Genomic DNA, 114,275 nt, shown 5'->3' with positions numbered 1-114,275 from the left:
TTCATCAACCTTAGTAAGAGAAATTGCGTCTTTAAATGGGGATTTTGGCCAATTTGTTAATCCTTCTGTTGAGCAGGTCTTACGCGAACACTATAAAATTAAACAGAACTGAAGTTTAGCCATCATTGAGATGAGGTTGGTAGGAGTCAATAAATGTCGTTAATTATTACAGATGAATGCATTAACTGTGATGTGTGCGAGCCAGAGTGTCCTAATGAAGCGATTTCTCAAGGTGAAGAAATATATGTAATTGAGCCATCAAAGTGTACTGAATGTGTGGGCCACTTTGATGAACCACAATGTCAACAAGTATGTCCTGTTGACTGTATTCCGTTAGATGTTAATCGTCCTGAGACAGAAGAGCAGCTAATGGAAAAGTACTTGGTATTAACGGGTCAGCTATAGCGCTGTAACATGCACTAAAGTAAGCAGCCTAACTCAAGAAAAGCCATACATGTTTATACTTGTATGGCTTTTTGTTTTCTACTGAAACGCTTAAATGATTGCGCTAGCTGAAGTAGTCTTTTATTTCTTGATTGCTCGGTAAGACTTGGTCGTCATTTACGAGAATAATAAGAGAATTGATCTTAGCCACTTTGGAGGCCTGAGGGTGAGTGACTACCATATTATTATCTGCAACGTAGCCAAGCGCCGTGCCAATGTCTTTTTGGATCAAAGTTGTCACTATCTCGGCCCACGTTTTGCCTTCGATATTCACATCCAATCGAATGGTGTGATCTCCTTGATAACGAAATAAGTCTTCTAACACTTGTTCTGTACCTGGTGCACTCAAAGACCGAACGAGCATTTCTGGATAGGCTCTAATAGGACGTATTACTGCGTTCGCTCTTGCATTGCGAAAACGTTCGCGGTTGTTGTCTTCGACGGCCTCTGCAAGCACAAAGGCACTCGTGTTGAGTTCTTTAAGGCGATGTAGAATGTCGAACACTTTACTGTCACTGCTGCTTTCCTGACTATCAGGGCTTAATACAATAATGTATTTTGCTCTTTGAGCTCCAGCAGACTCTAGCATCCCTTCAGTCGTGGCATCCCCTGTGTGGTGTACAACGCCGTGTGATCGCAAAGACATTGGCAGACCATCAGGAAAATGTGGAGTTAAGATTTGTATTGGTGTGTGTTGCAGCTCAGGAGAGTCGCAGATTTGACCAACTAAACGTTCTAAATAGCGTTCAGTATAATGCTTTGGTGTATTGATAATTAATAAATGATCTTGCATTTCATCCCACTCCATTCGGCCTTTAATTCGCATTTCTTTTTTCTGTAGACGTAATTCGATATAGTCACTGGCTATTTGCGCTAATAACGCAATACCAATGCCGTAGATGAGAATAATGGTGGCAGCTTGTCCCCAAAATGTGGCTGCTGAGATGTCTCCATAGCCTGTTGTGCTTGCTGAGGTCATAGAAAGCCAAAAGGCTTGCCACCAATCCATTTCTTCAAACAGCACCATAGCCAGACTGTGAATCAGTATGATGCTTGCTAATAAAGCCAGTCGATACTTTAAATCCTGCACAGCATGTAGATAAACACTGTGTTTAAAATCTTGACGACGCTTCTTATTGTTTTTTCTAAGTAATCCGATAAGAGACATTACGCCACTCTCCTTTTAAGCACTTTCATCTGGCATAGCATAACCAAGCTGCCTCCAGGATTCATAAACCATCACGGCAACGGTATTGGATAAATTCAAGCTGCGGCTACCAGACTGCATTGGTAACCTTAAGCGCTGTTCTGTTGGTAACGCATTAATAAAGTTTGTTGGTAACCCTCTAGTTTCTGGGCCGAATACAAGAACGTCATTTGACTGGAAGCTGGCCTCTGAATGAGGGCGACTCCCTTTGGTCGTTATTGCATAAATCGTGCCAAACGATTGGCTATCTAAGAAAGCCTGCCAGTCTTTGTGACGCCTTACTCTGGCGACTTCGTGATAATCCAATCCAGCACGACGTACTTTTTTGTCGTCTAATTCGAACCCTAGAGGTTCTATTAAATGTAATTGAAAGCCTGTATTAGCGCATAAACGAATGACGTTGCCTGTATTAGGTGGAATTTCAGGTTCGAATAGAACAATGTGCAGCATACTTTTTCTTCTTAATTGGACAATAGGATAGACGGATGATACCAGATAAGAACTTTTTTCTAACTTATTGTAAAAAAAATTAAAAAACTATTGACCCTCAAACAGATTGCTATACAATGCACCGCACTTGCCCAGATAGCTCAGTCGGTAGAGCAGAGGATTGAAAATCCTCGTGTCGGCGGTTCGATTCCGTCTCTGGGCACCATGATTAAAAAGGCCAACTTTTAAAGTTGGCCTTTTTCTGTTTAAGCTTCTGCAAATAGAGCAATTTGAAGAAGTGTAACCCTACAGGATTGATTCTGTAGGGTTTTTTTATGTCTGGCGTTTGGGCGTCGACGGGGCGCGTTGTATTTAAGCCCCAAGAAGTATTAATGGAATTGAAAGTGCATCGTTACCTGTAGATCCTAACAGGTAAATAATAGAGCATAACAAGGCTACTGTAATGACATACCAGACTGCCGACACAGTTTGCCCGTATCGATCCAAAGGAAGCAGTTGACTGCGATGGCGGTCTTGCCATTCAAAAAGGATTTCAAACATACCTATGAATAAAATAAATCCCAATAGAGCAAAGCCAAAATAACTACTGGCAGCAATACCTAATAAAGCACCACAGACGCATATGATGAGTCCAAACACTGAATTTATTGAAAAAGCCACACTTTTTAAAATGTGCCCACCATCTAGTGGTAAAACAGGTAATAGATTGAATAGGTTGAGCAAAGCGTTAAATGTGGCGATGCCTGCAAAAAACTCAATATCGGTTACCCAATAAATAAATAAACTGACGATGGATAACATCAACCCAAAGAAGGGCCCCATTATGGCGATGACGACATCTTGCCAGCGAGTATTAATCTTACTCTCTGAAAGAGCTAAGCCACCAATAAATGGAATTAAATAGATGCCTTTTGTTTTCATACCAAAATATTTCATGGCGCGAATGTGGCCATATTCATGAAAAACAAGACAGAGGATAAGCGCAATGGCGAACTCTAAAGAAAATAGCCAAGAATAAGCGGCGAGAGAACCTGCGGCAAACAGTGCTTTGATGGCCTTGGCGCTTTTTAGCATTTTAAGTGCAAAGGAGCCAATGCCAATGACGCTGATTTTTTTCTTTTCAATAGGGCGGTTAACAACCTCTTGTTTCTCAATGTCCGTGGGGGTTATTTCTCCTTGAGAAACGGGTGTATTGTTAACAGCGAATGCATAGCTTAATAAAAAAGGCTGCCATGAAAGATTAATGTCTAATTGACATTCTAGATCTCCTTGATTTGATTGGAGTGTAAATACGTGCTTTTTGATCGGGTTTCTGCCCGCACTGGCATTGAATTGTGAAACCAATTGGTTATCCCAATACAAAGCTTGCCAACCTGACATGGAGGCTTCTAAACGAAGCTCTTTGCCGAGACATTCTATTCTTAATAACTGCAAAATAACCTCATGTTTAACATTTAATAAGTAGTAATAACGTCTAAACACAGAGAGTGGCTAGGCCGTTTACTTTACTTTACTTTTTCTTGAATGGATTTTTAGGGATACTCAAGAACACATTTTAAGACAGTTGCTTATATTACTCTTGTGATTTCACAAGTGAACTGTTCATCGAGTTATTAGCCGCTTTAATTTATCTCAAAACAGACTCTTTATATGTATAAACTTTTATTTCCTATACTTTTCACTACCGTCCTTTACTTTATATTAGGGGTGATTAGCCATAAGATTGCTATTCCTCCTGGTTTTTCTACCGTTATATGGCCTGCTTCAGGCCTCGCTCTGGGGGCTGTACTAGGATGGTCATGGAGAGCTCTGCCTGGCGTATTGATTGGTAATATGCTGGTAAATGTATATATCAATTATCTGGATCAGAGCGAAATTTTCTTCCCTTTACTGATTTTGATTGGTCTTGGCGCTGTTATCCAAGCTGGAATCGGTTATTTCCTTATTATGGTATTTTTAGGTACGCCATTTGATTTTTATAAACCCAGAACCGTCTTGCTCTTTATATTTCTCGGAAGTGTGGTCAGCACATCGATTTCTGCCACTATTGGTTGTGTGAGTTTATTATATTACGGTGCTATTGGCATTGATGACTTTTTGTATAATTGGTTGAACTGGTGGATAGGCGATTCTATTGGTGTGATTGTCGTAACTCCTTGGTTATTAACTGCTTTTCCTGCTCTTACAAAGAGCACATTCCCGAAATTAAAACAGTTTGTTGCTACGTTGACGTTTATTACGTTGGTGACGGCTGGAATATCGAGGATAGCGTTTAGTTTCGATCATGCAAAACAAAAAAGTGAATTCGATAAAAATGCGGAAATACTGGCAGCGTCATTACAATCAAGGTTAGAGAACTCTGTGAATTCTCTATATGGATTAGCCGATTTTATACAAGGCGTTGATAGTGTGACGGTGGAGAGCTTTCGTAAATACACTCGAGGAGTGATGGAGCGTGATCCTGCTATTCTTGGTTTATCATGGACTAAACACGTGGCTGGGGAGGATATTGAGGCTTGGGAGTCATTCTTACAAGAAACATATGATTCGTCTGATGTTTTTATATACGAAAAGAATGAAGCGTCTGACGTTGTCCCTATAAAAAATAGACCGCAGCATTTGGTTGTGAGTTTTATTGAGCCATTTGAGTTGAACCAAAAAGCCTTGGGTTATGATGTGTATTCGCAGCCGACCAATAAATATGCATTGGATATGGCTTTTGAAACAGGAAAAGTCAGTCCTACTCTACCTATTCAATTGGATAAAAAAGAGGGGCAAACGGAAAATATTGGAGAATTGATTTTTTTACCCGTATTCACCGCCCCTGATGATATGACTACGGACATGACAAAATTTGAGCACTTAGAAGGGTACGCCACTGCAGTCGTTTCCATTACTGAATTGTCTCATGTTTTAGACGGTGCTGCTCAAGAGCTGCCTCACACTGCATTGTATTTATTGCATCATGATGAGTCTCAAGAGTTTCCTCATGTTTTAGCAAAACTAGACTCTAGAGACACTCCAATGGAACAGGTGTTTCCGAAGTTACATACTAATGATTTCCCTATGATATCTCGTCATTCAGTATCAATTGGCCAATCTTCTTGGGAATTGGTGCAAATTAGTTATGAGTACAATATATATTATCCATGGAGCACTCACTTTGTACTTGCAGTTGGCTTTTTGCTAACAGGATTGTTTGGTTGGTTTTTGATTTTAACTGCCAGTAAAACCGCTCAGATAGAGCAAGAAGTAGTTAATAGAACAAGGGATTTATCACTATTGAATGCGTCCCTTATTGAGTCAGAGAGTGTAAAAAGCAGAGCAACATTGGATGCTGAGTCTGCGAATAGAGCGAAAAGTGAATTCTTAGCGAACATGAGCCATGAGATTAGAACGCCATTAAATGGGGTAATCGGGTCTTTGTCTTTATTGGATCAAGATAGTTTGCAGCCAGATCAAAAGAAAATAGTACAGTTGTCTGCGAGTAGTGCGGAGTCTTTATTAGATATTATCAATGACATTCTTGACTTATCGAAAATCGAAGTAGGTGATATGGAGTTGGATAATAATGAGTTTGATTTGATTGAGCTGGTTGAAAATGTGGGTCAAACCTTAGCCGTGAAAGCGCATGAGAAAAACATCGAATTACATTGTCCTTTTACGGTTCCTAAACGAACCAAAGTGATTGGTGACCGCGTCAGGGTTCGTCAAGTGCTAATGAACCTAATTGGTAACGCGATTAAATTTACTCAATATGGAAGTGTGAGTGTTTCGGTCAATACAAAAAGTGTATCGGATGAATATTTACAGATAGATCTATCTATTGAAGACACGGGTGTTGGTATCTCCTATGAGCAACAGAAAAAGCTATTTTCTCGCTTCAAGCAAGCTGATAGCTCCACCACGCGTAAATTTGGTGGGACAGGTTTAGGGCTTGCGATTAGTAAAGAGTTGATTGATATTATGGGCGGCAGTATTGGCATGACCAGTGAAGTGGGTTATGGGTCGAAATTTTGGGTGTCGTTAAAGTTAAAAGAGAATATCGTACATCAAGCTGATCAAGTAGTGACACCCGAAGTGGATTTTTCTAAGGTCTTACTGATTACAGAAAACAGCAAGCTCAGTCAGTATTTATCTGAGCTGTTAGAGCTGTGGAATGTAGAATATTTGATTTTTGATAGTTTCGCGACCGCCGTAGAAAGTTATCAAGACAAAATTATGCCATTTCAATTGGTTTTGGAAGACCAAGATGTGATTGCTCAGACGAACCTGAAAATGCAAGAAGTTTGGTTTTTTGTGTGTAAAAAACAAAATGTAAAACGCGTATTATTAAAGAATGCGTTATCTACTTATCATAATGACAAAATCGACTACGCACGATATTTGGATTGTTTGACTAAACCCGTTAGAAAATCAGAATTGTTGCATTCTTTAATGGACTCTTCAAAACTGAACGAAGAGCTTGCATCGTCTGTAGAGGAGCCTCAATTGGATATGTTCGATTATAAAGTCTTGTTGGTTGAGGACAATATTACGAATCAAATTGTAGGTCGTGGCTTATTAGAAATGCGGGGGCTACAAGTAACCATTGCAAATAATGGGGAAGAAGCGGTAAAAGAAGTACAAGGTTTTCATTTTGATCTAATCTTTATGGATTGCCAGATGCCTATTATGGATGGTTATGAAGCGACGAAACGTATTCGAAAATTAACTCATAAGCTTTCTGAAACGTCCCCTAATGTGCCTATTATTGCGTTAAGCGCCAACGCAATGAAAGGAGAAGATAAGGTTTGTATTGCTGCTGGTATGAACGATTTTATGTCGAAACCTATAGATCAAGCTGTTTTGGTTGAAAAAATATGGTATTGGTTAAATAATGGAGAACCAACACAGACAAACACTCAGGATGCGACCATGCAACAAGATGAAAGCTTAGTCTTTGATAAGGAAAATTTTTTTAGTCGAATGGGTAACAACACACAATTAATTTCTATTGTATCTAGAGAGTTTGTAAAAGAAGCCTCATTGCAATTAGAAGAGTTAAAAGCCATTGCTGATGCAGGTGATCGAATGGAGCTATCAAGACAAGCCCATAAGTTAAAAGGCTCATCTGCGGAAGTAGCAGGTGAAAGAATGCGGCTTGCTTCTTTTGAGTTAGAAAAAGCCGCTAAGTTAGATGCAAATGAAGTCTCTCAAGATGAATTATTGGAAATGGTGGTGCGAATAGACAAAGAACTTAGTGTGTTAAAAGTTGAACTGCAAGTCCTAGTGTAATTTGTTACATTGCGGTTATTCTGATTTTTCCGTGTAACAATTTAAACCTATTGAAGATAGGGCTATTTTAAGAATAGGCAGTTTTACATGTGCCTCAATAAAGGCATTCATTTTTTGCTGGCTTCAAATTCATGAACGCAAGGCATTGACTGCCATTCAACTATTTATAGTTATATTTTATATGGTTACCATGCTTGATTAGTTTCTTTTATTTCGATGGTCACTTCTTTAGGTAATTTGTTTAATATTGAAAAATGTTGTTTGGGAAAAGCGTTCTGAGCATTTAGAATGCGTACCGAAAATCAGATGCTCATTAAAGGCTGATTTGATTTTGATAGTGCAAGAAGTTAGTTGTTAGGCACAACAGAACTAATAGATGGATTACGCTACTGTATGAACCGAATATCATTTTTTGGGTGATAGGGTTTATTTAATCCAATACTTAGTTGCCCAATTAAACTCAAAGCGCTGTCTGAAAAAGGCATATTTATGCCTCTACTCAACAACACGTATGAGAAGGTTATGTTAGATGTGAATGTCATTGGTCATCGAGGTGCTGCATTATTAGCGCCAGAGAATACGCTAGCAGCCATAAGAGCTGCGGCGTCTACTGGTGTGAAGTGGGTCGAAATTGATGTGTATTTGATAGCTGATGGCAGTTTGATCATATTTCATGATAATGAATTGGATCGTTGTACAAATGGTACTGGTTTTACGGCGCAAGCAACCCTACCTTATATTCAAAGCTTGGATGCTGGTAATTCATTCGATGATGCTTTTAAAGGTGAGCCTGTTCCAACATTAGTTGATGCTTTGTTGTGTATTCAAGATCTGGGCCTTGGTTTGAACTTGGAAATTAAGTTTGATGAAGGCGATGTTAGTAAGATTGTTCCAGGTGTGTTATCTGCCTTGGAAACACATTGGAAAGACAATGAAAAATTGCTAATTTCGAGCTTTAATAAAGACGTGTTAAAAGTGTGTTACGAGTTAAACTCTGAACGACATTTTGCCCAACTATATGATGACATTCCTGATAACTGGCAATCAGAGCTGGAGCAAATTCAAGCTTACAGTCTTCATTGTCATTTTGAAAAGCTGGCAAGAGAAAAAGCCATCGCAGTCAAAGAAGCAGGTTACAAATTGTTATGTTATACCGCTAATGAACCCGCACAAGTCGAACAGCACTGGGAATGGGGAATGGATGCAATTATTACTGATGACCCTACTGTGTTTCTCTCTCAGAAAAGGGGTTTTGGTTAAGGCATAAAAGAGTTGAACTTCGTTGAAATGGTTACTGTATTGTTCATAGAATGAGCCAATGACTATTGGCTCATTTCTGTTAGATCTGCTTTTTTTGATTAACGTCCCTCGGAAGGGTCGTTATGAATGGGCAATTAGAACCCTTTGAAGAACTATCAAATTGTGAGCTTTACCAGCTTCTTAGACTGCGTTGTAATGTTTTTGTCCTAGAGCAGGAGTGTGCATATGGTGAACTTGATAATTGAGACATACACCCTGGCTGCTAGTTGAACCGGGGCAACGGGGGCAGACTTAGGTCATGATTTGATCGATTGTGCAGTAAAGCATATTTCTAACATGTGATCAGATCATGACATCAAAATCGGGGCGCCATTGCGATTGCAATCCTATTATGAAACACACGGTTTTATCTCCATATCTGAACCTTATATGGAAAATGGTACTGCCCATATCCATATGACTCATGCTCAAACACATTGATTATTCTTTATTGCTACTAATCCTATCTCTTATTTTGAATGTATGGTTTTCATTGTCCTGATTTGATTTCAATGCCTCGACAATGTAATCAATAAAAACCCTCGATGTTTTTGGTAGGTATTTCGAAGGGGGAAACTGCATTGTGATGATGCCGCTATAGCTTGCTTTAATTTCCCATGTTGGTAGCACCTGTATGACCGAACCAACAGCAAGATCATTTACTAACGTGAAATCAGGCAGTAATCCAATACCAAGATGCTGTTTGATACCATTTAAGCGCATTGCAGAATGATTGACCACATAACGCCCTTCTACTACGACTGTAACCTCCTCATCCTCTTTAACAAATTTCCAATGATTATCTTGTGGCTGTTCGCCAAGATATAAACAACTGTGCTTTCTTAAATCGTTCGGGTGTTGAGGGACGCCGTGTTGTTCTAAATATACGTGACTGGCGCATAGTACCAATTTTACTTCACCAACTTTTTTCGATACCAAGCTAGGAGTAGGGTTGTCCGTTAATCGAAAAGCGATGTCTACCTCATCCTGAATGGGGTCAATAAAACGATCGGTTACTTTTACGGACAGTTGAATGTCCGGGTACTGTTTTAGAAAAGGATAAAGTAACGGTTCTAATATTTGCTTTCCATAGGCTTTTGGAGTCGAGATGGTGAGTTTCCCAACCGCTAAGGTACGTGATGAATTTGACGCGTTGATGGCATTGTCTGCGGCGATAAGCATGGTTTGGGCGTTGTGGTAAATATCATGACCAGAATCGGTAGTTACTAACTGTCTGGTGCTGCGTTCAAACAGTTTTGTCGACAGTAATGCTTCTAATCGAGAGATTTTTTTACTGACGGCAGAAGGGGTTAGCCCCAGTTTTTTTGCGGCTAATGTAAAGTTTCCTTGCTCTACAACCGTGACAAAAACCGCAAGGTCGGGCATTAATGCAATGATTTTATTTGTGTTCATAGAGAATAACTTATGTTCCTGAGTGCCATCTTATCGTGAATATTGTCTTCTAATAACATTAGTAACACTGATTGACCGTATAAGTCACTGATTACTAATAGGAGACGTGGATGAATATAAGCATAATAGAGCGACAAGCGTTTATGGATCGGTTACCCATTGCAGAATGCTTATTGGTTGCCGTCGCTATTTTTTGGGGGACGAGTTACGGCCTTACAAAAGAAACCCTTTTATACATTTCGGTATTAGGGTTTATTGGCATTCGCTTTTCATTGACGTTCTTTTTGTTGATCCCTTTTTTTGTTGCAGATTATCGAAAAGGCAATGCCAAAGATTGGAAGCTTGCGGTACCGACAGGCTTCATTCTTCTTGGTATTTTTATTGCTGAAACCTTTGGTGTGGCGTTCACCAGTGCGTCTAATGCGGCGTTTCTTATTAGCTTATGTGTTGTGATAACGCCCTTTATAGAGTGGTTGGTGTATCGTCATTTGATGAATAGAGCGCTGTTTATTTTCGCTACTATGAGTGTGGTTGGGGTATTTATGTTAACGCTTAACCCGTCATTGGATATCCATTTGAATCAAGGAGATGGCTATATTTTGATAGCGGCTTTTTTACGTGCATGTATGGTAGTAGTGACAAAAAAACGCTTGAAAACAAGAGCCTAACAGCAATATCCATGACGATGGTTCAATCGGGTATTGTAGGTATAGGGGCGTTTTTCTTGTTGTTTTTAAGTGACGGTAGCCCATTCCCTTCGTTGCTGGATAGCAGTGTGTTTTGGTGGACAACTCTGTACCTTGTTGTGTGTTGTACTGTCTTTGCTTTTTTTGCGCAAAACTATGCGTTAAAACGCACTTCAGCAACAAAAGTATCGTTATTAATGGGATCTGAACCTGCCTTTGGTGCTTTGTTTGCGGTTCTATGGTTAGGCGAAGTATTGACGGTGTTGCAATATGCTGGAGGTGCTTTGATATTAATCGCAACGATTAAGGTCGCGATTAATAAACACGCTGGGTAGTGTGATTGACTAAACAATCAGATCCACGTGTTGCATACTATCAACCGAGCCATCAGATTTAATGTATAACCCCGTTTCTTGGATGATACCAGTGCGTTCTCCATCGGGGTTAAATAAGCTGAACTGTGTATCTTGTGACGATAATAAAAAGGCTTCTATACCTGCTTCTTCCAATGAAATAAGGGTTTCATTACCTGCTTCGTCTCTTTGAGTGAGTACCAGTTGATCAAAAATGGTGTCTAAGCTATCAATGATGCCATCTTGATTGTCGTCATGTTGCGCTAAGTCGGTGAAGCCACTGCCTGACTCTGGACCAAACAACTCGCCTCCATCATCAATACTGCCGTTGCCATTTTTATCAATGGCCAAAAACGCTGAGTCGCCTATTGCGTAGCTAACTTCGTCCATTTCACCGTCGTTATTGATATCAAACTGCATTTTGTTGTTACTCAGTTGTGCCATGTTGCCATTTAAATTGATGGTGAGAGGATCAACTTGTCGACCACTAATAATAACTTCACCGTAAAACGATTCTTCACGGCTACGTGACATATCTAAGGAGAAGTTAATATTAAATTGACGCCCATCTTGTAGAACCATGCTTCCACTTGCTTGAAAGCTGGTGTGTTCCATTTCTTTCAATTCGTGATAGCTTTGTTGGACTTGCTCTAATAGTCGGCCATTACTATCAAAACGTTCGACGGCTTGTTGTGTGTCATCAGCAGACTCATCTTGCTCGGTGTTTGTATGTTTATAAAGTGTAAAACTGATACCAAACATCTTTTCAATCAAAGACTTAGTTTTCATGATGCGAGGGTCTTGAGTCATTTCCTCACCAAGTTCTTGTGTAGCAGAAAAGCCTAGCGGTTGAGGGGCTCTCTCTTGCGATTGTATGCTGCTACTGCTTTCAGTCAGTTGAGTAAAGACCTGCTGAGCAGAGAAACTGAGTGCTGCACGTTGGTTGTCGTTTTGCTGTGTTTGAGTTTCATCGGTCTCAGCTTCTGGTCGCCAAATGGTTCTTTGAGAGATGAGCTCCGATTTTTGATAAGCACGTTGAGATGCCATCTTTAAGCTTATATCCATTACCTTGTCTCCTTATTACCAACCTATAAGTACGCCCTAATGATGGATAGTAAACGTACTTCCCCATATGAGTTATCGAATAAATAAGGATTTTGTTTAAGCATATAAAAGTATAAAAAATAACCTGTTTATACTTTTATATGTGACATTCTGAAAGTGAATAGGGTGCATTGACTGTACTTAATGCTTAAAACGACGAGTTAGGTTGTGACAGAAAAGCCAATTCAGTTTCGGTAGATGTTCTTCCTAGCACACTGTTTCGGTGAGGATAACGGCCAAATTGCTGGATAATGTTCCTGTGTTGATGCTCAAAGTCGATATTGGATTGAATGCCATTCTCAGTAAACAGAGTCACAGCCACATCGTGAATTAATAAAGATTCACTGTGCATAAACGGCATGTATAAAAAGTTCCTTTCAATTGGGTTTAACTCAGTATGAGCACCTAAAGAAATGGCCTCTTGGGCCAGAATCAGTGCAAGTGCATCAGAAGCAAAAGCGCGTGGTGTGTCTCTAAAAATATTACGAGAAAATTGATCGAGTATGAGGATTTCCGCCAGTCTGCCTTTTGCCGATTGACGCCAACTGAATAGCTCACATTGATTCGCAGATTGATGTACTTTAAGGAATCTGGTTTTAATTACTCGGTCTAATTCAACGTCTTTCACCCACCATTGAGTCGGTTTCAGTTCGTCAAACCAAAAAGATAAAATCGTATCAGGGGTCATCATTATTGTCCTAGTAAAGATGGCTTGTGCTAAAAAGTGGTTAAGTCAGCATACTGTGTTTAATTCTAGAACAAACATTTTATTTTGGAACAATAGTTCTTAAGATTGAATGCTTTTAAGTAAACTAAAGACGATGCCCAGTCCTTGAGTAAGCTTCTCTGTACTCAGCCCCGCATAACCGAGTCGCACATAACGGTTTTCATTCTTCGCTGGATCTAAATGGAAGTTGTGCTCAGCGGCGATATAGACATCATTTTCTAGACAGGCTTTTTCAAGTTCAAGGGCATGACTTTTGATATCGAGCCACAAGGACATGCCACCAGCGGGAAGGTGGTAATTTAGTGAGACACCTTGAGCCTGGTATTCTTCTAACGTATGAATCAGATGATCTCTACGTTGATGATAAAGTTTTGTCATCCTCCGTAAATGGCGTTCAAAGCCCCCGTCTTGCATCCAACGACCAATCGCATCTTGCATTAATACGTTAGGTTTATGATTCATTACGCTACGATAACGCATGATGGCGGGAGAGAGTGCTTTGTCTACAGCGATAAAACCAATGCGTCCACCGGGAAACATGATTTTGGAAAACGTAGATAAGTAAATGACCAACCCAAGCGGATCGTCGGCGGCTAATGGTGTGAGTGGCTGGCTATCGTAGTGAAACTCATGATCGTAATCGTCTTCAAGAATGGCGACATTGTGTTGTGCGGCCAAACGATAAACGGCCATCCTTTCATGAATCGGTAAAGTTATGGTGGTTGGGTACTGATGCAATGGGGTTAAGTAGAGAAGCTTAATGTCTCCCGTGGAAAATAGGCTTTCAAGATGTTCAATATCAATGCCATTAGCGTGTTGTTTGATGGGAACAAGGCTTGCTCCAGTTGCATTAAAAGCGTTCCATGCAGGCTGATACCCTAATGTTTCAACCGCTACTTTCTCTCCTTCTTGTAATAGCAATCGAGCGATTAAGTACAAGGCTTCTTGAGAGCCATTGACCGCGATGATGTCTTTATTAGTAATGGAGCGAACTCGCCGTAAATAGAGTTTGATTTGATGTAAAAAATTTTCATTACCCGCGTTATTACCATAATTTAAATCGTCTAAATTTGGTCGACTAAGACTGTCATTCATATAGGATTTGAAGTCTTTAAAAGGAAATAAAGACACGTCTGGAGAACCACCTGCGAAATTATATTGGTATTTATGGGCTGGCTTGTTGAGGCGATTTTCTGATAAGTCTTCAGCCAAATGCCATTGAAAGGGTGAGGGTTGTTCTATTCTGTTTGTATTAGGCAGTGAGCTGGATTCAATCGGTAAAGAGGTAGCCACGTGATAACCTTTTCTTTCTATCGATTCCACCCAGCCCTGCGCGATAAGCTCCTGATAGGCCGCCATAACAGTATGGCGGTTGGTCTTTAACTGAGTTGCTAGCTTTCTTGCAGAAGGTAGTGGCTCATTCGCGGTTAATTGCCCTGTTTGTATGGCATGACGTAGGGCATACGCGATGCGTAAAAATACCGGTTTGAGTTGTTCGTCCAATATAAGAGTGAGCTCTTTCATGTATTTTCTTAGTGTTGGTATAGATTAAAAATTAAAACTGGTCATTTAATTTATACCAGATTCATTGAGAATGCTCACATTGAAATCCTAAAAACGATGTGAGATGAATAACAATGACGTCTATAAACCTTGCTAACTTACCCGAATTTCTTCCTCAGCCTGTCATATTACAAAGTGAAAAAGTGACGTTAAGACCGTTATCAGTAGATGATGTGGAAGGCTTTTTCCAAGCGGGTCATGATCCTCAATTGTGGCAATGGGTTGTACCCAATCAATGCGAATCACTGGCAACAGCACAGAAGTGGATTGAAACTTCGTTAGAGGCGTTGCAAAACGGTGAGCAAGTGCCTTTTGTGATTGTTGATCGTGCTTCTAAGCGCATTGTGGGATCAACCCGTTATTGCACCATTGAACTGGCTGATCGAGGCATAGAGATAGGATTTACCTTCATTTCACCCGAATTTCAAAGAAGTTACATCAACACGCACGCCAAATTTTTGTTGCTGCAACATGCTTTTGAAGCGTTGGGAGCTATCCGTGTTCAGTTGAAAACTCATGAAAACAACCTTCAATCCAGAAAAGCCATTGCACGTATTGGTGGTGTGTTTGAAGGCATAGTACGTCATCAAAGAATTCAGTCTAATGGTTTAATTAGGAACACCGCGCTTTTCAGTATTACCAATGAAGAATGGCCTCAGGTAAAAATCAATTTGTCACAATCCCTATAAAACGCACTGTAAAGTACTCACAGTAGGAGACATTATGTATATTCCAACGAAGCTGGTGGTGTCTGACATCCATGAAATTCATCGTTTTATCGATCATCATGGTTTTGGTCTTATTGTTGGTAATGGTTCTGATAATGATGACACAGGCGCAAAGGACAATGTAGGGAACACATTGGGTAATCATAAGAAAAAGGGTATAGAGGGAACGCATTTATCGTTTATTTTGAATAAAGAAGAAGGGGAGTACGGAACGCTATATTGCCATTTTGCTCGCATTAACCCCCATTGGGCGTCTTTAGCTGGAGAAGAAGTCTTAGTTGTGTTCCATGGCCCACACGCGTACATATCGCCCACTTGGTATGCTAGTGAACCCAATGTACCAACGTGGAACTACACGGCCGTGCACGTGTATGGTGAACTCACCGTGTTAAGTGATGAGAAAACGCTTGAGGTAATGGAAAAGACAGTGAAAAAGTACGAGCCTCAGTTATGGGACAACCAAAGTGTGATGCCAACCGCCTATCGAGAAAAGCTACAAAAGGCCGTGGTTGCGTGCAAAATCACACTTACCCGAGTAGAAGCACAGTACAAGCTAGGTCAGCAAAGAAAGGAAGAAGACCAACAAGGTGTTGCCGAAGGGTTAAGTCAATGTGAAGACCTTGATTCCATCGGCTTGCTGAACTTTATGCAACAAACACGCATTGGAATGGGCAAAGCTTAAAATAAAAAAAGCTCGCTCTTAAAAAGATTAAGAATCGAGCTTTTCTGTTTCGTTTCTATTACTTAACAATAGCATCAATATCAGAGGCGGAGTGGCGTTCTGCTAGGTGATCTCCTTCTCCCCATACACGATTCACAACGATACCGCGCTGTACTGCAGGGCGTTCTTGGATCTGTTTCGCCCAACGTTGTAGATTGGTATAACTGTCTACTTGTAGAAACTCTGCGGCGTTGTATAGCTTGCCTAATACTAGGCTGCCGTACCAAGGCCAAATCGCGATGTCAGCAATGGAATAGTCATCTCCTGCCATAAAAGTATGATTCGCTAGATGGTTATCTAATACATCCAGTTGACGTTTGGCTTCCATCGTGAAACGGTCAATTGGGTATTCCATTTTGACTGGTGCGTAAGCATAGAAATGCCCAAAACCACCACCTAAATACGGTGCAGAACCCATTTGCCAAAACAACCAAGAACGGCATTCTGTTTTGCCTAAATGGTCTTTAGGAATTAAAGCATCAAATTTTTCAGCCAAATACTGTAAGATTGCACCCGATTCAAACACACGTGTTGCTGGTGTGGTTGAGTAATCCATCAATGCTGGGATTTTGGAATTTGGGTTAGCGTCAACAAAACCAGAAGAAAACTGATCACCTTCGTTTATTTTAACTAGAAAAGCATCGTATTCGGCACCGGAGATTCCCAAGGCTAATAATTCTTCCAACATAATGGAAATTTTTTGTCCATTCGGTGTCGCTAATGAATACAGTTGCAAAGGGTGTTTGCCAATTGGCAACTCTTTTTCGTGAGTTGACCCTGCAATAGGGCGGTTGATGCTTGCCCATTCTCCACCATTTTTCGCATCCCAATGCCATACTTTTGGTGGCTCGTAATTCGTATCAGTACTCATAGTATCTCCTAGTATTTGAATAAATGAGAATAGGTAGCTCAGTAATTGAACCTTCATTAGTCTCATATCTGTAGGCATTTTGTAGCAAAAAAAAAGCATCATAGGTATTATTCGCACCGAAAAATCATCATGTTCCCTATTTGCTTCACAATCCCACCTATTTACTAAAGACGATATCAATGACTAATCAAGATAAAGCAATATCAAATCAATTACTTAAATCTGCTCAGATTCACATGCCGATGGGTGTAGCCGATAGCTATCGCTATTGGGGTGAAGGCAAGACGGTCTTTGTGAAAAGCACTCAGGGTGGCACCATCATGGATTGCGATGGCCAAGAGTTTGTTGATTTTCGTTTAGCGTATGGCCCGATTATTTTAGGGTATCGTGATGGTCGCGTAGACAGTGAAGTTATTAAGACGATTACGGAATGTGGCACTATTTCAGGCTTTTCGACGAAGCTAGATTCCGACGTTGTTTCTTTGATGAAAGACCTTTGTCCGCAAATTGAAAAAGTCCGTTTTGCAAACTCTGGGACTGAAGCGGTATTAGGCGCAGTACGTACGGCGAGAGGGTACACAAATCGTAATAAAATCGTTGTGGTAGAAGGAGGCTTTCATGGTTTATACGATGAAATGATGTGGAAGTCGGATGTGGATAACTGGGATAATAATACACAAGATGCACCTGATATTGCAGCGTTTGGTATTGGTATTCCTGAAAGCAGCCGTGAGCATTTAGAAACGGTGCCATTAAATGATTTTTCTGCGCTTAAAGACGTATTTGATCGAGTGGGTGATGACATTGCTGCGATTGTCATTGAGCCTATTATGGGGAACTGCGGCAGTATTGCGGCGACGCAAGAATACATAGAGGCACTGCGAGACATCTGTAATCAAAACCAAACTTTGTTAATCATGGACGAAGTGAAAACCGGTTTTCGAGTCGCTAAAGGTGGCGTACAAGAGCTGTACGGTGTATACGCAGATTTGACTACGTTCGCTAAAGCTATGGGTAATGGTTATCCCGTTGCTGCGTTTGGTGGGAAAAAAGCCGTTATGGATAAAATTCATTTTGGTAAAGATGGGGTTACCCATGGAGGCACTTATACCGCAAATATGATTGCTTTAAGTGCCGCCAAAGCAACCTTGACTCTATTGAGAGACACAGACGCATTATTCACTGTGCATACGGTAGGCAAGGCCATTCAACAGCGTTTAAGTAAGGTATTTAATCACTTTAGTATCGAACATAAATTTGCAGGTCCCGACTCCATGTTTGGCATTCATTTTGGTTCCCTTGCGCCACAAAATTACCGCGATTGGAAACAAACGGACTCCGATCTTTATGCCGAGTTTGCGTTTAACTTAATTAAAAAAGGCATCATGCTAGAGCCTGACTCCCGTGAGCCTTGGTTTATCTGTGAGGCGCATAAGACCGTGGATTTGGATTGGTTGGAAGCAACGGCGATGTCAGCAATGCAAGACACCTTAGAGCAAATTCCTAATACGGCGGCTTAATTAAAAAGGTAGGTTTTGCAGATAAGCCCAATAGAACAGAATGTTATTGGGCTGGATGTCGGGTTACGTAGTACGAAATTTAGTGATACCTCACAACATCATGCTTGTTAAAACGACGGCAATGACGCTGTCAGTGAAGGTTGTGAGCTGAGTAACACTTGAGATTGTCATGCTTTCATTCTGAACAGCCTGTTATCAAAAATTTGATGTGCTCTGATTTTTTTCAAAGTTTGCCGTAAACCACTTGTATCAAAGTGTGTCTTCTTTGCCGTTTTAGATGTCTTGTGCTGTTACGTTACGTTACGTTACCCCCCTTCCTTGACTGCTTCTAAGCGAGTATATTTGTTATCATCGTTATTAATGATATAACTAATATGTGAAGTGGTTGGCTGTTTTCACGTAAGAATTTTTTAAATTCAGGCATTTTCTGGGCGCCTCACTTGAAATTTTTGGATGACAATATGAAATTTACAATTTTTCGGTCTGTCTCAATTAACGCTCGGTTAATTGGATTATTGACTTGTGTGTTTTTAAGTCTGTTACTTATTTTATTTCTAGCGTTGAAATCAAATAAGGAAGGCATGCAGCAAGAGCGTTTTTTAAAAACGAAAAATGTGGTCGAAGTGGCCCATGGTGTTATTCAGCATTTCTATGAATTAGCTGAATCTGGTGAAATGACAACCGAAGCAGCGCAAGCATTAGCGAAAAGTACACTGCATGACATGCGTTACAGTGAAGTAGAGTATTTCTTCGTACAAAATTATGACGCTTCTATTGTTATGCACCCGATTGTACCGTCCTTAATTGGTAAGGACTTAACAAATACGACGGATGCAAATGGCAACAAGATTTTTTTTGAAATTACTCAAATAGTAAAAAACCATGGAGAAGGTTTTAATGAATATGTGTGGCCTAAGCCAGGCACTGAAGACCCTGTTCCTAAGATTTCGTATGTAAAAGGATTTGAAAATTGGGAGTGGATTGTTGGCTCTGGAGTGTATTTGGATGATTTAGACGCACAATTCTTTGAGGCTGCGAAATTTTTTGTCAGTGTGTGCATTGCCTTATTAGTTAGTGTTATCGTTCTTTCCTACTTCATTTTGAAGTCCATTGTTGTGCCATTAACTCAAATTGAAAATACGCTGAAAGGGATTGCTGATGGGGAAGGAGATCTGTCCATTAAGTTATCTGAAGAAGGTAATGATCAGATTGCATCGATTGCCAGTGCTTATAATCGCTTTACTCAACGAATATCTGCAACGCTTCTACATGCCAAAACTTTATTTGTTGAGGTGGATAAAAAAAGTGCGGATCTACGTGAGAGTGCCGAAATCTCCATGGGGGTTGTGGAAGAAAGAGCGCAAGTATTCCGTGACATTAGTAATATGGTTGAGCAAATTAAAGACATAGAGTCGGATGTAACCTCTCATTCTACAGCATCTTTGTCCCTTGCTAATGACGCGAAGCAAAAAGCACAAACCAGTCAGGCATCAATAGAGAGAACACTTAAATCAACACAACAACTTTCTGATGAGCTAGAAGTGAGTGTGAAGTCCGTAGTGCAATTGGAAAGCGAGTCGCAAAACATTGGAGCCGTATTAGATGTGATCAGTGGTATTGCGGAACAAACGAATTTGCTTGCGTTAAACGCTGCAATTGAAGCCGCTAGAGCAGGCGAACATGGACGTGGTTTTGCGGTTGTTGCTGATGAAGTTCGAGGGCTTGCAAGCCGAACTCAATCATCAACCGAAGAAATTCAAGCGATGATCAATGAACTGCAAAAAGGGGCCAGTGAAGCTGAGGCTCGTATTACTGCGGGACATGAGAAATTTAAATCAGCATCCGATGAAATTTCTTCTACAGCAGAGGCTCTGTATGACATTATTACCTCGGTAAAGGAGATCTCGACAGCAGGAGAGTTGATTTCCAGTTCGGTCGCCTCACAAAATAATTCGGTTGAGCAACTGGATAAAATGAATGAAAGAGTTGCTTCGTTGTCTCAAGCGGCAGCGGCGCAAACTCAATCTAATGTACATCATTGTGCTGATTTAGTGGACCTTGCGGATAAGGCAAAAGAAGTGATTTCTACTTTTAAACTGCAGAATAGCTAAAATAACCGTAAGCGAAAAGTGATAAGTTGCGATTGTCGCCGATCACTTTTTTACGTTGGAATGTTTGTTCGTTGTTGATGAGGTTAGCGGTTAGTTGGTGTCATTTTCACTGGGTATGACTCCAAAATACAAAAATAAAGAGAATGGTAGATATTTTATCTCCTTGTTTGTTTATGTCGCGGAGTGTAGTTAAGAGGGAGCTAATGCATGCACTATTGTAGTGATCGTAACAAAGGTAAAAACTCTCTAAAGTGATACTTTTTTGATATTTGTACTTACCTTTTATTGCATTTTCGTCAAGTAATAAAAAACGAGAAGTAATAAATGAGGCCTCAAAGAACAGTATGGGGTGTTAAAAAGCACAAAAGATATAGGGGGAATAAAGTGTATCGCATACAGACTTGGGATTGTCTGTATGCAATACCGTATAGAGACGTTAATCGTGTGTAAACTGATTGGTAAATACGCTGATGGTGTCTACTACTTGCTGGGCTTCGGTTTGTATTTCAATAATCACTTCACCTGCTTCATGGGAGAGTCTTAACCCTTCTTCGGCCTGACTTTGGCCTCCATTGACTAAAGCAACCGCTTGTTCTGCCAGTATTTGATTTTTCTCTACAACGCCTACAATTTCTTCCGTAGCGGCGCTGGTTCTAGACGCCAAATGCCTTACTTCATCCGCAACAACTGCAAAGCCGCGGCCTTGTTCACCAGCCCTTGCCGCCTCGATAGCTGCATTCAGCGCTAACAAGTTGGTTTGATCTGCTATGCCTCGAATACTTTGTATGATGGTACCCACTAGCTGAGATTGTTTATCCAATTCTGCGATGCCATTGGCTGCTTGCGACATTTGTTTGGATAACTGCCCCATAACATCAACAGTGCTTTGTACAACTTGTTGGCCTTTTTTCGCGCTTTCATCTGTTTTCTGAGAGATTTCAAAGGCCACTTTTGCGGTTCCCGCAACAGCGAGCTCTCGTTCTACTTGCTCAGTAATGAGCGTCGCAAATTTAATAACCTTATACAATCTTCCATTTATATCGGTGATCGGGTTGTAAGACGCTTCTAACCAAACAACATTGCCTCGACTGTCTATTCGTTTAAAGCGATCGGCGACAAAATCTCCGTGGTTAAGCTTTTTCCAAAAATCAATATAGCCTTGGGATTGGTGTTCTTCTGCAGCGCAAAACAGCTTGTGGTGTTTGCCCTTTATTTGGGAAAGTTCATAGCCCATACTTTTCAAGAAAATGTCGTTTGCCGTCAAGACATTACCATCTAGATCAAATTCGATGACGGCCGTTGAACGTTGTAGCGCAGCGATGGTGTTTTCATGCTCTCTAGATGTTGTAATGGTGCGAGTTAAGTCGTTCGCATGAATGGTCATGTGGTCAACTTGGTCTTGAGCGTTTTTAATTGCTTGAACCGTGACTCGAAGCCATGCCACTTCACCATTTCCACGGTTAATTTGCAATGCGCCTTCCCAATGTTTAGAACGTAGAATCGCATCAGACATGTTTTTATACTGTTCGGTATTGCGTGCGTGTGCAGGAGCAAGATCGAGTAGTTTTTTGCCTTTTAGCTCATCCGTGGAGTAGTGCATCTCTGTTTCGAATTTTGCATTAACGCTTTCTATTGTGCCTGTGTTGTCTAGAATAATAGTGAGAAGTTGTGTTTCAATGCTGTCCTTAACTTGTTTTGTAATTAGAAGTTCGTCTTTTAATGATTGTATTTCTGCTAGAAGACGTTTGTTAAACATCTCATTTTCTCCCTGAATGTGGTCTGTATGACTAAATTGATGTATTTTGAGAATAGAGGGGTAGTTTATACGCAATAAAAACTAATACTATTTTATTGTCATGACAGTGTAGAGTAATTGACAAAAAAAAGTCCAATAGTATCTATGGCTATAACGATTATTTATAGCGATTATCCGAACAGTTCAGAAAAGTGATACTCATTCAGGCATTATTCGCTCGCATTGAGCAGACAGAATACTCAAAGTTATTGATCCATACGGTGTTGTAATTCAATATACAGAGCTTCCCAAGTACTGGCTGTGGCTCGAACTCGATTGTCTTTCCCTAAGCATGCCATTTCACTTAATGCGGTGCTATTGCTCGTCGAGGGGTCACTTTCTACATAGATATTTTGAATAGAATCATCGGGGTGTTTGAAAGACCAGTAATTCAGTGTCGAGGCGTACCGTGGGTTTCTGGGAGACGTAAACCATCCCCAATGTTTTTGGTCGATTTGCTTTGCAACCACGGATGAATCCGGTAAATGCTCTATACGAATGGCGATGGTTCTATAAACTAAATGGCTTTTCAGCGCGTTCCAAGGATGGAATGCTTACTCATCTGGACTGGCTTTAGCAAAGGCGTCCAACGATAAGCAGTGTTGCTCAATGCGTACCAGTGTTGGGTAGGGCGTTAAGTCAAAAGAGAAGCGGCGAGCATTAAAAAGTTGCGGCACCAAACACACATCTGCCAAGGTCGGCGAATCACCACAGCAAAATGTTGTTGAGGAGTGTGATAGTTTATTTTCCAATGTGTCAAATCCAAGTGTTAGCCAATGAAAATACCAACTCATTTTTTCGACATCTGAATGGGCGAATTTGCCTGTTAGATGCTTCAGCACCCTTAGATTATTTAGCGGGTGAATATCGCAAGCGATGTCTAATGCAATGGCTCGACAATGCGCACGCTCTAACGCTGTTGCGGGTAACAAAGGGACATTAGGGAACGTTTCATCTAAGTATTCCATAATGGCTAAAGATTGAGTTAAGGCCTGATGACCTTCAGTCTCTAGTGATGGTACCAACCCAGAAGCGTTTACGGTTTTATACATGGCATCATTCTGTTCATTATCTAATAAAGAAATGGGTACAGATTGATAGTCGAGGCCTTTTAAGTTGAGCGCAATTCTGACGCGATAAGCGGCGGTTGAACGACTGTAATCGTAAAGCTTCATAGGTGGTGCCTCTTGTTATTAGGGTGTCATTGTTTTTTTGAATAAGGCACGACAGTTTGTTCGATTTTGCCAAAAATTGAAGCGCCATTGGTATCAAACATTTCAATCGCTACTTTATCGCCATAGGTCATAAAAGGAGTAACCGCTTTACCGCCTTCAATGATTTCTAACATGCGTTTTTCCGCTAGACAGCAAGAGCCTTTACTGCGATCCACATTGGATACTGTACCGGACCCCACAATGGTGCCTGCTGATACATGACGACTTCTGGCAACGTGTTCTAACAGCTGATAAAAATCGAATGTCATATCAACACCCGCGTCAGGGGAACCGAACTTTTCATTATTTAAATGGACATGCAATGGAAGATGAACCTTACCTGCTTGCCAATTGTCGGTTAACTCATCTGGCGTGATCGCAACAGGAGAGAAGGCCGATGCGGGTTTTGATTGGAAAAAACCGAAGCCTTTGGCAAGCTCTGCTGGAATAAGATTTCTGAGCGATACGTCGTTCACTAACATCATTAACTTAATGTGTGAGGATGCCTCTGCTGCGGTGGTTCCCATCGGCATGTCACCGGTAATGGCAGCGATTTCTGCTTCGAAATCACAACCCCAGCTCGGGTCAGCCAGTTCAATATCATCTTTGGGACCAACAAAACCATCGGACATGCCTTGATACATTAATGGATCTGTCCAAAATGTTTCAGGCATGGTTGCATTACGTGCCTTGCGTACAAGTTCCACGTGATTAACATACGCGCTGCCATCGACCCACTGATAGGCTCTTGGCAATGGTGACGCACAGTCTGTGGGGGTAAATGTAAAAGTGTTGTCTAAGGTTTTATTGTTTAAAGACGCGTATCTCTTTTCCAGTAAAGGTGCAATCGTGTCCCAATCATCTAAGGCGCTTTGTAACGTTGGCGCAATGTCTGTGGCGTCAACGGCCATGCTTAGATCGCGTGATACTAAGATAAGTTTTCCGTCACGTCCGTGTTTTAGTGATGCAAGTTTCATTATATCTTCTCCAATTCATTAAGCTTTAGAAGGGGTTTTCCAAGAGTAGACATATTCTTGGTTTTCGACTGATTGCGCCGTGTCTGTCATGGTAAGAGGTTGACGAGTGTCTATCATAACGGCCACTTCATCGGTCTCTTTCAGCGCATGTTTTTTGCCTGCCTGTACGGCTTTTGGGTGAGGGCCGTGGGGAAAGCCACAAGGGTGCAGCGTCATCATGCCTTCTTCAATGTTATCTCGGCTAAAGAAATTACCTTTGTGATAGAAAAGCACTTCATCGTAATCGTCATTGTTATGATAAAATGGCACTTTTAGAGCACCGGGATCAGATTCAATAGGACGTGGAACAAAGGTACAGATAACGAAATCTTTGGCGACAAAGGTAGTATGTGCAGACGGTGCCAAATGATAGCGATGGCTCATGAGTGGCCTAATGTCTCGCCAATTTAAGCGAAAGACCGTAAGGTCACCTTTCCAGCCGATCGCATCTAAAGGGTTAAAAGGGTAAGTGACTTTATTGAGTTCATTGTGCCTTTTTATGTGCACTTTCCATCCAGTGGTGCTACTACGTTGAGCATCAAATGCCTCGTCTAACGTAGGGTAATCTAAAACACCGGGATCAAAGATGGCATGATCGCCGACCATACCTCTTTCCGCACTCATATAAGAGCTGTTTGTTGCTTCAATCATTAGCATAACAATAGGAGCGCTTGGCTCTATTCGCCAACTTGTCGACCTTGGCAATACCAGATAATCGCCTTCACTAAAGGTGAGATGGCCATAATCACAAAACAATGATCCAGCGCCTTGATGGATAAAGAGGCAATCATCACCATCTGCGTTGCGTACAAGATGAGTCATATTTGTTGCTGTTTTCCAAATACGCACTCGAACATTGGCATTTTTCAGTAAACAAGGTGCCTGTAATGGGCAACTTTCATCGGCATCGACTAAGTTGGTGTCAAAAGCATGAGGTCTTAAATTCCCCTCCCATTCACTCCACCCAGTGGGAGCGTGAGCGTGATACATGTGGGTTGCAGGCCCAAAGAAGCCCTCTTTACCGATTTCTCTTTCGTAGCTACCATTGGGTAAATCGCAATGTGCTTGTTTAGAGAACTTCCCTTCTTTTAAGGGGAAAGAAAACCACTTTTTCATGCTCATTTCCTTTCTAAATGATGTCGTGACAAATTTAAGTGTGTTCGATAATTCAAACATTGTTTCATTTGAAACAATGTTGTATGTAGTTATAGTGGTTTTTATCGATTATATCAAGGGTTTTCTTGTCTGTTTTTATTGTGCATTATGTTTCATATGAAATTATTTGTCATGATTCAATCCGTAGCTGGTTGCTTTTCTTCGTAAGGTAGATCTTAGGGTGAAAAGAAAAAGTGAGAGATTCTTTTTTTATTAAATGCCTATTCAAAACCTAAACATAAATGAGAAACTGGTGATGACTGGGCGTCGAGTTCAATGATTAATAAAGTGATGACTTATGGAAAATTTTTTATTGGAAGAGTTCCTTCCATACAAATTGGTAAGAACCGCAGAGCACATAGCCGATAGCTTTGCAGGGCTTTATCAGAGTGAATTTGGTATTAGCCGACCTGAATGGCAAATAATTGCCAATCTCGGTGTCAGAAAAAATGTGATTGCACGTGAACTGTCTGAATTGATTCGTTTAGACAAAGTGAAAATATCCCGCACTTTAACGGTACTGGAAGAGAAAAACCTTATTATCAAATCTCCTGTTGAAGGAGACTTGAGGGCCACTCAGTTGTCTCTTTCTGAGGAAGGCATTGCGTTGTACGAACGCTTGGTGCCAAAAGCAATGGAGTGGGAAAATCATATATTGGATGGTCTTACTGGCACTCAATATCGTGATCTTTGCCGAATACTAGACACCTTATATGAACGAACATCGAATAAAGCCAAAGTGAAATAATCTGTTTACACTGATAAAATTAAAACAGTCATGCGGTATTACATTTGACTATGGCCCATTCTTTTATCGTGTCTGGACCAGAATTAAAGGGAACGGTTGCGCTAGAGTGCGAATACGAAGACATTGAAAACCCATCTGTGACGTCGGGTTGTTCCGACTTAACTTATCGCTTGTACATTATTCATAGAGACTTTTGCATGAAGTTATGAGTGACGATAATACGAGGAAAAAATAGGCAAAACAGTGCAGTAGTCGTGCAAAGGTCTCTCATAATCAACAATAAGGAATCCATTATGCAACATCCTGCACTCAAGGTGAACGTGTCTCGTGGCAGTGTTATTGAAAGTGAACATCAGATTAAAGCCGTCATTGTTTCAAGTGATGGGCAACTCATTGAATCCTGGGGGAATGTGGACAGTTTGGTGTACCCAAGAAGTGCGATTAAAGCGATGCAGGCTTTAGCGTTTATTGAAATGGGAGGGGCGGAAAAATTTGGTTTTAGCGCAGAAGAGATTGCGATTTGTTGTGCTTCTCATAATGGCGAAATTGAGCACGTAAAAACCGTTCAAAGCATGTTAAATAAATTGGCGTTATCGACAACGGATTTTGAGTGTGGAGGGCATTGGCCAATGCGTGAACAAACCAGCTACGATTTGGCTGAACTGGGCGAGAAACCAACGTCGTTACATAATAACTGCTCAGGCAAACACGCAGGTATGTTAGGGCTGGCGAAAATGCTGGATGTATCTCCCCAAGGCTATATTGGGGTAGATCATGCGGTTCAAAAATGCATCGCTTCGACGATGGAAGAAATGTGTGAATACGATTATGGCTCTGCGCCATGGTCTCCTGATGGCTGCTCGGCGCCAACATGGGCCATACCGTTAACCAACCTAGCATTAGCGTTTGCGAAGTTTGCTGACCCATCTGGTTTGTCTCCTGCACGTGAAAAAGCCTGCCATTCTTTATACGATTCTGTTGTTTCTCACCCTTTTATGGTGGCAGGAACTGAGCGCTATTGTACGGATATGATGCGAATTCTTGGCAAAAAAGTGTTTTTAAAGTTAGGTGCTGAAGGTGTCTACATTGCATCGATTCCAGAGTTAAAGTTGGGGATCGCTTTGAAATGTGAAGACGGCGCCATACGTGCCGCGGAATCGGTTATGACGGCGCTTTTAGATCATGTAGGTATTACTCAAGGTATTCCGAGTGAACATCTTGCGCCTTTCCGATCAGTCACATTAAAGAATTGGAATGGTCTTATTTCAGGTGAGATTAGCTGTTGTATTTAAAGAAAAATTGACATCAAAATGATGAAAGAAAGTATAGAAAATTAATTAACGAGTCGTTTTTAATCAAGTGGGTAGGAACTGCACATGAACATTGTCATCTTAACGTTTCAAGGCTTTAACGAGTTGGATTCTTTTATTACGTTGGGCATTCTTAATAGAGCAAAAGGACCGGATTGGAAAATCAGTATTTGTTGTCCTGAAGAGAGTGTCACTTCGATGAATGGTGTGACGGTGCAAGCGCAAGCCTTACTTGAAGAAACGGCTAAAGCGGATGTGGTGATTGTTGGTAGTGGTAGGCAAACGCGCAGCGTGGTAAAAAATGTGGGTATCATGAGTCGTCTCACCTTAGATCCTTCACATCAATTGATTGCAGCGCAATGTTCAGGCGCTTTGATTTTATCACAAGCTGGCATATTACAGGATCTTCCAGCCTGTACTGATTTAACGACGAAACCGTGGATGCAGGAAGCGGGTGTAGAGGTATTGAATCAAGCCTTTTTTGCCAGTGGCAACATTGCCACAGCAGGAGGGTGTTTGTCTTCGTCTTATTTGGCGGCTTGGGTCTTGGCTCGGACAGAAGGTATAGAGGCGGCGAAAGAGGCCATTCACTATGTCGCACCAGTGGGTGAAAAAGAACACTACGTTGCCAGTATGTTAGGCAATATTACTGAGTATTTGCCGCGTTCGTAAAGGAGGATTATGTATCTCGATCACATTAATATTAGCGCACCAACAGACATTATTGATCAGGAAAAAGCGTTTTTAATAGACATCTTTGATTTGATAGATGGCGAAAAAAGCAGCACGGCTCAAGCGGGTTATTGGTTGTATCATGGGGATCGGGCTTTGGTTCACCTGACTTTTAGTGATCGACATGCTCCGCTTGAAAAACCGCGATATTTGGACCATGTTGCTTTTCGTCTAACGAATTTTGATGGCTTTATTCAGAAGCTTGTGGATCGACACCTTGAGCACACTGTGTACTTAACACCTGAAACGGGCGAAAGGCAGATATTCTTTCATACGCCTTCAGGTATTCGGCTAGAAGCTAATTTTGCTCAAAAATAATGCAGCGAATAAAGGGGGTCTTAATCTAGGGAAGCACCTTGTATGCAATCGATTAAGAACCCAATTCTGTACCGATTATTACTTAAGCTTTAGGCGTTTGACACTGTAGTGATCGGCATGGCGGTGCTGAGCTCTTTCATGCGTAATCCAATGTTGCCTAGAATCAGTAGACAAGCCCCAATAATTTGAAATGAAGATAGGCTGACATCTAAAAACACCCAGTTAATACCAGCGGCAAAAACAGGGAAAGACAACTCGACTAAAGTCGCGGTTTGAGCTCGGACACGACTTAATCCCTGATAATAGAACCACATTCCAATAAGTCCGCTTAATAACGCCATGGCGATTATAAGCCCAAAATCGACGGCGGTTATGGATTTTAGCGTCGGTGTCATAAAGAGTGCCGTGGGTAATAAAACCATTAATCCAGATAAAAACCGACCGGATAAAATGGCATTTTCAGGCACACCTTTGTAAGATAGGTATTTGCCGCACACTGTCGCCGCACCCCAAGCAAAGACAGCAATTAATGTATAACCATAGCCTTTCATTATGGCGCCTTGATCGCTTGAATAGTGCCACTGAGCGTCGTTCAGTTTTGCCAAATCTGGCCACATCATCACAAAACTGCCCACTAAAATGATGACCGCCCACTGCATAAAGTGACTCTCAATACGCTCTTTTAAGAATGCGTACGCCAAAATAATGGCGACCAGAGGTTGCAACTTTTGTAACAAAATGACGACCGTTGGATTGAGATAACTAAATGCTTCTGTAAACGCTAACGTGCCGACAGCCGACCCCATTCCTCCAATAAAAAACAGACAAGCCAACGACCGCTTAGGCATTTTTCTATAAATGTCACGATAGCGCCAGAGCAAAGGGCTGACACACACAACTAAGGTGAAGTGTTCAATAAGAACAATGTGTACTGCGGAATAACCGGCGCCTAACAATGGGTAACGAATGAGTGTATCCAATGCCCATGTAAAGCAAGCGATCATAATGAAAAGTGTTCCTGCCATCTTGAATGTCTCCTATTCAGTAAGATGTACAGGGGTGATGAGGAATATACCAAGTGTTATACACCAACAAGTATGCACCAAAAAGCACACACAAGAATGTAAATACACAATGGGCAAGTTTACCGTACTTGGGTCAAGAGTGAAAACAACAGGTGTTCATACAAAATACTGAGTAAAGTAGACCATTCATTATGCTACTTGGTCGATCTTCTATCATCCGGACTGTAACCGTCGGCTCTGGAGTCACACCAGATCTGCTGACCTCCCACTCGTGTTATAAACACAAAAGTGGAAGCGCTCGCGGGCTGTTTTTGGTTTGTATGATACAAAACCAAAATCACCGCCGGTGGGGAATTTCGCCCCGCCCCGAAGTTCGATTAATGTAAATGTTTAAAACTAAGCCGCTACTGTAATAGCCAAGAGGGCGTTAGGCAACTGCTGCTGCAAAAAATAAATATCAATGCCAAGAAACTTGGCAACTAAACGGACAGTAATAAAGGTGAGTCTCTCGTATGACCAAAAACTATTCATTTAGTGAAAGAGTGAAACCGGCATTGGTAAAAAGCGTCATGTCTGTTTTAGGACTGAAAGCGATGTCTTCTCCTATGTTCACTGGTTAAAAAACACGCATTGAAATACCATGTGTTCCGAGCTACGCAGTAATAGACATCATGGTTTCAATCGAAACCGAGTGACTGTTGATTAAACTCATTAGGTGGATAAAGGACGTTTTGTCCGCCATGTATTCATTGGACGCGTGGGCTGTGGCTTCTGTTTCCCAGTAATCATCGGGTCTCACTCACGGCACCTTCCCAAGTGAACAAACGGTCTTCTTCTTTAATCGGCAAGTCGTTGATACAAGCAAAGCGTTGACGCATTAAACCAAGTTCATCAAACTCCCAGTGTTATTTTGTCAGAACAGAGTCTTGAGCCACTGAAAAAGAGCAATAAAAGACATACGAAAGCATAAAATGGTAAAACGAAAAAGACCAGCACATCGCTGGTCTTTTTAATGGCATTATCGATTTAAGTTAGGTTATTCCCAAGAACGCAATAACTCTTTATACGCAACGGTTACACCTTGAGGTTTCTCATTGGCAAGTTTCGCTTTTGGTGAACCCGGCTGAGCCAACCAATACGCCTCATCACGTGGTTCATTTAACTTAGGGCCACATAATGGCTGAACGTTGGCTCTTTCAAGACGTTGCATTACTTTGTCTTGCGCGGCGGCTAACCCATTAAGCGCTTCTTGTGGTGTGGCTTCACCACTGGCTGCTTGAGAAATATACTGCCACCAAAGTTGAGCTAACTTAGGATAATCCGGAACGTTGATCCCTGTAGGAGACCACTCTTTACGCGCTGGCCCTTTATAAAACTCAACCAATCCGCCCAACTTAGGTGCCGCTGCTTGCATCTCTGGTGAGTTAATATCCGATTCACGAATAGGCGTTAAACCCACTAAGGTTTTTTGCAGAGAAACGGTTTTGGATGTGGTGAACTGAGCGTATAACCACGCCGCTAAACGACGATCATCTGGTGTGGAATTCATAAAGGTCCAAGCCCCCACGTCTTGATAGCCTTTTTTCATACCTTCTTCCCAATATGGCCCAACTGGAGAAGGTGCCATACGCCATTTTGGTGTGCCGTCTTCATTTACGACGGGCAAACCTTGCTTTGTCATATCTGCTGTAAACGCGGTATACCAGAAAATTTGTTGGGCAATGCTACCTTGAGCAGGCACTGGCCCTGATTCAGAAAAGGTCATGCCTTGGGCTTCTGGTGGCGCGTATTTGCTCAACCAGTTCACGTATTTAGTGGTTGCATAAACAGCTGCTGGACCATTGGTTGCACCACCACGAGAGACACTGGAACCGACAGGAGAACAGGCATCTTTAATACGAATGCCCCATTCGTCTACTGGAAGGCCGTTTGGTAAACCTTTATCACCTGCGCCAGCCATAGAGAACCAGGCATCGGTAAAGCGCCATCCAAGAGAAGGATCTTTTTTACCGTAATCCATGTGTCCATAGACAGGTTCGCCATCAATGGTTTTTACTTTATCTGTAAAGAATTCAGCAATGTCTTCATAGGCGGACCAGTTAACAGGTACGCCTAGATCATACCCGTAAATGGATTTGAACTTGGCTTTTAAGTCGTCACGAGCAAACCAATCTGCACGGAACCAATATAGGTTGGCAAACTGCTGAGTCGGCAATTGATAAAGTTTACCGTCTGGGCCAGTGGTGAAATCCAAACCGATAAAGTCAGCAAGATCCAGTGTCGGTAATGTGTAGTCTTCTCCATCACCTTGCATCATGTCTGATACTGGAACCACTTTACCGTATCTGAAATGCGTACCGATCAAATCAGAGTCATTAACGTAAGCGTCATAAATATTACGGCCTGATTGCATTTGAGTTTGCAGCTTCTCAACCACATCCCCTTCTTGAATCAAGTCATGGTTTACTTTAATACCTGTGATTTCTTCAAACGCTTTCGCCAATGTTTGTGATTCGTATTGGTGTGTTGTTAGCGTTTCTGATGCGACGTTAATTTCCATTCCTCGAAATTTCTTCGCTGCTTCAGTAAACCACTGCATTTCAGTCATTTGCTGTTCTTTTGTTAGCGTTGAAACAGAAAATTCTCCAGTTACCCATTTTTCTGCTGCATCTGAATAGGCGTCTGCCCATAAACTAGCAGAATGCAACATGACTGCGAAAGGTAGGGCGGCGAGTGCAATTTTTTTCTTATTGTAGTGCATGTTTTACCTCAACAAAGTTTGGTTTTTATGATGGCATCCGTGCCAGTTGGTTCCTGTTTTTACGTTTCTAGTAACGATTTCTAATTAGCCCCAGCGCATCAGGATAATCATCCAGACAACACAAAGGACAGTAGCCACGGCAATATAAACATCCGTTAGTGCAACGAATGCCAAGTGGATAAAGGCACTGCTAAGCAAACCAATAAAGAGACGGTCGCCACGAGTGGTTGCAATAGGGATAAACCCTCGTCGCTCAATAGAAGGTGAGACAATTTGCCAAGTCGTCATACCGATTAAGATCACAGCGATGCCAATAAAAAACAGCGCAGTTGGTAATGTCCAAGACATCCAAGACATAAGAGCTCTCCTTATACACGGCCAAGGGCAAACCCTTTAGCGACATGGTTACGAACAAAGTAAATAACGAGCATCCCCGGTATAATGGTGAGCACACCCGCTGCGGCTAGCAGCCCCCAATCCATCCCAGAGGCCGAGACAGTTCGAGTCATGATGGCGGCAATGGGTTTGGCTTCTACAGATGTCAACGTACGGGCTAAGAGCAACTCAACCCAAGAAAACATAAAGCAGAAGAAGGCGGTTACACCGATACCAGAGCGAATTAATGGAATGAAGATGCGTACAAAGAATCGTGGGAAGGTATAGCCATCAATGTACGCCGTCTCATCGATTTCTCGTGGCACACCGCTCATAAAGCCTTCTAAAATCCACACGGCGAGCGGCACGTTAAATAGGCAGTGTGCTAAGGCTACGGCAATGTGGGTATCGAATAACCCAACAGATGAATACAGTTGGAAGAAGGGTAATAAAAACACAGCTGGTGGCGCCATACGGTTTGATAACAGCCAGAAAAACATGTGTTTATCGCCAATAAATCGATAACGACTGAATGCATAAGCGGCTGGCAAGGCAACGATTAAACTAATCACCATATTCATCGATACGTAAAAAATTGAATTGACGTATCCCATGTACCAAGTCGGGTCACCAAAAATTTTGGCGTAGTTTTCCAGAGTGAAATCGGCAGGGAAAAAAGACAATCCACTGAGAATTTCCGTATTGGTCTTGAATGACATGTTTACGAGCCAATAAATGGGCAGTAAGAGTAAAACCACATACACGACTAACCCTATTCGGCTGCGTAAGTTAGCGTTACGCGCTCTTTTTTCTGCATGGCTGAAGACGGGGGATTGGGTTGGTGATCCCGCGTATTTTTGAGTGCTTTTTGTCGTTGATGTCGACGTATTGGACGCGCTGACATTCGGGGACTGTGAGGTTGAATATTGCGTCATGGTCGTGCCTCTACTTATCTTTCTGCATGTTCATGATGGTGGTATAGAACACCCAGCACACCAACAAGATGATGAGGAAATACACCAGCGAGAATGCCGCTGCTGGGCCAAGGTCAAATTGACCGATTGCTTGCTGCACTAAGGATTGGCTTAAGAAGGTTGTTGAGCTACCGGGTCCACCGCCAGTAAGTACAAACGGCTCTGTGTAAATCATAAAAGAGTCCATAAATCGCAATAGCACCCCAATGATGAGTACATTGGTTAATTTAGGCAGCTGGATGTAGCGGAAGACCGCCCATCGAGACGCTTGGTCAATGCGGGCTGCTTGGTAATAGACTTCAGGGATGGCTCGTAATCCGGAGTAACATAAGAGCGCGACCAGCGGAGTCCAATGCCACACATCCATTAATACCACGGTGAACCATGCATCGGTGGAGTTGGAGGCGTAGTTATAATCGATGCCAATCTCTGCCATAAAGGCGCCTAAGAGACCAATGTCTGCTCGACCAAATATTTGCCAAATGGTGCCGACCACATTCCAAGGTATTAACAAAGGAATAGCAACGAGTATTAAGGCTAAAGACGCGCCTCGACCTTTGGTTGGCATCATTAATGCGACGCCTATGCCTAATGGCACTTCAATGGCTAAGATAGTGAAAGAGTATATAAACTGGCGTAATAGCGCTTCGTGCAAACGGCTATCAAGCATGACTTGTTTGAACCACTCTGTACCCACAAAATAGCGCGTGCTTGGGTCAAAAATATCCTGTACTGAATAGTTAACAACCGTCATTAAAGGAATAATGGCTGAGAACGCTACGATAAGAAAAACGGGTAGAACAAGGAACCAAGCCTTGTTATTTTCGACTTTAGTTTGCATTGGTAGCCTCCTGATCGCTTAGATCGAGTGACGTGTCATTTTCGTCAGAAGGGAGAGACGTAATCTCGCCTACATCCACTAAATAGTCATCGACGTACACCTTGGTCCATTGTTCAGGGAAGCTGACATAGACTTGCCCAGAAGGAATGTTTTGATCCTCACTTAAACGGGCTTTCATCATTTGGCCATTAAACAAGAAAGACAAAATTTTGTAAGTGCCCAGGTCTTCCACATAATCGACGTCCACTTGATAAGCGTCGTCGTTTTTACCATCCCAGACGTGGACGAATTCTGGTCGAATGCCGATGGTGACTTTCGTTGCTCCCATCGCTTGCAAACGACTGAGCATGGCCTCGCTGGTAGTGATGGTGTGTCCATCAAAAGTGATTTTATCGGTTACGTCGGCGTCAAAAAAATTCATGCCAGGGCTACCAATGAAATACCCAACAAAGGTGTGAGCTGGGTTTTCAAAGAGCTCCCTAGGGGTGCCAAATTGTACAATTTGGCCGTTGTACATGACGGCAATCTTGTCAGCAAAGGTAGATGCTTCGAGTTGGTCATGAGTAACGTAAACCATGGTGATATTGAATTGTTCATGAATTTGCTTGAGTTTACGACGCAGTTTCCATTTTAATTGAGGATCAATAACTGTCAGTGGTTCGTCGAATAAAATGGCGGACACATCGTCACGGACAAGTCCACGTCCCATAGATACCTTTTGTTTCTGATCCGCAGACAAACCTTTTGCTTTGCGCTTAAGTTGATCGGAAAGTTCTAATATCTCCGCTACTTCGTACACTTTGGATTTTACTTTGTGTTCAGGGACGCCAATATTGCGTAGTGGAAAGGCTAAATTGTTGTACACCGTCATAGTGTCGTACACCACAGGGAATTGGAAAACTTGTGCAATGTTACGTTCTTCAGGCTTTAATTCGTTTACACGTTTACCATCAAATAATACTTCGCCATCTGATGGCTCTAGCAGGCCAGAGATGATGTTTAATAATGTTGATTTTCCGCAACCCGACGGGCCTAGCAATGCAAAGGCGCCGCCTTGTTCCCATACATGAGACATCTGTCGGATGGCGTAGTCCTCTGGTCTGGTTGGGTGCTCAACATAGCTATGGGCGAGTGCGTTTAAGGTGATTTCAGCCACAATTATTGTCCTCCCATTCTTGCTGGGGAATGGACCATCTGACCTTGCTTGTCAAAAGTGTAGAGTTTGTGGGTAGGGAAATACACTGTGATGTTTTGATCCACTTGATATTCATGCACACCGGATAAATGCAGGACTAAATCAAAGTGAGGGTTGTGAACATGCAAAAAGGTTTCGGAGCCGCTGATTTCGGCCAAATCCACTCGCACAGGTAGCTCAAGGTCATCATCGGAGTGGGGCACTAATCCAATGTGGGATGCACGCACACCAAATTGGTAATCACCTGCGGGCAGAGAACGTAAATCATTATTGAGCTGAAAGTGAACGGTGTCATCGAACGTAACTTCATCGTCACTGACATGGCCTGACACTAAATTGATTGGTGGTTCAGAAAACATCTCAGCCGTAATGATGTCTTTAGGCTGATGATATACCTCTGCCGTTGGCCCCATTTGCAGTAAACGACCTTCGTGTAACACCGCTGTGTTACCACCAAGGGCCAGGGCTTCATTAGGTTCGGTCGTCGCGTATACAGCGATGCAATTGCGCGCTTTGAAGAGGGCTCGCAATTCTTGTCGTAGTTCTTCTCGTAATTTGTAGTCGAGGTTAACAAGAGGCTCATCAAACAAAATGATTTGAGAATCTTTTACGAGCGCGCGAGCCATGGCGGTACGTTGCTGTTGTCCACCAGAAAGTTGTAGAGGCAATCGATCTAAAAAAGAGTCAATGCGAAGCATTTCAGCGGTTTCGCGTACCCGACGGTCTATTTCTGTTTCACTCATCTTGGCTAAACGCAATGGTGACGCGATGTTTTCGTAAACGGTGAGGTTTGGGTAGTTTATGAATTGTTGATACACCATGGAGATGTTGCGTTCTCGAACAGGGGTACCAGTGACATCCACCCCATTCATGATGATTTTTCCTTTTGATGGTCTGTCCAAGCCAGCCATTAATCTCATCAGAGTGGTCTTGCCGGATAAAGTACGCCCTAGTAAAACGTTGAAAGAGCCAGGTTCGAGGCTTAGATTCACGTCCTCGATCCAAGTTTCACCATCAACAATACGCGACACATTTTGCAGCGTTAAAGACATGGTATTTACCTTTTTGTTGTTATTATTTTCGAGTATTTATTAGCGTTTTATGTTGAGTTAAAACGTGTGAACAAATACAAGGTTATTTCCTAGTAGGCTACAAGTTCTGTGCCAAAAAAATATAATAAAAAAATTAGACTTTTATCTTTTTGATAAAAAAGAGTTTTATTTCGTTTTCTTTGATGTTTTCAGAAAGTTTTAGGTTTTTTTAGGGCTGTTCACGAGTGTTCAAAGTGTTTACAGTAGAACGATTAGGATGAACACTTTTAAGGCTGTTTGGGCACTGTTTTGTATTTTTACCTGTCTTACGTAATGCGTTTTATAGATGTATAACATACCGCTTAGCGATGTTGGATTTGGCAATGGGAAATAAAGAGAAAAGCAATAAAAATCAAAACCTTGGTACATCAAAGTCGCAAGAATCTAATGCTAAAAATGGTCGGTCCAAAGATCATAAAGAGCTGATCCAGGCGTCTTGGTATCGCTGTGAACAATTTGGTTTGGATCACAGTAGCCCGCCTGATTTTTCGACGCTCCCAAAAGGTATTTTGAATGATTTAGTGGATCAACATCGTAGTTTATTAGATACCACTGAGAATGAAGTTCTGCCTTATTATGAGAATATTTTAAGCAATTCCTCTTGCATGATTGTGCTCGCGGATCGGCAAGGCCATGTATTAAATACATGGGGTCAACCGCGTTTTGGACGTGCTTCAGCGCATGGTTTGATAAGAGGCAATCAATGGACGGAAATGGGGGTTGGAACAAATGCTATTGGTACCGCATTAACAACAGGAGAAGCCATTCAAGTTGGGCGCGATGAGCACTTTTTACGAGCCAATCGGTTTATGGTTGGTTCTGCATCGCCAATTTATAATACTAAAAACGATTTAGTTGGTGTATTGGATATTTCTTCGGATGCGTATTTGCCTCAGGATCATACCTTTGGAATGGTTAAGCTAATGTCTTTAAGTGTTGAGAATCGTTTGATTTTTTCGGCTTTTCAACAGGACCACTTTATTCTGAGTTTTAATACAAATGTGGTGAGCTTAGACAGCCATTGGTCTGGTATTTTGGTGTTGGATGAAAACGGGATTATTGTCTCTGCTAATCGACGAGCGGAAGTGGTTTTAGCGCGTGATTTAGCCTTGTTAAACATCAATCAAATTTTTGATTGTGAAATGCGAGATATTAAGCATCACCCATTTAATTTGCCTATGAAACTATTGGTAATGAGGCGCTATCAATTTTACGTAAAAGTGATTCCTCCAACGCAACATATTATGCGTGTTCCAGACTTTCGTAAAAGTGTCGATTATATTGCTCCGTTACACTTACATTCAATGAGCAAAAAGAATGATGAGTTGGTTGAACATAAAAAAACCACTCAGTCTGAGAGCGCCAATCAGACAGCGAAAAAAATGATACCAGATAATGTGATTGCGCTGGATGAATTGCAGCATGGAGACGAACGTGTTGAGCGTTTGGTCAAACAAGCCCATAAAATTATGGAAAAAGACATTCCAATCTTAATTTATGGTGAAACGGGAGCCGGTAAAGAAATTTTCGTAAGGAGTTTGCACTACCATAGCTCTCGTGCTGCTGAGATGCTGGTAGCGGTTAATTGTGCTGCGATTCCTTCAGAACTGGTTGAGTCAGAACTGTTTGGCTATGAAAAAGGGGCGTTTACTGGAGCCCAAACAAAAGGCTCTATTGGTCTGATTCGGAGAGCGCACCGAGGGACTTTATTTCTCGATGAAATAGGTGAAATGCCAATGCCGGTGCAATCTCGGTTGCTGCGTGTGTTGCAGGAACGGGTAGTAACGCCTTTAGGGTCAACAGAGGTGTATCCTGTTGATGTTAAGTTGATTTCTGCAACGAATAGAGTGCTAAAAAAGGAAGTGACGGAAGGGCGCTTTAGACAAGATCTGTATTATCGTATTGCAGGTTTGAACATTGCTTTGCCATCTTTGAGAGAACGAAAAGACAAAGCGAAATTGATTCAGTATTTACATAACCGTTTGCGTAAAGAAGAGGCTGGTCCTGAACTCTCGCAAGAGATGCTAAATTTATTAGTAAGGCACCCATGGCCGGGGAACATGCGTCAATTGGCTCATGTATTAAAAGTGGGTTTGGCCATGGCAGATGAAGCCGTATTAGAAGATTGGCACTTACCCGATGACTTTTTTGATGAGTTGGATGGTTATGCAGAATCGGATGACATTCAAATGAGTCACAGAGAAGAGCCATTGGAGCGGTTAATTCCACGTCTATTAAGTGAACATAAAGGAAATATTTCACAAACGGCAAAAGTTGCAGGAGTAAGTCGCAATACTGTTTATAAATACGCTAGTATGAGTGCAGATAAATAGAATTTATTGCGTTTTAATATTGTGAACAATAGGATCAGATTATGAGCTATAAATATTTATTAAGTATCATGTTTGCTGTTTTACTTTCTGCGTGCGGCAGCCATGCTGTAAATGATAGACATTCATTACATGATGAACCGCCTTTGAAACAAGGTTATATTAGTTTGCCTGTTTTTGAAGCGTGGTATGAAGACGATGTTGTTTTTTATGTGACAACGGATGTATCTAATCGAAAAATGGCGAGAGACATGAAGGCAAATTACGCCCCTCGTCTAAGAGACGCCATTCCAAAATACCCAAAACCACCTGGCGTTAAAACAGCATTAGAGCGAGTCTATGGGGTTGCAAATGGGCCTCAGCAAAGAAAGATTTTTCCTTCTGTACCTTGGCCGATAGGCCCAGAAAGCCGAGACAAGCAGTACTCACCACTTTGGTTGATGTATAACGTGGTATGGGTTGATCCAAGTAAGGCTTATATTTTGAAATCGGAAGGCGCTATTTTTGATGCTGAAGAGAAGGGATTAGTCACCATAGAGCGCACCAATATTGTGGTTAATTGTCCTGTGGTTTATCCGTCAGCATAGAGGCTCTTGTTTTGTGCTAGACGTTACTGCTCTATGATAAAAAAGCCCCCATTCATTGAATAGCTCAACTATTGTGGGGCGGTTCATAGTGGCGGTTCTTAAATGAAGGAAATAAACATGGTGTTGAAATCTGAGGTAGAGAATCCGCTTATTGAGCCAATCCCTTTTCATGTTGAGCGTTTAAAAACGTCTTTTTCTGAAGGTACAACACGAGATATTCACTGGAGGATAAGTCAGTTAGTTCAACTCAAAAAAATGTTGCAAGAGAAAGAGTCAAAGTTTCTTGAGGCCCTATCATTGGATTTACATAAAGGTGAGCAAGAAGCATGGGTTGCCGAAATTGGTTTTGTGATTAGCGATATTAATCATACAGTAAAACACCTAGTTAAATGGTGTCGGCCACGTTATGTTACAACGCCTCTTTTTGCTCAACCTGGAAAAAGTTATAGCCTGCCGGAACCTTTAGGCACAGTAATGATTATTGGTGCTTGGAATTATCCTTTTCAGTTAGTGTTAGCACCATTGGTCGCAGCCATAGCCGCTGGTAATTGTGTCGTGATAAAACCATCAGAGGTGGCAGAGCACAGTGCAAGACTGTTAGCCGAACTGATTCCCTTATATTTGGATACCGATTGTTACCATGTTGTGTTGGGTGCTGTTGAGGAAACACAGGTATTACTGCAACAAAATGTCGACCATATTTTTTATACAGGTGGTGAAGCGGTTGCGAAGATAATATTGAAAGCGGCAGCCGATTATTTGATCCCTGTTACTTTGGAGTTAGGGGGAAAAAGTCCATGTATTGTGGACACAGATACCAATTTAGACGTGACATCATCCAGAATTGTATGGAGTAAATGGATGAACGCAGGGCAAACGTGTGTGGCTCCTGACTATCTTCTTGTGGAAGAACGTTTTGTTGGATCGTTAATTGAGACACTTATAGCAAAAATTGAACGCTTCTATGGTGCTAATCCAATGGAGAGTCAAGACTATGGACGTATCATTAATCTTAGGCACTTTGATCGATTGGCTCGATATCTAGAGGGACAAAATGTGGTGTATGGAGGCCATGTTAATAGGGAGAAAAAGTATTTATCACCTACAATCATATTGGCACCAGACGATCAGTCATTAGTGATGCAAGAAGAGGTTTTTGGGCCAATACTGGTTGTCTTGCCAATCAAAAATAAGGTTGATGCAATTAGAGTAATTAACAGCAAGCCAAAGCCTTTAGCGCTGTATCTCTATACGAATGATAAATCCTTTGAACAGCATGTATTGCAACGTACCAGTTCAGGAAATGTGGGAGTAAACGATGGCATGATGTTTATGGCGAACGCGAACCTTCCTTTTGGCGGTGTAGGGGAAAGTGGCATGGGCAGTTATCATGGGAAAACAGGTTTTGATACGTTCAGCCATTTGAAAACGGTTATGAAGCGCAGCTTTCTGCTTGATGTTGCATTACGTTACCCTCCCTTTAATCGCTTTAAACTGAATGTGCTTAAAAAACTGTTGTAATGCTTATACAGAAAACTAAGTAAATTCAAAGCAAGCGATTAACAATAAGTATTGGATAGTAGAATGCCGACAGAATTTACCCATTCGTTAATGGGGTGCATTGAATGAAGCAGTCTTTGATTCATGTGGCCATTGTGGTTGATGACTACGATGATGCATTGGCATTTTATCTCGATAAATTGAAATTTGAGCTGATAGAAGATACCTACCAACCGGAGCAAGATAAGCGGTGGGTGGTCATTGCTCCTCCAGGGTCGCAAGGCATGACGTTATTGCTTGCAAAAGCGTCCAAACCAGAGCAACAGAATTTCATTGGTAATCAGGCTGGCGGTCGGGTGTTCTTGTTTTTAAGTACGGACGATTTTTGGCGAGACTATAAGAGAATGATGGCAGAAGGCATTACTTTTGTAAGAGGACCACAAGAGCAGGATTATGGAACCGTGGCAGTTTTTGAAGACTTATATGGCAACTTATGGGACTTATTGGAATTGAATCCCGATCACCCTATGGCAAATCGAAGAATGTAGCTATTGATTCAAGAGTAACGAATCTTTAAGAGATGTTATCAACGACAGTATTCATTTGAAAGAACTACGCATTCCCTCTAGAGAGTGGGCACAAATGGTGATCTAAGATGTATTTATTCGCTTTGCTACAAAGGAATGCGTGCTGCTTGTAGAGTACTTTTTTGCATTTGAGTCAACAGTGTTTATAACATGAAAATATTCTTTCAGGTGCTTGGATTGTCACGCTTTACGGCTGTTCAGTAACGCCTACAACCTCAATGGTACCTAGCCCTGCTACAAAAAAGCGAAGTTGCTTTTGAGTACGAAGGCAGTGTGGAATTGCCTGTTCATTTTGTCAGCCAGTTTGTCAAAGTGGAAGATACAGCACGATTAAATGAATCACTTGGTGAGCCTAGCAAAGGCAAGTTATATCAAGGGCAGACGTGCCAGAGTAAAAAGGTACTCAAGTAGTGCTTCATCGAGCGTGGAACGGCACAAACTCTTATAGCAAAATGGGCGAGTGGTGGGTGTTTGATCAACCAACAGGGAAGGTCGCTTACTATCGAAGATTATGAAATATGTTGCCAATGGTCGTCATTGGATAAACTAGTCAGCTGTACCTTGGAAGAAAAAACAACGGTTATCGTGGTGAATGCTCAAAGTGCCATGTGTTCAGAATACCTTACGTATTCAACTCCTAAAACTCAACAAATGCATATCAGTGAGTCCTCTGCTTCTTTAAGAAAATGCTACGTATTAGATGATGAGTTCAGTTGGAAATAATACGATAACGTTATCTATTGTCTTGTACTATTTAGACATATTACGGTGTAAAAAAAGAGCCTAGCTGAAATGCTCCCACGGTCTGAGATTCTGGATACACACTTGCTTTCCTATTTAGTACTTTACGAAAGCAGTCTTTTTCATTATCTGAAATAATGGCGTAATGTCGTTATTGTCAAGTTCGTGAACATGAGTAAGAGACCTTTTCTCTGCTGCTCTGTAATTGAGTAAATCTTGATAGTCAAACCCGTTAAACTCTGCTAATTTGAGGTGAAAAAAATACGTGTCTAACTTCTAATAGTGGATCACTAAACAAAAATTCCGTAGAACTCTTTTCTGTTAGTAACTAAGGAAAGGAGTCATTTATATTTAGTGAGCTTTGAATGGATTAATCCCTTGCCGTTTGTCTCATCTGCTCGATTCTAAACATATTGGCTTGGAAATGTGATTCTTTTATAATAGAAGAGGGTTTGTGGTTTAATTAGCCAGAAAGACTGTGTCCATAATTTTTAATATCCGCCCCTGATGATTTAGGAGCAATATATAAATGTAGGTATATATTCAGGCATTTCAAGAGCATAGAAAATCTGGTAAACACTGAAAAGCTTTGTTGTGTGTAAGAAACGTTCAGATGAATTCTGATTTTAACGATACGGAGCTTTTGACAACTCTTACAAGAAATGACTTTTGCTCTGAAAATGCTGAAGACTACCTTTGTTAAATTGAGACGTCGTAGTGCCTGTAATAGGCCATACTGATCGTGTTTATGCTTTTGAAAGTGTCGTTAATGCAATTGCAATGGTGATGTTTATTGCTACGGGCTGCACAGTGTTTGCTAGTCTCTAAGCTGACCATTATGTAAAGCAATCCTCAGTAATGAGAGGGAGGTTTGTAAATTCGAATATTGTTTGTATTCCTGACAATGATGCAGGTCAGACAATTAATAAGGGACTAAATGAGGCAATAAAAGCCATCGAAAGTATTAGTTCTCCATGTACGATTAAAGTGCTACGTTTCTTTAAAGACCTTGTTTATCAAGGTTGTTCTGATGTGTGGGATTACTTTAATCATTATTCGTTAAATGCAGTGTCAAAACTGTTCACAAAATAAAATAGTAACAAGGAAATGAGGAAATCTACTAATGAAACTATCTAATATTTTTGCGAAAACAATACTTATTGCTGGTATCGCTGCTTCACTTGTTGGTTGCTCTGCAATCAATACTTCCTTAAATAAGCAAGACCTTACTGTTGATAGCCGCCTTAGTCAGTCTATTGTGCTTGAGCCTCTAGCACCGTCTAAAAGAGTTGTTTATGCACGTATTCGTGATGTGTCTGGAAACAATATGCGGGTGGAAATGCAAAAGATTGTTAATCAGCAACTTCAAAGCGAAGGATTCATAGTTACAAATGACCCTGAGACGGCAAATTTGATGCTTAATGCCACAATCATTTCAGCAGGGAAAACAACCGCTGATGAGGCGAACTCTTTGCTTTCGTCTGGCTATAAAGGAGGCTTCGAAGGTGCAGCAGTCGGTGCGGGTATTACTTCAGCCACTGGCGGATCTGGTTCTGATGCAGCTAAAGCGGGTCTTCTGCTCGCAGCAGCAGGCTTCCTTGCCGATAGTTTGATTGAAGATACTTACTACACATTCGTAATGGACGTTGAAATGCGTGAGCGTGCATTGTCTGGAGACACAGTGAGTAATAGTACGCGTAATGTGAATGTCGGTGGCGGTGCTTACGGCAATAATGCCAACGTGTCGATTAATAATAGTTCTGTAGTTCGTGGTGATGGCTACAACTGGATTATTTACAAAACACGTATCGTAACAACGGCAAATAAAATAAACTTAGACATTCAAGAGGCGTTGCCAGCTGTGCAGCAGCGTACAGCACTGTCAGTCTCTGAGTTGATGTTGTAATTTTTTGATTGAGCATGCTAATAAAGCGCCTCTCTTTTGTGAGGCGCTTTATTAGTTACTTGCTGCTAAACGTTAGCCTGTGCGCTAGAAGTAGCGTAAAACTGAAAAGAATGAAATACCCGATCAGTATGTCTCAATTATTTCCTTCGTTTTGTGAAATTTGGTACTCCAAATAGAGTCCACAACTCCATGGTATACACCCCAAAATAAAAATCACACCTCCACCGAGGGATGAATGGTTTTCGGTGTTTGTGATGATTCTAGACTAAGTAAAATACTCAAAGTAAGGAGTCTCTAGTACAGAGCATCCTATACATTTTGTTTATTTATTGTTGATGTATGTGGTTTCGATTGAGTAGAAAATCTCTATAGGCTTTGCCACTGCGTTTTATGGTTCTCTTTTGAGTTTGGTAGTCAATATACACCAAACCAAAGCGCTTGCTGTAACCCTCCGCCCATTCAAAGTTATCCATGAGACTCCATGCAAAGTAGCCTCTGATGTCTACGCCTGCATCGATAGCATTGTTAACGGCATTAATATGGTCATGTAAATAGCGTATTCGTTGTTCGTCATCCACGACCCCATTTATCAAAGTATCCGCACAAGCAACCCCATTTTCAGTGATGTAAAGGGGTGGAAGATCATATTGCTTATTAAGATTAACTAACAGTTCTTCAAAGGCGTGTGGTGCTATCTCCCAACCAATGTCGGTATATTCAACCTCTTGGGTGTTTTTTACATTGCTAAACAGATTGCTTGTGTGAAACTTGTTATGGTTGCAGGTGTAATAGTTGAGACCGAGAAAGTCGATCGGTTGTGAAATGATTTCCATATCACCTTCAAGAATCATGGCTGGCACATACTCTGGTGCAACAGTGTTGAGAATTTGTGGGTATTGACCTTTCATAAGAGGTTCAATAAAAAATTGATTATCGAGTGTCTCTCTCATTAATTCAGCGAAAAGGTCTTCCGCTTTTGCGCTGGCAGCGTAGGATTTATTCATATTTAATACAATGCCGATCTGTGCGTTAGGCACATTTTGGCGAAGTATTGGTAATGCTAACCCATGAGCCAATAATATGTGATGAGCCGCTTGCCGGCCGTATTTGGGCTCAGTTAATCCTGGGGCATGAATGCCCAATTCGTATCCTAGAATCGCTGCGCAAAAAGGTTCATTAAAGGTTGCCCATGAATCAACATATTCGGCTAATTCTGTGGTGATTAAGTGGGTGTAATCGCGGAACTTGTAACTGGTTTCTCTATTTAACCAGCCGCCTTTATCTTCTAAGTGTTGAGGTAAATCCCAGTGGTAGAGAGTAACAAAGGTTTTTATATTTGCGTTTCTTAAGGCCGTAAGGATTTGTTCATAAAAGCGTACTCCTAATGGATTAAGAGTGCCATCTTGTTGAATTACCCGTGGCCATGAAATAGACAAGCGATAAGCATCCACGCCAAGGGATTGAATGAGTTGAATGTCTTCTTGCCAGAGGTTGTAATGGTCACATGCTATGCTGCCGTCATCGTTGTTTTTGACCTTGTTTGGTTGCTGACAAAAACGATCCCAAATGGATTCCAGTCGACCGTCGATGTTATTTGCGCCCTCAATCTGGAAGGCTGCGGTGGCAACACCATAGATGAAAGAGGGTGTGAGCATGTGTGAATCTTGAGGTAATTTAATGGACACAACTGAATCCTTTAAGATAGAAAATGAAGTTGCTACCTAGAGTAGAAGAGGTTGTAAAAAAGAGTCAATACAGGGAATTATTAAGTAGGGCAATTAAGAGAATTAAGTGAATTTTAAGTATTTATTTGAGTGAATCTCATTGGAATTAACCATTTTCCCGATGAAGTATAGCGATTGAAGCGTTCTAAGAGTTCGTTAGGGAGGGTGTTTTTTTCAACGGTTTTGAACCCGTTAGCACCATAAAAGGCTTCGAGATGAGAAAAGGCAAAACAGTAGGTTGGCTTACTAGTAAGGGCGGACTGAGTTCTTTTGAGTAGTAGGCTTCCTAAACCCAGATTCCGATAAGATGGCTCTGTGACCATGGCGGTAAGCAGTTGGTAACCCGTAAATTGCTTAAGACGATATACCGATACAATCTGAGTGCTTTTTAGTAGCCAAATCGGATCGGCCTTGTTGGGTTTACCTGCTGGGTAATGGGCTTGGTAAAACTTTTTAGTCAGAGGGTAGAGCAATCGAGAAGATTGCTCTACCCTATAGCTCGATGGCTCTATTCCGTTGACTCGGTTTGTCATATCAAAGACTATGCACCAATAATACTTTCGGCTTCCAGAAGAACGTCTTCAATAGAAACAAAACTGTGTCGCTTAGTAATCAGTGTTTTACCTAAGGCAATGGCATTGGCTTCGGCAACGGCTCTTGCATTGGTTTCTTCAATGCTTTCTAAATCACTCACATGGGCTAAACCTATGGTACGTCGAATGAGCTCACAACCGGCATAACCGATGGAGTCTAAAAAGACAGAGCGTAAATAGCGGGCTTGATAAGTGGCGTTTTGCAGTGCCAAATCTTGAGTATGCTTGTCCATAAGCTCGGTGAGTTCTTTTGCAAACACACTCCAAGTGTCTCTAATGATGTCTTTTAATGTATGCAGGTGACGCTCTTTTTGCTTGCCGTCCCATTTAGCCGCACTGCCACAGTAATTGAGAAGGTAATTCCCAATAGGTGAACCGACATCAAACCCCATTGGGCCATAAAATCCAAACTCGGCATCGATGACTTTCATTGTTTTATGGTCCACAAATAAGCTGCCGCTATGGATGTCTCCGTGTAATAGCGCTTGGGCGTTGTTTAAAAATTTGGCTTTAAGTTCGGCAACTTCCGCTAACAGTTTATCGTTGGTTCGTAGCTCAAGAGACAGTGTTTCTGATGTCGGGAAAATGTTATTGCGCTCATTTTCACGATAGGGATCGGTGAAAAAAAGGTCTTCAGTAATTTTGCACAGATCCGGATTGATAAAGCGGGATACTTGCGCTTTTTTCTCTTCCGCAGAAAGATAAAAGTCACTTGTATAAAATAAGGTGTGAGCCAAATGTTTACCGAGTTGTTTTCCGACGTGGGGGAAGTTCTTCCCTGAGACCAATTCACTGCGCATGATCTCAAATGCTTTGAGATCTTCCATCACAATGGTGGCAAGTGTCGCATCATAGTGGAGGACGTTGACAGTGTGTTCTTCGCTTATTTTGTAGTGTTCCAATAAGACTTCGGCTTCAATGCGAGCTCTATCCAGAGTAAGAGGCCAGCTTTCTCCGACACAACGGGCATAAGGAAGCGCTTGTTTTACAATTAAACTGTTCTCATTGGCGTCGCTCACACGAAAGACCAAATTAAGATTGCCATCGCCCATTTCTACGCAGGTGAGGTCTTTGCTTTTTTTAAAGTAACCCAGTTTTTGTACGTATTTAATTACGTCTTTTTCGGAAAACGTTTTATAAGCTGTCATAAGGCCTCTATTTGGTTGTAATGGGTCGGTAGGACTAGCATAATTTCGTATATTGTAACCTTATTTGGAATTTTTCTGCATGAACGATTTACATGCCCTTAGTGTTTGTCTCAAGAACAATGACTTATCCATATTAGATCAAACGCAATTGCCGAATAAACAAGAATGGCTTGTCTGTGATTCCATTGACTCTATGGTATTGATGATACAAAAATTACAAATACGAGGCGCACCCGCCATTGGCATCGCCGCGTGTTTATTATTGGCTACTAGAGCAGAAAAAGGCGTTACTAGAGAGAGATTTATAGCAGAAGCAAGCCTATTGAGAGCGGCTCGCCCAACCGCCGTTAACCTAATGAATAACATTGATAGCCTTTTAGAGGCATCAGAGAAAGAGTATCCCGTATCGGTTGTCAAAGAAGCGGAGCGTTTGTTTTTCGAAGACATTGAGTTATGTGATAAATTGGCTGAGTTAGGTAACAGTTTGATACAGCCGCACAATAAAGTATTAACCCATTGTAATACGGGCGGTTTGGCAACGGTCGGCGTTGGGACTGCCATAGGGGCGATTCGTAAAGCACATGAATCTGGTAAACAAATACAAGTTTGGGTCGACGAAACTCGACCACTGTTGCAAGGCGGTCGATTAACCGCATGGGAAATGGGAGAACTGGGCGTTCCCTATCAGCTTATTTGTGATTCTATGGCGGGTATGCTGATGGCAAGAGGTGAGGTGGATTGCGTTTTTGTCGGTGCGGATCGAATTGCTGCGAATGGTGATTTTGCAAATAAAATTGGGACTTACAGTTTAGCGGTATTGACCCATTACCATAAAGTGCCCTTTTATGTGGTTGCGCCGAGCACGACGGTCGATCTAACCTGTAAGAGCGGTGCTGACATTCCCATTGAAGAGCGTGATTCGTTTGAAGTGAAAGGTGTTAAAGGTGGATTTGGAGCGTGCGTTTGGGCGCCAGAAGATGCTTTCGTCTATAACCCTGCGTTTGATGTGACACCTGCGAATTTAGTCACTGCATGGGTGTTGGATACTGGCATTTACAGCCCTGAAGACATTCAGATAGGAAAATTATTAGGTTAACGCTTTAATTGATCTGTTTGTGCACAAAGAGATCAATTAGGCGATGTATTTTACAGTTTTGCTTACCGTTTAATTGAGTGAGTTAGTCTAGTAGCGGAAACTGTTCTGCTATTGGGTTGCCTGTGAAGTGTGCAACCCAACCTTCTTGATTGTTGAATAAACGAATAGCCGTAAACTCTGGTTGAGAACCCATATCAAACCAATGGGTTGTGTTTGCAGGAACACGGATTAAGTCTTCTTTCTCACACAATACCTGATAGACATGTTCATCAATATGCAGACAAAAAAGCCCTTTTCCATTCACAAAAAAACGTACTTCGTCTTCCGAGTGGGTGTGCTCGCTTAAGAACTTTTCTCTAAAGGCAGCTTTTTCTGGGTGGGTTGGGTGCATACTGACCACATCGACGGTTTGATAACCTTCACTTTTAATTAAAGTTTGAATGTCATCGGAATAGGCTTCTAAAATTTGCTCATTGGTTGTGTTTGAATCAATCGGAAAGCTGGCATTCCAACGAGCAAAGCGAATGTCCACCTCAGAAAGTGTGGCAATGATTTCTTCTGAATTCTTGGTGTTCAATATACAGTGTTCGGGTTTGTCTTGATGGTATTTGGTTAACTGACTCATGGTATGCGTCCTTTATAGTAGTGTTCATGAATTACTGACAAATCGAATATATTATGGCGAATTGAGGATGATGTTCTTAAATGAATCCGTGTGTGGATGTTGGCTTACATCTTGATTTTCTCTAATCAATTGGTAGGTTTGCATTCCCGCGTCTGAGGCGGCATCCAATTCAGCGACAACATCCGACAGAAAGAGAACTTCCGAAGGCGAATAAGGTAATTCTGTAATAATGGCTTGATAAGATTCACGGTTTTGCTTTAAGCCTACCTTAGTGTCGAAATAGCCAGTAAATAACGGTGTCATATCACCAAAATCAGAATAGCCAAAAATGAGCTTTTGCGCTGCAACAGAGCCAGAGCTATAAACGTAAAGTTCGAACTTTTCTTGATGCCATTGTGTCAGTTGCGCAAACGCATCTTGATAAACATGGCCAGTAAACGCATTCGTTTCATAACCGCGTTTCCATATCATTCCTTGTAGTGCTTTTAAGGAGGTGATCTTTTGATCTGTATCTATCCAATGTTCAAGTGTACGAATAACGGTTTCAAGTGTTGCATTACTTTGGCCTAGTAGATGTTTTATCGCAGTAATCTGTTCTGCAACGGGTTCGTCTTGGTGGTGCTCTTGAATAAAGCTCGCCATGTGTTTGCGTGCAAAGGGAAAAAGCACGTCGTGAACAAAGCTGATTTTGCTGGTGGTGCCTTCTATGTCGGTTAAAATGGCTTTGATCATGAGAGGTTTCCTTGTTTTAGAGTATCGCAGAGCAAAGGCAGCAGTTGAATGCGTTTTAGTTCGCATTCGATTAAAAACTCCCACCCTTCTAAGTGACGTTTTGCTTCTTCTATTGAATTGCCCCACGCATACATACCATGACCTCTGACTAAAAAGGCATAAGGTAGAGGGTTATCCGGCCAGAGAGTACGAACTTCTTCTGCTAAAAGATGCATATCTTGGCTGTTGTTTACGATCGGAAGTCGGACTGTCTCTTCGTGGGATAGATTACCAGAGATGGCTTTCTGCATTTCGTAACCTTGAAAGTAATAATAAGGGGCATCTATCAATCGGCTGAACACCGTTGTTTGTACTGAGTGAGTATGAAACACCGCTTGTGCTTTGTCATCAATATCGTAAATCTGAGTATGCAAGAGCGTCTCAGCGGAAGGTTTGCCTGTGCAGGCAAGATTACGACCATTCCATGAAATAGTTAGAAGATCTTCAGGTTGTAAGCTACCTTTGTGTTTTCCTGATGCTGTGACCAAGCAAGACTTTTTGCCAAGGCGTGCTGAAAAATTTCCACCTGTTGCTGGAACCCAGTGTCTTTCACTGATCCATTTTCCTGCGGCAATGATGTCTTGAGACAATTGAAATGTTGTTTTATTCGACTTTATGGTCATTAAGGATGTACCTAAAATAAATTTGTGAACATATTATCATTGGATGAAAATGCTCGCAGTGATAATTATTGAATAATATAAGCGAGGATAGAGGGGATTTGGTAGGATGGATTATTCATTTCCAATAGGTGAACGAAACGTCGTGTTTATATTCAAACATTCGATAAATGTATTTTGTGTTACATTGATGTGCCTATTGAGTGGGCTTTCTAGTGCGGATATTGGTGTAATTCCAAAAGAAAAGGAAACGTTTGATTCGTATATTTCACGCGTGCAGCTTTTTTTGGAAAGCAATAAACGAATTATCAATGGGGATAACAAGCAAGCAGAAATAGCGGCCGTTATGCCTTATGAATATCTTCCTTCAAACAACTGCAAAGGTCGCTCTGTTGGTTTGTTACTTTCTCATGGCTTATCTGACTCTCCTTATGGTCTGCGCGCATTGTCTCGAGAATTAAGTCAGGCGTGTGTGCATGTACGGGTTGTTTTATTACCCGGACATGGCAGCGCAGCAGAAGATTTGATTGAGGTCCGACGTCAAGACTGGCAACAAACTTTCAATAGAAGTGCCATGGCTCTTAAAAACGATGTTGAGTTTCTGTATGTAGGAGGTTTTTCAACGGGCGGTGCACTGGCATTGCAATTTACCCAAGAGCATTCGACTGTGGTTGAAGGTGTAGTGCTTTTTTCTCCGTTACTCAAAATCAATAGCTCTATTGATTGGCTCTCGCCTATTTTAGAGCCTGTCGTCACTTGGTTAGATCACGAAGAAAGCGACGACTATGCGAAGTATGGCTCTATTCCCGTGTCTGCCATAACTCAAGCCTATAAAACAGCCAAAGAAATACGCCGCAGCCTAGTCGAAAAGCCTCTTACCAATGTTCCCGTGTTTATTGCCTTAGCTGAAGAAGATGCAACTGTTGATAGTTCAGTAACACGGAATGTGTTTGACCAGTTCCTGACGCATCCGAGAGGACAAATGGTAATGTATTCCAGTCAGTCTGAAGATCGTTATGAGGGCCGCATGCGTGTAATAAATGCTTATTTACCAGAACAACGTATCACAGGGTTGTCGCATACTTCTATCCATGGTAGTCCAAACGATGCTCATTATGGTAAGAAAGGGGATTATCGCATTTGTGATTTTATTTCTGATGAGCACGATTTTACCCGTTGTAAGACAGAAAATTCTATTTGGTTTGGTGAAAAGGGAGAGCGCTTGAGTTCTAAAAGCTCCTACGGCGCTCGAATTACATGGAATCCGTATTTTGATGAATTGATAAAAGACGTTGTACAATTTATACAGCCTAATTCTTAATTGTTGTCTCTTTTACAGACAGCAAAGCATAGCAGGAGCGCAGTTATGCGAGATTTATTGTTATTACTGAGTGACAGTCAGTTTCATTCAGGTGAGGAGTTGGGGCAAAAGCTGGGAGTAACTCGAGCGGCCATTTGGAAGAAATTGAAAAAATTAGAAGCAATCGGCGTTGCTATTCATTCCGTGAAAGGTAAGGGGTATCGACTGCCGACAGAGCTAGAATTATTAAGTTCGGAAAAAATTGCTCGAAGCCTTGCAATTGAAACCGATCAAGTGAAGGTCTGTTTCGAGGTTGATTCAACTAATTCAGAGCTTAAAAGACGCATAGAGCAAGGTTGTACACTGCCATTGATTGTTACCGCTGAAAAGCAAACGGATGGCAAAGGTCGTAGAGGCCGTCAATGGGAAGGTGGTGTTGCGCAAAATATTATGTTGTCGTTTGGTTGGCGGTTTGAGTCAGGCACTGGTGCGATAGAAGGATTAAGTCTTGCAGTAGGTGTCGCTGTCATGCGGGTGTTAAAGCGATTAGGTGTGCAAGATATTGGATTAAAATGGCCAAATGATGTTCATATTAATGGTCAAAAAATTTGTGGTATTCTTTTAGAAATGATTGCAAGCAGTGATGTCTGTCAGGTGATTATCGGCATCGGTCTGAATATTAAGATGGTGCCTCAAGATATGAAAGAGGTTACCCAGCCATGGACAGATCTTCATGCCTTACTTGACGCAACACCCAGCAGGAATGAAGTAGTCACCTTATTAAGTCAAGAGCTGACTAAGGTTTGTCAGATGTTCGACCAAGGCTTAGGGATGGCAAGTTTGCTTGATGAATGGGTAAAATACGATATTTTAATCGGTTCTGAAGTCATGATTCAAACAGGAAATAGGCAAGAGTTCGGTATGGTTAAGGGAATAAGCGAAACGGGTGCACTGATTTTTGATGATGGAAAAACTACTCGTCACTTATATGGAGGTGAAGTGAGTGTCCGTAAGCAAGAGCACTAACAGCAAACCCTATATTCTTGTAGTAGATGCGGGTAACACTTCGATAAAATGGTCTGTGTTCTTAGGTGACGATATTGTTTGGCGTGGACGAGATAAAGATATTGATACTCAGTGTTTCGATATTAAGTCTGTATACTTTGCAAGTGTAAGAGGGCGTGAAGCGAACCAGATTTTACTAGACAGCATACAAGACCGTTATAAAAAGGCTGTCTGTACCCTATTAGATGTTAGGTCTCATGCCTGTAATGTTATAAATGCTTACGATGAACCTTATCGTTTAGGAATAGACAGGTGGTTGGGGGTTTTGTATGCGTATCATCGGTATCAATCCAATGTTGTTATCATTGATGCTGGAACAGCCGTTAAAATTGATGTGATAGATAAAAATGGCAAGCACTTGGGTGGCTACATAGCCCCTGGTGGCCGTCTGATGGAGCAGGCTTTAACCTCTAATACTGGAAGGATTAGGTTTTCAGAAGACGATATGGAAGATATTGATGGACTGCCCAAAAATACAGGGCAAGCAGTAAGGCTAGGGTGTCGAGAAATGATGTTTGGTTTTGTTGAGAGAGTTTTGCGTGATTACCCTAACTCGGTGTTCTTATTTACAGGGGGGGATGGTGAGTATTTGATGAAGCAATTAGATGTAGATGGTTTTTTTGACCCAGATATTGTGTTGAAAGGAGCGAAACTTCTTGGTGATGAACGAGTGATAATGTAATGAAGTGGATTTTTTTATTGTTTTTGTTGGGCAATGTTGGTTTTTTTGCCTGGCATGAATTAGAACGGGCTAATATAAAGGTGGTTGAGAAAAATGTGTATGCGCCCCCAGTAAGTCAAAAAATTCTCACATTAGAGGAAGCTCCAGAAGAAGGGGTTGTTGATGAGGCAGTGAAGCAAAATGTTCCAGTCAGAAATGACTTAGAGGCACAATTGAAAGCCATTATTGATAATGCAGCGGTGAATAATGAATCAACTACGTTATATTGCCCATTTGTTGAAACGGAAAAAACACAGGACAGGGCTCAGTTATTGCAAAAAATGCAGGAGTCTGGTTGGCGTTATCGTGAAGAAACATTTAAACGAGATACAATGAAATATTGGTTATATATTGCTGCTCCTGCTTCTCGTGCTCAAGCTGCAGCGATTATGAATGAGCTGAAGCAAAAAAATATCGACAGTTTTCGAATTACTCGAGGAGAAATGAAAAATCGAATTTCTTTAGGGCTTTATTCCATTCAAAAAACAGCTAAAGAAGAAGAGTTACGAATAGAATCTTTGGTGAATTACCCGGTAGATATCTTTGAGCACACGAGAGCGGTAACTATCTTCAAAATTCAATTTGTTGATAAAATAACCAATGTTCAGTTGGATGAACTGGTGAATTGGGCAAAAACCACCAAGATGATGATAAATGTAGAAAAAAAACTATGTTAGCTATTGCATTTGGATTCTCTATTCATATAATTGCTCACACCTTTTGGGGTGCTGCATTTTAGTGTAGTAGTGGAGGGGTTCCCGAGTGGCCAAAGGGAGCAGACTGTAAATCTGCCACGAAAGTTTCGGTGGTTCGAATCCACCTCCCTCCACCAATTAATGCGGGTATGGTATAGTGGCTATTACCTCAGCCTTCCAAGCTGAAGAGGCGGGTTCGATTCCCGCTACCCGCTCCAATTGCTCATGTAGCTCAGTTGGTAGAGCACACCCTTGGTAAGGGTGAGGTCGGCAGTTCAAGTCTGCTCATGAGCTCCATGCTCTTCTCCTCATAAGCGCATCAAGAAATGTTGTCTTTTCTGGGTGGTTAAGCTTGATTATTGAAAAGTAAGCGAGTATTATCCTTCGCCCATACGAATGTAGGCCAGTAGTTCAGCTGGTAGAGCGTCGGTCTCCAAAACCGAATGTCGGGGGTTCGAATCCCTCCTGGCCTGCCAGTTTCGTACCTATTTTATAGCTAGGAAAACCTTAAGTATGAGTTCAAATGCTGAAGCTCCAGAATCTCGTGGAGATGTATTTAAGTGGTCTTTAGTGCTGCTTTTAGTGATAGTGGGTGTTGTTGGTAATAACTACTTTTCTGCAGAATCCTTGCTTTATCGATTGATTGCTATATTGGCGTTAGCGGGTGTAGCTGGTTTTGTTGCGCTAAATACCGTTAAAGGGAAAACGTTTTCAGTTCTGGTTCGAGAAGCTAAAACTGAAATTAGACGTGTTGTTTGGCCGACGCGCCAAGAAACAATTCAAACTACTTTGATTGTTTTGGCGGTTGTTATTTTTATGTCTCTTGTATTGTGGGGTATCGATTCCTTTTTGGGGTGGGTTGTCTCTACAGTAATTGGTTAGGAGTTGCTCGTGGCAAAGCGTTGGTATGTTGTACATGCTTACTCAGGTTATGAAAAGCATGTGATGCGCTCTTTAACTGAGCGCATCGAAATCATGGGTATGCAAGAGTATTTTGGTGATATCTTAGTTCCAACCGAAGAAGTGGTTGAGATGCGAGATGGCAAAAAGCGCAAGAGTGAGCGTAAGTTCTATCCTGGTTATGTTTTAGTCCAAATGGATATGAATGATGATTCTTGGCATATGGTTAAAGGTACCGGTCGTGTTTTAGGTTTTATCGGCGGTACGGCAGATAGGCCTTCCCCAATTACAGAGAGAGAAGCTGACGCTATTCTGCAAAGAGTAAGTGATCGAGTAGATAATCCTCGTCCGAAGACGTTATTTGAAGTTGGAGAAGTTGTTCGTGTTAATGAAGGGCCTTTTGCAGACTTTAATGGTGTGGTTGAAGAGGTGGATTACGATAAAAGTCGAATCAAGGTTGCGGTGCTTATTTTTGGGCGCTCTACACCAGTTGATTTGGAATTTAGTCAGGTTGAGAAGGCCTGATTTTATTAACGGGTAGCCGTAAGGCGTAGACCCAATTGGAGTTAGAAAATGGCTAAGAAAGTCCAAGCTTATATTAAGCTACAGGTTAAAGCGGGTCAGGCGAATCCAAGTCCACCAGTTGGTCCAGCATTGGGGCAGCATGGTGTTAACATCATGGAGTTTTGTAAGGCGTTCAACGCAAAAACTCAAAATGTTGAAGCGGGTCTTCCTACACCTGTTATTATTACAGTTTATAGTGATCGTAGTTTTACGTTTGAAACTAAGTCTACTCCTGCCGCCGTGTTGCTTAAAAAGGCTGCCGGTTTGAAGAGTGGTTCTCCTCGTCCAAACACTCAAAAAGTTGGTACGGTTACTCGTGCTCAGCTTGAAGAAATCGCTACTGCCAAAGCCGCTGACTTAACGGCTGCTGATATGGATGCTGCTGTACGTACCATCGCTGGTAGCGCACGAGCAATGGGTCTTGATGTTGAGGGTGTGAACTAATGGCTAAGTTAACTAAACGTGCTCGTTTGATCGCTGAGAAAGTAGAGTCAACTAAACAGTATTCGATGGAAGAGGCGGTTGCTCTTTTATCTGAACTTTCTACTGTTAAGTTCAAAGAATCAATTGATGTATCAGTAAACTTGGGTGTTGATCCACGTAAATCTGATCAAGTTGTTCGTGGTTCTACGGTATTGCCACATGGTACTGGTAAAGATGTTCGTGTTGCTGTATTTGCGCAAGGTGCAAATGCTGAAGCGGCAACGGCCGCTGGTGCTGATGTTGTAGGTTTTGATGATTTGGCTGCTCAAGTTAAAGCCGGTAATCTGGATTTTGATGTGGTAATCGCATCTCCTGATGCTATGCGAATTGTTGGTCAGTTGGGTCAAATTTTAGGCCCTCGTGGTCTTATGCCTAACCCTAAAGTTGGTACTGTAACTCCTGATGTTGCTACAGCAGTTAAAAATGCTAAAGCAGGTCAGGCGCGCTACCGTACTGACAAAAATGGTATTATTCATGCTGGAGTTGGCTCTATCGATTTCGCTGCAGCTTCTGTTAAGGGTAATGTTGAAGCGTTGTTGGCTGACTTGCGTCGCGCTAAACCTGCTTCAGCGAAAGGCGTTTACATGAAAAAAGTAACCTTGTCTTCAACAATGGGGCCAGGTATACAAATTGATTTAGGTTCTTTGGAATTCTAAATCAAACTTTGGGGTCTGATTTGCGTTTGAAAAAATGCAATTCAGGTCGTCAAAGACCGTAGGAACCTTTGGGTTTAATAAAACATTTTTCAATGTTTATCCTGCGCAGATGGTGTGGCCCGATTCAGATTAACTGGATCCAACTCACCAGTGAGTTCTTCGAAATTTTTTCGGAGGGTTGGTAACTAGGGGAGCAATCCCTATTAATCCAGGAGAAAACCAGTGGCATTAGGTCTAGAAGACAAAAAAGCCATTGTCGCCGAAGTTAGCGAAGCTGCTAAAGTTGCGTTATCTGCTGTTGTTGCTGATTCTCGCGGTGTTACCGTGGGAAGCATGACGGCTCTACGTAAAGAAGCACGCGAAGCTGGTGTATATGTACGTGTAGTACGTAATACACTGGCTCGCCGCGCGGTTGACGGTACTGACTTCGAATGCTTAAAAGACAGCTTTGTTGGTCCTACTCTTATTGCTTTTTCAAATGAACACCCAGGTGCGGCTGCTCGTTTGTTAAAGAAGTTTGCCAAAGACAATGAGATGTTCGAAGTTAAAGCATTAGCCTTCAACGGTGAGTTGATGGCTGCTGGCGACATTGATCGTTTGGCTACTCTGCCTACGTACGACGAAGCTATTTCGCGCTTGATGAGTGTTATTCAAGGCGCAACTAGTAAGTTTGTTCGTACTCTTGCAGCAGTTCGCGATCTAAAAGAGCAAGAAGCAGCGTAATTATAAAACGTTTCTATCTTGAATTTATTTGTTACATTGCCTGAAGGCAATATTGTTAAAATGCTAGGAATCTGAGTCATGGCTCTAACTAAAGAAGATATCATCAATGCAGTAGCAGAAATGTCTGTGATGGATGTTGTTGAATTAATTTCAGCAATGGAAGAAAAATTTGGCGTATCTGCGGCTGCTGCTACAGTAGCTGGTCCTGCTGAAGCGGGCGCTGCTGTTGAGGAACAAACTGAATTTGACGTTGTTCTTACTGCTGCTGGTGACAAGAAAGTAAATGCAATTAAAGCTGTTCGTGCTGCTACAGGCCTAGGTCTGAAAGAAGCTAAAGGCTTGGTTGATGGCGCTCCAAGTGTTGTTAAAGAAGGCGTTTCTAAAGAAGATGCTGAAGCACTTAAAGCTGCTCTTGAAGAAGCTGGTGCATCTGTCGAAATCAAGTAATGATGCTTGTATTTCCAGATTTCGACCAATAGTCGAAATGGCTGGTGACATATTTGTCACCGGCCTTTTTGGGTTTCTACTGCTCAAATAAATTTACAGAAGAATTTTTAAGTGGGAGATTATGCTCCCATATTTGGTAAGGCCTGATTTGGGCCTTTTGCGTCAATGTGCACAAGCTGGGGAATGCTGATGGCTTACTCATATACTGAGAGAAAACGTATCCGTAAGGATTTCGGTAAACTGCCGCCCGTTTTGGATGTGCCATACTTGCTGGCAATTCAGCTTGAATCCTACCGTAATTTTCTGCAAGAAGGTAAAGATCTTGCGGAGCGAGAGGAATTAGGTCTGCATGGGGCCTTTAAATCTGTCTTCCCAATGGTTAGCTTTTCTGGCAATGCGGCTCTTGAATATGTCGATTATCGTTTAGGCAAACCAGTATTTGATGTTAAAGAGTGTCAGTTGCGTGGTGTAACCTACGCGGCACCTTTACGAGTCCGTGTTCGATTAATTATCTATGATAAAGAATCGTCCAATAAGGCAATCAAAGACATTCGCGAGCAAGAAGTCTATATGGGTGAAATACCACTCATGACAGAAAATGGTACCTTTGTAATTAATGGCACAGAGCGTGTAATTGTTTCTCAACTACATCGTTCGCCAGGCGTGTTCTTCGACCACGATCGTGGTAAGACACACTCATCTGGTAAATTGCTACATTCTGCTCGTGTTATTCCTTATCGTGGTTCTTGGTTGGATTTTGAGTTTGATCCAAAAGATTGTGTTTTTGTTCGTATTGACCGTCGTCGTAAGTTGCCTGTGACTATACTGCTGCGCGCTTTAGGGTTTAGTTCTGAACAAATTTTAGGGCACTTCTTTGAAACAACTTCTTTTTATATAAGTCGTGATGGCTTTGAAATGGAGTTGATTGCAAACCGCTTACGTGGTGAAACAGCTTTGTTTAACATTGCTGATGCGAACGGTGAATTAATTGTTGAAGAAGGTCGTCGTATTACAGCTAAGCATATCCGTTTAATGGAAAAAACGGGCTTAGAGCGTTTATCTGTACCTTTGGAATATATGCTTGGTAAAGTGTCTGCGAAGAATTTGGTTCACCCTTCTACAGGTGAATTGATTGCTGAAGCAAATACCGAGTTGTCGGTTGAGTTGTTGGAAGTTTTGGTCTCTGCTGGTATTACAGAAATTGAAACATTGTTCACAAATGATTTGGATAATGGTCCATTTATTTCTGATACATTGAGAATCGATCCAACAAATAACCAACTAGAGGCACTTGTTGAAATTTATCGCATGATGCGTCCTGGCGAACCACCAACTAAGGAATCTGCTGAAAGCTTGTTCCAAGGTTTGTTCTTTACTGAAGATCGTTATGATTTATCTGGCGTAGGCCGTATGAAGTTCAACCGCCGTTTGGGGCGTGATGAAGATGCGGGTCTAGGTATTCTAGATAATGATGATATCGTAGCTGTTCTTAAAACATTGCTTGATATTCGTAATGGTAATGGCATGGTCGATGATATCGATCACTTGGGTAACCGTCGCGTACGCTCTGTCGGCGAGATGGCGGAAAACCAATTCCGTGTTGGTTTGGTTCGTGTTGAAAGGGCTGTTAAAGAGCGCCTTTCAATGGCAGAAGCTGATGGTTTAATGCCTCAAGATCTGTTGAATGCGAAGCCTGTTGCTGCTGCAATTAAAGAATTTTTTGGTTCTAGCCAATTGTCTCAGTTTATGGATCAAAACAATCCGTTATCTGAAATCACTCATAAACGTCGTGTTTCTGCATTAGGACCTGGCGGTTTGACTCGTGAGCGAGCTGGCTTTGAGGTTCGAGATGTGCACGCAACGCATTATGGTCGTGTATGCCCAATTGAAACTCCTGAAGGACCAAACATCGGTTTGATTAACTCTTTGTCGACATATGCTCGTACAAACAGTTACGGTTTCTTAGAAACGCCTTACCGTAAAATCGTTGATGGCAAGATGACAGACGAAACTGTGTATGTCTCTGCTATTGATGAAGCTAAATATGTTATTGCCCAAGCGTCTGCATCGGTAGATGGTGAAGGGCGTTTGGTTGATGAATTGGTTCAGGTGCGTCACATGCACGAAACCACTTTGTTAGCGAAAGAGAAAGTAAATCTGATGGATGTATCTCCTCGTCAGGTTGTATCTGTAGCTGCTTCTTTAATCCCTTTCCTTGAGCATGATGATGCAAACAGGGCCTTAATGGGATCAAACATGCAACGTCAGGCCGTTCCAACGTTGAAGGCAGATAAGCCTGTAGTTGGTACTGGGATGGAAAGGAATGTAGCAAAAGATTCTGGTGTTTGTATTGTTGCCCGTCGTGGTGGTGTGATTGAGTCTGTTGATGCAAGCCGAATCGTTGTGCGTGTAAATGCGGAAGAAACAATCGCTGGTGAGGCGGGTGTGGATATCTACAACCTTACAAAATACGTCCGATCGAATCAAAATACTTGCATTAACCAACGTACGTTGGTTATGAAAGGTGAGTCTGTTGCTTCTGGCGACATCATGGCAGATGGTCCATCTGTAGATATGGGTGAATTGGCCTTAGGTCAAAACATGCGTATTGCTTTCATGCCTTGGAACGGATTTAACTTTGAAGACTCGATACTTGTTTCTGAGCGCGTAGTTGAAGAAGATCGTTTTACGTCTATTCATATTCAAGAGCTTACTTGTGTTGCTCGTGACACTAAGCTTGGGCCTGAAGAGATTACGGCTGATATTCCAAATGTGGGTGAAGGTGCGTTATCTAAACTTGATCAGTCAGGTATTGTTTATATTGGTGCCGAGGTTGAGCCGGGTGACATCTTAGTTGGTAAAGTAACACCTAAAGGTGAAACTCAGTTAACGCCAGAAGAGAAGCTTTTACGAGCTATCTTTGGCGAAAAAGCGTCTGACGTTAAAGATACTTCTCAGCGTGTTAAAACGGGTACTCGCGGCACAGTTATCGATGTGCAAGTGTTTACGCGTGATGGAATTGAAAAAGACGAGCGTGCAAAATCTATTGAAAAATCTCAATTGGATCAAGTGCGTAAAGATTTAAATGAAGAGTTCCGTATTGTTGAGCAAGCTACATTTGAACGTCTTGCGGAAGCGCTTGTTGGTCAGTTGGCTGACGGTGGTCCAGGATTGGCAAAAAATGCAATCATCGATCATGATTATTTAGATTCTTTGGATCATGCTGATTGGTTTAAGATTCGCGTAGAAAATGAAAGTGCAAGCGAGCAGTTAGAAAAGGCTCAAGCTGCATTGGTTGAGCGTCGTAAAGATCTGGATGCTAAATTTGAAGATAAGAAGCGCAAGCTTCAATCTGGAGACGACTTGGCTCCAGGTGTTCTGAAAATTGTTAAAGTATACGTTGCTATTAAACGTCGTATTCAGCCTGGTGATAAAATGGCTGGTCGTCATGGTAACAAGGGTGTTATTTCAAAAATCATGCCTGTTGAAGATATGCCATACGATGAAAACGGCGATCCAGTAGATATTGTGTTGAATCCATTAGGTGTGCCATCGCGAATGAACGTTGGTCAGGTATTGGAAACTCACTTAGGCGCTGCTTCTAAAGGGTTAGGTCGTAAGATTAATGAAATGCTTGCGGTAGAGCGCGAAAAAGCTGAGAAAATCGCTGAAATTCGTTCTTTCCTTGATGAAGTCTACAATGGGCATGAAGGAAGTGTACCACGTTGTGCTCGTTCCGAAGATTTAGATAGTTTCTCTGATGAAGAGATCTTGGATCTCGCAGCGAACTTGAAAGGCGGCGTTCCGATGGCTTCTGGTGCATTTGATGGTGCCAAAGAGATCGAAATAAAACGCATGCTGCGCTTAGCTGGGATCAATGAAAGTGGTCAGATTACATTGTTTAATGGTCGTACAGGTGAAGCCTTCCAGCGCCCTGTGACTGTTGGCTATATGTATATCTTGAAACTTAACCACTTGGTTGATGATAAAATGCACGCTCGTTCTACTGGTTCTTACAGTCTTGTTACGCAGCAGCCATTAGGCGGTAAAGCTCAATTTGGTGGTCAGCGTTTCGGAGAGATGGAGGTCTGGGCTTTAGAAGCTTATGGTGCTGCATATACTCTTCAAGAAATGCTAACAGTTAAGTCTGATGACGTTAATGGTCGTACGAAGATGTATAAAAACATCGTAGACGGTGATCATAGAATGGAGCCAGGCATGCCAGAATCCTTTAATGTATTAGTTAAGGAAATTCGTTCTTTGGGTATCGACATCGAACTCGAAAACGAATAAGAGCAATCACATTTGACCTGCTGGGGAAGTGATCCTTCTCCAGCATTACGACGGGGCGAATATCAATGAAAGACTTATTAGGTCTTCTAAAGTCACAGGGACACTCGGACGAGTTTGAAGCGATTCGTATCGGTTTGGCGTCTCCAGACATGATACGTTCATGGTCTTTTGGTGAAGTTAAAAAACCAGAAACCATTAACTATCGTACTTTCAAACCAGAGCGTGATGGTTTGTTCTGTGCAAAAATCTTTGGTCCTATTAAGGATTATGAGTGCTTGTGCGGTAAATATAAGCGCTTGAAACACCGTGGTGTGATTTGTGAAAAGTGTGGTGTAGAGGTAGCTCTGTCTAAAGTGCGTCGTGAGCGTATGGGGCATATCGAGCTTGCTTCACCAGTAGCTCACATTTGGTTTTTGAAATCGTTACCATCTCGTATAGGTCTTATCTTGGATATGACTTTACGTGATATTGAGCGTGTTTTGTATTTTGAATCTTTTATAGTCATTGATCCTGGTATGACAACGCTTGATAAAGGGCAGTTGTTAAATGATGAGCAGTATTTCGATGCGTTAGAAGAATTCGGAGATGAATTTGATGCTCGTATGGGTGCTGAAGCAATTCAGATGCTATTACGAGACCTTGATATGGGTGAAGAAATCACGCAAATGCGTGAAGAGCTGAGTGCAACGAACTCAGAAACCCGTATGAAGAAACTGTCTAAACGTCTTAAGCTAATTGAGGCGTTTAATGCTTCTGGAAACAATCCTGAGTGGATGGTTTTGGAAGTATTGCCAGTATTGCCGCCAGATCTTCGCCCATTGGTTCCTTTAGAGGGTGGTCGATTTGCAACATCTGATTTGAACGATCTTTATCGTCGAGTTATTAACCGTAATAACCGTTTGAAACGCTTGCTTGAGCTTTCTGCGCCAGACATTATCGTACGTAATGAAAAACGTATGTTGCAAGAGTCTGTTGATGCATTGCTTGATAATGGACGACGTGGTCGTGCGATTACGGGTTCTAATAAACGCCCTTTGAAATCTCTAGCAGATATGATCAAAGGTAAGCAGGGTCGTTTCCGTCAAAACTTGTTGGGTAAGCGTGTAGATTATTCTGGTCGTTCTGTAATTACAGTAGGCCCTTCTCTACGTTTGCATCAATGTGGTTTGCCGAAAAAAATGGCACTGGAATTATTTAAACCATTTATTTTCTCTAAATTAGAGCTTCGTGGAATGGCTACCACCATTAAAGCCGCGAAGAAAATGGTTGAGCGTGAAACCCCTGAAGTTTGGGATATCCTAGATGAAGTGATTCGTGAGCACCCGGTTATGTTAAACCGAGCGCCAACACTTCACCGTTTGGGTATTCAAGCATTTGAGCCAATGTTGATTGAAGGTAAAGCGATTCAATTACATCCGTTGGTTTGTGCTGCATACAATGCCGATTTCGATGGGGACCAAATGGCTGTCCACGTACCGCTAACAATTGAAGCTCAATTGGAAGCGCGTGCGTTAATGATGTCAACAAATAACATTCTTTCTCCAGCTAATGGTGAGCCAATTATCGTTCCTTCTCAGGATGTTGTATTGGGTCTTTACTATTTGACACGTGAGCGTATTAATGCGCGTGGTGAAGGTATGATGTTCTCTGATATTAAAGAGGTTCATCGTGCTTATGGTGCTGGGCAGGTTGAGTTGCATGCAACTTGTAAAGTGCGTATTAGTCAAGTTGATACAACATTAGAAGGCGAGAAAGTGCCTTCAACATTTGTGGTGGATACGACTGTTGGGCGTGCTTTGTTATTTGATATTGTTCCAGAGGGCCTCCCTTTCTCTGTTGTTAACCAGACAATGAAGAAAAAGGCAATTTCAAATTTAATTAACGAATGTTACCGAAAGGTAGGTTTGAAAGAGTCTTGTGTATTTGCTGACCAATTAATGTATACAGGTTTTCAGTATGCAACTGAATCGGGCTCATCTGTTGGTGTTGATGATTTCGTTATACCTCCAGAAAAAGCTGGCATCATCGATCAGGCTGAATCTGAAGTTAAAGAAATTGAGTACCAATATGCCGATGGTTTGGTAACTCAAGGTGAGAAATACAATAAAGTAATCGACTTATGGTCTCGTACCAATGAGAAAGTTACTGAAGCCATGATGAAAAACTTGGCAAAAGAGACTGTGGTTAATAAAGCGGGCGAAACGGTTGAGCAGCAATCATTTAACTCTGTTTATATGATGGCTGACTCGGGTGCTCGTGGTAGTGTTGCGCAGATGCGTCAATTAGGCGGTATGCGTGGTTTGATGGCGAAACCGGATGGTTCCATCATTGAAACGCCTATTACGGCCAATTTCCGTGAAGGTCTGTCTGTATTGCAGTACTTTACATCTACCCATGGTGCACGTAAAGGTTTGGCTGATACGGCATTGAAAACGGCTAACTCTGGTTACTTGACCCGCCGTTTGGTTGATGTTGCTCAGGATCTTGTTGTTACTCAAGTTGATTGTGGTTCTCAGAACGGTCTAACTGTAAGTGCAATGATTGAAGGTGGAGACGTTGTTGTTCCTCTGGGTCAACGTGTTCTAGGTCGTACTACCTCTTTAGATGTTCTTGATTCTAAAGGTAATCTTGTATTGCCAGCTGGTACCCTAATTGATGAGCATAATGTTCGTACAATTGAAGCGGCTGGTGTCGATGAGATGTTAGTTCGCTCCGTTATCACTTGTGATACTAAGCATGGTGTTTGTGCTAAGTGTTACGGTCGTGATTTGGCTCGTGGGCATTTGGTTAATATCGGTGAAGCAATTGGTGTTGTCGCTGCTCAGTCTATCGGTGAGCCAGGCACACAGTTGACAATGCGTACCTTCCACATTGGTGGTGCGGCGTCTCGAGCTTCTGCGGTTGATAGTGTTCAGGTTAAAAACGGCGGTACAGTACGTTTCCATAAGATGAAGATAATTCCTCGTGGAGAGGGCCATTTGGTTGTTGCTTCTCGTTCTTCTGAATTGGCTATCGCTGATGATGCTGGTCGTGAGAAAGAGCGCTACAAGTTGCCTTATGGTGCTGTATTGACGGTAAAAGAAGGTGAAGAGGTTGTTGCAGGGCAAGTGATTGCAAACTGGGACCCTCATACGCATCCTATTGTATCAGAAATGGAAGGTCGTCTAGAGTTTAGCGGAATGCAAGAGGGTGTAACAATCCGTCGTCAATCCGATGAGATGACAGGCTTAACAACAATAGAAGTATTGGAGTTGAGAGAGCGTCCGGCCGCAGGTAAAGATTTGCGTCCAATGATTGCTGTTGTTGATACCGAGGGGAATCCTGTTCTGATTCCTGGGACTGAGTCTCCGGTGCAATACATGCTTCCTGAAAAGGCGCTTTTAAGTCTTGATCATGGTGCAGCAATTAAGTCTGGTGAGGTACTTGCGCGTATCCCACAAGAGTCGATTGGTAACAAAGATATTACTGGTGGTTTACCGCGTGTAGCGGATTTGTTTGAAGCCCGACGCCCTAAAGATCCTGCTATCATGGCGGAAGCATCTGGTGTAGTTAGTTTTGGTAAAGAGACGAAAGGTAAGATTCGATTAATTATCATTCCTCAGGATGGTTCTGATCCAATCGAAACGTTGATTCCAAAATGGCGTCAAATTAATATATTTGATGGTGAGGAAGTTTCACGTGGTGAGATCATTGCTGATGGTCCTTTAAATCCGCACGATATTCTTCGCCTTCAAGGTGTTGAGGCGCTATCAGATTATATCGCTCTTGAAATTCAAGAAGTATATCGCTTGCAAGGTGTGGTAATTAACGATAAGCATATTGAAGTTATCGTTAACCAAATGCTGCGTAAAGTTGATATTGTTGAGTCAGGCGATACCGCTCTTATTCAGGGTGATCAAGTGGAATTAACTCATGTGCTTGATGCAAATGAGTTGGCTGAAACTGAGTCGAAATTCCCTGCAAAATACGAGCGTGTTTTACTTGGCATTACAAAAGCCTCTCTGGCAACTGAGTCATTTATCTCTGCCGCTTCTTTCCAAGAGACAACTCGAGTCTTAACAGAAGGTGCTGTAACTGGCAAGAAAGATTACTTAAGAGGCTTGAAAGAAAACGTTGTTGTAGGTCGACTTATTCCTGCTGGGACAGGTTTGGCGTACCATAGCGAACGCAAGCGTAAGAAAGAGCTTGCGGCTGCAGCGAAAGAAGGCAGTGCTTCAGTTAGTGCTTCAGATGTTGAAGAAGCGTTGAGTGCGGCATTAAAAGACTAGTTTTTCGCTGTTAATTGTCATAGGAGGTGATTTTTTGGTCTCCCCCTATTGACTGTTTTATAGGCGCAAATTAAACTTGCGCCTCCTTAATATTGGCGATTTCCGCCAAGTGTATTGGATTCAGTGGAGCTTGTTCAATGGCAACCATTAACCAGTTGGTTCGTAAGCCACGTAAACGTAAAGTGGCAAAGAGTGACGTACCGGCGTTGCAAGCTTGTCCGCAACGCCGCGGTGTCTGCACACGCGTATATACTACTACACCTAAAAAGCCTAACTCGGCTTTACGTAAAGTATGTCGTGTTCGTTTGACTAACGGCTTTGAAGTAACTTCATACATCGGTGGTGAAGGTCACAACCTACAGGAACACAGCGTAGTGCTGATTCGTGGCGGTCGTGTAAAAGATTTACCGGGTGTTCGTTATCACACAGTTCGTGGTAGCTTAGATACTTCAGGCGTACAAAATCGTAAGCAAGGTCGTTCTAAATACGGTACTAAACGTCCTAAGAAATAGGCATTTTTTGCTGACTTAGAAGATTGTTTAGACAAATTAATTTGAGTAAGGCCAAGCAAGATTGTCTTGTCTTGGGCTAACCTGAAGAAGGATATAGATATGCCAAGAAGACGCGTCGTCGCGAAGCGTGAAATACTTCCAGATCCTAAGCACGGAAGTCAAATTCTCGCTAAGTTCATTAACCATGTAATGGTTAGCGGCAAAAAATCAGTAGCTGAGACTATCGTTTATACTGCGTTAGAAAAAGTTTCTGAGCGTACTAAAACAGAAGAGCCTATGGCTATTTTTGAAAAAGCTTTAGAGGCCATTCAGCCGATGGTTGAGGTTAAATCTCGCCGTGTTGGTGGTGCGACGTACCAGGTTCCTGTTGAAGTGCGTCCAGCACGTCGTTCAGCCCTTGCTATGCGCTGGTTAGTTGATGCATCACGTAAACGTGGTGAAAAATCAATGGCTTTACGCTTGGCTGGCGAGATTGTAGATGCTGCTGAAAATAAAGGCTCTGCGGTTAAGAAGCGTGAAGACGTTCATCGCATGGCTGAAGCAAACAAAGCATTCTCACACTACCGTTTCTAAGAGATCGGAGAGTATATCGTGGCGCGTAAAACACCTATCAATCTATATCGTAATATTGGTATATGTGCGCACGTGGATGCTGGCAAGACGACTACTACTGAACGTGTTTTGTTTTATACAGGTCTATCTCATAAAATTGGTGAAGTGCACGATGGTGCTGCAACAATGGATTGGATGGAGCAAGAGCAAGAGCGCGGTATTACCATAACTTCGGCGGCAACAACATGCTTCTGGAGTGGTATGAGTAAGCAGTTTGAGCAACATCGTATTAATATTATTGATACTCCTGGGCATGTAGATTTCACCATTGAGGTTGAGCGCTCTTTGCGGGTGTTAGATGGTGCGGTTGTTGTTCTGTGCGGTTCTTCGGGGGTTCAGCCACAAACTGAAACTGTTTGGCGTCAAGCTAATAAGTATGAAGTTCCGCGCATGGTTTTTGTGAATAAAATGGATAGGGCTGGTGCTGATTTTTTTATGGTGGTTGATCAGCTAAAAAGTCGCTTGGGTGCTAATCCTGTTCCTATTCATGTCAATATCGGCTCTGAGGAAGGTTTTCAGGGTGTTGTTGATTTGGTTTTAATGAAAGCGGTTAGATGGAATGAAGAAGATCAAGGCATGACCTTTGTCTATGATGATATTCCAGAAGGCTTGCTTGATGATGCAAATGAATGGCGCGAAAAGATGGTCGAAGCAGCGGCTGAGGCCAACGATGAATTGATGGATAAGTATCTTGAAGAAGGTGAGTTATCTGTTGAGGATATCAAGGTAGGGCTTCGTGCCCGAACACTATCCAATGAAATTGTTTTGGTTTCTTGTGGTTCGGCCTTTAAGAATAAAGGTGTCCAAGCTGTCTTGGATGCGATTGTAGAATATATGCCATCACCATTGGAAGTGAAGGCTATCGATGGTTTGCTAGAGGATGGAGAGACGCCGGTTCACCGTGAAGCGGATGATGAGGCTCCTTTTTCTGCTTTGGCATTTAAGATTGCGACTGATCCATTTGTTGGAACCTTAACGTTTGTTCGTGTTTATTCAGGTGTGTTGTCATCTGGTGATGCTGTTTATAACTCTACTAAATCTAAGCGAGAGCGCATTGGCCGTATGGTTCAAATGCACGCGAATGATCGTGAAGAGATAAAAGAGCTGCGTGCAGGCGACATTGCTGCGGCAATAGGTATGAAAGATGTGACTACCGGAGATACTTTGTGTCATCCGGCGCATGTTGTGGTTTTGGAGCGTATGGAGTTTCCTGAGCCAGTCATCTCTGTTGCTGTTGAGCCGAGATCTCAGGCAGATCATGATAAGATGGCTGTTGCTCTAGGTAAGCTAGCGCAAGAGGATCCTTCTTTTCGTGTGGAAACGCATGTTGAAACAGGGCAAACCATTATATCTGGAATGGGTGAATTACACTTAGATATTCTTGTTGATCGAATGAAGCGTGAATTTAAAGTTGAGGCTAATGTTGGTAATCCTCAAGTGTCCTATCGCGAAAAAATTCGAAAAGAAGTTGAGATAAATCATAAGTTTGTTCGCCAGTCCGGTGGTAAAGGTCAATACGGTCACGTTATGATGAAACTGATTCCAACTGATGGTGAGGGATTGGAGTTCGTTAACGAGATTGTTGGAGGTGCTATTCCTAAGGAATACATCCCCGCAGTACAAAGAGGCATTGAAGAGCAAATGAAGAATGGTGTTATTGGAGGTTTTCCCTTGTTGGGGCTGAAGGTGGTGCTGTTTGATGGTTCATTCCATGATGTTGACTCTAATGAGATGGCCTTTAAAATTGCAGCCTCTCAAGGCTTGAAGAAAGGAGCGGTTGATGCCGATGCCTGTCTTTTAGAGCCAGTTATGAAAGTAGAGGTTGTTACTCCTGAGGAATACATGGGGGACGTGATGGGAGACTTGAATCGTCGTCGTGGTATTGTTCAGGGAATGGAAGATTCCCCATCAGGGAAAATAATCCGAGCTGAAGTGCCTCTAGGCGAAATGTTCGGCTATGCAACTGATGTGCGTAGCTTGTCGCAAGGGCGAGCGAGTTATGCAATGGAATTTGAAAAATACGCTGAAGCACCGGCTAGTGTGGCAGATGCGATTATCAAATATGAATATTAATCATCATACTTACTAATTCATTAAGGTGTATGTATCATGGCAAAGGCTAAATTCGAACGTAATAAACCACACGTAAACGTTGGTACTATCGGTCACGTTGACCACGGTAAAACTACTCTAACTGCTGCTCTTACTCGCGTATGTGCGGAAGTATTTGGTGGTGAAGCTGTAGCATTTGATGGTATCGATAACGCTCCAGAAGAGCGTGAGCGTGGTATCACTATCTCTACTTCCCACGTAGAGTATGATTCTACAGACCGTCACTATGCGCACGTAGATTGCCCAGGGCACGCTGATTATGTTAAAAACATGATTACTGGTGCTGCTCAAATGGACGGAGCTATTCTTGTATGTGGTGCGACTGATGGCCCTATGCCACAAACTCGTGAACACATCCTTCTTTCTCGTCAGGTTGGTGTTCCATATATCGTAGTTTTCTTGAATAAAGCTGATTTGTTGGCTGAAGACTGTGGTGGTGCGGATTCTGAAGAGTATGCAGAAATGATCGAGCTTGTTGAAATGGAGCTTCGTGATCTTCTTTCTGAGTATGACTTCCCAGGTGATGATACTCCAATCATTCCAGGTTCTGCTTTGATGGCGTTGAATGGTGAAGATGATAACGGTATGGGTACTACTGCTGTTAAGACTCTTGTTGAGACTTTGGATTCTTATATTCCTGAGCCTGAGCGTGCAATCGATGGTGCATTCATTATGCCTATCGAGGATGTATTCTCTATCCAGGGACGTGGTACGGTTGTAACTGGCCGTGTTGAGCGCGGTATTGTTAAGGTTGGTGAAGAGGTTGAAATTGTTGGTATCGTTGATACTATCAAAACAACGTGTACTGGTGTTGAGATGTTCCGTAAGCTTCTAGATGAAGGTCGTGCTGGCGAGAACTGTGGTGTGCTTTTGCGTGGTACTAAGCGTGATGACGTTCAGCGTGGTCAAGTATTGGCTAAGCCTGGTTCTATTACTCCGCACACTACGTTTGAAGCTGAAGTTTATGTATTGGGTAAAGATGAGGGTGGTCGTCATACGCCATTCTTTAAGGGCTACCGTCCACAGTTCTACTTCCGTACAACTGATGTAACTGGTGCTTGTTCATTGCCTGAAGGTGTAGAGATGGTTATGCCTGGTGATAATATTCAGATGACAGTTGAGCTTATTCACCCAATCGCTATGGATGATGGTCTTCGTTTTGCGATCCGTGAAGGTGGTCGTACTGTTGGTGCTGGTGTTGTAGCTAAAGTAATTAAATAATAAGTTCTATATTTATTGTTGAATTGCCTCAGAAAGGCCGCTTGAATACCAAGCGGCCTTTTTCGTTATTGTAAAATGTACTAGTTTCTAATTGGTCACTTGACAACCAGTTTGTGGCTAGCTATTATTCGCCGTCCTTAAAAAAGGACGGTGTCTTAGTTAAATCATGACTAAGTCATCAAAACATTGTATTTGGAGTTGGAAATGCAAAGCCAAAAAATTCGTATTCGTCTGAAAGCATTTGATCACCGTCTGATTGATGCTTCGACACAAGAAATTGTGGACACAGCGAAGCGTACTGGTGCGCAAGTACGTGGTCCTATTCCACTTCCTACTCGTAAAGAGCGTTATACAGTACTGGTTTCTCCGCACGTGAACAAAGATGCACGTGATCAATATGAAATCCGTACACATAAACGTGTTCTAGACATTGTTGAGCCCACTGAAAAAACAGTTGATGCTTTAATGAAGCTAGATCTTGCGGCAGGTGTGGAAGTTCAAATTTCTTTAGGTTAATTCCTAAAGTTTGGGGTGCGAGAACCGGCTGGGTATCAGTCGGCTTATGCACAATAGTGGAATGATCTGGAATGATCAGCCGTAGCGGGTGATAGCCCCTTACACAACTGGCAAATGAGGTAGAAAATGGCTATTCAATTAGTCGGACGTAAAGCCGGAATGACAAGAGTCTTCACAGAAGATGGTCAGTCCGTGCCAGTAACCGTCATCGAGGTAGAACCGAACCGTGTTACTCAAGTGAAAACTACGGAAGCGGATGGCTATCAAGCTGTTCAAGTGACTGTTGGTTCTCGCCGTGCGAGTCGCGTTAACAAAGCAGCAGCAGGTCATTTTGCTAAAGCGAATGTTGAAGCAGGACGTGGTTTGTGGGAGTTCCGCCTGGCAGGTGATGAAAAAGAAATTAGCGTTGGTGATGAGCTAACTGTAGCTGATTTCGAAGCTGTAGCCATGGTTGATGTAACTGGTCAATCTAAAGGTAAAGGCTTTCAAGGTGCCATTAAGCGTCATAACTTTTCAATGCAAGATGCGACGCATGGTAACTCATTGTCTCACCGTGCTCCTGGTTCTATTGGCCAATGTCAAACACCTGGTCGTGTTTGGAAAGGCAAAAAGATGGCGGGTCACATGGGCGCTGCACAAGTAACTACACAATCACTAGAAGTTGTACGTATCGATTCAGAGCGTAACATCATTTTAGTTAAAGGTGCAGTTCCTGGCGCTATTGATGGTGATGTCATTCTTCAAACAGCAGTTAAATCTCGCTAAGAGAGGGGTAGACAATGAACTTGAATCTTACTGGGTCTGAAGGAACTGTTGATGTTTCTGAAAGTACCTTTGCTCGTGAGTATAATGAAGCGTTAGTTCATCAGGTAGTTACATCTTATCTAGCTGGTGCGCGTCAAGGTACTCGTGCACAAAAAACTCGCTCTGAAGTGGCAGGTGGCGGACGCAAACCTTGGAAACAAAAAGGTTCTGGTCGTGCTCGTGCTGGTACTATTCGTAGTCCAATCTGGCGTTCAGGTGGCGTAACATTTGCCGCTAAACCGCAAGATCACTCACATAAAGTGAACAAGAAGATGTATCGTGCAGCAATGCGCACCATCTGGTCTGAACTTGTCCGTCAAGACCGTCTTGTTGTAGTAGAAGAGTTGTCTTTGGAAGCTCCAAAAACAAAACTGTTTAAAGCAAAAATGGCAGAATTGAATATTGAGAATGCATTAGTTATCACACAAGAATTTGTTGATAATGTTTTCTTAGCAGCTCGCAATATTCCTAACGTAGATGTACGCGATGCGGCGTCTATTGACCCTGTTAGTTTGATTGCTTACGACAAAGTGTTGGTGACAGTTGGTGCTCTTAAGCAAATTGAGGAGTCACTAGCATGATCGGCGAACGCATTTATAAAGTTTTGTTGGGTCCGCATATTTCTGAAAAAGCGACTATTGTTGCTGAAGGAAATGGTCAATACGTTTTTCGTGTTGTAGGTGATGCGACAAAACCTGAAATTAAACAGGCAATCGAAGCTCTATTTGAAGTTAAAGTTGAGAATGTACGTACCTTAAATCAAAAAGGTAAAACTAAGCGTACAGCTCGTGGCCTAGGTAAACGTAATGACGTGAAAAAAGCGTATGTTCGTTTGGCTGATGGTCAAGAAATTGATTTCTTAGGCGCTGAATAAGGGGAGATAGGTCAATGGCTGTTGTAAAATGTAAGCCAACGTCTGCAGGCCGTCGTCACGTTGTTAAAGTTGTAAACGATGAGTTGCATAAAGGCGCGCCTTACGCACCTCTTCTTGATAAGAAGAGTAAGTCTGGTGGTCGTAATAACAACGGACGCATCACTACGCGTCACGTAGGTGGTGGTCATAAGCAGCATTACCGTATGGTGGATTTTCGTCGTAATAAAGATGGAATTCAAGCGGTGGTTGAGCGTTTGGAGTATGATCCAAACCGTTCTGCAAATATTGCATTAGTTTTATATGCTGACGGTGAACGTCGCTACATCATTGCTTCTAAAGGTATGGTAGCGGGTACGGTCATTTTTAATGGTGCAGATTCACCTATTAAGCCAGGTAATAGTTTGCCTTTGCAAAACATTCCTGTAGGTAGTCTTGTACACTGTGTCGAGTTGAAGCCTGGTAAAGGTGCGCAAATTGCGCGTTCTGCTGGTGCATCTGCTCAGCTTGTTGCTCGTGAAGGTCGTTATGTAACACTTCGCCTACGTTCTGGCGAAATGCGTAAAGTATTGACTGAGTGTCGTGCTACTTTGGGTGAAGTATCTAATTCTGAGCATAGTTTACGTGTGCTTGGTAAAGCGGGTGCTAATCGCTGGCGTGGTATCCGTCCTACTGTTCGTGGTGCGGCAATGAACCCGGTTGATCACCCGCACGGTGGTGGTGAAGGTCGTAGTAAAGGCGGTCGTCATCCAGTTACGCCTTGGGGTGTGCCTACTAAAGGGTACAAAACACGCAGTAATAAGCGTACTGACAAACTTATTGTACGTCGTCGTACTAAGTAATAAGAGGAAACGACTGTGCCACGTTCACTAAAAAAAGGTCCTTTCATCGACCTTCATTTGTTGAAAAAGGTAGAGGCTGCGGTAGAGAAAAACGATCGTCGTCCAATTAAGACTTGGTCGCGCCGTTCTACTGTCTTCCCTGAATTTGTAGGGTTGACTATTGCGGTCCATAATGGTCGCCAGCATGTCCCAGTTATTGTAACTGAAGATATGGTCGGTCATAAATTGGGTGAGTTCGCTCCAACCCGCACGTATCGCGGTCATGCTGCGGATAAGAAAGCCAAACGGTAACTAGGGGTATTATTATGAGTGAAGTAAGTGCTTCATTAAAAGGTGCTCGCCTCTCTGCACAGAAAGCCCGTTTGGTTGCTGATCAAATACGTGGTAAGTCTGTGAGCGAAGCACTGAACATCTTGGCGTTCAGTCCTAAAAAAGCGGCAGCTATTGTCAAAAAAGTACTAGAGTCTGCTGTTGCTAATGCTGAGCATAACGATGGTGCTGATATAGATGACTTGCGTGTTTCTACGATCTTCGTTGATGAGGCTATGACTCTGAAGCGTATTAAGCCACGTGCGAAAGGACGTGCAGATCGTGTATTCAAGCGCGGTTGCCATATTACAGTCAAAGTCGCTGACTAATTAGGAGAAACCCAATGGGTCAGAAGGTTCATCCAACTGGAATACGCTTAGGAATAGTTAAAGATCATACTTCTACTTGGTATGCTAATAATCAAAACTACTCCAAGCTGCTATTAAATGATCTTCAAGTTCGTAAGTTCTTGGAGAAAAAATTAGTGCAGGCTTCTGTTTCTCGTATCGAGATTCAACGTCCTGCTCAAACTGCTCGAATTACTATTCACACTGCCCGTCCAGGGATTGTGATTGGTAAGAAAGGCGAAGATGTTGAGAAGTTGCGTAATGCTATTTCTACTATGATGGGCGTGCCTGTTCATATCAACATCGAAGAAATTCGTAAGCCTGAACTGGATGCTAAATTGGTTGCGCAAAACATTGCGGGTCAATTGGAGCGTCGTGTAATGTTCCGTCGTGCTATGAAACGTGCTGTTCAAAATGCAATGCGTGGTGGTGCGAAAGGCATTAAGGTTCAGGTTAGTGGCCGTTTAGGCGGAGCTGAAATCGCCCGTGCTGAATGGTACCGCGAAGGCCGTGTGCCGCTACACACTCTGCGTGCTGACATTGACTACGCTACTTATGAGGCAAACACTACTTACGGTATTATTGGCGTAAAAACGTGGATCTTCAAAGGCGAAATCTTGGGCGGTATTGAACAAGTGCGTGCTAATAAAGGCGCACAAAAGAAGAAGTCTAAGTAGGGGGTGAGTCATGTTACAACCGAAACGTACTAAGTTCCGTAAGATGATGAAGGGTCGCAACCGTGGCCTTGCTATTCGCGGCTCTCAAGTTAGCTTTGGTGAATACGGATTGAAATCGACTCAACGTGGTCGTATTACTGCTCGTCAAATTGAGGCGGCGCGTCGTGCAATGACTCGTCACATTAAGCGTGGTGGTAAAATCTGGATTCGTGTATTCCCTGATAAGCCGATTACCCAAAAACCTCTTGAGGTTCGTCAGGGTAAAGGTAAGGGTAACGTAGAATATTGGGTTGCACAAATTCAACCCGGTAAGATGCTTTATGAAGTTGAGGGTGTTTCTGAGCAATTAGCGCGCGAAGCTTTCGCGTTGGCAGCTGCTAAGCTTCCTCTGTCCACAACTTTCGTAACGCGCACGGTGATGTAGATGAAAGCAAAAGAACTACAAACAAAGACTGTGACTGAGTTACAGCAAACTTTGATTGAATTGCTTAAAGAGCAGTTCACTCTGCGTATGCAGAAGGCAACTGGCCAGCTAACGCAAACTCATTTGCTTCCTCAAGTTCGCCGCAATATCGCGCGTGTTAAAACCGTGCTAAATGATAAGGCAGGTAACTAAGATGGCAAGTGCAGAAACTAAAGCTCGTATTGCTACTGGTAAAGTAGTAAGCGACAAGATGGATAAAACCATTACAGTACTAGTTGAGCATACTGAAAAACATGCCCTTTATGGTAAGTTTATCCGTCGTTCGACTAAATTACACGCTCACGATGAAAACAACGAATGCCTAATCGGCGACACAGTAAAGGTTGTGGAAACGCGCCCTTATTCTAAGTCTAAGACTTGGAAGCTAGTGCAAGTTGTTGACAAGGCAGCAGCTGTTTAAGCTGCTCCTTCGTGAGACTTGTTATCTAATTTGATTGGAGAGCAGTTATGATTCAAACAGAATCGATGCTTGATATTGCAGATAACAGCGGTGCAAAGCGTGTTCAGTGTATAAAAGTACTGGGTGGCTCACATCGTCGTTACGCTGGTATCGGTGACATTATTAAAGTCACAGTGAAAGAAGCGATTCCTCGTGGTCGTGTTAAGAAAGGGCAGGTTCTAAACGCTGTTGTTGTTAGAACTAAAAAAGGTGTTCGTCGTCCAGATGGCTCCGTGATCCGTTTTGATGTAAATTCTGCGGTTCTACTAAATGCGTCTGGTCAACCAATTGGTACTCGTATCTTTGGCCCAGTTACCCGTGAGTTGCGTTCTGAGCAATTCATGAAAATTATTTCTCTTGCACCTGAAGTGTTGTAAGAGGGAGGGGCTAAATATGCGTAAAATCAAAAGTAATGACGAAGTTGTTGTAATTGCTGGTAAAGATAAAGGCAAGCGCGGCAAAGTTGTTAAGGTTGTTGACGATAACCGTGTTCTTGTTTCTGGCATCAATATGATGAAGAAGCACGAGAAGCCAAACCCTATGAAGGGTACGACTGGCGGAATCGTTGAGAAAGAAGCACCTATCCAGGTTTCAAATGTAGCTATATTTAATGCAGCTACAGGAAAAGCGGATCGCGTCGGCTTTAAAGTGACTGAAGATGGTACTAAGGTACGTATCTTTAAATCAAACAGTGAAGCGATCGACGCCTAAGAGCGAGAATTATAGCCATGGCGAGACTTAAGCAAGTTTATAAAGATCAAGTAGTAGCAAATCTGTCTGAGCAGTTTGGCTACAAAAATGTAATGGAAGTGCCGAAAATCACTAAAATTACATTGAATATGGGTGTAGGTGAGGCAATCGCTGACAAGAAACTTCTTGAAAATGCGGTGAATGATTTACAAGCTCTAAGCGGCCAAAAAGTTGTCGTTACAAAAGCTCGTAAATCAGTTGCGGGCTTTAAAATCCGTGATGGTTACCCTATCGGCTGCAAGGTTACTCTACGTGGTGAGCGTATGTGGGATTTCTTCGACCGTTTGGTTGATGTTGCAATTCCACGTATTCGAGACTTCCGTGGTTTAAACCCTAAGTCATTTGATGGACGCGGTAACTACAGTATGGGTGTTAAAGAGCAGATCATCTTCCCTGAAATCGATTACGATAAGGTAGATCGTGTACGTGGTATGGATATTACCATTACAACTACTGCTCGTACCGACGAAGAAGGTCGTGCTTTGCTAGCCGCCTTTAGTTTCCCTTTCAAGAAATAAGAGGTAAGAATCATGGCTAAAATATCAATGATTCAACGCGAAGCAAAACGCACAAAATTAGTAGAAAAGTATGCTGAAAAGCGTGCTGCACTAAAAGCAATTATTAGCGATGTGAATGCATCTGATGATGAAAAGTGGGAAGCAACGCTTAAATTGCAAGCTCTTCCGCGTGATTCATCTTCTTCTCGCCAGCGTAACCGTTGTCAAATAACGGGCCGTCCACATGGTGTTTATCGCAAATTTGGTTTGTCAAGAATCAAATTGCGTGAAGCAGCTATGCGCGGTGATGTACCAGGCTTGAAGAAAGCTAGTTGGTAAGCAAGTAGATCACGGTCATATTACATTGCAGTGAAGAGATGTTCAGTTTTCCTGGACATTTCGTTCGCTGTTCTGTACTATGCGCGAGCTCTATTTGCTGCACAATGGTTTTTAATTAGGAGCTCTTAAATGAGTATGCAAGATACACTTGCGGATATGTTTACACGTATTCGTAATGCACAGATGGCTTCGAAAACATCTGTTAGCATGCCTTCATCAAAAATGAAGGTGTCGGTTGCTTCTGTTCTACGTGAAGAAGGTTATGTGACTGATTTTTCTGTAACAGAAGAAGTTAAGCCGACTCTTACTATCGATCTTAAATATTTCGAAGGTAAGCCAGTTATCGAAGTGATTAAACGCGCTTCTCGTCCAAGTTTGCGTCAATACAAAACTGCCACAACTCTTCCAAAGGTTGAGGCTGGTTTAGGTGTTGCTATCATCTCTACCTCAAAAGGTGTGATGACAGACCGTGCAGCTCGCGCTGCAGGTATTGGTGGCGAAGTAATCTGCACTGTTTTCTAGGAGTTAGTATGTCTCGTGTTGCTAAAAGTCCCGTGACGCTTCCTGCTGGTGTAGATGTAACCCTAAATGGTCAACACTTAGTCGTTAAAGGCGGCAAAGGTTCATTAGAGTTAAATGCCCACCAGAATGTTGAAGTTGCTCAGCAAGATAATGTTCTTACATTTGTTCCTCGTGATGGAGCTAAGCAAAGCCGAGCTTTAGCTGGTACTATGCGTTCATTAGTGAACAATATGGTTATCGGTGTAAGTCAGGGTTTTGAAAAAAGACTGTTGTTGCAAGGTGTTGGTTATCGTGCGGCGGTTAAGGGTAATGTATTAAATCTTAGCTTAGGTTTTTCTCATCCTGTTGAATATGAATTGCCTGCCGGTGTTACTGCTGAATGTGCTTCTCAAACAGAAGTCGTTCTTCGTGGTATTGACAAACAAGTGATTGGTCAAGCTGCTGCTGAAGTTCGTGGTTTTCGCCCTCCCGAGCCTTATAAAGGCAAAGGTGTTCGCTATTCTGACGAAGTTGTTCGTCGCAAAGAAGCTAAGAAAAAGTAGGTAAGTATTCATGAACACTAAAAAACAGTCTCGAATTCGTCGCGCACGTCGCGCACGTTTACATATTCGTGAGTTGGGTGCGCATCGTCTTACTGTACATCGCACACCACGTCACATGTATGCACAAGTTATTTCCCCATGCGGAAGTAAAGTGCTAGCAAGCGCCTCTACTTTGGATGGCGATCTTCGTTCAGATGCAACGGGTAATAAAACAGCTGCTGTAAAAGTAGGTGCTTTAATCGCTACTCGCGCTAAAGAAGCAGGTATCACAACGGTCGCTTTTGACCGTTCTGGTTTTAAATACCACGGCCGTGTTCAAGCATTAGCTGACGCTGCTCGTGAAGCCGGTCTAGAGTTCTAAGGGGTAGCAAATGGCAGTTAATGAACAACAAACTAGCGACCTCCAAGAGAAGCTAGTTCAAGTCAACCGTGTGGCGAAAGTTGTTAAGGGTGGTCGTATCTTCTCTTTCACAGCTTTGACAGTGGTTGGTGATGGTAATGGTAAAGTTGGTTTTGGTCGTGGTAAAGCACGTGAAGTTCCACAGGCTATTCAAAAAGCTATGGAACAAGCGCGTCGCAATATGATCACTGTTCAGCTTAATGGCGATACTCTTCAATACCCAGTAAAAGCTGCTCATGGTGCATCTAAAGTTTATATGCAACCAGCTTCACAGGGTACGGGTATTATTGCAGGTGGTGCAATGCGTGCGGTTCTTGAAATTGCAGGTATTCACAATGTTTTGGCTAAGTGTTACGGCTCTACAAACCCAGTTAATGTTGTTCGCGCAACCATTAAGGGTTTGCAAGATATGCAAGCTCCTGAGCAAATTGCAGCTAAACGCGGTAAGTCAGTCGATCAAATTTTGGGGTAATGTGTTATGGCAAATGCAACCATCACAGTTGAATTAACCCGCAGTCCGATTGGTCGTCTTCCTAAGCACCGTGCGACTGTTCAGGGTTTAGGTTTACGTAAAGTCGGCCAGCGCCGTGAATTAGAAGATACGCCTTCTGTTCGTGGAATGGTTAATAAAGTGTATTACATGGTTAAAGTGGTAGGGGAATAAAATGTTCTTAAATACTATTAAACCTGCCGAAGGTAGCAAACCTACAGCTAAGCGTCGTGGCCGTGGTATTGGTAGCGGATTAGGTAAAACAGGCGGGCGTGGCCATAAAGGCCTCAAGTCTCGTTCAGGTAGTTCTGTTCGCCCTGGTTTTGAAGGTGGTCAAATGCCTTTACAAAAACGTTTACCTAAGTTCGGTTTCACTTCGCGTCAGGCAAAATATGTTGCTGAAGTTCGTTTAGGCGAACTGGCGTCTGTAAATGCTGAAGTTATTGATTTAGCTGCTTTGATAAGTGCGGACATCTTTGGTCATCAAATTAAAACTGCGCGTGTAATCTTGTCTGGTACTATTGACAAGGCGGTTACTGTTCGTGGTCTTAAAGTGACTAAAGGCGCTCGCGCTGCAATCGAAGCTGCTGGCGGAAAAGTCGAGGAATAAATGGCAAAGCGTGGCTCACTACCTGCAAATGCACAAAAGGGATTAGGGGAACTTTGGTCTCGTATTCGTTTTGTGTTTTTAGCAATTATTGTATATAGAATAGGTGCACACATCCCGGTGCCAGGTATTAATCCTGACCGTTTGTCTGCTCTGTTTGATCAAAATGAAGGCACAATCCTGAGTCTGTTCAATGTTTTCTCAGGTGGGGCTCTGGAGCGCATGAGTATTTTTGCGCTAGGTATACTCCCTTATATTTCTGCCTCTATTATTATGCAGTTGTTAACGGTAGTTAGTCCGCAGCTAGAACAACTCAAGAAGGAAGGTGAGGCTGGGCGACGTAAAATCACTCAGTATACTCGTTATGGTACAGTTCTTCTTGCGTTAGTTCAGTCTGCTAGTATGGCGGTTGGTCTGGCTAGTCAAGGGATCTCATTTAGTAGTGGCCTAGAGTTTTATGCAGTTGCTGTAATTACTCTTGTATCTGGTACTGTTTTCTTGATGTGGTTAGGCGAGCAGGTAACTGAGAAAGGTATTGGCAATGGTATCTCTATACTGATTTTTGCTGGTATCGTTGCAGGTTTACCTTCTGCGCTAGGCAGATCTTTTGAGTCGGCTCGTCAAGGCGATATTAATATTCTTGCCTTATTGTTGATTGGTATTATGGCTATAGCAACTGTGGCGTTTGTTGTCTTTATTGAAAGAGGACAGCGTCGTATAACAGTCAACTATGCTAAGCGCCAGCAAGGTAAGAAAGTATTTGCTGCACAAAAGAGTCATCTACCGCTTAAAGTGAATATGGCTGGTGTTATACCTCCAATTTTTGCTTCAAGTATTTTGCTGTTCCCAGCTTCTATTGGTCAATGGTTTGGTCAAGGTGAAGGGATGGAATGGTTGCAAGATGTCTCTTTAGCTCTTGCTCCTGGGCAACCACTGTATGTGTTGTTATTTTCGATAGCAATTGTCTTCTTTTGCTTCTTTTATACAGCGCTGGTGTTTAACCCCAAAGATGTAGCAGATAATTTAAAAAAATCCGGTGCTTTTTTACCGGGGATTCGCCCAGGCGATCATACTGCTCGATATATTGATGGTGTAATGACTCGATTGACATTGTTTGGTGCTCTATATATCACCTTAGTGTCTTTGATGCCTCAATTCTTTGTAGTGGCATGGAACGTACCCTTCTACTTCGGTGGAACCTCTATGTTAATCGTGGTTGTAGTGGTAATGGATTTCATGACGCAAGTGCAAAGTCACTTGATGAGTCATCAATACGAATCATTAATGAAGAAATCTAATCTGACTGGTTATGGTCCAAATGGCCTTATGCGTTAAGCATAGGTTGGAGTTGAACATGAAAGTACGTGCATCTGTTAAAAAAATCTGTCGTAACTGTAAAATCGTTCGTCGTAACGGTTCAGTTCGAGTGATTTGTTCAGAACCAAGACACAAACAGCGTCAAGGTTAAAACAAATTAACTCATTGATAAGCAGGGCGGTTGATTTGTCGATTGAAAAACGGCATAATCGCCGCCCTAATGAAAGCAAAGTGGTGATTTTTATCACCCTAACAACGGAGTAAAGTGAATGGCCCGTATAGCCGGTGTCAATATTCCTGACAATAAACATGCGGTCATTTCTCTGACTTACATCTTCGGAATCGGTCGCACCCGTTCACACGCAATTTGTGCAGCGACAGGAGTTCAGGAGACAGCAAAAATTGGTTCATTGAGCGATGACGTTCTTGACCAATTGCGCGGAGAAGTTGGTAAGTACACAGTTGAAGGTGATCTTCGACGTGAACTAAGCATGTCTATCAAACGTCTGATGGATATGGGTTGTCATCGCGGTATTCGTCACCGTCGCAGCCTACCTGTTCGTGGTCAGCGTACCAAAACGAACGCTCGTACACGTAAAGGCCCTCGTAAGCCTATTCGTAAGTAATATAAACGCGTTTCGCTCTAGCTACTAAGTTTGCTAGAGCTGAGCATTTAATATAGGAAAAGTGCAATATGGCTAAGCCAGCTACGCGCAATACCAAGAAAAAAGTCAAAAAGACAGTTGTTGATGGTGTTGCACATGTACACGCATCTTTTAACAACACTATTGTGACTATCACCGATCGCCAAGGCAACGCTTTGTCTTGGGCTACTGCCGGTGGTTCTGGTTTTCGCGGATCTCGTAAAAGTACGCCTTTCGCAGCTCAAGTTGCTGCTGAACGTGCCGGTGCTGTTGCTCAAGAATTCGGTTTAAAAAACGTAGACGTTATGATCAAAGGCCCTGGCCCTGGTCGTGAGTCCGCAGTACGTGCATTGAATGCATTAGGCTTGCGTATCAATAACATTACAGATGTGACGCCAATACCACATAATGGTTGCCGTCCACCTAAGAAACGTCGCGTTTAATTGAGGAGACAGATACATGGCTCGTTATATAGGTCCAACTTGTAAGTTGTCTCGTCGTGAAGGTACGGACTTGCAATTAAAGAGCGGCTCACGTGCTCTAGAATCAAAATGTAAATTAGAAGCAGCTCCTGGTGTACACGGCGCACGCCGCGGTCGCTTGTCTGATTATGGTTTACAGTTACGTGAAAAACAAAAGGTTCGTCGTACTTACGGCATCCTTGAGAAACAGTTCCGTAATTATTATAAAAGTGCTGCTCGCTTGAAAGGTGCTACAGGTGAAAACTTGTTACAACTTCTTGAGTCTCGCTTAGACAATGTTGTTTACCGTGCTGGTTTTGGTTCTACACGTGCCGAAGCTCGTCAATTAGTAGGACACAAGGGTGTTCTAGTTAATGGTGCAACAGTAAATATCGCGTCTTTCCAAGTTAAAGTTGGTGACGTTGTATCTATTCGTGAAAAAGCTAAGAAGCAGCTTCGTGTACAGAATGCACTTGAGCTAGCTAAGAATCGTACTTCTGCTCATTGGATTGAAACTGATTCTACTAAACTAGAAGCAGTTTACAAGTCAATTCCAGAGCGTGGCGATTTGTCAGCTGAAATTAATGAAAACCTGATCGTTGAGCTTTACTCTAAGTAAGGTTGATCTTTTAGGAGAAGAAATAGGTGGATCTATGCAGCGTTCAGTGAGCGAATTGTTAACCCCACGCAACATTGAAGTTCAAGAATTGGGCATAACGCGCGCCAAAGTTACTCTGCAGCCACTAGAACGTGGTTTTGGGCATACTTTAGGCAACGCTCTACGTCGTATTCTGTTGTCTTCAATGCCTGGTTGTGCAATTGTTGAAGTTGAAATCGACGGTGTATTGCATGAATACAGCGCAATTGAAGGGGTAAAAGAAGATGTTATTGAAGTTCTTCTTAACCTGAAAGGAGTTGCGATCGCTCTACACGGGCAAGATGAAGCAACTCTTACTTTATGTAAAAAAGGTCCTAGTGTTGTTACTGCTGGTGATATCCAGTTAGTAGCTGATGCTGAGATTGCTAACCCTGACCATATCATTGCGCATTTAGATGAGTCTGCTGAATTAAATATGCAGATCAGAGTTGCTCGTGGTCGAGGTTATGAGCCTGCTGATGCTCGTATTGCAAGTGATGATGAGACTCGTCCTATTGGTCGCTTGCAGCTGGATGCTTCATTCAGCCCTGTACGTAGAGTTGCTTACAGTGTCGAAAATGCTCGTGTAGAGCAGCGTACTGATTTAGATAAACTTGTCTTAGACATCGAATCTAATGGTACTATTGATCCTGAAGAAGCAATTCGTCGTGCAGCTACTATTTTACAACAACAAATTGCAGTGTTTGTCGCTCTTGAGAGTGAAAGTGAGCCTGCTGTTGTAGAAGAAGAGGATGAAATCGATCCAATTTTGCTACGCCCGGTTGATGATCTTGAATTAACCGTTCGAAGTGCTAACTGTTTAAAAGCAGAGAACATTTATTACATCGGTGATTTAATACAACGTACTGAAGTTGAGCTTCTTAAGACGCCTAACTTAGGTAAAAAATCGTTGACTGAGATCAAAGATGTTTTAGCACAGCGTGGTTTGTCTTTGGGGATGCGTTTGGAAAACTGGCCTCCAGCTAGTTTAAAAGACGATAGCAAGGTACTAGCTCGCTAGGTCATTGTTCCCTGACCACCGTAGTTTGGTAAGGAATTTATAATGCGTCATCGTAAGAGTGGACGTCACTTAAACCGTACTAGCTCGCACCGTAAAGCGATGTTCAAAAATATGGCTGCTTCTTTATTCGAGCACGAAGTTATTAAAACTACGTTACCGAAAGCCAAAGAACTTCGTCGCGTTGCTGAGCCATTGATTACACTGGCTAAAAATGATTCCGTAGCGAATCGCCGTTTAGCTTTTGCTCGTACTCGTAGCAAAGATGCTGTTGGTAAGTTATTCTCTGAACTTGGTCCTCGTTACCAAGCTCGTCCAGGTGGTTATATTCGCATTCTTAAATGCGGATTCCGTTCTGGTGATAATGCACCAATGGCTTACGTTGAATTGGTCGATCGACCAGTTACTGACGTTGAAGATACTGCTGAATAAGCTAAATCTTCCATAAAAAAACCAGACATAAAGTCTGGTTTTTTTATGTTTTCGATTTGAGCGATCTATTATTTTTTGATAGCGCCTTAGCCTATAATAAACCAAGGCACTGTAATAACGATTTTTGGGAGCTATTTCTCTAGTAGCAGTTTTAAGAATGTCGCTGTATGGGATTCTGTCACATTAGATATTTCTTCAGGCGTTCCTTCCGCTAAGATATAACCACCACCATTGCCGCCTTCAGGTCCTAAATCAATAATCCAATCCGCTGTTTTAATAACGTCTAAATTATGTTCGATCACAACGACAGTGTTTCCATGATCTCGCAATCTGTGAAGAACTTTTAACAATTGTTCGATATCAGCAAAGTGCAAGCCTGTGGTTGGCTCATCTAATATGTATAAAGTTTGTCCTGTGTCTCTTTTAGACAGTTCTTTTGATAGTTTAACCCGTTGAGCTTCACCACCAGATAGAGTTGTCGCGGATTGCCCTAAACGTATGTATCCAAGTCCGACATCTATTAATGTTTGGAGTTTTCTAGCAATAGAAGGTACAGGATCGAAGAACCCTCTTGCATCTTCAATCGTCATTTCTAAGCAATCATGAATGTTTTTACCTTTATACTGAATTTCTAATGTTTCTCTGTTATAGCGTTTTCCTTTGCAAACATCACATGGAACATAAACATCTGGTAAAAAATGCATTTCAACTTTTATGACGCCATCGCCTTGGCAGGCTTCACAGCGTCCACCTTTTACATTAAAGCTAAAGCGACCTGGCTTATAGCCTCTAGAGCGCGCTTCCTGGGTTGCTGAAAACAACTCTCTCATTGGTGTAAATATGCCGGTATAAGTTGCTGGGTTTGAGCGTGGGGTTCTGCCTATAGGACTTTGATCAATGTCGACACATTTGTCGAAATGTTCAAAACCTTCAATGTGATCGAATGGAGATGCTTTTAATGTGGTTGCACCATTTAGCGTTGTCGCAGCTAAAGGGTAGAGAGTACTATTAATTAGGGTTGATTTACCGGAGCCAGAAACACCAGTCACGCAAGTCATAACGCCAACAGGAATATGTAAATCAACGTTGTTAAGATTATTACCCCGAGCCCCAAATAATGATAGATGGAGTCCATCTTTTGCTTTAATTCTTTGATTCGGGACGCTTATCTTTCGTGTGCCATTGAGAAACTGACCTGTAATTGAATTTGGGTTATTCATTACGTCTTCAGGTGTTCCGTGAGCAATAACCTGACCACCGTGAATGCCTGCTCCAGGACCAATATCGACAACAAAGTCTGCAACTCTTATGGCGTCTTCATCGTGTTCGACAACTATGACAGTATTACCGAGATCCCTTAATCGAGTTAATGTGGCAATTAAGCGTTCATTATCTCGTTGATGCAACCCAATGGAGGGTTCATCCAATATGTACATGACACCTACAAGGCCTGCGCCAATCTGGCTTGCAAGCCGGATACGCTGAGCTTCTCCTCCAGATAAAGAATCTGCTTTTCGGTCAAGCGTTAAATACTCTAATCCGACATTAGCAAGGAAAGTTAAGCGATCTCGTATCTCCTTCAAAATTTTTGACGCAATTTCACCCTTCGAGCCCGGTAGTGTAAGACTATCAAAATAACTTAAGCAATCTGCAATAGGTTTGGAGGTGATGTCTGGAATGGTTAATTCTTCTATAAATACGTTTCGTGCCGCTTTATTTAATCGAGCTCCATGGCATTCGGGACACGCTTGAACGCTGATATATTGCGACAAATCATCGCGAACTGAGTCTGACTCTGTTTCGTGGTAACGACGTTGTAAGTTTGGAATAACACCTTCAAATGCATGTGAACGAGTCATTTTATCTCCACGTTCATTGATATACACGAAAGAAATTTTATCTTTACCTGAACCATTTAAAATGTGTTTCTTGTGTTTTTCAGGAATGTCTTTAAATGGCAATTCGATATCAAACTCATAATGTTCCGCAAGAGCCTGTAGCTGTTGAAAATAGAAGATGCTACGTCTTCCCCAGCCTCGAATAGCGCCTTCAGCAAGCGTTAGACTATCATCTACAACAATAAGACTTGAATCAAAAAGTTGGTGTGTTCCTAGACCATCACAGGTAGGACAGGCTCCGTTTGGATTATTAAAAGAAAAGAGCCTTGGTTCAAGTTCGGTAATACTGTAACCACAGACAGGGCAGGCGAATTTGCTTGAAAAAATATGAATTTCTTTTGGTGAATCCATATTAATCACTTTTGCGATGCCATCGGACAGTGTCAGGCAAGTCTCAAACGACTCGGCAAGGCGCAGTTGTAAATCTTTTCTTACTTTGAAGCGATCTATTACGACTTCAATGGTATGCTTCTTGTTTTTTTCTAAGGTCGGAGCATCATCTAAATCAACAACTAAGCCGTCAATGCGTGCACGAATAAAGCCTTTTGATAATAAATCACTAATAGTATGTAAGTGTTCGCCTTTACGGTCTTTGACTACTGGGGCTAAGAGCATTAGCTTTGTATCTACGGGTAACGAAAGGACTTTATCCACCATTTGTGAAATGGTTTGTGCTTCTAAAGGCTCTCCATGGTCAGGGCATCTTGGCTGTCCTGCTCTGGCAAACAATAATCGTAGATAATCGTATATTTCAGTAATTGTTCCAACGGTAGATCGTGGATTATGAGATGTGGACTTTTGCTCTATTGATATGGCGGGTGACAGGCCTTCAATATGGTCAATATCTGGTTTTTCCATCATTGATAAAAATTGGCGTGCATACGTTGAGAGTGATTCAACATAGCGCCTTTGCCCTTCAGCATAAAGCGTATCAAATGCTAAAGACGATTTCCCTGAGCCAGAAAGACCCGTTATGACAATGAGTTTGTCCCTTGGAATATCTAGGTCAATATTTTTGAGGTTATGGGTACGCGCCCCTCGAATGGTGATATTATCCATTTGTCTCCGACCCTGTAATAAAACATAAAAATCATTATACGTATTTGTTAAAATAACTGTCTATTTTTACAGTAGTTATGATAGAGCTTCAACGCTATTTTTTGTAAAATATGAATTTATCAACATTTCTTTTTTAATTTTACGCGGTACCAACTTTATTATGGATGCATTCGAGCGTCGTTCAGTGATTGCTCTGGCAACGGTGTATTTATTCCGTATGCTGGGTCTCTTTCTTATCATACCGATCATTAGTATTTCTGCAGTGGATCTGAATGGGGCGAATACGGCTTTAATTGGTACAGCAATTGGCATTTATGGCTTAACTCAAGCGTTATTACAAATTCCAATGGGAATGTTGTCAGATAATGTCGGCCGTAAGAAAATTATTATAATCGGCCTTATTTTGTTCGCACTTGGTAGTATTTTATGCGCAAACGCAAATGACATTATTAGTTTAATTGTCGGTCGTGCAGTTCAAGGCTCGGGAGCGATCGCTAGTACATTGATGGCTCTTCTTAGTGATGTGACTCGCGAACAAAATAGAACCAAAGCGATGGCAACAGTGGGTATCAGTATTGGAGTATCCTTTATGCTATCTCTTGTTTTAGGTCCATGGTTGTATTCATTAATTGGTTTATCAGGTTTGTTCTACTTGTCTTTTATCTCGTCCTTGCTCGGCATACTTTTAATTATTTGGATGATTCCAAACATAACGCAACATACGTTCAGAAGAGATACGACGCCCAGTTTATCGGCATTAGGAAGGGTTTTGAAAAATACTCAACTAGGCTCTATGAATGTCAGCGTGTTCTTATTGCATGCAAGTCTAACTGCGTTATTTATTTGTATTCCCAGTTTCTTAATTATTCAGTTTGACTTCCCTTTATTAAATCATAGTTGGCTTTACTTATTAGTCATGGGATTGGCGTTTATTGGTATGATACCATTAGTCATTATTGCGGAAGCGAAAGGGAAAATGAAACAGGTCATGACAGCTGTTATGTTTCTGCTGTCTATTTCCATTATGTTAATGGCATTTATACCAAGTATGGTCTTGTTTGGTGTGTTGCTGTGGGTTTATTTTGTGGCTTTTAATACATTAGAAGCGACCTTACCATCGGTTGTTAGTAAACTGTCTCCCGTGGGCTATCGTGGAACAGCCATGGGGGTATTTTCGACTCATCAATTCTTAGGTGCTTTTATTGGTGGTGTTGGCGGTGGATGGTTGTTGCAAAGCACGTCTGTAGAAACGTTGTTTATTACGGTAGGAGCGGCCTTATTTATTTGGTCTTTGTTATTGTTGAACCAGCCTGCACCCCCAACGCTAACCAGTTTGGCGTTTAGTCTAGACAGCTATAATAATGAAGACATCAAAGAGTTATCGTTACAATTAATAAACATCCAAGGAGTGGAAGAAATGCAATTATTTGCAGATGAAAAAACAGCGTATTTAAAAATTAATAAACAACAATTAGACAGAGATGATTTGCTGCGTGTTGTACCGCAGATAACTCTTTAAAGAACATGAATAGAAGAATTGGAGAAGGTCATGGCACGTGGAATAAATAAAGTTATCCTAATCGGTAACGCAGGTAATGATGCAGAAGTTCGCTTTATGCCTAACGGTGGCGCTGTTGCAAATGTTAGCCTAGCAACATCTGAAAGCTGGAGAGACAAGCAAACAGGTCAGATGCAAGAGCGTACAGAATGGCATCGAGTGTCTTTTATGGATCGTGGTAATTATCGTTTGGGTCAAATCGCAGGCGATTTTATTAAAAAAGGCGCGAAGGTTTATGTTGAAGGCTCCCTGCGTACTCGTGAGTGGGAAAAAGACGGTGTGAAGCGTTACACGACGGAAATCATTGCCAGCGAATTGCAATTGCTTGATGGGCGCAACGATCAAAGTGGTGGTCAAGGCGGTTATGATAATAACCAGGGTGGTTATCAGCAACGCCCAGCAGCCCAGCCTCAAGGTGGCTATGGTAATCAGCAGCCAAATCAAGGCTATGGTCAACCCGCATCTGGCGGTTATGGTCAAGCGCCACAACAGGCGGCATCACAACCTCAAACAGCGCCTGCTCAACCGCAATCTTTTGGTAGTTGGGGTGATGCGCCTCAACAAGCAGCACCACAACGTGCACCGACTCCTGCGCCTCAACCTGCAGCAGCACCAAAGCCTCAAGCGGCGCCTCAACCAGCGCCAAACTTTGATGATTTTGATGACGATATTCCTTTCTAATTTATATGTAATTAAAAAGTCGTAATGTGATGTTTTGGAAAAAACCCTGCTGTCGCAGGGTTTTTTATAAGAAAGGCTCAAGAGATAATTTTTGGGAAATGTATCTCAATTCTATTTAAGTTATTTTTATGGTTATATGATGTAACTACTCGGATAGACTTTGTTTATAGTATGGAAGGTGTGAAATATATTAAAATGTTCTTAGAGCGCCCCACTTCGTTTTAATATGTTGAACCGTTAGATGTGCTCTCAATCGAATACTTCCACTTTACAAATAATATAGATTATAAAGCGGAAGAGGCCTTTATGTATTTTTCAAATGTTCTATTTGTTTATCCACATCGGATAAGTGCCCTGTTTTTAACCAAATACGTGCACCTTGGTCTCCTGCTACACCCTCAATCCTTGATTTAATCGGTAGGCGTAACCAGCTGTGTTTGATTAGTCGGTCATTTTGTTCTTGCAGGGATCCCTCTATTATTAAAAGTTCTGCTCCTTGAGGAGTGTCTAGTTTAATCGATGCGTTTGATTCTAGCTCCAGTATACTGACTTCTTCGATGTGATCTTTATACAAAGGTGTAATAGATACGCCTAGTTGAGACCTTAACTTAACAGACCCCATTTTAAGAGTTTGCAAACGAATGTGGGTTCGATCTTCTGGTTGGAATTGCCAAAGTTTGACAAGCATAATACACCCGTCTTGAGAACTGGGCGTATGACTTGATTCTGGAGGGTTTCGGATATAAGAGCCAGTTGGAAAATCCCCGTGTTCATCTTGAAATACGCCATCTAGTACCAAAAACTCTTCCCCTCCAGTATGTACGTGAGAGGAAAATGCGCTTCCGGGTGCATAACGGACAATTGTGGTTGCCCGTGCTACTTCACTGCCCACTCGATCAAGAGGGCGGCGTTCTACTCCTTTCATGGGGGATGCAAGCCATTCTAGGGACTCGCTATGAACGACGACTCTTTTGCTAAAGTCCGCGGCGATTTTCATATCTGACTCCTACTCTGTAGTAATTTTCTCGTTGAAATGAGTATAAAAAATTATTGTTTGACACTTGGACGTTCTGCAACCAGAGTTAACCAACGGTGAACGTGAGTTAATTCAGCAGGAATTTCTATTTGTGCAAAACCTGCAAAACCAATGCCTGCATACAGTGTAATGTCTGCAATGGTAAACGTTTCGCCTGCAAGGAAGGTGCTGCTTGAGAGTACGGTATTAAAATAAGCTAATCCATTTAATGACTTCTCTTTCTGCTTTTGGCCCCATTCGTTGTTTTGGTATGTTTCTAATGCTGGACCTAGGCCGTCCGTAGCATGATGAAAGTAAGCGGCAACACAATCAAGTACCATTGATTCAGCACGTTTTTGTTGCATGTTAATGATGGCTCTTTCTTTTGCTGTTTCTCCTGTTAGCGATGGGCCTGAAAAATGCTGATCTATGTATTCTGTGATAGCCGTACATTCAGAAATAAAAGTTCCATCTTCCAGTTCTAAAACAGGCACACTGGCGGCTGGGTTTTTAGCTAGAAAGGCGTCCGTGCGGTGCTCCCCATTCATTAGATCTACAGGAATAAATGTAACGTGGGACGTCGCATTTTTCTCTGCTAAAGCAATGCGAACGCGTAAAGGGTTAGGGAAGTTTGCTACGTCATAAATTTTCATAAGTCATAACTCCAGTAATACAATCTATCGATAGATAGTTTAAATAAAAAATACACACCTCTTTTCTATTGTATCCAATAAGAAAAGAGGTTCATGAAGCAACAGATAGGCAGTTTTCAGAATCGTAACAATTAAAGTGCCTACCTAGTGGTAGATGATTACTCTAAAGTTCTATTTCTTTCTTGTCAATGTCTATCTACTGATTGATAATTCCATAAGTTTAAATTTGAGTAATGAAATATGACTAAAAAAGCAGCGCTTCTTCTAGCGGCGGAAAGTAAGGTGCGTGAAGGTGGTTACAGTAATTTTAGTTTTCGAGAGCTTGCTAAAGAAGTTGGGATAAAGAGCGCAAGTGTGCATTATCATTTTCCAACAAAAGCAGATTTAGGGGCTGAATTAGCTCGTCAATATGCGGATGGTTTCTTAGCTGCGTTGGGTAATTCTATTGATATCAAGGCTTCAGGTAAGAATCCTATTGATGTGTATGTGGGGCTTTTTCAGCAAGCATTGATTAACGATCAGCAAATGTGTCTTTGTGGTTTGCTTGGGGCTGAAAGCGACAGTTTACCCGAATCGGTTCGAGTGGAAACAAAGCGTTTTTTCGAACGCAATTTAGAGTGGCTTAATGATGCTTATTTATCCTTAGGTTATTCAGAAAAAAATGCTTATTACAGTTCGATAAAAACAATTTCTCTTTTAGAAGGCTCTATGATGGTTAGTAAAGCGATACAAAATAATGATATTTTTCTTGAGATGATTCATGCTGTAGATACGTAAAGACAGTCTAAATGAGGGGGTTGAGTTGGAATGTTGTGCATCATAAGTGGCTATTATCTTATAATAGGTAGTTTTAGGTTAGAGTAAGGTGTGTGGGGTTATAGTGGAAGATGACGATGATTTCTCTTTGTTTTCACAAGAAGTGGAGGGCATTAAACGGTTAAAAAGCTCAGCCATCTATCTTGGAAAAAGGGGGGCGAAGGTGGATTACTCAGTAAGGCAAGAAGCCGCGACTTTGGTTCCTGAAAAAGATCTAAATCACTTATCGGCAGACTATGTTGAACGCGTTGCTGCGTTAGATATTTTACAGTACAAAAAAGACGGTGTTCAGGACGGTGTATTTAAACGCTTACGTCAAGGAAAGTATGGCATTGAATCTCGTTTGGATTTGCATCGTCGGACGGTTGAGCAGGCTCGTCAGCAGGTCTATCAATTTGTTCAAGATTGTATGAAAAACGATATTCGAGTTGCTATTATCGTTCATGGTCGGGGAGATCGAACCCCCGACAGTGAAGCGACATTAAAAAGTTATTTAAATAAATGGCTTCGAGACCTAGATGATGTAATGGCGTTTCACAGTGCGCAAAAATACCATGGAGGAGGAGGCGCTGTTTACGTTTTGTTTAAGAAAAGTGAAAGAGCAAGACAAGAGAATTGGGAAAAACATCAAAAGCGCTAAATAATAATTCAATTAGACGTTGTTTTACTGTCATAGTAGGGCATTGGTCGTGTAGTAAAACGGCGTCATTTGCTATAATTTGCCAACTTTGTCTCCTACATAGAGGCATATCATTATTGTCTAAAAGTAGAGTCTGGTCATATCAGTCTAAATCATATTTATAGAGGTAGAGAATGACAAATAATACCGAGCATCATTCGGCATTTTCTTTTGTGCGCAGTGAATTTATCGATGCGCTGAATGTTGAAGTTTTTGAGTATGAACACAGCGTCACTGGTGCTAAGCATATTCATATTGCATCAGAAAATGATGAAAATGTATTTCTAGTGGGATTGAAGACGGTTCCAACGGACTCTTGTGGTGTCGCTCATATTTTAGAGCATACGGTATTATGTGGATCGGAACGTTTTCCTGTCCGTGACCCATTTTTTATGATGATTCGACGTTCTTTGAATACCTTTATGAATGCGTTTACCTCTTCGGATTGGACGGCTTATCCGTTTGCGAGTAAAAACAAAAAAGATTTTCGTAATTTATTGGATGTGTATTTAGATGCGGTATTCTTTTCTCGTCTAGATCCTCTGGATTTTTCACAAGAAGGTCATCGCTTAGAGTTTGCTGAACCAACAAATTCAGAGTCGGACTTGACGTTCAAAGGCGTTGTGTTCAATGAAATGAAAGGGGCGATGAGTTCCACGACATCTGTTTTGTGGCAGACCATCACCAAATACTTATGCCCGAATAATACGTATCATTTTAATTCTGGTGGTGAACCGACAGATATTCCTGATTTATCGTACGATGATTTAATCGCGTTTTATCGTACTCATTATCACCCATCAAATGCCGTCTTTATGACATTTGGTGATTTACCTGCGCTTGAGCTTCAAACTGAGTTCGAAGAGAAAGTTCTGAGTCGATTCGAACGCCTAGATAAAAAAATTGTTGTACCTAATGCAAAACGATACTTCTCTCCTGTACGTGTAGAAGAAGCGTATGCGGCTGAAGACGATAAAGAAGATGCGTGTCACGTCGTGGTTGCTTGGTTGCTTGGTGAAAGTACGGATCTTTCACAACAATTTGAAGCTGAGTTGCTTTCTAATGTGCTGTTAGACAATAGCGCTTCCCCGTTACGTAGAGCATTAGAAAGTTCAAAACTGGGTAAGGCACCTTCTCCAATGTGCGGATTAGAAGACAGCAATAAAGAAATGAGCTTTATGTGTGGTCTTGAGGGAGTTGCTCGTACGGATGCGGAAAAAGTAGAATCATTGATTATCGAAACCTTGAATCAAGTGGTTGAAGATGGGGTTCCCCAAGAGATGGTTGAGGCCATGCTGCACCAATTGGAATTGAGCCAGCGTGAAATCGGTGGCGACAGTTATCCATTTGGTTTGCAATTGATTTTAGGAGGCTTATCTACAGCAATGCATTCTGGAGATGTTATTGCTCAACTAAATCTAGATCCTGTTATTGCAGATCTACGAGAACGAATTCAATCACCAACATACATTGCGGATTTGATCCAAAACCTCATATTAAGTAATGCCCACCGAGTAACGGTTACTCTACGTCCTGATTCAGAGTTAGAAAGTCGTCGTGATCAGGCCGAAAAAGACCGTTTAGCGCAAATTAAAGCCGGTTTATCCGCTGTAGATGCTCAAGAAATTATAGAGAGAAGTGAGGCGTTAAAAGAGCGTCAATCTCAAGTAGATGACATGAGTGTTTTACCTAAAGTTGGATTAGAGGATGTCCCTGCGAAGCTGCCGAGCTACGCAAGCGAACAATTAGAACAAGCTCTGCCAGTGACGTTTTATCCACAAGGCACGAATGGTTTGGTATACCAGCAATTAGTAATCGATTTACCTGAATTAGATGAAGAAGAGACGGCGTATCTACCGTTATTCTCTTATGTATTAACAGAGCTAGGAGCTGGTGAATTTGATTATTTAGCGATGCAAGAGCGTCAAGCTCAAGTGTGTGGTGGAATTGGAGCATCAACTTCGTTAAGAACAACATTGGAGGATCGCCAACAATTAGGTGCCTATTTTGTTGTGTCCTCGAAGGCGTTAGTTTCTCACTTTTCCAAAATGAGTGAGCTGATGTATGACAGTGTGTGCTCTCCTAGGTTTGATGAACTGGATCGCGTAAAAGAGCTGGTGGCTCAACGCCGTGCCCGCCGTGAGCAATCGATTACTGGTCAAGGCCATATTTTAGCCATGACTGTGGCTTCTAGTGGGATCTGTGGTTTAGCGAGTCAGCAGGAAGCATGGGGAGGCATGTCTGGTATTCAGTCATTGAAAACATTAGATGACACATTGAAAACGGATCAAGCAGCACTTGCAAACCTGATGGCGGTTTTCTCACGTATACATGGTAAATTGCTTACTTCTAGTAAACAGTTGCTAGTGGTAGGTGAGGAGCAACAGCAAAAAGATCTATTAGAACAGGTAGATAAAGTCTGGTCCCGTTTGGATAAGGGGAAAGCAGCAAATGCGTTTGCACTGCAAGTAAAAGAAGAGACAGTGAAGAAGGCATGGCTAACTTCTACCCAAGTCAACTTTTGTGCAAAATCGTTTAGAACTGTGATGGGTGTGCATCCTGATGTTGCTCCGCTGACTGTTTTAGGTGGCTTCTTACGTAATGGCTATTTACATCGTGCCATTCGCGAGCAAGGGGGGGCATACGGTGGAGGGGCTACTTTTGACTCAAATATTGGCGCGTTCCGCTTCTATTCATACCGAGACCCACGATTAGCGGAAACATTGGCAGATTTTGATGCGTCATTAGAATGGTTAGAGACAACAGAGCATACTGAAGAGGCATTAGAAGAAGCTGTGTTAGGTGTAATTGGCTCAATGGATAAACCTGGCTCTCCTGCTGGGGAAGCTCAAGGGGATTTCTTTGTACAACTGCATGGTCGTACGAAAGAGCATAGAGAAAGGTTTAGGGCACAGATCTTATCTGTCTCTATTGAGCAGTTACAAAATGTCGCGAAGCGCTATCTAACACAAGGAAACGAAAGCGTTGCTGTAATTAGCTCTTTAAACCAAAAAGACACTTTGGTTTCTTTAGGTTTTGATACAACAACATTATAAAAATAAGACTAAAGGCCATTATCGTTATAATGGCTTTTAACAAAACGCAATGGATAATTGAATGGATCAGTTTCATGATATTCGCCCCTATAACGATGACGAAGTTGTAGGGGTATTAGAGAATTTAATCAATACCCCCGATTTTATTAGTACAATTATTGGTTTTCGGTTTCCTTCATGTCCTGCATTTTTACAGACACCATTATCATGGGTTGTTAAATGGGTGCTAAGACGTCAGGTTGCAAATATTAATGGTGTGGATGACCTACAAATACGCACTGCCAGTTACATGGCTCGTATGATTAAAACAACGACGACAAATGTTGAATATAGAGGGGTTGAAAAGTTAAGAAAAGGCACGGGTTATCTTTTCATTTCAAATCATCGCGACATCGCAATGGACCCAGCTTTTGTAAATTATGGCTTGTTTATGGCAGGAATAGACACAGTACGTGTTGCTATTGGGGACAACCTCTTGCGCCGTCCTTTCGTTTCGGACTTAATGAGGTTAAACAAAAGTTTTATTGTTAAGCGTTCTGTAGCGGGTGTTCGTGAAATGATGCTGGCTTTTGGTCAATTGTCTGATTATATCAATCACTCTATTACTCAAGAAAACTGTAATATTTGGATTGCTCAAAAAGAGGGTCGAGCGAAAGATGGGCTGGATAAAACAGATCCAGCGATTATCAAAATGTTTTACATGAGCAAAAAGAAAAAAAGCTCTTTTCCTGATGCCATGAAAGAGTTGAACATTGTCCCTGTTTCTATTTCTTATGAATATGACCCTTGTGCGTTAGATAAAGCGGCTGAATTGGTTGAAAAATCAACAACAGGAGAATATGAAAAAGCGGAATTTGAAGACATTGATAGTATTAAAAATGGCATAGTTGGTCAGAAAGGAAACGTTGTTGTGACGTTTGGTGATGTACTGACGGACGGTTATGATACTCCTGATGAATTGGTTGCAGAAATTGATAGGCAAATTATTGAAAATTATGCAATTCATTCAACAAATAAAGCAGCAGCGGCTTTGCTAGATTCTCAAAATCCTACAGACCCAGATTTTTCTGAGTATATGAAAAGTTGCCCAGAAAGTTTGCGTAAAACAGTATTAACTATGTATGCAAACCCTTTAATACAACAACTAAAGCAAAATACAATTAAAGAATAGATCTAAAAGGAGAGGTTTAATGAATGGGCTTCGGTCTTTAAGAGGAGTGATAGGCTCTATTTTATTTGGCATTTGCTATGTGGTGCTTACGATTCTATCTGGTGTGGTATCACCACCCATTGCTTTGTTATTTAAGCCGAAAAACCGACAGCTTGTCTTGAATGTGCATAACTTTATCTTGTTGGCCTTATTTAAGCTTTTTTGCGGTGTTACGATTCGCGTTCAAGGCCGTGAGAATTTAACCAAGGGTAAACCTGTTATTCTGGTAGCTAATCATCAATGTGAGTGGGAAACTTATTTTTTACAAGTATTGGTGACACCGTTATCAACGGTATTAAAAAAAGAGCTATTGTCTGTGCCCTTTTTTGGATGGGGGCTGCGTATGGTTCAGCCAATTGCCATCGATAGAAGTCAAAAAAGTAACGCATTAAAGCAAATACTCAAGCAAGGCAAGGAAAGAATTGAAGATGGCCGTTCAGTGTTGATTTTTCCTGAAGGAACTCGGGTTAAGGTTGGTGAAGAGAAAGCGTTTAATAAGGGAGCGGCTATGCTCGCAACGTCTTCGAATACATCTATTCAGCCTATTGTCCATAATGCTGGATATCTTTGGACGAGTAAATCGTGGAGAAAATACTCTGGAGTGATAGATGTTGTTATCGGCCCTGAAATTTCGCCTGAAGGTAAGAAGACAGGTCAGTTGCATGATGAAATGCAAGCGTGGATGAGAGCGGAGATGGCAAAGTTACCAAAAAGTAGGTAGGTCTCTACTTTATTTCATTTACTGTAAAATAAAGAAATAAAAAACCCAACATTAAGTTGGGTTTTTTATTGCGGATAGAAAAGCTTTTAGTCTTGGTATTTCTTGAATACTAAGCTGGCATTTGTGCCACCAAAGCCAAAGCTATTTGACATAATGTGGGTTAACTCAGCATTGTCTTTACGAGTTGTTACCACTGGGATATCACCAGCTGCTGGGTCAAGCTCGTCAACGTTTGCTGACGCTGTAATGAAATTATTTTCCATCATTAATAAACAATAAATTGCTTCATGTACGCCTGCAGCACCTAAAGAATGCCCAGATAATGATTTCGTAGAACTGATTAATGGAATGTCTGCTCCGAACGTCTCATTAACGGCTTGTAATTCTTTCATATCACCTGCTGGGGTACTTGTTCCATGAGTGTTGATATAGTCAACTTTGCCATCAATAGTGCTCATAGCCATTTGCATGCAGCGTACTGCGCCTTCACCAGATGGGGCTACCATGTCATAACCATCAGATGTTGCACCATAACCTACAAGTTCAGCATAGATTTTTGCTCCACGTGCTTTTGCGTGTTCCAGCTCTTCAACAACCAACATGCCGCCACCGCCAGCGATAACAAAACCATCACGGTTTGCGTCATAAGCGCGAGATGCCTTTTCTGGTGTGTCATTGTATTTAGATGAAAGTGCGCCCATCGCATCAAACATACAGGTTTGAGTCCAGCTTTCTTCTTCACCGCCACCTGCAAATACAATGTCTTGTTTGCCCAGTTGAATAAGTTCCATTGCATTACCAATACAATGAGCACTGGTTGAGCAGGCTGAAGTAATTGAGTAGTTAACGCCTTTAATTTTAAACGGAGTAGCTAGGCAGGCAGAAACGGTACTTCCCATTGTTTGAGTTACACGGTATGGGCCAACACGTTTAACGCCTTTCGCACGTAATGTATCAGCAGAATCTACTAAGTTTTGTGCGGATGCACCACCGGAACCTGCAATTAAGCCTGTTTTGATGTTAGAGACTTGGTCTTCAGTAAGACCAGAGTCCAGAATAGCTTGTTGCATAGAGACGTATGCGTAAGTCGCAGCAGGTCCCATGAAACGGCGTGTTTTACGGTCAATTAGATTATCTGAATCTAAATCAACACGACCACAAACGTGGCTGCGAAAGCCCATTTCTTTATAGTCTTCGGCAAATCGAATACCAGATTTGCCTTCCAATAATGAGTTAAGAACGCTGTTCTTGTCATTGCCAAGACAGCTTACGATACCAAGACCAGTTACAACTACGCGACGCATAGAAAGTGCCTCTCTATTCTTTATCTTTTTTAGAAGTTTTCAGTGGAGGTAAATAAACCAACACGTAAGTCTGTTGCGGTATAAATGACTCGACCGTCAACAGCAACCGTTCCATCAGCAATACCCATAACGAGCCTGCGTTCAATTACTCGTTTTAACTGAATGTTAAAAGTAACTTTTTTTGCAGTTGGAAGAATTTGACCTGTAAATCTAACCTCGCCGCAGCCTAGTGCACGACCTCTGCCTTTATTACCTTTCCAGCCAAGGAAAAATCCAACAAGCTGCCACATTGCATCTAAGCCTAAGCAGCCTGGCATGACTGGATCACTTGGGAAATGACAGTCGAAGAACCAAAGATCTGGGGAGATATCAAGCTCAGCATGGATCTCTCCTTTTCCGTGTTCACCGCCTTCAGCAGTAATGTTAGTAATACGATCCATCATCAACATGTTACCGACAGGTAATCTTGCGTTACCGTCGCCAAACATTTCTCCGTAACCGCATTTTAATAATTCGTCTTTTTCAAACGATGAAGGTGTAGTCATTGTAATCCTATTCCCCTTAGCTATATGGTGTGACTTTAACGTACACCGCTATGGTCCAATTTGCGTTTTTAAAATTTGCCAAATTATATCGGTTCAAGCTGGTAATATGAACGTTTGTATGGAAAAAAACCAACTTAGCATATAAAAAGCCATAAAAACACTTAACAAGCTCGACTCTTGGGTGTTTTACAAATGTTTTTTTATACAACTTGATTGCTTGATATTAAATTTGATTATAATTCGATGGTGTGCTTTACCAACAAATTACAGTGAAAGTGTTTCTCGTCGCTCTCACCGTAATTGAGGCTATTTTTATTGCTAAGACTTCCTTTTGACTGATGCTTTAGCAAGTTCAATTAAGGCTGTTTTGTAAGTGCTTTCAGGTAAATGGGCAATTGCATTACACGCAAGAGTGGCTTGCTCTTCGGCTTTCTTTTGAGTGTATTCTATAGCGCCAGATTCAGAAACGTCTTTTATAATTTGTTCCATATGTTCTAATCCACCATTAATAATGGCTTCTTTAACACGGTGCTTGGCCGCATCTGAGCCGTACTTCATAACATGGATCAACGGAAGTGTTGGTTTGCCTTCGGCTAGGTCATCGCCAACACTCTTGCCCATTTCTTCCGCTGTACTTGTGTAATCCATGACATCGTCGATGAGTTGGAAAGCCGTTCCGACATGCATGCCATATTTTGCCATTGCACTACTGTCTTGTTCGGAGGCCTGAGCTATAACAGCACCACATAAAGCGGCGCCTTCAAACAGCTTTGCTGTTTTGTATTGGATTACTTTTAGATAGCTTTCTTCCGTTGTGTTAGGGTCGCCACAGTTTATTAACTGTTGAACTTCACCTTCAGAAATAATATTGGTGGTTTCAGACAGTATTTGCATACAGCGCATACTGCCGACTTCGACCATGATTTGGAACGCGCGAGAATATAGAAAATCACCAACAAGGACGCTAGGAGCATTGCCCCATTCTTCATTGGCTGTTTTTTTTCCACGTCGCATATCCGACTCATCCACAACATCATCATGTAGAAGTGTTGCTGTGTGGATAAATTCGATAATTGTTGCCAACCGAATCATATTGTTATTATTAGTGTTTTTTTCTGGCTCTTTGTAGCCGCACGCCCTTGCGGACAGTAAGACCATTAGTGGTCTTAAGCGTTTGCCACCATTACTAATAATGTAATAGCCAATTTGCTCAATAAGAGGAATGTCGCTTTTTAATTGCGATAAGATGTGTGTATTGACGTTGGCAAATTCATTAGCAACAACATCATGGATTGGGTTGGATTGCATGCAGTTTCCGAAAATTAGTAGTCTTAGGCTGACCCATAAGTTGACTCATGCTAGGTAAGTGAGGGCTTTTGGTCAACCCATAGATGAAAATTCCCACATCATTAGGCTTTTTGCTTGTTAAATACGCTTCATTATCGTACAATTCTGCGTCCGATTTATCCACATTTTGCTCCCTATCATATGGTAATCTAATATTCGTTCTGATGAATTCCATCGAACTTGTATTGGGCCACTACCACTAGAAGTAGGTCAAATTATTCCAGTAGCCGGATAAATCTTATTGGAGAGAAAAACATGTTTGCAGTTATTAAAACTGGTGGTAAGCAATACCGCGTTAAAGAAGGCCAAGTCCTTAAAATTGAAAAATTGGATGTTGAAGCAGGTAATTCTGTTGATTTCAATGACGTATTGCTAGTAAGCAATGGCGATGATGTTAAAATCGGTGCGCCTGTTGTTGATGGTGCATTAGTAACTGCTGAAGTTGTTGCTCATGGCCGTGGCGATAAAGTTAAGATTATTAAGTTCCGTCGTCGTAAGCATTCTATGACGCGTATGGGTCATCGTCAGTGGTTCACAGAAGTTAAAATTACTGCTATCAAATAAGCGTAATTGATTCAATATTAAGGGGTGTAAATTATGGCTCATAAGAAAGCCGGTGGTAGTACTCGTAACGGTCGCGATTCCGAGTCGAAACGATTAGGTGTTAAGCGCTTTGGTGGTCAAGTTGTTATTCCTGGTAACATTTTGGTTCGTCAACGTGGTACGCAATTCCACCCAGGTGAAGGTGTTCGTTGTGGGAAAGACCACACATTGTTCGCTGTAGCTGAAGGTCAGGTTAAGTTTGAAGTTAAAGGTAGATTGAAGCGTCGTACAGTTTCTGTAGTTGCTGCTTAAGTTTCTTTGAACTCGGAAAAGAGCTCCGCAGCAGCGGGGCTTTTTTTTTGGAAAAAAATTATATACTAGTTAACACTAGTGATTTGTTATACATCTATTGTTATACACCTAAGAGGTGACACTGTGAAATTCGTTGATGAAGCCAGTATCTATGTTCGAGCAGGCAAAGGCGGTAATGGCTGTTTAAGTTTTTGGCGCGAAAAATTTGTTGCAAAAGGCGGCCCTGATGGTGGTGATGGCGGAGATGGCGGTAGCGTTATTTTAGAAGCCGATGCCGCATTGAATACGCTGATTGACTATCGTTATACGCGAAGTTACCAAGCTGAATCTGGTGAAGGCGGTAAGGGTCGTGATATGACTGGGCCAAAAGGGGGAGATTTAATTTTAACTGTCCCTGTAGGTACAACCGTTATTGACGAAGATACAGGGGAGACCTTAGGTGATCTGACTCGTGATGGAGAGCGCTTGAAAGTTGCTCAGGGTGGCAATAAAGGGCTAGGTAATACTCGTTTTAAATCGAGTACCAACCGAGCGCCTCGACAAACAACGAAAGGCACGGAAGGGGAAGAGCGTTCTTTAAAACTTGAGCTTAAATTGTTGGCGGATGTTGGTTTGTTGGGTTTGCCTAATGCGGGTAAGTCTACTTTTATTCGTTCTGTTTCTTCGGCCAAACCAAAAGTGGCAGATTACCCTTTTACTACCTTGGTGCCTAATTTGGGTGTGGTAAAAGTTAAGAAGCATCAGAGCTTTGTGATTGCTGATATTCCAGGGATTATTGAAGGCGCTGCAGATGGTGCTGGCCTGGGAATTCGCTTTTTGAAGCATTTAGTTCGTAACCGGGTGTTGTTGCATTTAGTTGATTTGGCTCCTTGGGATGATATTACGCCTGCAGAAGCCGCTGTTATTGCTGTTAATGAGTTGCATCAATTTAGCCCTACTTTGGGGGGGCGAGAGCGTTGGTTGGTTTTGAATAAGATCGACATGGTGCCAGAAGATGAGTTGGAAGAACGTTGTCAGTCTGTTATTGATGCGCTGGGTTGGGAAGGCCCAACATATAGAGTGTCTGCTATTTCTGGAGAAGGAACGCAAGTTCTTTGTTTGGATTTGATGACAGCGCTTGATGAAAGACGCTTGTTATTGAAAGATGATGCTGAGGCTCGAGAGGCTGAAGAAGAGATGCGTCAGAAAATTGACGAAGAAGGTCGAGAGCGTATTCAACTATATCGTGCAAATAAAAGGGCGGAAGCTCAAGGCGATATGGATGATGACGATTTTGATGATGATGACTACGACGTGGAAGTTGAATACGTTAAATAGTGTTCTTGTTCTGCGTAATTAAGTGGGGAAGCCAATACCATGGATATCCGAAATAAAATAGCGCAAGCTCAGAGAATTGTTGTGAAGATAGGGAGTGCTTTACTGACAAATGATGGACAGGGCCTGGATATAGAAAATATTGGAAAGTGGGTTGAGCAAATTGCTCACCTGCGTGAATCGGGTAAGGAAGTGGTGTTGGTTTCCTCTGGCTCTATCGCTGCAGGGATGACTCGGTTGGGTTTTACTACTCGCCCTAAGCAAGTGAATGAATTGCAAGCTGCGGCGGCGCTAGGGCAAATGAAGTTGGTGGGTTTGTATGAATCTCACTTTGTAAGGCATGGCTTGCACACGGCTCAAATTTTGTTAACACATGATGATCTTTCTAATCGTCGTCGTTATCTCAATGCTCGATCAGCCTTAAGAACTTTATTGTCTTTTGGCGTTGTTCCGATTGTTAATGAAAATGACACCGTTGTAACGGATGAAATTCGTTTCGGTGATAACGATACGCTTGGCGCGTTAGTGGCGAATTTAGTGGAAGCGGATGTGCTTATTATTTTGACAGACCAGCTGGGCTTGTTTGATAAAAACCCTAGAGATCATGAAGATGCCGAATTGATTTCTCATGCGTTTGCTTCCGATGAGCGTTTAGAGAGCATGGCTAGCGGTGGTGCGGGTACTTTAGGTAGTGGTGGCATGCTGACAAAGGTGCGTGCTGCTCATTTAGCTGCTCGGTCAGGTGCGGATACCTTGATAGCTTCAGGAAGAGAAGAAGACGTTATTTCTCGAGTCGTATCTGGGGAGATAATTGGGACGTGGCTGCAACCGGAGTATGGGCGAATGGCTGCTCGCAAGCAGTGGTTGGCTGGGCATTTGAAGAGTCGAGGGGATTTGGTCTTAGATGCGGGTGCAGTTAAGGCATTGCGCTCTGGAGGAAAAAGTCTTTTGCCTGTTGGGGTGAAAGATGCTGAAGGTAGTTTTTCTCGAGGTGATATGGTTCGTTGCGTCGATGAATCTGGCGTTCTTATTGCTCGAGGTCTTATTAATTATGGTGTCGCAGAGACGTTAAAGTTGCTAGGCCGCCCTTCTGTGGAGATTGGTTCCATTTTAGGTTATGAAGGTGAGTCCGAATTAATTCATTGTGATGATTTGGTGGTTGTGTAGTCAAGTAGCATTAAAGGGGTTGTGATGGCTAAGCCTTGTCGACATGGTGTGTCTCGTATATTGTCTGCAGTTAAATACTCTTGCCAAGGGGGGTGCTCAGTAGAAGAACGAGGTGGCGTTTAGGTAGGAAGTGGTTCTTTTTATTGTTGCTGTTCCTTTGGCTCTATGGTTGGGTGAGTCTAGAGTTGAGCAGGTATTGATGATTTTTTCTGTTGCATTGGCTGTGATTGTTGAAGTGTTCAGCTCAAGCGTTGAGGCGGTTGTGGATCGCATTAGTAATGAGCATCATGAATTGTCCGGTAGGGCTAAAGATTTGGACTCTGTGTCAGTGATGTTGTCTTTGTTGTTGGCGACGTTTGTTTGGGGAATGTTGCTTTTCTGATGTGCTGGCGAAATGTAAGCTATAAAAAAACCGGCATAGGCCGGTTTTTTTACGGTCAAATTAAGCGATGGCTTTGATTTGAGCGTTTAAACGGCTCTTATGGCGAGCTGTTTTATTTTTGTGATAAAGACCTTTAGTGGCCGCTTTATCCAATTGAGAGGTTGCTACAACATAAGCTGCTTGAGCTTCTTCTTTGTTGCCTGCTTTGATAGCTGCATCTACTTTTTTCAAGTAAGTGCGCACCATTGAGCGTAGGCCACCATTGTGAGCGCGACGTTTGATCGCCTGGCGCGCACGTTTTTTTGAACCGGCGGAATTTGCCACGGTTGGCTCCTTAAATTCGAAAATGAAACGATACAACAATGCGTTGTTTCGTGAAATGAATGTCAAGTGTAACTTGAAAATCTCGCGGCAAATTTTACCAGCTTTTGATCACACCACAACCCCAAACTGTAAATTATTCGATCAATATTACCTCTTTTTTCTTATTCTCTTACGATAATGGGTGTTATTCTTGCGGTTTTTCCGTAAAGGGTAGATTTTTTAATGCGACGAGAACCAAAATCAATTAAAAACGCATCATCTGCTTTGCTACGATCTGGCGTGATTGTTTCTATCTGTACGTTTTTGTCACGTATTTTAGGCTTGGTGAGAGACGCGTCTTTGGCGTTTGTTTTAGGGGCCAGTGGAAGTGCCGATGCCTTTTATGTGGCGTTTAAAATCCCTAATTTTTTTCGCAGATTATTTGCTGAAGGTGCCTTTTCTCAGGCGTTTGTTCCCGTATTGAGTAATTATAAGGTAAACCGAGAATACGAAGAAGTTAGAGCGCTTGTCGCTGCTGTGACTGGGTCGTTAGGGTTAATTCTGCTGTTAATGACAGTGCTTTTTATGTTGGGTGCGCCTTGGATTATTCAGGTTTTTGCCCCTGGTTTTTCTGATAATGCGGCTCAAATGGAATTGGGTGCAGAGTTGCTGGCGATAACGTTTCCTTATTTAATGTTTATTTCTTTAACTGCTTTGGCGGGAGGAATATTGAACAGCTATGGTGAATACGCAGTTCCTGCAATAACCCCAATATTTCTGAATTTGTCGCTGATTATTGCAACGCTTTTTTTTGCTATAGAGGCACATGATAAGGAAGAGGTTGTTGCGTGGGGCGTCTTTGCTGCTGGTATCATTCAGCTATTGTTTCAGATGCCCTTTCTAGCAAAGCTTAAATTGTTGCCAATGCCTACGGTGAACTTTTTCCATCCAGGTGTTAAGAAAATTTTGACATTAATGCTGCCTGCATTATTTGGTGTTTCTGTCAGCCAAATTAATTTATTACTGGATACGGTTTTAGCGTCATTTTTGAAAACAGGGAGCATTACATGGTTGTATTTGTCTGATCGTTTATATGAGTTACCTCTTGGTGTTTTTGCAATAGCAATTAGTACTGTTATATTGCCATCTTTATCTCGTAGCTTTTCGAGTGGGGAGGCGGGTAAATTTGTAAAAACGTTAGATTGGGGGGTAAGAATTATATTTTTTATTGCTTTACCGTCTTCAATAGCCTTGTTCTTTCTTGCTGAACCTTTGATCGCGACAATATTTTATCGTGGTGAACTTACTGAAAATGATGTTTTTATGGCTGCTCAAAGTTTGCAGGCTTATTCGTTGGGCTTGTTGTTTATGATGTTAATAAAGGTGTTTGCCCCTGGTTATTATGCTCGGCAAGATACTAAAACCCCCGTTCGTATTGGAATCATTGCCATGGTTGCTAATATGATTTTGAATGTGTTGCTTGTTGGGTCAATGGGTCATGTGGGGTTGGCATTGGCAACGTCCGTTTCATCTGCATTGAATGCCTTCTTGCTTTGGCGCGGTTTGCATCTTCAGGGGCATCACAAATTCTCAATAGAATGGCGGAAAATGCTCAGAGTGACCTGTTCAGGTTTATTCGTCCTTATTGCTTGTCTAGTCTGGCTTAACCAACAAGGTATTGCATGGACTTTGTTGTCTGACATTGAGCGAATCATGTATTTGTTTATTGTGGTTGTAGGTGGTGTAGCGGCTTACATAATCGGTGCAGGGCTTTTAGGTTTTCGCTTGAAAATGTTGAGAGTCTAATGTTCGAGCCTACCGCGGAAAGTAGAACTGCTATATAATCCCAATATTTTTCGGTAGAAAATAACTTTGCTTTACATGAGGCTCTATGGAGTTAATTAGAGGTATTCATAATATACGTTTGCACCATCAAAAGTGTGTGCTCACAATTGGTAATTTTGACGGAGTTCATATTGGTCATCAAGCCATATTGTCTCGTGTTAGATTCTTGGCATGTCATTACAATGTGCCATCTTGCATTATGATTTTTGAACCTCAACCCAGAGAGTTTTTTTCTAAAGGAAAAGCGCCAGCTCGAATTTCACGATTGAGAGATAAAGTGAGGCTCTTAGAGGGGCAGGGTATTGATTATGTCTTAGTCATGCCATTCAATAAAAGATTACAGCAACTGAATGCAAATGATTTTTGCCGTTCGATATTAACGGGGGGGTTGCAAGTCCGCCATTTAGTAGTTGGAGATGATTTTCGTTTTGGTTGTGATCGTCAGGGTGATTTTCAGTATTTACATCAGTTTGGTGCCGAAAGTGACTTTGTTGTGGAAAATACAATTTCGGTTGTGACGAAGAGCCAAGAGCGTGTAAGCAGTTCATTAATTCGAGCCTTACTTGCTGACGGTAAAGTGTCTCAGGCGGCACAGGCTTTAGGGCACGCTGTTGAATTGTCTGGCCGCGTTGTTTACGGTAAGCAATTAGGCAGAACGATCGGCTTTCCTACTGCTAACGTGTATTTGAAAATGGCCAAACCGGCCTTGACGGGTGTGTATGCCGTTGTGCTCACACATAAGGGTATTGATTATCCTTCTATAGCAAACGTAGGGACTCGACCTACAGTAGACGGCATATCAACCAAACTGGAAGTGAACATATTTGATTTTGATGGTGATTTGTACGGCGAGTATGTCAATGTACGCTTCTGCCAATTTATACGAGAAGAACGAAAAATGTCTGGCTTGGAAGAGTTAGAGGCACAAATTCAATTAGATAAAGAAAAAGCGCAACGCTATTTTATTAATTAGTGAACGATGATCTTTGAGGATAAATCGAAAAACCATGAGTGATTATAAAGCAACACTGAATTTGCCAGAAACAAGTTTCCCTATGAGAGGGGATTTGGCAAAACGTGAGCCTGTTATGCTAAAGCGTTGGCAGGAACTAGATCTATATAATAAAGTTCGTGAAGTGACTAAAGGTAGAAAGCCTTTTATTCTTCATGATGGTCCTCCATATGCAAATGGTAATATTCATATTGGACACGCAGTAAATAAAATCCTCAAAGATATTATTGTTAAATCAAAAACAGTAAGTGGTTTTGATGCGCCTTATGTTCCTGGCTGGGATTGTCATGGTTTACCGATTGAGCATAAGGTTGAGCAGTTAATTGGTAAAGCCGGTACTAAAGTTTCATATAAAGAGTTCCGTGCAAAATGCCGTGAATACGCTCTTTCTCAAGTTGCTGGTCAGAAAAAAGATTTTATTCGTCTTGGCATTTCTGGTGATTGGGAAAAGCCTTACCTTACAATGAACTTCCAAACAGAAGCCAACATTGTCCGCGCTCTTGGTGAAATTGCTAAAAATGGACACTTAGTAAAAGGGTTCAAACCTGTTTATTGGAGTGTTGTTGGTGGTTCGGCCTTGGCAGAAGCGGAAGTTGAGTATCAAGATAAAACATCACTTTCTCTAGATGTTCGTTATGTTGCTGTTGATCAAGATGAGTTCATTGCGAAGTTTGATAATGCTCAAGGTGAAGGTCAAGTATCAGTCGTAATTTGGACGACAACACCTTGGACTTTACCAGCAAGCCAAGCGGTCTCTGTTCACGCGGAATTCAACTATGTTTTGGTTGAACTGGATATGGGCGCAGGAAAAGAGCGTTTCGTTGTTGCTGAAGACATGGTTGAATCAATCATGACTCGTTATGGTGTTGCAGAATACCGTGTTGTTGGGCGTTGTGTTGGTGCGGATCTTGATAAAACATTATTACAGCACCCTTTTCTTGAAAAACAGCTGCCTATTATTCTTGGTGAACATGTTACCACGGATGCTGGTACGGGGGCGGTACATACTGCTCCAGATCACGGTGTAGATGATTTTAACGTAGGTCGTGATAATGGTCTTGGAACATTAAACCTAGTACAAGATAACGGTGTTTATGGTGAAGCAGCTGGTGAATTCGCTGGTTTACATGTTTACAAAGTTGATGGACCTGTTCTAGAAACGTTAGAAAAGCACAATACCTTGGTAAAACAAGACAAAATTTTCCATAGCTACCCTCATTGCTGGAGAACCAAAACGCCTTTGATTTATCGTGCGACGCCTCAGTGGTTTATTAGCATGACAGAAAAAGGCCTTTTGGATGCCGCTAAAAACGCCGTTGAAGGTGTGAAGTGGGTCCCTAGTTGGGGGCAAAATCGCATGGAAGGTATGTTAGGAAATAGCCCAGATTGGTGTGTGTCTCGACAGCGAACATGGGGGGTGCCGATTGCGTTATTCATCGATAAAGAAACACAAGAACTTCACCCAGAAACGCCGCGCCTTATTGAAGAAGTTGCGAAACGTATTGAAGTAGAAGGTATTGACGCGTGGTTTGATTTGGATGCCGCTGAGTTATTGGGTGATGACGCGGATAAATACAGTAAAGTAACGGATACATTGGATGTATGGTTCGACTCTGGTGTCACTCACTATTCCGTGATTGATCAGCGTGATGAGCTAAGTTTTCCTGCTGATTTATATTTAGAGGGGTCGGATCAGCATCGTGGTTGGTTCCAATCTTCTTTGAAAACATCGATAGCGATACGTGGAGTTCCGCCTTATAAACAAGTACTCACACATGGCTTTACTGTCGACGGCGATGGCCGCAAAATGTCAAAATCATTAGGGAATGTATTGTCCCCTCAAAAAGTGATGGACACATTAGGTGCTGATATTATCCGCTTGTGGGTTGCTGCAACTGATTACACTACCGAAATGACCGTGTCCGATGAGATTTTAAAACGTGTCGCGGATTCATATCGTCGTATTCGTAATACTGCTCGATTCATGTTGTCTAATTTGACTGGCTTTGACCCTGCTGTACATATTGTTGCTCCAGAGGATATGGTTGCATTAGATCGATGGATTGTAGATAGAGCGGCTAAGTTACAGCGAGAGCTGGATACGGCCTATAACGAATATCAATTTCACACGGTAAATCAAAAAATTCAAAACTTCTGTTCTGTTGAATTGGGTAGCTTTTATTTAGATATTGTTAAAGACCGTCAATACACAACACAAGAGAACAGTCTTGCACGTCGTTCAGCGCAAACAGCTTTGTACCATATCGTAGAAGCCTTCTCTCGTTGGATTGCCCCTGTGTTGAGTTTCACTGCTGATGAACTTTGGCAGGTTCTTCCTGGTGAGCGTGGTGAATCCGTGTTCCTTGAAACTTGGTATGAAGGGTTAACAGAGCTTCCTGAAGACACTCGGTTTGATCACGGTTTCTGGTCTATAGTTCAATCAGCAAAAGAATCTGTAAACAAAGTGCTTGAACAAAATCGTAGTGAAGGGAAAATCAAAGCTTCTCTCGGTACAGCATTGCACTTGTATTGTGATGGCGCTTTAAAAGATATCTTAGTGTCATTATCGGAAGAGTTACGCTTTATTTTGATTGCTTCAAAAGTGACAGTCTTGCCTTTATCTGAAGCGCCTGAGGATGCAGCCATGACTGATATAGATAATCTGAAAGTAAGTGTTGCATTAAGTGAACATGCTAAATGTGTCCGTTGTTGGCATCACCGTGAAGAAGTTGGTACGCGTGAGGCGCACCCTGAACTGTGCGATCGTTGTATTTCCAACTTACCAGATGGAGAGGGTGAGAAGCGCCTTTACGCATAATGATTTCAATAAGTGCGTTTAAACAAGCTCAGCGCTGGTGGGCGCTGGCTTGCATTTTAATTATATTGGATTGGCTTACGAAGCAGTGGGCCAATACAAGTTTGTATTATGGGCAAGAGGTTCCTCTCTTGCCTTTCTTTGACTTAACGCTTCGCTATAACACTGGGGCGGCATTTAGTTTTCTCGCCCAAGAAAGTGGCTGGCAGCGTTGGTTTTTTGCTGTGATTGCAATTGCGGTAAGTGTCGGTATTGGCTGGCGATTAATGAAAATTGGAAATGAGAATCGTTGGGAGTCTTTGTCTCTAGCGTTAATTTTAGGTGGAGCACTAGGTAATTTATATGATCGACTTGTCTATGGTCATGTAATCGATTTTATTCAAATTCATTGGCAACAAAGTTGGTACTTTCCTGCGTTTAATATAGCCGACAGTGCGATATCAATCGGAGTTGTTGTTATGTTGTTAGAAGGCTTCTTAAATAAGAAGAGCGATGAGTAACGAAATATGAGCCAAATTACAGAAAATAGTAATATTACATTGCACTTCGAATTGTCATTGGACGATGGTCAAATCGTTGATTCTACTTTCGATAAGGCACCAGCACAGTTTAATTATGGTGATGGAAACTTACTGCCTGCTTTTGAAGAAGCGTTGTTAGGGTTAGAAGAAGGGCAGAAGGCCTCATTTAATATGTCCCCTGAAAAGTCGTTTGGAATGAGAAATCCAAGTAATATTCAGCGAATGTCTCGCAGTCAATTTTCAATTGATATTGAAGAAGGCATGATTGTTTCTTTTGCCGACGTTGGAAAAAATGAGCTGCCGGGCGTCATTTCGGTTATTGGTGAAAAGGATGTTGAAGTTGATTTCAACCATCCTTTAGCCGGGCGGGACCTCGTCTTTAAAGTGGAAATTTTAAAAATAGGTAGTAGTGAATGAGCTTTACGATTCAATTAGCAAATCCTAGAGGCTTTTGTGCTGGTGTAGATCGAGCGATTGATATTGTAAATCGTTGTTTGGATTTATTCGAAGCACCAATTTATGTGCGTCATGAAGTGGTTCATAATAAATTTGTGGTGGCTACACTCAAAGCTCGAGGTGCTGTTTTTGTTGAAGAGCTTGATCAGGTTCCTGATGATAATATAGTTATTTTTAGTGCGCATGGAGTTTCACAAACGGTTCGTGCTGAAGCGGGTCGTCGTGGCTTGAAAGTGTTCGATGCTACCTGTCCATTGGTTACTAAGGTTCACCTTGAAGTTGTGCGATTTTCAAAGGATGGAATGGAATGTGTATTAATTGGTCATGATGGACACCCAGAAGTTGAAGGGACGATGGGGCAGTACGATGCAAGTAATGGTGGTGCCATCTATTTAGTAGAGAGCCCGGAAGATGTGTCACAACTAAAAGTAAGCAATCCCGATGCATTGTCCTTTGTTACACAAACGACGTTATCAATGGACGATACTTCGGTTGTTATCGATGCTCTGCGTCAAAAGTTTCCTAATATTCAGGGGCCAAAAAAAGATGATATATGCTATGCAACGCAAAATCGTCAAGACGCTGTGAAAGAATTAGCTCGAGAGTCAGATTTGGTCTTAGTCGTAGGTTCGGTTAATAGTTCGAATTCAAATAGGTTAAAAGAGTTAGCTGAACGAATGGGGTCTGTTGCTTACTTAATCGATAATGCTGAGGAGATACAAGTTAGTTGGCTTGAGAGTGTAAAAAGCGTTGGTGTAACCGCTGGAGCATCGGCTCCAGAGATTTTAGTGAATCGAGTAATAGAGAGATTAAAGCAGGAAGGTGGGAACGCCCCTATAGAAATAGAAGGTCGTGAAGAGAACGTGTTCTTCTCTATGCCTAAAGAATTACGAGTCGTGAACTTATAGTGATGACGTGATTGAAAAAAGGCGCTTCGGCGCCTTTTTTGTGTCAGTGGTATGACAGTTTTGTGTGATAAGTATACGGATTGGATGTTTTTTTATCTTTTCTGGTCTTTTTCAGGAAAAACATCAGAAAAGGGTTGCACTAAATCTGTAGATCCTTAATATACGCCCTCGCTGACACGGACAAGCACTCAGAACAACGAGTCACAGTCCAACAAGAAGAAAAAACATCGTTTTGATTTTACTTTCTTGTTTCTTAGTTAGCACGCTCTTTAAAATAGTTAATCAGATAATTTGTGTGGGCGCTCGCTGGAGACTTCGAAAACATTTTGAAGTCTTACGAGAGTCTATAACACTTTCAATTCGTTCTTGTTTGTTTGATTTATCAA

At 42.0% G+C, this 114,275-nt stretch carries 118 protein-coding genes, 5 tRNA genes, 1 pseudogene and 1 riboswitch (1 of these 125 running past the window's edge); of the genes and pseudogenes, 89 read left to right on the top strand and 35 right to left on the bottom strand.

Going from position 1 to position 114,275, the window contains the following annotated elements; translation table 11 throughout:
* Together coaD and ACMUMJ_RS04735 are read left to right on the top strand one after the other, a co-directional pair.
* Positions 1-112, top strand: the 3' portion of a protein-coding gene (coaD, locus tag ACMUMJ_RS04740; protein ID WP_414677641.1) for a pantetheine-phosphate adenylyltransferase. It extends 380 nt beyond the left edge of the window; only the last 112 of its 492 coding nucleotides appear in the window; the start codon falls outside the window, past its left edge; it ends in the stop codon at positions 110-112.
* 41 nt (positions 113-153) lie between these two features.
* A complete protein-coding gene (locus ACMUMJ_RS04735) occupies positions 154-405 on the top strand; it encodes a YfhL family 4Fe-4S dicluster ferredoxin (RefSeq protein WP_414677640.1) in 252 nt (83 codons plus the stop codon).
* 103 nt (positions 406-508) lie between these two features.
* Here the strand turns inward: ACMUMJ_RS04735 and ACMUMJ_RS04730 are convergent, their stop codons facing one another.
* Positions 509-1,612: a potassium channel family protein gene (locus ACMUMJ_RS04730; protein WP_414677639.1), complete on the bottom strand. Its 1,104-nt coding sequence runs from the start codon at positions 1,610-1,612 to the stop codon at positions 509-511.
* Positions 1,613-1,627: 15 nt separating this feature from the next.
* On the bottom strand, positions 1,628-2,101 hold the full coding sequence (trmL, locus tag ACMUMJ_RS04725; RefSeq protein ID WP_414677638.1) for a tRNA (uridine(34)/cytosine(34)/5-carboxymethylaminomethyluridine(34)-2'-O)-methyltransferase TrmL: 474 nt from the start codon (positions 2,099-2,101) through the stop codon (positions 1,628-1,630).
* Between the two features lie 129 nt (positions 2,102-2,230).
* Between trmL and ACMUMJ_RS04720 the strand changes: the two genes are divergently transcribed.
* Positions 2,231-2,306 (top strand) — tRNA-Phe (locus ACMUMJ_RS04720).
* 146 nt (positions 2,307-2,452) lie between these two features.
* Here ACMUMJ_RS04720 and ACMUMJ_RS04715 read toward each other — a convergent pair.
* Positions 2,453-3,535: a site-2 protease family protein gene (locus ACMUMJ_RS04715; protein WP_414677637.1), complete on the bottom strand. Its 1,083-nt coding sequence runs from the start codon at positions 3,533-3,535 to the stop codon at positions 2,453-2,455.
* Between the two features lie 216 nt (positions 3,536-3,751).
* On the opposite strand from ACMUMJ_RS04715, the gene ACMUMJ_RS04710 reads away from it, so the two are divergent.
* Together ACMUMJ_RS04710 and ACMUMJ_RS04705 are read left to right on the top strand one after the other, a co-directional pair.
* Positions 3,752-7,378 carry a CHASE domain-containing protein gene (locus tag ACMUMJ_RS04710; protein ID WP_414677636.1) on the top strand — a complete coding sequence of 1,209 codons (3,627 nt, stop codon included), beginning with the start codon at positions 3,752-3,754 and terminating at the stop codon, positions 7,376-7,378.
* Positions 7,379-7,900: 522 nt separating this feature from the next.
* Positions 7,901-8,638, top strand: coding sequence for a glycerophosphoryl diester phosphodiesterase (locus tag ACMUMJ_RS04705; RefSeq protein ID WP_414677635.1), 738 nt, complete (start codon positions 7,901-7,903; stop codon positions 8,636-8,638).
* Between the two features lie 480 nt (positions 8,639-9,118).
* On the opposite strand, the gene ACMUMJ_RS04700 is transcribed toward ACMUMJ_RS04705, so the two are convergent.
* Positions 9,119-10,090 (bottom strand): LysR family transcriptional regulator, encoded by a 972-nt coding sequence (locus ACMUMJ_RS04700; protein WP_414677634.1) that lies wholly within the window; start codon positions 10,088-10,090, stop codon positions 9,119-9,121.
* A 110-nt stretch (positions 10,091-10,200) separates the two neighbouring features.
* On the opposite strand from ACMUMJ_RS04700, the gene ACMUMJ_RS04695 reads away from it, so the two are divergent.
* Positions 10,201-10,758 carry a DMT family transporter gene (locus tag ACMUMJ_RS04695; RefSeq protein WP_414677633.1) on the top strand — a complete coding sequence of 186 codons (558 nt, stop codon included), beginning with the start codon at positions 10,201-10,203 and terminating at the stop codon, positions 10,756-10,758.
* Between the two features lie 11 nt (positions 10,759-10,769).
* Entirely contained in the window at positions 10,770-11,111 is a 342-nt protein-coding gene (locus tag ACMUMJ_RS04690; protein WP_414677632.1) for an EamA family transporter, read from the top strand.
* A 9-nt stretch (positions 11,112-11,120) separates the two neighbouring features.
* Here ACMUMJ_RS04690 and ACMUMJ_RS04685 read toward each other — a convergent pair whose 3' ends face one another.
* From ACMUMJ_RS04685 to pdxR, 3 genes are all read right to left on the bottom strand, one after another.
* Positions 11,121-12,194 (bottom strand): SPM autocatalytic domain-containing protein, encoded by a 1,074-nt coding sequence (locus tag ACMUMJ_RS04685; protein WP_414677631.1) that lies wholly within the window; start codon positions 12,192-12,194, stop codon positions 11,121-11,123.
* Positions 12,195-12,381: 187 nt separating this feature from the next.
* Complete coding sequence (locus ACMUMJ_RS04680) at positions 12,382-12,924, bottom strand: DUF924 family protein (RefSeq protein ID WP_414677630.1); 543 nt, start codon at positions 12,922-12,924, stop codon at positions 12,382-12,384.
* Positions 12,925-13,020: 96 nt separating this feature from the next.
* The gene (gene pdxR, locus ACMUMJ_RS04675) at positions 13,021-14,484 is read right to left on the bottom strand and encodes a MocR-like pyridoxine biosynthesis transcription factor PdxR (RefSeq protein WP_414677629.1); all 1,464 of its coding nucleotides are present in this window, start codon (positions 14,482-14,484) and stop codon (positions 13,021-13,023) included.
* 113 nt (positions 14,485-14,597) lie between these two features.
* On the opposite strand from pdxR, the gene ACMUMJ_RS04670 reads away from it, so the two are divergent.
* Positions 14,598-15,212, top strand: a complete 615-nt coding sequence (locus ACMUMJ_RS04670; protein WP_414677628.1) for a GNAT family N-acetyltransferase — start codon at positions 14,598-14,600, stop codon at positions 15,210-15,212.
* A 34-nt stretch (positions 15,213-15,246) separates the two neighbouring features.
* Entirely contained in the window at positions 15,247-15,933 is a 687-nt protein-coding gene (locus ACMUMJ_RS04665; protein WP_414677627.1) for an FMN-binding negative transcriptional regulator, read from the top strand.
* 58 nt (positions 15,934-15,991) lie between these two features.
* Here ACMUMJ_RS04665 and yghU read toward each other — a convergent pair whose 3' ends face one another.
* The gene (gene yghU / locus ACMUMJ_RS04660) at positions 15,992-16,843 is read right to left on the bottom strand and encodes a glutathione-dependent disulfide-bond oxidoreductase (protein ID WP_414677626.1); all 852 of its coding nucleotides are present in this window, start codon (positions 16,841-16,843) and stop codon (positions 15,992-15,994) included.
* A gap of 179 nt (positions 16,844-17,022) precedes the next feature.
* Between yghU and ACMUMJ_RS04655 the strand changes: the two genes are divergently transcribed.
* Together ACMUMJ_RS04655 and ACMUMJ_RS04650 are read left to right on the top strand one after the other, a co-directional pair.
* Positions 17,023-18,363: an aspartate aminotransferase family protein gene (locus ACMUMJ_RS04655; RefSeq protein ID WP_414677625.1), complete on the top strand. Its 1,341-nt coding sequence runs from the start codon at positions 17,023-17,025 to the stop codon at positions 18,361-18,363.
* 461 nt (positions 18,364-18,824) lie between these two features.
* Positions 18,825-20,474 (top strand): methyl-accepting chemotaxis protein, encoded by a 1,650-nt coding sequence (locus ACMUMJ_RS04650; RefSeq protein ID WP_414677624.1) that lies wholly within the window; start codon positions 18,825-18,827, stop codon positions 20,472-20,474.
* 436 nt (positions 20,475-20,910) lie between these two features.
* Here ACMUMJ_RS04650 and ACMUMJ_RS04645 read toward each other — a convergent pair whose 3' ends face one another.
* From ACMUMJ_RS04645 to ACMUMJ_RS04625, 5 genes are all read right to left on the bottom strand, one after another.
* Complete coding sequence (locus tag ACMUMJ_RS04645; RefSeq protein WP_414677623.1) at positions 20,911-22,230, bottom strand: methyl-accepting chemotaxis protein; 1,320 nt, start codon at positions 22,228-22,230, stop codon at positions 20,911-20,913.
* Between the two features lie 245 nt (positions 22,231-22,475).
* Positions 22,476-22,739, bottom strand: a complete 264-nt coding sequence (locus tag ACMUMJ_RS04640; RefSeq protein WP_414677622.1) for a hypothetical protein — start codon at positions 22,737-22,739, stop codon at positions 22,476-22,478.
* An 84-nt stretch (positions 22,740-22,823) separates the two neighbouring features.
* The gene (gene maiA / locus ACMUMJ_RS04635; RefSeq protein WP_414677621.1) at positions 22,824-23,444 is read right to left on the bottom strand and encodes a maleylacetoacetate isomerase; all 621 of its coding nucleotides are present in this window, start codon (positions 23,442-23,444) and stop codon (positions 22,824-22,826) included.
* A gap of 26 nt (positions 23,445-23,470) precedes the next feature.
* A complete protein-coding gene (locus ACMUMJ_RS04630; protein ID WP_414677620.1) occupies positions 23,471-24,460 on the bottom strand; it encodes a fumarylacetoacetate hydrolase family protein in 990 nt (329 codons plus the stop codon).
* A gap of 18 nt (positions 24,461-24,478) precedes the next feature.
* Complete coding sequence (locus ACMUMJ_RS04625) at positions 24,479-25,615, bottom strand: homogentisate 1,2-dioxygenase (protein ID WP_414677619.1); 1,137 nt, start codon at positions 25,613-25,615, stop codon at positions 24,479-24,481.
* A gap of 337 nt (positions 25,616-25,952) precedes the next feature.
* Here ACMUMJ_RS04625 and ACMUMJ_RS04620 point away from each other — a divergent pair, with 337 nt between their 5' ends.
* The 5 genes from ACMUMJ_RS04620 to ACMUMJ_RS04600 all read left to right on the top strand — a co-directional run bounded on the left by ACMUMJ_RS04620 (position 25,953) and on the right by ACMUMJ_RS04600 (position 28,762).
* On the top strand, positions 25,953-26,402 hold the full coding sequence (locus tag ACMUMJ_RS04620; RefSeq protein WP_414677618.1) for a MarR family winged helix-turn-helix transcriptional regulator: 450 nt from the start codon (positions 25,953-25,955) through the stop codon (positions 26,400-26,402).
* A 50-nt stretch (positions 26,403-26,452) separates the two neighbouring features.
* Entirely contained in the window at positions 26,453-26,611 is a 159-nt protein-coding gene (locus ACMUMJ_RS04615) for a hypothetical protein (RefSeq protein ID WP_414677617.1), read from the top strand.
* An 84-nt stretch (positions 26,612-26,695) separates the two neighbouring features.
* A complete protein-coding gene (locus ACMUMJ_RS04610) occupies positions 26,696-27,694 on the top strand; it encodes an asparaginase (RefSeq protein WP_414677616.1) in 999 nt (332 codons plus the stop codon).
* Between the two features lie 84 nt (positions 27,695-27,778).
* On the top strand, positions 27,779-28,384 hold the full coding sequence (locus tag ACMUMJ_RS04605) for a DJ-1/PfpI family protein (protein ID WP_414677615.1): 606 nt from the start codon (positions 27,779-27,781) through the stop codon (positions 28,382-28,384).
* 9 nt (positions 28,385-28,393) lie between these two features.
* A complete protein-coding gene (locus ACMUMJ_RS04600) occupies positions 28,394-28,762 on the top strand; it encodes a VOC family protein (RefSeq protein WP_414677614.1) in 369 nt (122 codons plus the stop codon).
* An 89-nt stretch (positions 28,763-28,851) separates the two neighbouring features.
* Here the strand turns inward: ACMUMJ_RS04600 and ACMUMJ_RS04595 are convergent, their stop codons facing one another.
* The 9 genes and pseudogenes from ACMUMJ_RS04595 to ACMUMJ_RS04555 form a co-directional block, all read right to left on the bottom strand.
* Positions 28,852-29,787 carry a DMT family transporter gene (locus ACMUMJ_RS04595; RefSeq protein WP_414677613.1) on the bottom strand — a complete coding sequence of 312 codons (936 nt, stop codon included), beginning with the start codon at positions 29,785-29,787 and terminating at the stop codon, positions 28,852-28,854.
* A gap of 201 nt (positions 29,788-29,988) precedes the next feature.
* Positions 29,989-30,165: riboswitch (FMN riboswitch) on the bottom strand.
* A 274-nt stretch (positions 30,166-30,439) separates the two neighbouring features.
* Entirely contained in the window at positions 30,440-30,586 is a 147-nt protein-coding gene (locus ACMUMJ_RS04590; RefSeq protein WP_414677612.1) for a hypothetical protein, read from the bottom strand.
* Positions 30,573-30,680: pseudogene (locus tag ACMUMJ_RS04585) on the bottom strand (DUF1348 family protein); the annotation flags it as partial. The gene ACMUMJ_RS04590 and the pseudogene ACMUMJ_RS04585, both read right to left, overlap by 14 nt.
* 143 nt (positions 30,681-30,823) lie before the next feature.
* Positions 30,824-32,548 (bottom strand): ABC transporter substrate-binding protein, encoded by a 1,725-nt coding sequence (locus tag ACMUMJ_RS04580; protein WP_414677611.1) that lies wholly within the window; start codon positions 32,546-32,548, stop codon positions 30,824-30,826.
* An 84-nt stretch (positions 32,549-32,632) separates the two neighbouring features.
* Positions 32,633-32,905 carry a DUF2160 domain-containing protein gene (locus ACMUMJ_RS04575; protein WP_414677610.1) on the bottom strand — a complete coding sequence of 91 codons (273 nt, stop codon included), beginning with the start codon at positions 32,903-32,905 and terminating at the stop codon, positions 32,633-32,635.
* Between the two features lie 11 nt (positions 32,906-32,916).
* Positions 32,917-33,858: a carbohydrate ABC transporter permease gene (locus ACMUMJ_RS04570; RefSeq protein ID WP_414677609.1), complete on the bottom strand. Its 942-nt coding sequence runs from the start codon at positions 33,856-33,858 to the stop codon at positions 32,917-32,919.
* A 10-nt stretch (positions 33,859-33,868) separates the two neighbouring features.
* Entirely contained in the window at positions 33,869-34,738 is an 870-nt protein-coding gene (locus tag ACMUMJ_RS04565; protein WP_414677608.1) for a carbohydrate ABC transporter permease, read from the bottom strand.
* Positions 34,728-35,894, bottom strand: a complete 1,167-nt coding sequence (locus ACMUMJ_RS04560; RefSeq protein WP_414677607.1) for an ABC transporter ATP-binding protein — start codon at positions 35,892-35,894, stop codon at positions 34,728-34,730. Before ACMUMJ_RS04560 ends, ACMUMJ_RS04565 begins: the two co-directional genes overlap by 11 nt.
* 2 nt (positions 35,895-35,896) lie before the next feature.
* Complete coding sequence (locus tag ACMUMJ_RS04555) at positions 35,897-36,985, bottom strand: ABC transporter ATP-binding protein (RefSeq protein WP_414677606.1); 1,089 nt, start codon at positions 36,983-36,985, stop codon at positions 35,897-35,899.
* 362 nt (positions 36,986-37,347) lie between these two features.
* Between ACMUMJ_RS04555 and ACMUMJ_RS04550 the strand changes: the two genes are divergently transcribed.
* From ACMUMJ_RS04550 to traT, 6 genes are all read left to right on the top strand, one after another.
* Positions 37,348-39,357, top strand: a complete 2,010-nt coding sequence (locus ACMUMJ_RS04550; RefSeq protein ID WP_414677605.1) for a sigma-54-dependent Fis family transcriptional regulator — start codon at positions 37,348-37,350, stop codon at positions 39,355-39,357.
* Positions 39,358-39,398: 41 nt separating this feature from the next.
* Positions 39,399-39,941: a DUF7482 domain-containing protein gene (locus ACMUMJ_RS04545; RefSeq protein WP_414677604.1), complete on the top strand. Its 543-nt coding sequence runs from the start codon at positions 39,399-39,401 to the stop codon at positions 39,939-39,941.
* Between the two features lie 102 nt (positions 39,942-40,043).
* Positions 40,044-41,462, top strand: coding sequence for an aldehyde dehydrogenase family protein (locus ACMUMJ_RS04540; protein ID WP_414677603.1), 1,419 nt, complete (start codon positions 40,044-40,046; stop codon positions 41,460-41,462).
* 104 nt (positions 41,463-41,566) lie between these two features.
* Positions 41,567-41,989 (top strand): VOC family protein, encoded by a 423-nt coding sequence (locus ACMUMJ_RS04535; RefSeq protein ID WP_414677602.1) that lies wholly within the window; start codon positions 41,567-41,569, stop codon positions 41,987-41,989.
* Between the two features lie 510 nt (positions 41,990-42,499).
* Entirely contained in the window at positions 42,500-42,751 is a 252-nt protein-coding gene (locus ACMUMJ_RS04530; RefSeq protein WP_414677601.1) for a hypothetical protein, read from the top strand.
* Between the two features lie 1,141 nt (positions 42,752-43,892).
* The gene (traT, locus tag ACMUMJ_RS04525) at positions 43,893-44,675 is read left to right on the top strand and encodes a complement resistance protein TraT (RefSeq protein ID WP_414677600.1); all 783 of its coding nucleotides are present in this window, start codon (positions 43,893-43,895) and stop codon (positions 44,673-44,675) included.
* Positions 44,676-45,001: 326 nt separating this feature from the next.
* On the opposite strand, the gene ACMUMJ_RS04520 is transcribed toward traT, so the two are convergent.
* The 3 genes from ACMUMJ_RS04520 to mtnK all read right to left on the bottom strand — a co-directional run bounded on the left by ACMUMJ_RS04520 (position 45,002) and on the right by mtnK (position 48,140).
* A complete protein-coding gene (locus tag ACMUMJ_RS04520; protein ID WP_414677599.1) occupies positions 45,002-46,360 on the bottom strand; it encodes a GH1 family beta-glucosidase in 1,359 nt (452 codons plus the stop codon).
* A 113-nt stretch (positions 46,361-46,473) separates the two neighbouring features.
* Positions 46,474-46,932 (bottom strand): GNAT family N-acetyltransferase, encoded by a 459-nt coding sequence (locus tag ACMUMJ_RS04515; protein WP_414677598.1) that lies wholly within the window; start codon positions 46,930-46,932, stop codon positions 46,474-46,476.
* Between the two features lie 8 nt (positions 46,933-46,940).
* Complete coding sequence (gene mtnK / locus ACMUMJ_RS04510; RefSeq protein ID WP_414677597.1) at positions 46,941-48,140, bottom strand: S-methyl-5-thioribose kinase; 1,200 nt, start codon at positions 48,138-48,140, stop codon at positions 46,941-46,943.
* Positions 48,141-48,219: 79 nt separating this feature from the next.
* On the opposite strand from mtnK, the gene mtnA reads away from it, so the two are divergent.
* Positions 48,220-49,236 carry an S-methyl-5-thioribose-1-phosphate isomerase gene (gene mtnA, locus ACMUMJ_RS04505; RefSeq protein WP_414677596.1) on the top strand — a complete coding sequence of 339 codons (1,017 nt, stop codon included), beginning with the start codon at positions 48,220-48,222 and terminating at the stop codon, positions 49,234-49,236.
* Between the two features lie 82 nt (positions 49,237-49,318).
* On the opposite strand, the gene ACMUMJ_RS04500 is transcribed toward mtnA, so the two are convergent.
* From ACMUMJ_RS04500 to ACMUMJ_RS04490, 3 genes are read right to left on the bottom strand one after another with little or no spacing between them, the layout of a single operon-like run.
* Positions 49,319-49,861: a 1,2-dihydroxy-3-keto-5-methylthiopentene dioxygenase gene (locus ACMUMJ_RS04500; RefSeq protein WP_414677595.1), complete on the bottom strand. Its 543-nt coding sequence runs from the start codon at positions 49,859-49,861 to the stop codon at positions 49,319-49,321.
* 51 nt (positions 49,862-49,912) lie between these two features.
* Complete coding sequence (gene mtnC, locus ACMUMJ_RS04495) at positions 49,913-50,593, bottom strand: acireductone synthase (RefSeq protein WP_414677594.1); 681 nt, start codon at positions 50,591-50,593, stop codon at positions 49,913-49,915.
* Positions 50,590-51,255 (bottom strand): methylthioribulose 1-phosphate dehydratase, encoded by a 666-nt coding sequence (locus ACMUMJ_RS04490; RefSeq protein WP_414677593.1) that lies wholly within the window; start codon positions 51,253-51,255, stop codon positions 50,590-50,592. Before ACMUMJ_RS04490 ends, mtnC begins: the two co-directional genes overlap by 4 nt.
* Positions 51,256-51,361: 106 nt before the next feature.
* Here ACMUMJ_RS04490 and ACMUMJ_RS04485 point away from each other — a divergent pair, with 106 nt between their 5' ends.
* From ACMUMJ_RS04485 to rplQ, 48 genes are all read left to right on the top strand, one after another.
* Positions 51,362-52,573 (top strand): alpha/beta hydrolase, encoded by a 1,212-nt coding sequence (locus ACMUMJ_RS04485; RefSeq protein WP_414677592.1) that lies wholly within the window; start codon positions 51,362-51,364, stop codon positions 52,571-52,573.
* Between the two features lie 45 nt (positions 52,574-52,618).
* Positions 52,619-53,578: a biotin--[acetyl-CoA-carboxylase] ligase gene (locus tag ACMUMJ_RS04480; protein WP_414677591.1), complete on the top strand. Its 960-nt coding sequence runs from the start codon at positions 52,619-52,621 to the stop codon at positions 53,576-53,578.
* Positions 53,556-54,299: a type III pantothenate kinase gene (locus ACMUMJ_RS04475; RefSeq protein ID WP_414677590.1), complete on the top strand. Its 744-nt coding sequence runs from the start codon at positions 53,556-53,558 to the stop codon at positions 54,297-54,299. Before ACMUMJ_RS04480 ends, ACMUMJ_RS04475 begins: the two co-directional genes overlap by 23 nt.
* A complete protein-coding gene (locus tag ACMUMJ_RS04470; RefSeq protein WP_414677589.1) occupies positions 54,299-55,015 on the top strand; it encodes a hypothetical protein in 717 nt (238 codons plus the stop codon). The genes ACMUMJ_RS04475 and ACMUMJ_RS04470 overlap by 1 nt, the downstream gene beginning before the upstream one ends.
* Positions 55,016-55,086: 71 nt before the next feature.
* Positions 55,087-55,170, top strand: a tRNA-Tyr gene (locus ACMUMJ_RS04465).
* A 6-nt stretch (positions 55,171-55,176) separates the two neighbouring features.
* Positions 55,177-55,251, top strand: a tRNA-Gly gene (locus ACMUMJ_RS04460).
* 3 nt (positions 55,252-55,254) lie between these two features.
* Positions 55,255-55,330, top strand: a tRNA-Thr gene (locus ACMUMJ_RS04455).
* 103 nt (positions 55,331-55,433) lie between these two features.
* Positions 55,434-55,509, top strand: a tRNA-Trp gene (locus tag ACMUMJ_RS04450).
* A 37-nt stretch (positions 55,510-55,546) separates the two neighbouring features.
* Positions 55,547-55,915 (top strand): preprotein translocase subunit SecE, encoded by a 369-nt coding sequence (gene secE / locus ACMUMJ_RS04445; protein ID WP_414677588.1) that lies wholly within the window; start codon positions 55,547-55,549, stop codon positions 55,913-55,915.
* Positions 55,916-55,924: 9 nt separating this feature from the next.
* Positions 55,925-56,458, top strand: a complete 534-nt coding sequence (nusG, locus tag ACMUMJ_RS04440; RefSeq protein ID WP_414677587.1) for a transcription termination/antitermination protein NusG — start codon at positions 55,925-55,927, stop codon at positions 56,456-56,458.
* Positions 56,459-56,506: 48 nt separating this feature from the next.
* On the top strand, positions 56,507-56,941 hold the full coding sequence (rplK, locus tag ACMUMJ_RS04435; RefSeq protein ID WP_414677586.1) for a 50S ribosomal protein L11: 435 nt from the start codon (positions 56,507-56,509) through the stop codon (positions 56,939-56,941).
* Positions 56,941-57,636, top strand: coding sequence for a 50S ribosomal protein L1 (rplA, locus tag ACMUMJ_RS04430; protein WP_414677585.1), 696 nt, complete (start codon positions 56,941-56,943; stop codon positions 57,634-57,636). The genes rplK and rplA overlap by 1 nt, the downstream gene beginning before the upstream one ends.
* 222 nt (positions 57,637-57,858) lie before the next feature.
* Positions 57,859-58,359 (top strand): 50S ribosomal protein L10, encoded by a 501-nt coding sequence (gene rplJ, locus ACMUMJ_RS04425; RefSeq protein WP_414677584.1) that lies wholly within the window; start codon positions 57,859-57,861, stop codon positions 58,357-58,359.
* A 78-nt stretch (positions 58,360-58,437) separates the two neighbouring features.
* Positions 58,438-58,806: a 50S ribosomal protein L7/L12 gene (rplL, locus tag ACMUMJ_RS04420; RefSeq protein WP_414677583.1), complete on the top strand. Its 369-nt coding sequence runs from the start codon at positions 58,438-58,440 to the stop codon at positions 58,804-58,806.
* A gap of 189 nt (positions 58,807-58,995) precedes the next feature.
* Positions 58,996-63,099 carry a DNA-directed RNA polymerase subunit beta gene (rpoB, locus tag ACMUMJ_RS04415; RefSeq protein ID WP_414677582.1) on the top strand — a complete coding sequence of 1,368 codons (4,104 nt, stop codon included), beginning with the start codon at positions 58,996-58,998 and terminating at the stop codon, positions 63,097-63,099.
* 65 nt (positions 63,100-63,164) lie between these two features.
* Complete coding sequence (gene rpoC, locus ACMUMJ_RS04410) at positions 63,165-67,367, top strand: DNA-directed RNA polymerase subunit beta' (RefSeq protein WP_414677581.1); 4,203 nt, start codon at positions 63,165-63,167, stop codon at positions 67,365-67,367.
* A gap of 137 nt (positions 67,368-67,504) precedes the next feature.
* Positions 67,505-67,879, top strand: coding sequence for a 30S ribosomal protein S12 (gene rpsL, locus ACMUMJ_RS04405; protein WP_191601887.1), 375 nt, complete (start codon positions 67,505-67,507; stop codon positions 67,877-67,879).
* A gap of 99 nt (positions 67,880-67,978) precedes the next feature.
* On the top strand, positions 67,979-68,452 hold the full coding sequence (gene rpsG / locus ACMUMJ_RS04400; RefSeq protein ID WP_414677580.1) for a 30S ribosomal protein S7: 474 nt from the start codon (positions 67,979-67,981) through the stop codon (positions 68,450-68,452).
* A gap of 18 nt (positions 68,453-68,470) precedes the next feature.
* Positions 68,471-70,564, top strand: coding sequence for an elongation factor G (gene fusA, locus ACMUMJ_RS04395; protein WP_414677579.1), 2,094 nt, complete (start codon positions 68,471-68,473; stop codon positions 70,562-70,564).
* A gap of 36 nt (positions 70,565-70,600) precedes the next feature.
* Positions 70,601-71,824, top strand: coding sequence for an elongation factor Tu (gene tuf, locus ACMUMJ_RS04390; protein WP_414677578.1), 1,224 nt, complete (start codon positions 70,601-70,603; stop codon positions 71,822-71,824).
* A gap of 204 nt (positions 71,825-72,028) precedes the next feature.
* Positions 72,029-72,340 (top strand): 30S ribosomal protein S10, encoded by a 312-nt coding sequence (gene rpsJ / locus ACMUMJ_RS04385; RefSeq protein ID WP_067207662.1) that lies wholly within the window; start codon positions 72,029-72,031, stop codon positions 72,338-72,340.
* Positions 72,341-72,466: 126 nt separating this feature from the next.
* A complete protein-coding gene (gene rplC / locus ACMUMJ_RS04380; protein WP_414677577.1) occupies positions 72,467-73,105 on the top strand; it encodes a 50S ribosomal protein L3 in 639 nt (212 codons plus the stop codon).
* A 14-nt stretch (positions 73,106-73,119) separates the two neighbouring features.
* The gene (rplD, locus tag ACMUMJ_RS04375) at positions 73,120-73,725 is read left to right on the top strand and encodes a 50S ribosomal protein L4 (RefSeq protein WP_414677576.1); all 606 of its coding nucleotides are present in this window, start codon (positions 73,120-73,122) and stop codon (positions 73,723-73,725) included.
* Positions 73,722-74,018 carry a 50S ribosomal protein L23 gene (gene rplW / locus ACMUMJ_RS04370; RefSeq protein WP_414677575.1) on the top strand — a complete coding sequence of 99 codons (297 nt, stop codon included), beginning with the start codon at positions 73,722-73,724 and terminating at the stop codon, positions 74,016-74,018. The genes rplD and rplW overlap by 4 nt, the downstream gene beginning before the upstream one ends.
* A 14-nt stretch (positions 74,019-74,032) precedes the next feature.
* Positions 74,033-74,857 (top strand): 50S ribosomal protein L2, encoded by an 825-nt coding sequence (gene rplB / locus ACMUMJ_RS04365; RefSeq protein WP_414677574.1) that lies wholly within the window; start codon positions 74,033-74,035, stop codon positions 74,855-74,857.
* Positions 74,858-74,872: 15 nt separating this feature from the next.
* Complete coding sequence (gene rpsS, locus ACMUMJ_RS04360) at positions 74,873-75,148, top strand: 30S ribosomal protein S19 (RefSeq protein WP_191601895.1); 276 nt, start codon at positions 74,873-74,875, stop codon at positions 75,146-75,148.
* Positions 75,149-75,162: 14 nt separating this feature from the next.
* A complete protein-coding gene (gene rplV, locus ACMUMJ_RS04355) occupies positions 75,163-75,495 on the top strand; it encodes a 50S ribosomal protein L22 (protein WP_414677573.1) in 333 nt (110 codons plus the stop codon).
* 14 nt (positions 75,496-75,509) lie between these two features.
* Positions 75,510-76,190: a 30S ribosomal protein S3 gene (rpsC, locus tag ACMUMJ_RS04350; RefSeq protein ID WP_269126185.1), complete on the top strand. Its 681-nt coding sequence runs from the start codon at positions 75,510-75,512 to the stop codon at positions 76,188-76,190.
* Between the two features lie 10 nt (positions 76,191-76,200).
* On the top strand, positions 76,201-76,614 hold the full coding sequence (gene rplP / locus ACMUMJ_RS04345; RefSeq protein ID WP_191601898.1) for a 50S ribosomal protein L16: 414 nt from the start codon (positions 76,201-76,203) through the stop codon (positions 76,612-76,614).
* Complete coding sequence (rpmC, locus tag ACMUMJ_RS04340; protein WP_191601899.1) at positions 76,615-76,806, top strand: 50S ribosomal protein L29; 192 nt, start codon at positions 76,615-76,617, stop codon at positions 76,804-76,806.
* A gap of 1 nt (position 76,807) precedes the next feature.
* Positions 76,808-77,074 carry a 30S ribosomal protein S17 gene (rpsQ, locus tag ACMUMJ_RS04335; RefSeq protein WP_414677572.1) on the top strand — a complete coding sequence of 89 codons (267 nt, stop codon included), beginning with the start codon at positions 76,808-76,810 and terminating at the stop codon, positions 77,072-77,074.
* A 47-nt stretch (positions 77,075-77,121) separates the two neighbouring features.
* Entirely contained in the window at positions 77,122-77,490 is a 369-nt protein-coding gene (gene rplN, locus ACMUMJ_RS04330; RefSeq protein WP_009834615.1) for a 50S ribosomal protein L14, read from the top strand.
* 16 nt (positions 77,491-77,506) lie between these two features.
* Positions 77,507-77,824, top strand: coding sequence for a 50S ribosomal protein L24 (rplX, locus tag ACMUMJ_RS04325; protein ID WP_414677571.1), 318 nt, complete (start codon positions 77,507-77,509; stop codon positions 77,822-77,824).
* A 17-nt stretch (positions 77,825-77,841) separates the two neighbouring features.
* Positions 77,842-78,381: a 50S ribosomal protein L5 gene (rplE, locus tag ACMUMJ_RS04320; RefSeq protein WP_414677570.1), complete on the top strand. Its 540-nt coding sequence runs from the start codon at positions 77,842-77,844 to the stop codon at positions 78,379-78,381.
* Positions 78,382-78,393: 12 nt separating this feature from the next.
* Positions 78,394-78,699 carry a 30S ribosomal protein S14 gene (gene rpsN, locus ACMUMJ_RS04315; RefSeq protein WP_414677569.1) on the top strand — a complete coding sequence of 102 codons (306 nt, stop codon included), beginning with the start codon at positions 78,394-78,396 and terminating at the stop codon, positions 78,697-78,699.
* 129 nt (positions 78,700-78,828) lie between these two features.
* Positions 78,829-79,221, top strand: coding sequence for a 30S ribosomal protein S8 (gene rpsH / locus ACMUMJ_RS04310; RefSeq protein ID WP_414677568.1), 393 nt, complete (start codon positions 78,829-78,831; stop codon positions 79,219-79,221).
* 8 nt (positions 79,222-79,229) lie between these two features.
* On the top strand, positions 79,230-79,763 hold the full coding sequence (rplF, locus tag ACMUMJ_RS04305) for a 50S ribosomal protein L6 (protein ID WP_414677567.1): 534 nt from the start codon (positions 79,230-79,232) through the stop codon (positions 79,761-79,763).
* A gap of 10 nt (positions 79,764-79,773) precedes the next feature.
* Positions 79,774-80,124: a 50S ribosomal protein L18 gene (gene rplR, locus ACMUMJ_RS04300; protein ID WP_414677566.1), complete on the top strand. Its 351-nt coding sequence runs from the start codon at positions 79,774-79,776 to the stop codon at positions 80,122-80,124.
* Positions 80,125-80,134: 10 nt separating this feature from the next.
* Positions 80,135-80,635 carry a 30S ribosomal protein S5 gene (gene rpsE / locus ACMUMJ_RS04295; protein WP_414677565.1) on the top strand — a complete coding sequence of 167 codons (501 nt, stop codon included), beginning with the start codon at positions 80,135-80,137 and terminating at the stop codon, positions 80,633-80,635.
* Between the two features lie 6 nt (positions 80,636-80,641).
* Entirely contained in the window at positions 80,642-80,827 is a 186-nt protein-coding gene (gene rpmD / locus ACMUMJ_RS04290; protein WP_414677564.1) for a 50S ribosomal protein L30, read from the top strand.
* A gap of 1 nt (position 80,828) precedes the next feature.
* On the top strand, positions 80,829-81,263 hold the full coding sequence (gene rplO / locus ACMUMJ_RS04285) for a 50S ribosomal protein L15 (RefSeq protein WP_414677563.1): 435 nt from the start codon (positions 80,829-80,831) through the stop codon (positions 81,261-81,263).
* Positions 81,264-82,595 (top strand): preprotein translocase subunit SecY, encoded by a 1,332-nt coding sequence (secY, locus tag ACMUMJ_RS04280; RefSeq protein WP_414677562.1) that lies wholly within the window; start codon positions 81,264-81,266, stop codon positions 82,593-82,595.
* A 19-nt stretch (positions 82,596-82,614) separates the two neighbouring features.
* Positions 82,615-82,728, top strand: coding sequence for a 50S ribosomal protein L36 (gene rpmJ, locus ACMUMJ_RS04275; RefSeq protein ID WP_055462823.1), 114 nt, complete (start codon positions 82,615-82,617; stop codon positions 82,726-82,728).
* A 118-nt stretch (positions 82,729-82,846) separates the two neighbouring features.
* Positions 82,847-83,203 carry a 30S ribosomal protein S13 gene (gene rpsM, locus ACMUMJ_RS04270; RefSeq protein ID WP_414677561.1) on the top strand — a complete coding sequence of 119 codons (357 nt, stop codon included), beginning with the start codon at positions 82,847-82,849 and terminating at the stop codon, positions 83,201-83,203.
* 68 nt (positions 83,204-83,271) lie between these two features.
* Positions 83,272-83,664, top strand: coding sequence for a 30S ribosomal protein S11 (gene rpsK, locus ACMUMJ_RS04265; RefSeq protein WP_009836290.1), 393 nt, complete (start codon positions 83,272-83,274; stop codon positions 83,662-83,664).
* Positions 83,665-83,680: 16 nt separating this feature from the next.
* Positions 83,681-84,301 (top strand): 30S ribosomal protein S4, encoded by a 621-nt coding sequence (gene rpsD / locus ACMUMJ_RS04260; RefSeq protein WP_414677560.1) that lies wholly within the window; start codon positions 83,681-83,683, stop codon positions 84,299-84,301.
* Positions 84,302-84,335: 34 nt separating this feature from the next.
* On the top strand, positions 84,336-85,340 hold the full coding sequence (locus tag ACMUMJ_RS04255; RefSeq protein ID WP_414677559.1) for a DNA-directed RNA polymerase subunit alpha: 1,005 nt from the start codon (positions 84,336-84,338) through the stop codon (positions 85,338-85,340).
* Positions 85,341-85,382: 42 nt separating this feature from the next.
* Positions 85,383-85,769: a 50S ribosomal protein L17 gene (gene rplQ / locus ACMUMJ_RS04250; RefSeq protein WP_414677558.1), complete on the top strand. Its 387-nt coding sequence runs from the start codon at positions 85,383-85,385 to the stop codon at positions 85,767-85,769.
* Between the two features lie 131 nt (positions 85,770-85,900).
* Here rplQ and uvrA read toward each other — a convergent pair whose 3' ends face one another.
* Positions 85,901-88,726, bottom strand: coding sequence for an excinuclease ABC subunit UvrA (uvrA, locus tag ACMUMJ_RS04245; RefSeq protein WP_414677557.1), 2,826 nt, complete (start codon positions 88,724-88,726; stop codon positions 85,901-85,903).
* A gap of 160 nt (positions 88,727-88,886) precedes the next feature.
* Here uvrA and ACMUMJ_RS04240 point away from each other — a divergent pair, with 160 nt between their 5' ends.
* On the top strand, positions 88,887-90,245 hold the full coding sequence (locus ACMUMJ_RS04240) for an MFS transporter (protein WP_414677556.1): 1,359 nt from the start codon (positions 88,887-88,889) through the stop codon (positions 90,243-90,245).
* A gap of 30 nt (positions 90,246-90,275) precedes the next feature.
* Entirely contained in the window at positions 90,276-90,965 is a 690-nt protein-coding gene (locus ACMUMJ_RS04235; RefSeq protein ID WP_414677555.1) for a single-stranded DNA-binding protein, read from the top strand.
* A gap of 304 nt (positions 90,966-91,269) precedes the next feature.
* On the opposite strand, the gene ACMUMJ_RS04230 is transcribed toward ACMUMJ_RS04235, so the two are convergent.
* Together ACMUMJ_RS04230 and ACMUMJ_RS04225 are read right to left on the bottom strand one after the other, a co-directional pair.
* Entirely contained in the window at positions 91,270-91,962 is a 693-nt protein-coding gene (locus ACMUMJ_RS04230; protein ID WP_414677554.1) for a cupin domain-containing protein, read from the bottom strand.
* Positions 91,963-92,012: 50 nt separating this feature from the next.
* Positions 92,013-92,633, bottom strand: coding sequence for a glutathione S-transferase family protein (locus ACMUMJ_RS04225; protein ID WP_414677553.1), 621 nt, complete (start codon positions 92,631-92,633; stop codon positions 92,013-92,015).
* 240 nt (positions 92,634-92,873) lie between these two features.
* Here ACMUMJ_RS04225 and ACMUMJ_RS04220 point away from each other — a divergent pair, with 240 nt between their 5' ends.
* The 5 genes from ACMUMJ_RS04220 (at position 92,874) to ACMUMJ_RS04200 (ending at position 99,115) form a co-directional block, all read left to right on the top strand.
* Positions 92,874-93,410, top strand: a complete 537-nt coding sequence (locus ACMUMJ_RS04220) for a TetR/AcrR family transcriptional regulator (RefSeq protein WP_414677552.1) — start codon at positions 92,874-92,876, stop codon at positions 93,408-93,410.
* A 103-nt stretch (positions 93,411-93,513) separates the two neighbouring features.
* Complete coding sequence (smrA, locus tag ACMUMJ_RS04215; RefSeq protein WP_414677551.1) at positions 93,514-94,089, top strand: DNA endonuclease SmrA; 576 nt, start codon at positions 93,514-93,516, stop codon at positions 94,087-94,089.
* Positions 94,090-94,262: 173 nt separating this feature from the next.
* Positions 94,263-97,184 (top strand): insulinase family protein, encoded by a 2,922-nt coding sequence (locus tag ACMUMJ_RS04210; RefSeq protein ID WP_414677550.1) that lies wholly within the window; start codon positions 94,263-94,265, stop codon positions 97,182-97,184.
* Between the two features lie 61 nt (positions 97,185-97,245).
* A complete protein-coding gene (locus tag ACMUMJ_RS04205) occupies positions 97,246-98,355 on the top strand; it encodes a 1-acyl-sn-glycerol-3-phosphate acyltransferase (protein ID WP_414677549.1) in 1,110 nt (369 codons plus the stop codon).
* A gap of 19 nt (positions 98,356-98,374) precedes the next feature.
* Positions 98,375-99,115 carry a lysophospholipid acyltransferase family protein gene (locus tag ACMUMJ_RS04200; RefSeq protein WP_414677548.1) on the top strand — a complete coding sequence of 247 codons (741 nt, stop codon included), beginning with the start codon at positions 98,375-98,377 and terminating at the stop codon, positions 99,113-99,115.
* Positions 99,116-99,201: 86 nt separating this feature from the next.
* Here the strand turns inward: ACMUMJ_RS04200 and fabB are convergent, their stop codons facing one another.
* From fabB to ACMUMJ_RS04185, 3 genes are all read right to left on the bottom strand, one after another.
* On the bottom strand, positions 99,202-100,419 hold the full coding sequence (gene fabB, locus ACMUMJ_RS04195; protein WP_414677547.1) for a beta-ketoacyl-ACP synthase I: 1,218 nt from the start codon (positions 100,417-100,419) through the stop codon (positions 99,202-99,204).
* 29 nt (positions 100,420-100,448) lie between these two features.
* A complete protein-coding gene (gene fabA / locus ACMUMJ_RS04190; protein ID WP_414677546.1) occupies positions 100,449-100,964 on the bottom strand; it encodes a bifunctional 3-hydroxydecanoyl-ACP dehydratase/trans-2-decenoyl-ACP isomerase in 516 nt (171 codons plus the stop codon).
* 318 nt (positions 100,965-101,282) lie between these two features.
* The gene (locus ACMUMJ_RS04185; RefSeq protein ID WP_414677545.1) at positions 101,283-102,272 is read right to left on the bottom strand and encodes a polyprenyl synthetase family protein; all 990 of its coding nucleotides are present in this window, start codon (positions 102,270-102,272) and stop codon (positions 101,283-101,285) included.
* A 294-nt stretch (positions 102,273-102,566) separates the two neighbouring features.
* On the opposite strand from ACMUMJ_RS04185, the gene rplU reads away from it, so the two are divergent.
* From rplU to ACMUMJ_RS04160, 5 genes are all read left to right on the top strand, one after another.
* On the top strand, positions 102,567-102,875 hold the full coding sequence (gene rplU, locus ACMUMJ_RS04180; protein WP_414677544.1) for a 50S ribosomal protein L21: 309 nt from the start codon (positions 102,567-102,569) through the stop codon (positions 102,873-102,875).
* A gap of 33 nt (positions 102,876-102,908) precedes the next feature.
* Positions 102,909-103,166, top strand: a complete 258-nt coding sequence (gene rpmA, locus ACMUMJ_RS04175) for a 50S ribosomal protein L27 (RefSeq protein WP_414677543.1) — start codon at positions 102,909-102,911, stop codon at positions 103,164-103,166.
* Positions 103,167-103,289: 123 nt separating this feature from the next.
* Positions 103,290-104,483: an Obg family GTPase CgtA gene (cgtA, locus tag ACMUMJ_RS04170; RefSeq protein WP_414677542.1), complete on the top strand. Its 1,194-nt coding sequence runs from the start codon at positions 103,290-103,292 to the stop codon at positions 104,481-104,483.
* A 39-nt stretch (positions 104,484-104,522) separates the two neighbouring features.
* Positions 104,523-105,647 carry a glutamate 5-kinase gene (gene proB, locus ACMUMJ_RS04165; protein WP_414677541.1) on the top strand — a complete coding sequence of 375 codons (1,125 nt, stop codon included), beginning with the start codon at positions 104,523-104,525 and terminating at the stop codon, positions 105,645-105,647.
* A 130-nt stretch (positions 105,648-105,777) separates the two neighbouring features.
* Positions 105,778-106,029 (top strand): diacylglycerol kinase, encoded by a 252-nt coding sequence (locus ACMUMJ_RS04160; protein WP_414677540.1) that lies wholly within the window; start codon positions 105,778-105,780, stop codon positions 106,027-106,029.
* 60 nt (positions 106,030-106,089) lie between these two features.
* Here ACMUMJ_RS04160 and rpsT read toward each other — a convergent pair whose 3' ends face one another.
* Entirely contained in the window at positions 106,090-106,353 is a 264-nt protein-coding gene (gene rpsT / locus ACMUMJ_RS04155) for a 30S ribosomal protein S20 (protein WP_414677539.1), read from the bottom strand.
* A gap of 222 nt (positions 106,354-106,575) precedes the next feature.
* Here rpsT and murJ point away from each other — a divergent pair, with 222 nt between their 5' ends.
* From murJ to ispH, 6 genes are all read left to right on the top strand, one after another.
* Entirely contained in the window at positions 106,576-108,138 is a 1,563-nt protein-coding gene (gene murJ / locus ACMUMJ_RS04150; RefSeq protein ID WP_414677538.1) for a murein biosynthesis integral membrane protein MurJ, read from the top strand.
* Between the two features lie 85 nt (positions 108,139-108,223).
* Positions 108,224-109,150 (top strand): bifunctional riboflavin kinase/FAD synthetase, encoded by a 927-nt coding sequence (ribF, locus tag ACMUMJ_RS04145; protein ID WP_414677537.1) that lies wholly within the window; start codon positions 108,224-108,226, stop codon positions 109,148-109,150.
* 34 nt (positions 109,151-109,184) lie between these two features.
* Entirely contained in the window at positions 109,185-112,007 is a 2,823-nt protein-coding gene (ileS, locus tag ACMUMJ_RS04140) for an isoleucine--tRNA ligase (protein WP_414677536.1), read from the top strand.
* Positions 112,007-112,504: a signal peptidase II gene (gene lspA / locus ACMUMJ_RS04135; RefSeq protein ID WP_414677535.1), complete on the top strand. Its 498-nt coding sequence runs from the start codon at positions 112,007-112,009 to the stop codon at positions 112,502-112,504. The genes ileS and lspA overlap by 1 nt, the downstream gene beginning before the upstream one ends.
* Positions 112,505-112,510: 6 nt before the next feature.
* Complete coding sequence (locus ACMUMJ_RS04130) at positions 112,511-112,942, top strand: FKBP-type peptidyl-prolyl cis-trans isomerase (RefSeq protein ID WP_414677534.1); 432 nt, start codon at positions 112,511-112,513, stop codon at positions 112,940-112,942.
* Positions 112,939-113,889, top strand: a complete 951-nt coding sequence (ispH, locus tag ACMUMJ_RS04125; protein ID WP_414677533.1) for a 4-hydroxy-3-methylbut-2-enyl diphosphate reductase — start codon at positions 112,939-112,941, stop codon at positions 113,887-113,889. Before ACMUMJ_RS04130 ends, ispH begins: the two co-directional genes overlap by 4 nt.
* Positions 113,890-114,275 lie beyond the last annotated feature (386 nt).

Origin of the sequence: Marinomonas phycocola, assembly GCF_047525455.1 — a bacterium.
Lineage (GTDB): Bacteria > Pseudomonadota > Gammaproteobacteria > Pseudomonadales > Marinomonadaceae > Marinomonas.
The sequence above is the reverse complement of the archived record's forward strand: the minus strand, read 5'-3'. Positions and strand labels throughout refer to the sequence as shown.

Bases quoted from the DNA above. Each gene is read 5' to 3' on its own strand.
- ACMUMJ_RS04735 (WP_414677640.1), top strand. From the start codon at position 154: ATGTCGTTAATTATTACAGATGAATGCATTAACTGTGATGTGTGCGAG.
- ACMUMJ_RS04730 (WP_414677639.1), bottom strand. From the start codon at position 1,612: ATGTCTCTTATCGGATTACTTAGAAAAAACAATAAGAAGCGTCGTCAA.
- trmL (WP_414677638.1), bottom strand. From the start codon at position 2,101: ATGCTGCACATTGTTCTATTCGAACCTGAAATTCCACCTAATACAGGC.
- ACMUMJ_RS04710 (WP_414677636.1), top strand. From the start codon at position 3,752: ATGTATAAACTTTTATTTCCTATACTTTTCACTACCGTCCTTTACTTT.
- ACMUMJ_RS04705 (WP_414677635.1), top strand. From the start codon at position 7,901: ATGTTAGATGTGAATGTCATTGGTCATCGAGGTGCTGCATTATTAGCG.
- ACMUMJ_RS04700 (WP_414677634.1), bottom strand. From the start codon at position 10,090: ATGAACACAAATAAAATCATTGCATTAATGCCCGACCTTGCGGTTTTT.
- ACMUMJ_RS04695 (WP_414677633.1), top strand. From the start codon at position 10,201: ATGAATATAAGCATAATAGAGCGACAAGCGTTTATGGATCGGTTACCC.
- ACMUMJ_RS04690 (WP_414677632.1), top strand. From the start codon at position 10,770: ATGACGATGGTTCAATCGGGTATTGTAGGTATAGGGGCGTTTTTCTTG.
- ACMUMJ_RS04685 (WP_414677631.1), bottom strand. From the start codon at position 12,194: ATGGATATAAGCTTAAAGATGGCATCTCAACGTGCTTATCAAAAATCG.
- ACMUMJ_RS04680 (WP_414677630.1), bottom strand. From the start codon at position 12,924: ATGATGACCCCTGATACGATTTTATCTTTTTGGTTTGACGAACTGAAA.
- pdxR (WP_414677629.1), bottom strand. From the start codon at position 14,484: ATGAAAGAGCTCACTCTTATATTGGACGAACAACTCAAACCGGTATTT.
- ACMUMJ_RS04670 (WP_414677628.1), top strand. From the start codon at position 14,598: ATGACGTCTATAAACCTTGCTAACTTACCCGAATTTCTTCCTCAGCCT.
- ACMUMJ_RS04665 (WP_414677627.1), top strand. From the start codon at position 15,247: ATGTATATTCCAACGAAGCTGGTGGTGTCTGACATCCATGAAATTCAT.
- yghU (WP_414677626.1), bottom strand. From the start codon at position 16,843: ATGAGTACTGATACGAATTACGAGCCACCAAAAGTATGGCATTGGGAT.
- ACMUMJ_RS04655 (WP_414677625.1), top strand. From the start codon at position 17,023: ATGACTAATCAAGATAAAGCAATATCAAATCAATTACTTAAATCTGCT.
- ACMUMJ_RS04650 (WP_414677624.1), top strand. From the start codon at position 18,825: ATGAAATTTACAATTTTTCGGTCTGTCTCAATTAACGCTCGGTTAATT.
- ACMUMJ_RS04645 (WP_414677623.1), bottom strand. From the start codon at position 22,230: ATGTTTAACAAACGTCTTCTAGCAGAAATACAATCATTAAAAGACGAA.
- maiA (WP_414677621.1), bottom strand. From the start codon at position 23,444: ATGAAGCTTTACGATTACAGTCGTTCAACCGCCGCTTATCGCGTCAGA.
- ACMUMJ_RS04630 (WP_414677620.1), bottom strand. From the start codon at position 24,460: ATGAAACTTGCATCACTAAAACACGGACGTGACGGAAAACTTATCTTA.
- ACMUMJ_RS04625 (WP_414677619.1), bottom strand. From the start codon at position 25,615: ATGAAAAAGTGGTTTTCTTTCCCCTTAAAAGAAGGGAAGTTCTCTAAA.
- ACMUMJ_RS04620 (WP_414677618.1), top strand. From the start codon at position 25,953: ATGGAAAATTTTTTATTGGAAGAGTTCCTTCCATACAAATTGGTAAGA.
- ACMUMJ_RS04615 (WP_414677617.1), top strand. From the start codon at position 26,453: ATGGCCCATTCTTTTATCGTGTCTGGACCAGAATTAAAGGGAACGGTT.
- ACMUMJ_RS04610 (WP_414677616.1), top strand. From the start codon at position 26,696: ATGCAACATCCTGCACTCAAGGTGAACGTGTCTCGTGGCAGTGTTATT.
- ACMUMJ_RS04605 (WP_414677615.1), top strand. From the start codon at position 27,779: ATGAACATTGTCATCTTAACGTTTCAAGGCTTTAACGAGTTGGATTCT.
- ACMUMJ_RS04600 (WP_414677614.1), top strand. From the start codon at position 28,394: ATGTATCTCGATCACATTAATATTAGCGCACCAACAGACATTATTGAT.
- ACMUMJ_RS04595 (WP_414677613.1), bottom strand. From the start codon at position 29,787: ATGGCAGGAACACTTTTCATTATGATCGCTTGCTTTACATGGGCATTG.
- ACMUMJ_RS04580 (WP_414677611.1), bottom strand. From the start codon at position 32,548: ATGCACTACAATAAGAAAAAAATTGCACTCGCCGCCCTACCTTTCGCA.
- ACMUMJ_RS04575 (WP_414677610.1), bottom strand. From the start codon at position 32,905: ATGTCTTGGATGTCTTGGACATTACCAACTGCGCTGTTTTTTATTGGC.
- ACMUMJ_RS04570 (WP_414677609.1), bottom strand. From the start codon at position 33,858: ATGACGCAATATTCAACCTCACAGTCCCCGAATGTCAGCGCGTCCAAT.
- ACMUMJ_RS04565 (WP_414677608.1), bottom strand. From the start codon at position 34,738: ATGCAAACTAAAGTCGAAAATAACAAGGCTTGGTTCCTTGTTCTACCC.
- ACMUMJ_RS04555 (WP_414677606.1), bottom strand. From the start codon at position 36,985: ATGTCTTTAACGCTGCAAAATGTGTCGCGTATTGTTGATGGTGAAACT.
- ACMUMJ_RS04550 (WP_414677605.1), top strand. From the start codon at position 37,348: ATGGGAAATAAAGAGAAAAGCAATAAAAATCAAAACCTTGGTACATCA.
- ACMUMJ_RS04545 (WP_414677604.1), top strand. From the start codon at position 39,399: ATGAGCTATAAATATTTATTAAGTATCATGTTTGCTGTTTTACTTTCT.
- ACMUMJ_RS04540 (WP_414677603.1), top strand. From the start codon at position 40,044: ATGAAGGAAATAAACATGGTGTTGAAATCTGAGGTAGAGAATCCGCTT.
- ACMUMJ_RS04535 (WP_414677602.1), top strand. From the start codon at position 41,567: ATGAAGCAGTCTTTGATTCATGTGGCCATTGTGGTTGATGACTACGAT.
- traT (WP_414677600.1), top strand. From the start codon at position 43,893: ATGAAACTATCTAATATTTTTGCGAAAACAATACTTATTGCTGGTATC.
- ACMUMJ_RS04515 (WP_414677598.1), bottom strand. From the start codon at position 46,932: ATGACAAACCGAGTCAACGGAATAGAGCCATCGAGCTATAGGGTAGAG.
- mtnK (WP_414677597.1), bottom strand. From the start codon at position 48,140: ATGACAGCTTATAAAACGTTTTCCGAAAAAGACGTAATTAAATACGTA.
- mtnA (WP_414677596.1), top strand. From the start codon at position 48,220: ATGAACGATTTACATGCCCTTAGTGTTTGTCTCAAGAACAATGACTTA.
- ACMUMJ_RS04500 (WP_414677595.1), bottom strand. From the start codon at position 49,861: ATGAGTCAGTTAACCAAATACCATCAAGACAAACCCGAACACTGTATA.
- mtnC (WP_414677594.1), bottom strand. From the start codon at position 50,593: ATGATCAAAGCCATTTTAACCGACATAGAAGGCACCACCAGCAAAATC.
- ACMUMJ_RS04490 (WP_414677593.1), bottom strand. From the start codon at position 51,255: ATGACCATAAAGTCGAATAAAACAACATTTCAATTGTCTCAAGACATC.
- ACMUMJ_RS04485 (WP_414677592.1), top strand. From the start codon at position 51,362: ATGGATTATTCATTTCCAATAGGTGAACGAAACGTCGTGTTTATATTC.
- ACMUMJ_RS04480 (WP_414677591.1), top strand. From the start codon at position 52,619: ATGCGAGATTTATTGTTATTACTGAGTGACAGTCAGTTTCATTCAGGT.
- ACMUMJ_RS04470 (WP_414677589.1), top strand. From the start codon at position 54,299: ATGAAGTGGATTTTTTTATTGTTTTTGTTGGGCAATGTTGGTTTTTTT.
- secE (WP_414677588.1), top strand. From the start codon at position 55,547: ATGAGTTCAAATGCTGAAGCTCCAGAATCTCGTGGAGATGTATTTAAG.
- rplK (WP_414677586.1), top strand. From the start codon at position 56,507: ATGGCTAAGAAAGTCCAAGCTTATATTAAGCTACAGGTTAAAGCGGGT.
- rplA (WP_414677585.1), top strand. From the start codon at position 56,941: ATGGCTAAGTTAACTAAACGTGCTCGTTTGATCGCTGAGAAAGTAGAG.
- rplL (WP_414677583.1), top strand. From the start codon at position 58,438: ATGGCTCTAACTAAAGAAGATATCATCAATGCAGTAGCAGAAATGTCT.
- rpoB (WP_414677582.1), top strand. From the start codon at position 58,996: ATGGCTTACTCATATACTGAGAGAAAACGTATCCGTAAGGATTTCGGT.
- rpoC (WP_414677581.1), top strand. From the start codon at position 63,165: ATGAAAGACTTATTAGGTCTTCTAAAGTCACAGGGACACTCGGACGAG.
- rpsL (WP_191601887.1), top strand. From the start codon at position 67,505: ATGGCAACCATTAACCAGTTGGTTCGTAAGCCACGTAAACGTAAAGTG.
- rpsG (WP_414677580.1), top strand. From the start codon at position 67,979: ATGCCAAGAAGACGCGTCGTCGCGAAGCGTGAAATACTTCCAGATCCT.
- tuf (WP_414677578.1), top strand. From the start codon at position 70,601: ATGGCAAAGGCTAAATTCGAACGTAATAAACCACACGTAAACGTTGGT.
- rpsJ (WP_067207662.1), top strand. From the start codon at position 72,029: ATGCAAAGCCAAAAAATTCGTATTCGTCTGAAAGCATTTGATCACCGT.
- rplC (WP_414677577.1), top strand. From the start codon at position 72,467: ATGGCTATTCAATTAGTCGGACGTAAAGCCGGAATGACAAGAGTCTTC.
- rplD (WP_414677576.1), top strand. From the start codon at position 73,120: ATGAACTTGAATCTTACTGGGTCTGAAGGAACTGTTGATGTTTCTGAA.
- rplW (WP_414677575.1), top strand. From the start codon at position 73,722: ATGATCGGCGAACGCATTTATAAAGTTTTGTTGGGTCCGCATATTTCT.
- rplB (WP_414677574.1), top strand. From the start codon at position 74,033: ATGGCTGTTGTAAAATGTAAGCCAACGTCTGCAGGCCGTCGTCACGTT.
- rplV (WP_414677573.1), top strand. From the start codon at position 75,163: ATGAGTGAAGTAAGTGCTTCATTAAAAGGTGCTCGCCTCTCTGCACAG.
- rpsC (WP_269126185.1), top strand. From the start codon at position 75,510: ATGGGTCAGAAGGTTCATCCAACTGGAATACGCTTAGGAATAGTTAAA.
- rplP (WP_191601898.1), top strand. From the start codon at position 76,201: ATGTTACAACCGAAACGTACTAAGTTCCGTAAGATGATGAAGGGTCGC.
- rpmC (WP_191601899.1), top strand. From the start codon at position 76,615: ATGAAAGCAAAAGAACTACAAACAAAGACTGTGACTGAGTTACAGCAA.
- rpsQ (WP_414677572.1), top strand. From the start codon at position 76,808: ATGGCAAGTGCAGAAACTAAAGCTCGTATTGCTACTGGTAAAGTAGTA.
- rplN (WP_009834615.1), top strand. From the start codon at position 77,122: ATGATTCAAACAGAATCGATGCTTGATATTGCAGATAACAGCGGTGCA.
- rplX (WP_414677571.1), top strand. From the start codon at position 77,507: ATGCGTAAAATCAAAAGTAATGACGAAGTTGTTGTAATTGCTGGTAAA.
- rplE (WP_414677570.1), top strand. From the start codon at position 77,842: ATGGCGAGACTTAAGCAAGTTTATAAAGATCAAGTAGTAGCAAATCTG.
- rpsN (WP_414677569.1), top strand. From the start codon at position 78,394: ATGGCTAAAATATCAATGATTCAACGCGAAGCAAAACGCACAAAATTA.
- rpsH (WP_414677568.1), top strand. From the start codon at position 78,829: ATGAGTATGCAAGATACACTTGCGGATATGTTTACACGTATTCGTAAT.
- rplF (WP_414677567.1), top strand. From the start codon at position 79,230: ATGTCTCGTGTTGCTAAAAGTCCCGTGACGCTTCCTGCTGGTGTAGAT.
- rplR (WP_414677566.1), top strand. From the start codon at position 79,774: ATGAACACTAAAAAACAGTCTCGAATTCGTCGCGCACGTCGCGCACGT.
- rpsE (WP_414677565.1), top strand. From the start codon at position 80,135: ATGGCAGTTAATGAACAACAAACTAGCGACCTCCAAGAGAAGCTAGTT.
- rpmD (WP_414677564.1), top strand. From the start codon at position 80,642: ATGGCAAATGCAACCATCACAGTTGAATTAACCCGCAGTCCGATTGGT.
- rplO (WP_414677563.1), top strand. From the start codon at position 80,829: ATGTTCTTAAATACTATTAAACCTGCCGAAGGTAGCAAACCTACAGCT.
- secY (WP_414677562.1), top strand. From the start codon at position 81,264: ATGGCAAAGCGTGGCTCACTACCTGCAAATGCACAAAAGGGATTAGGG.
- rpmJ (WP_055462823.1), top strand. From the start codon at position 82,615: ATGAAAGTACGTGCATCTGTTAAAAAAATCTGTCGTAACTGTAAAATC.
- rpsM (WP_414677561.1), top strand. From the start codon at position 82,847: ATGGCCCGTATAGCCGGTGTCAATATTCCTGACAATAAACATGCGGTC.
- rpsK (WP_009836290.1), top strand. From the start codon at position 83,272: ATGGCTAAGCCAGCTACGCGCAATACCAAGAAAAAAGTCAAAAAGACA.
- rpsD (WP_414677560.1), top strand. From the start codon at position 83,681: ATGGCTCGTTATATAGGTCCAACTTGTAAGTTGTCTCGTCGTGAAGGT.
- ACMUMJ_RS04255 (WP_414677559.1), top strand. From the start codon at position 84,336: ATGCAGCGTTCAGTGAGCGAATTGTTAACCCCACGCAACATTGAAGTT.
- rplQ (WP_414677558.1), top strand. From the start codon at position 85,383: ATGCGTCATCGTAAGAGTGGACGTCACTTAAACCGTACTAGCTCGCAC.
- uvrA (WP_414677557.1), bottom strand. From the start codon at position 88,726: ATGGATAATATCACCATTCGAGGGGCGCGTACCCATAACCTCAAAAAT.
- ACMUMJ_RS04240 (WP_414677556.1), top strand. From the start codon at position 88,887: ATGGATGCATTCGAGCGTCGTTCAGTGATTGCTCTGGCAACGGTGTAT.
- ACMUMJ_RS04235 (WP_414677555.1), top strand. From the start codon at position 90,276: ATGGCACGTGGAATAAATAAAGTTATCCTAATCGGTAACGCAGGTAAT.
- ACMUMJ_RS04230 (WP_414677554.1), bottom strand. From the start codon at position 91,962: ATGAAAATCGCCGCGGACTTTAGCAAAAGAGTCGTCGTTCATAGCGAG.
- ACMUMJ_RS04225 (WP_414677553.1), bottom strand. From the start codon at position 92,633: ATGAAAATTTATGACGTAGCAAACTTCCCTAACCCTTTACGCGTTCGC.
- ACMUMJ_RS04220 (WP_414677552.1), top strand. From the start codon at position 92,874: ATGACTAAAAAAGCAGCGCTTCTTCTAGCGGCGGAAAGTAAGGTGCGT.
- ACMUMJ_RS04210 (WP_414677550.1), top strand. From the start codon at position 94,263: ATGACAAATAATACCGAGCATCATTCGGCATTTTCTTTTGTGCGCAGT.
- ACMUMJ_RS04205 (WP_414677549.1), top strand. From the start codon at position 97,246: ATGGATCAGTTTCATGATATTCGCCCCTATAACGATGACGAAGTTGTA.
- ACMUMJ_RS04200 (WP_414677548.1), top strand. From the start codon at position 98,375: ATGAATGGGCTTCGGTCTTTAAGAGGAGTGATAGGCTCTATTTTATTT.
- fabB (WP_414677547.1), bottom strand. From the start codon at position 100,419: ATGCGTCGCGTAGTTGTAACTGGTCTTGGTATCGTAAGCTGTCTTGGC.
- fabA (WP_414677546.1), bottom strand. From the start codon at position 100,964: ATGACTACACCTTCATCGTTTGAAAAAGACGAATTATTAAAATGCGGT.
- ACMUMJ_RS04185 (WP_414677545.1), bottom strand. From the start codon at position 102,272: ATGCAATCCAACCCAATCCATGATGTTGTTGCTAATGAATTTGCCAAC.
- rplU (WP_414677544.1), top strand. From the start codon at position 102,567: ATGTTTGCAGTTATTAAAACTGGTGGTAAGCAATACCGCGTTAAAGAA.
- rpmA (WP_414677543.1), top strand. From the start codon at position 102,909: ATGGCTCATAAGAAAGCCGGTGGTAGTACTCGTAACGGTCGCGATTCC.
- proB (WP_414677541.1), top strand. From the start codon at position 104,523: ATGGATATCCGAAATAAAATAGCGCAAGCTCAGAGAATTGTTGTGAAG.
- murJ (WP_414677538.1), top strand. From the start codon at position 106,576: ATGCGACGAGAACCAAAATCAATTAAAAACGCATCATCTGCTTTGCTA.
- ribF (WP_414677537.1), top strand. From the start codon at position 108,224: ATGGAGTTAATTAGAGGTATTCATAATATACGTTTGCACCATCAAAAG.
- ileS (WP_414677536.1), top strand. From the start codon at position 109,185: ATGAGTGATTATAAAGCAACACTGAATTTGCCAGAAACAAGTTTCCCT.
- lspA (WP_414677535.1), top strand. From the start codon at position 112,007: ATGATTTCAATAAGTGCGTTTAAACAAGCTCAGCGCTGGTGGGCGCTG.
- ACMUMJ_RS04130 (WP_414677534.1), top strand. From the start codon at position 112,511: ATGAGCCAAATTACAGAAAATAGTAATATTACATTGCACTTCGAATTG.
- ispH (WP_414677533.1), top strand. From the start codon at position 112,939: ATGAGCTTTACGATTCAATTAGCAAATCCTAGAGGCTTTTGTGCTGGT.